At 50.0% G+C, this 115,343-nt stretch carries 103 protein-coding genes, 6 tRNA genes and 2 pseudogenes (1 of these 111 running past the window's edge); 58 read left to right on the top strand and 53 right to left on the bottom strand.

The features are described 5' to 3' along the window. A protein-coding gene (locus HER31_RS18335; RefSeq protein ID WP_168662888.1) for an RHS repeat domain-containing protein crosses the window boundary here: on the top strand, positions 1 to 3,091 show its 3' portion. 2,285 nt of this gene lie to the left of the window's left edge; the window shows 3,091 of its 5,376 coding nt (coding positions 2,286-5,376); its start codon lies off the left edge, out of view; it ends in the stop codon at positions 3,089 to 3,091. A 26-nt stretch (positions 3,092 to 3,117) separates the two neighbouring features. After that, positions 3,118 to 4,023 (top strand): RHS repeat domain-containing protein, encoded by a 906-nt coding sequence (locus tag HER31_RS18880; protein ID WP_168662886.1) that lies wholly within the window; start codon positions 3,118 to 3,120, stop codon positions 4,021 to 4,023. Between the two features lie 637 nt (positions 4,024 to 4,660). Here HER31_RS18880 and HER31_RS18325 read toward each other — a convergent pair. The 3 genes from HER31_RS18325 to HER31_RS18315 all read right to left on the bottom strand — a co-directional run bounded on the left by HER31_RS18325 (position 4,661) and on the right by HER31_RS18315 (position 7,616). After that, positions 4,661 to 5,458, bottom strand: coding sequence for a TetR/AcrR family transcriptional regulator (locus HER31_RS18325; protein WP_168662883.1), 798 nt, complete (start codon positions 5,456 to 5,458; stop codon positions 4,661 to 4,663). A gap of 140 nt (positions 5,459 to 5,598) precedes the next feature. Next, the gene (locus HER31_RS18320; RefSeq protein WP_168662881.1) at positions 5,599 to 7,104 is read right to left on the bottom strand and encodes a flavocytochrome c; all 1,506 of its coding nucleotides are present in this window, start codon (positions 7,102 to 7,104) and stop codon (positions 5,599 to 5,601) included. Between the two features lie 17 nt (positions 7,105 to 7,121). Then, positions 7,122 to 7,616, bottom strand: coding sequence for a cytochrome c3 family protein (locus HER31_RS18315; protein ID WP_168662879.1), 495 nt, complete (start codon positions 7,614 to 7,616; stop codon positions 7,122 to 7,124). A gap of 1,040 nt (positions 7,617 to 8,656) precedes the next feature. Here HER31_RS18315 and HER31_RS18310 point away from each other — a divergent pair. The 15 genes from HER31_RS18310 to HER31_RS18240 all read left to right on the top strand — a co-directional run bounded on the left by HER31_RS18310 (position 8,657) and on the right by HER31_RS18240 (position 23,771). Further along, on the top strand, positions 8,657 to 10,714 hold the full coding sequence (locus HER31_RS18310) for a TonB-dependent receptor (RefSeq protein ID WP_168662877.1): 2,058 nt from the start codon (positions 8,657 to 8,659) through the stop codon (positions 10,712 to 10,714). Between the two features lie 11 nt (positions 10,715 to 10,725). Further along, the gene (locus HER31_RS18305) at positions 10,726 to 11,709 is read left to right on the top strand and encodes an ABC transporter substrate-binding protein (protein WP_168662875.1); all 984 of its coding nucleotides are present in this window, start codon (positions 10,726 to 10,728) and stop codon (positions 11,707 to 11,709) included. Continuing rightward, the gene (locus HER31_RS18300; protein ID WP_168662873.1) at positions 11,700 to 12,743 is read left to right on the top strand and encodes a FecCD family ABC transporter permease; all 1,044 of its coding nucleotides are present in this window, start codon (positions 11,700 to 11,702) and stop codon (positions 12,741 to 12,743) included. The genes HER31_RS18305 and HER31_RS18300 overlap by 10 nt, the downstream gene beginning before the upstream one ends. After that, positions 12,736 to 14,037 carry an ATP-binding cassette domain-containing protein gene (locus tag HER31_RS18295; RefSeq protein WP_168662871.1) on the top strand — a complete coding sequence of 434 codons (1,302 nt, stop codon included), beginning with the start codon at positions 12,736 to 12,738 and terminating at the stop codon, positions 14,035 to 14,037. Before HER31_RS18300 ends, HER31_RS18295 begins: the two co-directional genes overlap by 8 nt. Next, on the top strand, positions 14,034 to 14,759 hold the full coding sequence (locus tag HER31_RS18290; protein ID WP_168662869.1) for a hypothetical protein: 726 nt from the start codon (positions 14,034 to 14,036) through the stop codon (positions 14,757 to 14,759). Before HER31_RS18295 ends, HER31_RS18290 begins: the two co-directional genes overlap by 4 nt. After that, positions 14,756 to 15,583, top strand: a complete 828-nt coding sequence (locus HER31_RS18285; RefSeq protein WP_168662867.1) for a hypothetical protein — start codon at positions 14,756 to 14,758, stop codon at positions 15,581 to 15,583. Before HER31_RS18290 ends, HER31_RS18285 begins: the two co-directional genes overlap by 4 nt. A gap of 2 nt (positions 15,584 to 15,585) precedes the next feature. After that, complete coding sequence (locus tag HER31_RS18280; RefSeq protein ID WP_168662865.1) at positions 15,586 to 16,317, top strand: DUF3450 family protein; 732 nt, start codon at positions 15,586 to 15,588, stop codon at positions 16,315 to 16,317. Continuing rightward, the gene (locus tag HER31_RS18275) at positions 16,314 to 17,624 is read left to right on the top strand and encodes a MotA/TolQ/ExbB proton channel family protein (protein WP_168662863.1); all 1,311 of its coding nucleotides are present in this window, start codon (positions 16,314 to 16,316) and stop codon (positions 17,622 to 17,624) included. The genes HER31_RS18280 and HER31_RS18275 overlap by 4 nt, the downstream gene beginning before the upstream one ends. After that, positions 17,624 to 18,109: a MotA/TolQ/ExbB proton channel family protein gene (locus tag HER31_RS18270; protein ID WP_168662861.1), complete on the top strand. Its 486-nt coding sequence runs from the start codon at positions 17,624 to 17,626 to the stop codon at positions 18,107 to 18,109. The genes HER31_RS18275 and HER31_RS18270 overlap by 1 nt, the downstream gene beginning before the upstream one ends. Next, positions 18,099 to 18,512, top strand: coding sequence for an ExbD/TolR family protein (locus tag HER31_RS18265; protein ID WP_168662859.1), 414 nt, complete (start codon positions 18,099 to 18,101; stop codon positions 18,510 to 18,512). Before HER31_RS18270 ends, HER31_RS18265 begins: the two co-directional genes overlap by 11 nt. Further along, complete coding sequence (locus tag HER31_RS18260) at positions 18,509 to 19,123, top strand: energy transducer TonB (protein ID WP_168662857.1); 615 nt, start codon at positions 18,509 to 18,511, stop codon at positions 19,121 to 19,123. Before HER31_RS18265 ends, HER31_RS18260 begins: the two co-directional genes overlap by 4 nt. A gap of 25 nt (positions 19,124 to 19,148) precedes the next feature. Next, the gene (locus HER31_RS18255; RefSeq protein ID WP_168662855.1) at positions 19,149 to 20,306 is read left to right on the top strand and encodes a hypothetical protein; all 1,158 of its coding nucleotides are present in this window, start codon (positions 19,149 to 19,151) and stop codon (positions 20,304 to 20,306) included. A 240-nt stretch (positions 20,307 to 20,546) separates the two neighbouring features. After that, on the top strand, positions 20,547 to 21,917 hold the full coding sequence (locus tag HER31_RS18250) for a CmpA/NrtA family ABC transporter substrate-binding protein (RefSeq protein WP_168662853.1): 1,371 nt from the start codon (positions 20,547 to 20,549) through the stop codon (positions 21,915 to 21,917). A gap of 15 nt (positions 21,918 to 21,932) precedes the next feature. Beyond that, positions 21,933 to 22,910, top strand: a complete 978-nt coding sequence (locus HER31_RS18245) for an ABC transporter permease (protein ID WP_168662851.1) — start codon at positions 21,933 to 21,935, stop codon at positions 22,908 to 22,910. 30 nt (positions 22,911 to 22,940) lie between these two features. Then, positions 22,941 to 23,771, top strand: coding sequence for an ABC transporter ATP-binding protein (locus HER31_RS18240; RefSeq protein WP_168662849.1), 831 nt, complete (start codon positions 22,941 to 22,943; stop codon positions 23,769 to 23,771). A gap of 383 nt (positions 23,772 to 24,154) precedes the next feature. On the opposite strand, the gene HER31_RS18235 is transcribed toward HER31_RS18240, so the two are convergent. After that, positions 24,155 to 24,760, bottom strand: a complete 606-nt coding sequence (locus HER31_RS18235) for a TetR/AcrR family transcriptional regulator (protein WP_202983576.1) — start codon at positions 24,758 to 24,760, stop codon at positions 24,155 to 24,157. Positions 24,761 to 24,888: 128 nt separating this feature from the next. Here HER31_RS18235 and HER31_RS18230 point away from each other — a divergent pair, with 128 nt between their 5' ends. Further along, entirely contained in the window at positions 24,889 to 26,916 is a 2,028-nt protein-coding gene (locus HER31_RS18230) for an NADPH-dependent 2,4-dienoyl-CoA reductase (protein ID WP_168662847.1), read from the top strand. A 165-nt stretch (positions 26,917 to 27,081) separates the two neighbouring features. Here the strand turns inward: HER31_RS18230 and HER31_RS18225 are convergent, their stop codons facing one another. The 6 genes from HER31_RS18225 to rpsF form a co-directional block, all read right to left on the bottom strand. Then, positions 27,082 to 28,995: a multiheme c-type cytochrome gene (locus HER31_RS18225; protein ID WP_168662845.1), complete on the bottom strand. Its 1,914-nt coding sequence runs from the start codon at positions 28,993 to 28,995 to the stop codon at positions 27,082 to 27,084. Positions 28,996 to 29,182: 187 nt separating this feature from the next. Further along, complete coding sequence (locus tag HER31_RS18220; RefSeq protein WP_168662843.1) at positions 29,183 to 30,127, bottom strand: LysR family transcriptional regulator; 945 nt, start codon at positions 30,125 to 30,127, stop codon at positions 29,183 to 29,185. A gap of 238 nt (positions 30,128 to 30,365) precedes the next feature. After that, positions 30,366 to 30,818 (bottom strand): 50S ribosomal protein L9, encoded by a 453-nt coding sequence (rplI, locus tag HER31_RS18215; RefSeq protein WP_168662841.1) that lies wholly within the window; start codon positions 30,816 to 30,818, stop codon positions 30,366 to 30,368. Between the two features lie 39 nt (positions 30,819 to 30,857). Further along, complete coding sequence (gene rpsR, locus HER31_RS18210) at positions 30,858 to 31,085, bottom strand: 30S ribosomal protein S18 (protein WP_013344048.1); 228 nt, start codon at positions 31,083 to 31,085, stop codon at positions 30,858 to 30,860. Positions 31,086 to 31,097: 12 nt separating this feature from the next. Then, a complete protein-coding gene (gene priB / locus HER31_RS19025) occupies positions 31,098 to 31,406 on the bottom strand; it encodes a primosomal replication protein N (protein ID WP_168662839.1) in 309 nt (102 codons plus the stop codon). Positions 31,407 to 31,415: 9 nt separating this feature from the next. Continuing rightward, positions 31,416 to 31,811, bottom strand: coding sequence for a 30S ribosomal protein S6 (gene rpsF, locus HER31_RS18200; protein ID WP_168662837.1), 396 nt, complete (start codon positions 31,809 to 31,811; stop codon positions 31,416 to 31,418). A gap of 227 nt (positions 31,812 to 32,038) precedes the next feature. On the opposite strand from rpsF, the gene HER31_RS18195 reads away from it, so the two are divergent. Continuing rightward, positions 32,039 to 32,779, top strand: a complete 741-nt coding sequence (locus HER31_RS18195; protein ID WP_168662834.1) for a DUF481 domain-containing protein — start codon at positions 32,039 to 32,041, stop codon at positions 32,777 to 32,779. A 72-nt stretch (positions 32,780 to 32,851) separates the two neighbouring features. Here HER31_RS18195 and rlmB read toward each other — a convergent pair whose 3' ends face one another. The 21 genes from rlmB to orn all read right to left on the bottom strand — a co-directional run bounded on the left by rlmB (position 32,852) and on the right by orn (position 50,762). Next, positions 32,852 to 33,592 carry a 23S rRNA (guanosine(2251)-2'-O)-methyltransferase RlmB gene (gene rlmB, locus HER31_RS18190; RefSeq protein WP_168662832.1) on the bottom strand — a complete coding sequence of 247 codons (741 nt, stop codon included), beginning with the start codon at positions 33,590 to 33,592 and terminating at the stop codon, positions 32,852 to 32,854. Continuing rightward, complete coding sequence (gene rnr, locus HER31_RS18185; protein WP_168662830.1) at positions 33,589 to 35,991, bottom strand: ribonuclease R; 2,403 nt, start codon at positions 35,989 to 35,991, stop codon at positions 33,589 to 33,591. The genes rlmB and rnr overlap by 4 nt, the downstream gene beginning before the upstream one ends. Before the next feature lie 134 nt (positions 35,992 to 36,125). Then, entirely contained in the window at positions 36,126 to 36,746 is a 621-nt protein-coding gene (locus HER31_RS18180; protein WP_168662828.1) for a tetratricopeptide repeat protein, read from the bottom strand. A gap of 83 nt (positions 36,747 to 36,829) precedes the next feature. Further along, positions 36,830 to 38,125, bottom strand: a complete 1,296-nt coding sequence (locus tag HER31_RS18175; protein WP_168662826.1) for an adenylosuccinate synthase — start codon at positions 38,123 to 38,125, stop codon at positions 36,830 to 36,832. A gap of 58 nt (positions 38,126 to 38,183) precedes the next feature. After that, entirely contained in the window at positions 38,184 to 38,360 is a 177-nt protein-coding gene (locus HER31_RS18170) for a DUF2065 domain-containing protein (RefSeq protein WP_338030624.1), read from the bottom strand. An 89-nt stretch (positions 38,361 to 38,449) separates the two neighbouring features. Then, a complete protein-coding gene (hflC, locus tag HER31_RS18165) occupies positions 38,450 to 39,331 on the bottom strand; it encodes a protease modulator HflC (RefSeq protein ID WP_168662821.1) in 882 nt (293 codons plus the stop codon). A 3-nt stretch (positions 39,332 to 39,334) separates the two neighbouring features. Beyond that, positions 39,335 to 40,441 carry an FtsH protease activity modulator HflK gene (hflK, locus tag HER31_RS18160; protein WP_168662820.1) on the bottom strand — a complete coding sequence of 369 codons (1,107 nt, stop codon included), beginning with the start codon at positions 40,439 to 40,441 and terminating at the stop codon, positions 39,335 to 39,337. A 61-nt stretch (positions 40,442 to 40,502) separates the two neighbouring features. Next, positions 40,503 to 41,789 (bottom strand): ribosome rescue GTPase HflX, encoded by a 1,287-nt coding sequence (gene hflX / locus HER31_RS18155; protein ID WP_168662818.1) that lies wholly within the window; start codon positions 41,787 to 41,789, stop codon positions 40,503 to 40,505. A 24-nt stretch (positions 41,790 to 41,813) separates the two neighbouring features. Continuing rightward, positions 41,814 to 42,104 carry an RNA chaperone Hfq gene (hfq, locus tag HER31_RS18150; protein WP_168662816.1) on the bottom strand — a complete coding sequence of 97 codons (291 nt, stop codon included), beginning with the start codon at positions 42,102 to 42,104 and terminating at the stop codon, positions 41,814 to 41,816. Between the two features lie 93 nt (positions 42,105 to 42,197). After that, positions 42,198 to 43,127, bottom strand: a complete 930-nt coding sequence (miaA, locus tag HER31_RS18145; RefSeq protein WP_202983575.1) for a tRNA (adenosine(37)-N6)-dimethylallyltransferase MiaA — start codon at positions 43,125 to 43,127, stop codon at positions 42,198 to 42,200. Next, positions 43,124 to 44,965 carry a DNA mismatch repair endonuclease MutL gene (gene mutL / locus HER31_RS18140; protein ID WP_168662813.1) on the bottom strand — a complete coding sequence of 614 codons (1,842 nt, stop codon included), beginning with the start codon at positions 44,963 to 44,965 and terminating at the stop codon, positions 43,124 to 43,126. Before mutL ends, miaA begins: the two co-directional genes overlap by 4 nt. Before the next feature lie 8 nt (positions 44,966 to 44,973). Further along, on the bottom strand, positions 44,974 to 46,278 hold the full coding sequence (locus tag HER31_RS18135) for an N-acetylmuramoyl-L-alanine amidase (protein ID WP_420811023.1): 1,305 nt from the start codon (positions 46,276 to 46,278) through the stop codon (positions 44,974 to 44,976). Further along, complete coding sequence (gene tsaE / locus HER31_RS18130; protein ID WP_168662809.1) at positions 46,275 to 46,733, bottom strand: tRNA (adenosine(37)-N6)-threonylcarbamoyltransferase complex ATPase subunit type 1 TsaE; 459 nt, start codon at positions 46,731 to 46,733, stop codon at positions 46,275 to 46,277. The genes HER31_RS18135 and tsaE overlap by 4 nt, the downstream gene beginning before the upstream one ends. Further along, the gene (locus HER31_RS18125; protein WP_168662808.1) at positions 46,730 to 48,196 is read right to left on the bottom strand and encodes an NAD(P)H-hydrate dehydratase; all 1,467 of its coding nucleotides are present in this window, start codon (positions 48,194 to 48,196) and stop codon (positions 46,730 to 46,732) included. Before HER31_RS18125 ends, tsaE begins: the two co-directional genes overlap by 4 nt. A 455-nt stretch (positions 48,197 to 48,651) precedes the next feature. After that, positions 48,652 to 48,727, bottom strand: a tRNA-Gly gene (locus HER31_RS18120). Positions 48,728 to 48,864: 137 nt separating this feature from the next. Continuing rightward, positions 48,865 to 48,940: transfer RNA gene (locus tag HER31_RS18115), tRNA-Gly, on the bottom strand. Between the two features lie 217 nt (positions 48,941 to 49,157). Then, positions 49,158 to 49,233: transfer RNA gene (locus HER31_RS18110), tRNA-Gly, on the bottom strand. A 217-nt stretch (positions 49,234 to 49,450) separates the two neighbouring features. Then, positions 49,451 to 49,526 (bottom strand) — tRNA-Gly (locus HER31_RS18105). A gap of 217 nt (positions 49,527 to 49,743) precedes the next feature. Beyond that, positions 49,744 to 49,819, bottom strand: a tRNA-Gly gene (locus tag HER31_RS18100). Between the two features lie 137 nt (positions 49,820 to 49,956). After that, positions 49,957 to 50,032: transfer RNA gene (locus HER31_RS18095), tRNA-Gly, on the bottom strand. Between the two features lie 184 nt (positions 50,033 to 50,216). Further along, positions 50,217 to 50,762: an oligoribonuclease gene (orn, locus tag HER31_RS18090; RefSeq protein ID WP_168662805.1), complete on the bottom strand. Its 546-nt coding sequence runs from the start codon at positions 50,760 to 50,762 to the stop codon at positions 50,217 to 50,219. A 124-nt stretch (positions 50,763 to 50,886) separates the two neighbouring features. Here orn and rsgA point away from each other — a divergent pair, with 124 nt between their 5' ends. From rsgA to bfr, 7 genes are all read left to right on the top strand, one after another. Next, positions 50,887 to 51,939, top strand: a complete 1,053-nt coding sequence (gene rsgA / locus HER31_RS18085) for a small ribosomal subunit biogenesis GTPase RsgA (protein ID WP_202983574.1) — start codon at positions 50,887 to 50,889, stop codon at positions 51,937 to 51,939. A 58-nt stretch (positions 51,940 to 51,997) separates the two neighbouring features. Continuing rightward, complete coding sequence (gene asd, locus HER31_RS18080; RefSeq protein ID WP_168663448.1) at positions 51,998 to 52,825, top strand: archaetidylserine decarboxylase; 828 nt, start codon at positions 51,998 to 52,000, stop codon at positions 52,823 to 52,825. Positions 52,826 to 53,000: 175 nt separating this feature from the next. Continuing rightward, complete coding sequence (locus tag HER31_RS18075; protein ID WP_168662801.1) at positions 53,001 to 56,168, top strand: mechanosensitive ion channel domain-containing protein; 3,168 nt, start codon at positions 53,001 to 53,003, stop codon at positions 56,166 to 56,168. Between the two features lie 13 nt (positions 56,169 to 56,181). Beyond that, complete coding sequence (locus tag HER31_RS18070; protein ID WP_168662799.1) at positions 56,182 to 56,901, top strand: glycerophosphodiester phosphodiesterase; 720 nt, start codon at positions 56,182 to 56,184, stop codon at positions 56,899 to 56,901. Then, a complete protein-coding gene (locus tag HER31_RS18065; RefSeq protein WP_168662797.1) occupies positions 56,898 to 57,797 on the top strand; it encodes a D-2-hydroxyacid dehydrogenase in 900 nt (299 codons plus the stop codon). Before HER31_RS18070 ends, HER31_RS18065 begins: the two co-directional genes overlap by 4 nt. A 179-nt stretch (positions 57,798 to 57,976) precedes the next feature. Next, the gene (locus HER31_RS18060) at positions 57,977 to 58,168 is read left to right on the top strand and encodes a bacterioferritin-associated ferredoxin (protein WP_168662795.1); all 192 of its coding nucleotides are present in this window, start codon (positions 57,977 to 57,979) and stop codon (positions 58,166 to 58,168) included. A gap of 123 nt (positions 58,169 to 58,291) precedes the next feature. After that, positions 58,292 to 58,774: a bacterioferritin gene (bfr, locus tag HER31_RS18055; protein ID WP_168662793.1), complete on the top strand. Its 483-nt coding sequence runs from the start codon at positions 58,292 to 58,294 to the stop codon at positions 58,772 to 58,774. 67 nt (positions 58,775 to 58,841) lie between these two features. Here the strand turns inward: bfr and HER31_RS18050 are convergent, their stop codons facing one another. The 6 genes from HER31_RS18050 to efp all read right to left on the bottom strand — a co-directional run bounded on the left by HER31_RS18050 (position 58,842) and on the right by efp (position 63,813). Then, a complete protein-coding gene (locus tag HER31_RS18050; protein ID WP_420811005.1) occupies positions 58,842 to 59,615 on the bottom strand; it encodes a metal ABC transporter permease in 774 nt (257 codons plus the stop codon). Beyond that, positions 59,612 to 60,523: a metal ABC transporter solute-binding protein, Zn/Mn family gene (locus HER31_RS18045; protein ID WP_168662791.1), complete on the bottom strand. Its 912-nt coding sequence runs from the start codon at positions 60,521 to 60,523 to the stop codon at positions 59,612 to 59,614. Before HER31_RS18045 ends, HER31_RS18050 begins: the two co-directional genes overlap by 4 nt. After that, complete coding sequence (locus HER31_RS18040) at positions 60,507 to 61,673, bottom strand: porin (RefSeq protein WP_168662789.1); 1,167 nt, start codon at positions 61,671 to 61,673, stop codon at positions 60,507 to 60,509. Before HER31_RS18040 ends, HER31_RS18045 begins: the two co-directional genes overlap by 17 nt. Before the next feature lie 69 nt (positions 61,674 to 61,742). Then, a complete protein-coding gene (locus tag HER31_RS18035) occupies positions 61,743 to 62,024 on the bottom strand; it encodes a DUF2946 family protein (RefSeq protein WP_168662787.1) in 282 nt (93 codons plus the stop codon). A gap of 108 nt (positions 62,025 to 62,132) precedes the next feature. After that, positions 62,133 to 63,098 carry an elongation factor P--(R)-beta-lysine ligase gene (epmA, locus tag HER31_RS18030; protein ID WP_168662785.1) on the bottom strand — a complete coding sequence of 322 codons (966 nt, stop codon included), beginning with the start codon at positions 63,096 to 63,098 and terminating at the stop codon, positions 62,133 to 62,135. A 145-nt stretch (positions 63,099 to 63,243) separates the two neighbouring features. Next, positions 63,244 to 63,813 carry an elongation factor P gene (gene efp, locus HER31_RS18025; RefSeq protein WP_168662783.1) on the bottom strand — a complete coding sequence of 190 codons (570 nt, stop codon included), beginning with the start codon at positions 63,811 to 63,813 and terminating at the stop codon, positions 63,244 to 63,246. Between the two features lie 40 nt (positions 63,814 to 63,853). Between efp and epmB the strand changes: the two genes are divergently transcribed. Continuing rightward, positions 63,854 to 64,876 carry an EF-P beta-lysylation protein EpmB gene (gene epmB / locus HER31_RS18020; RefSeq protein WP_168662781.1) on the top strand — a complete coding sequence of 341 codons (1,023 nt, stop codon included), beginning with the start codon at positions 63,854 to 63,856 and terminating at the stop codon, positions 64,874 to 64,876. Between the two features lie 42 nt (positions 64,877 to 64,918). Continuing rightward, positions 64,919 to 65,473, top strand: a complete 555-nt coding sequence (locus tag HER31_RS18015; RefSeq protein ID WP_168662779.1) for a dienelactone hydrolase family protein — start codon at positions 64,919 to 64,921, stop codon at positions 65,471 to 65,473. A 29-nt stretch (positions 65,474 to 65,502) separates the two neighbouring features. Here HER31_RS18015 and HER31_RS18010 read toward each other — a convergent pair whose 3' ends face one another. Further along, positions 65,503 to 66,345 (bottom strand): TraB/GumN family protein, encoded by an 843-nt coding sequence (locus tag HER31_RS18010; RefSeq protein ID WP_168662777.1) that lies wholly within the window; start codon positions 66,343 to 66,345, stop codon positions 65,503 to 65,505. A 70-nt stretch (positions 66,346 to 66,415) separates the two neighbouring features. On the opposite strand from HER31_RS18010, the gene HER31_RS18005 reads away from it, so the two are divergent. After that, on the top strand, positions 66,416 to 66,730 hold the full coding sequence (locus HER31_RS18005; protein WP_168662775.1) for a prephenate dehydrogenase: 315 nt from the start codon (positions 66,416 to 66,418) through the stop codon (positions 66,728 to 66,730). 83 nt (positions 66,731 to 66,813) lie between these two features. On the opposite strand, the gene HER31_RS18000 is transcribed toward HER31_RS18005, so the two are convergent. Next, positions 66,814 to 67,344 carry a DUF3016 domain-containing protein gene (locus tag HER31_RS18000; RefSeq protein ID WP_168662773.1) on the bottom strand — a complete coding sequence of 177 codons (531 nt, stop codon included), beginning with the start codon at positions 67,342 to 67,344 and terminating at the stop codon, positions 66,814 to 66,816. Between the two features lie 744 nt (positions 67,345 to 68,088). On the opposite strand from HER31_RS18000, the gene HER31_RS17995 reads away from it, so the two are divergent. The 5 genes and pseudogenes from HER31_RS17995 to HER31_RS17975 all read left to right on the top strand — a co-directional run bounded on the left by HER31_RS17995 (position 68,089) and on the right by HER31_RS17975 (position 74,378). Continuing rightward, positions 68,089 to 69,378 carry an NAD(P)/FAD-dependent oxidoreductase gene (locus HER31_RS17995; RefSeq protein WP_168662771.1) on the top strand — a complete coding sequence of 430 codons (1,290 nt, stop codon included), beginning with the start codon at positions 68,089 to 68,091 and terminating at the stop codon, positions 69,376 to 69,378. A 537-nt stretch (positions 69,379 to 69,915) separates the two neighbouring features. Then, positions 69,916 to 70,998, top strand: a pseudogene (locus HER31_RS17990) (alkene reductase); the annotation flags it as partial. 63 nt (positions 70,999 to 71,061) lie between these two features. Then, positions 71,062 to 72,141, top strand: a complete 1,080-nt coding sequence (locus HER31_RS17985; RefSeq protein ID WP_168663444.1) for an alkene reductase — start codon at positions 71,062 to 71,064, stop codon at positions 72,139 to 72,141. A gap of 252 nt (positions 72,142 to 72,393) precedes the next feature. Continuing rightward, positions 72,394 to 73,011 carry a hypothetical protein gene (locus HER31_RS17980; RefSeq protein WP_168662769.1) on the top strand — a complete coding sequence of 206 codons (618 nt, stop codon included), beginning with the start codon at positions 72,394 to 72,396 and terminating at the stop codon, positions 73,009 to 73,011. A gap of 242 nt (positions 73,012 to 73,253) precedes the next feature. Continuing rightward, the gene (locus HER31_RS17975; RefSeq protein WP_168662767.1) at positions 73,254 to 74,378 is read left to right on the top strand and encodes a hypothetical protein; all 1,125 of its coding nucleotides are present in this window, start codon (positions 73,254 to 73,256) and stop codon (positions 74,376 to 74,378) included. 379 nt (positions 74,379 to 74,757) lie between these two features. Here the strand turns inward: HER31_RS17975 and groL are convergent, their stop codons facing one another. Continuing rightward, the gene (gene groL / locus HER31_RS17970) at positions 74,758 to 76,398 is read right to left on the bottom strand and encodes a chaperonin GroEL (RefSeq protein ID WP_168662765.1); all 1,641 of its coding nucleotides are present in this window, start codon (positions 76,396 to 76,398) and stop codon (positions 74,758 to 74,760) included. A gap of 35 nt (positions 76,399 to 76,433) precedes the next feature. Continuing rightward, positions 76,434 to 76,724, bottom strand: a complete 291-nt coding sequence (locus HER31_RS17965) for a co-chaperone GroES (protein ID WP_168662764.1) — start codon at positions 76,722 to 76,724, stop codon at positions 76,434 to 76,436. A gap of 249 nt (positions 76,725 to 76,973) precedes the next feature. Here HER31_RS17965 and HER31_RS17960 point away from each other — a divergent pair, with 249 nt between their 5' ends. Beyond that, a complete protein-coding gene (locus tag HER31_RS17960) occupies positions 76,974 to 78,332 on the top strand; it encodes an MATE family efflux transporter (RefSeq protein WP_168662762.1) in 1,359 nt (452 codons plus the stop codon). Here the strand turns inward: HER31_RS17960 and HER31_RS17955 are convergent. Continuing rightward, positions 78,329 to 78,895: an FxsA family protein gene (locus HER31_RS17955; RefSeq protein WP_168663442.1), complete on the bottom strand. Its 567-nt coding sequence runs from the start codon at positions 78,893 to 78,895 to the stop codon at positions 78,329 to 78,331. The genes HER31_RS17960 and HER31_RS17955 overlap by 4 nt on opposite strands. Before the next feature lie 133 nt (positions 78,896 to 79,028). Here HER31_RS17955 and cutA point away from each other — a divergent pair, with 133 nt between their 5' ends. The 5 genes from cutA (at position 79,029) to HER31_RS17930 (ending at position 84,626) form a co-directional block, all read left to right on the top strand. Then, positions 79,029 to 79,373, top strand: a complete 345-nt coding sequence (gene cutA, locus HER31_RS17950) for a divalent-cation tolerance protein CutA (RefSeq protein WP_168662760.1) — start codon at positions 79,029 to 79,031, stop codon at positions 79,371 to 79,373. Positions 79,374 to 79,375: 2 nt separating this feature from the next. Next, positions 79,376 to 81,142 (top strand): protein-disulfide reductase DsbD, encoded by a 1,767-nt coding sequence (locus HER31_RS17945; protein WP_168662758.1) that lies wholly within the window; start codon positions 79,376 to 79,378, stop codon positions 81,140 to 81,142. A gap of 216 nt (positions 81,143 to 81,358) precedes the next feature. Then, positions 81,359 to 82,723, top strand: a complete 1,365-nt coding sequence (locus HER31_RS17940) for an efflux RND transporter periplasmic adaptor subunit (protein ID WP_168662756.1) — start codon at positions 81,359 to 81,361, stop codon at positions 82,721 to 82,723. Beyond that, positions 82,720 to 83,400: an ABC transporter ATP-binding protein gene (locus HER31_RS17935; protein ID WP_168662754.1), complete on the top strand. Its 681-nt coding sequence runs from the start codon at positions 82,720 to 82,722 to the stop codon at positions 83,398 to 83,400. Before HER31_RS17940 ends, HER31_RS17935 begins: the two co-directional genes overlap by 4 nt. Further along, on the top strand, positions 83,400 to 84,626 hold the full coding sequence (locus tag HER31_RS17930; RefSeq protein ID WP_168662752.1) for an ABC transporter permease: 1,227 nt from the start codon (positions 83,400 to 83,402) through the stop codon (positions 84,624 to 84,626). The genes HER31_RS17935 and HER31_RS17930 overlap by 1 nt, the downstream gene beginning before the upstream one ends. Before the next feature lie 34 nt (positions 84,627 to 84,660). On the opposite strand, the gene HER31_RS17925 is transcribed toward HER31_RS17930, so the two are convergent. The 3 genes from HER31_RS17925 to HER31_RS17915 all read right to left on the bottom strand — a co-directional run bounded on the left by HER31_RS17925 (position 84,661) and on the right by HER31_RS17915 (position 86,684). Then, positions 84,661 to 85,251 (bottom strand): LON peptidase substrate-binding domain-containing protein, encoded by a 591-nt coding sequence (locus tag HER31_RS17925; protein WP_168662750.1) that lies wholly within the window; start codon positions 85,249 to 85,251, stop codon positions 84,661 to 84,663. 96 nt (positions 85,252 to 85,347) lie between these two features. After that, positions 85,348 to 85,545, bottom strand: a complete 198-nt coding sequence (locus HER31_RS17920) for a DUF2061 domain-containing protein (RefSeq protein ID WP_168662748.1) — start codon at positions 85,543 to 85,545, stop codon at positions 85,348 to 85,350. An 89-nt stretch (positions 85,546 to 85,634) separates the two neighbouring features. Next, the gene (locus tag HER31_RS17915) at positions 85,635 to 86,684 is read right to left on the bottom strand and encodes an alpha/beta hydrolase (RefSeq protein WP_168662747.1); all 1,050 of its coding nucleotides are present in this window, start codon (positions 86,682 to 86,684) and stop codon (positions 85,635 to 85,637) included. A 505-nt stretch (positions 86,685 to 87,189) separates the two neighbouring features. On the opposite strand from HER31_RS17915, the gene HER31_RS17910 reads away from it, so the two are divergent. From HER31_RS17910 to HER31_RS17885, 6 genes are all read left to right on the top strand, one after another. Then, positions 87,190 to 87,573, top strand: coding sequence for a DUF2057 family protein (locus HER31_RS17910; RefSeq protein ID WP_168662745.1), 384 nt, complete (start codon positions 87,190 to 87,192; stop codon positions 87,571 to 87,573). A 106-nt stretch (positions 87,574 to 87,679) separates the two neighbouring features. Next, positions 87,680 to 88,096, top strand: a complete 417-nt coding sequence (gene arfB / locus HER31_RS17905; RefSeq protein ID WP_168662743.1) for an alternative ribosome rescue aminoacyl-tRNA hydrolase ArfB — start codon at positions 87,680 to 87,682, stop codon at positions 88,094 to 88,096. Positions 88,097 to 88,260: 164 nt separating this feature from the next. After that, a complete protein-coding gene (gene aroQ / locus HER31_RS17900) occupies positions 88,261 to 88,716 on the top strand; it encodes a type II 3-dehydroquinate dehydratase (RefSeq protein WP_168662741.1) in 456 nt (151 codons plus the stop codon). 6 nt (positions 88,717 to 88,722) lie between these two features. Next, positions 88,723 to 89,178 carry an acetyl-CoA carboxylase biotin carboxyl carrier protein gene (gene accB, locus HER31_RS17895; protein ID WP_168662739.1) on the top strand — a complete coding sequence of 152 codons (456 nt, stop codon included), beginning with the start codon at positions 88,723 to 88,725 and terminating at the stop codon, positions 89,176 to 89,178. 10 nt (positions 89,179 to 89,188) lie between these two features. Beyond that, a complete protein-coding gene (accC, locus tag HER31_RS17890) occupies positions 89,189 to 90,535 on the top strand; it encodes an acetyl-CoA carboxylase biotin carboxylase subunit (protein WP_168662737.1) in 1,347 nt (448 codons plus the stop codon). 387 nt (positions 90,536 to 90,922) lie between these two features. Then, positions 90,923 to 91,435 (top strand): hypothetical protein, encoded by a 513-nt coding sequence (locus tag HER31_RS17885; RefSeq protein ID WP_168662735.1) that lies wholly within the window; start codon positions 90,923 to 90,925, stop codon positions 91,433 to 91,435. Positions 91,436 to 91,541: 106 nt separating this feature from the next. Here HER31_RS17885 and HER31_RS17880 read toward each other — a convergent pair whose 3' ends face one another. The 3 genes from HER31_RS17880 to HER31_RS17870 are packed head-to-tail and all read right to left on the bottom strand — an operon-like array spanning position 91,542 to position 94,917. After that, positions 91,542 to 92,279: a fumarate reductase iron-sulfur subunit gene (locus HER31_RS17880; protein WP_168662732.1), complete on the bottom strand. Its 738-nt coding sequence runs from the start codon at positions 92,277 to 92,279 to the stop codon at positions 91,542 to 91,544. Further along, entirely contained in the window at positions 92,276 to 94,231 is a 1,956-nt protein-coding gene (locus HER31_RS17875; RefSeq protein WP_168662730.1) for a fumarate reductase flavoprotein subunit, read from the bottom strand. Before HER31_RS17875 ends, HER31_RS17880 begins: the two co-directional genes overlap by 4 nt. A 14-nt stretch (positions 94,232 to 94,245) precedes the next feature. After that, a complete protein-coding gene (locus HER31_RS17870; protein WP_168662728.1) occupies positions 94,246 to 94,917 on the bottom strand; it encodes a succinate dehydrogenase/fumarate reductase transmembrane subunit in 672 nt (223 codons plus the stop codon). Between the two features lie 200 nt (positions 94,918 to 95,117). On the opposite strand from HER31_RS17870, the gene prmA reads away from it, so the two are divergent. The 3 genes from prmA (at position 95,118) to fis (ending at position 97,501) form a co-directional block, all read left to right on the top strand. Further along, complete coding sequence (prmA, locus tag HER31_RS17865) at positions 95,118 to 95,999, top strand: 50S ribosomal protein L11 methyltransferase (protein WP_168662726.1); 882 nt, start codon at positions 95,118 to 95,120, stop codon at positions 95,997 to 95,999. 208 nt (positions 96,000 to 96,207) lie between these two features. Further along, positions 96,208 to 97,173: a tRNA dihydrouridine synthase DusB gene (gene dusB, locus HER31_RS17860; protein WP_168662724.1), complete on the top strand. Its 966-nt coding sequence runs from the start codon at positions 96,208 to 96,210 to the stop codon at positions 97,171 to 97,173. 19 nt (positions 97,174 to 97,192) lie between these two features. Further along, entirely contained in the window at positions 97,193 to 97,501 is a 309-nt protein-coding gene (fis, locus tag HER31_RS17855) for a DNA-binding transcriptional regulator Fis (protein ID WP_013343972.1), read from the top strand. Between the two features lie 82 nt (positions 97,502 to 97,583). On the opposite strand, the gene HER31_RS17850 is transcribed toward fis, so the two are convergent. Beyond that, complete coding sequence (locus HER31_RS17850; protein ID WP_168662722.1) at positions 97,584 to 98,036, bottom strand: superoxide dismutase [Ni]; 453 nt, start codon at positions 98,034 to 98,036, stop codon at positions 97,584 to 97,586. A gap of 734 nt (positions 98,037 to 98,770) precedes the next feature. Here HER31_RS17850 and HER31_RS17845 point away from each other — a divergent pair. Further along, on the top strand, positions 98,771 to 99,793 hold the full coding sequence (locus tag HER31_RS17845) for an alpha/beta hydrolase (protein WP_168662720.1): 1,023 nt from the start codon (positions 98,771 to 98,773) through the stop codon (positions 99,791 to 99,793). Positions 99,794 to 99,860: 67 nt separating this feature from the next. Here the strand turns inward: HER31_RS17845 and HER31_RS17840 are convergent, their stop codons facing one another. Continuing rightward, positions 99,861 to 100,352 carry a hypothetical protein gene (locus tag HER31_RS17840; RefSeq protein ID WP_168662718.1) on the bottom strand — a complete coding sequence of 164 codons (492 nt, stop codon included), beginning with the start codon at positions 100,350 to 100,352 and terminating at the stop codon, positions 99,861 to 99,863. Between the two features lie 17 nt (positions 100,353 to 100,369). Further along, the gene (locus tag HER31_RS17835; RefSeq protein WP_168662716.1) at positions 100,370 to 101,188 is read right to left on the bottom strand and encodes a cytochrome C; all 819 of its coding nucleotides are present in this window, start codon (positions 101,186 to 101,188) and stop codon (positions 100,370 to 100,372) included. 415 nt (positions 101,189 to 101,603) lie between these two features. On the opposite strand from HER31_RS17835, the gene HER31_RS17830 reads away from it, so the two are divergent. Together HER31_RS17830 and HER31_RS17825 are read left to right on the top strand one after the other, a co-directional pair. After that, positions 101,604 to 102,371 (top strand): winged helix-turn-helix domain-containing protein, encoded by a 768-nt coding sequence (locus tag HER31_RS17830; RefSeq protein WP_168662714.1) that lies wholly within the window; start codon positions 101,604 to 101,606, stop codon positions 102,369 to 102,371. Next, a complete protein-coding gene (locus HER31_RS17825; RefSeq protein WP_168662712.1) occupies positions 102,364 to 102,891 on the top strand; it encodes a hypothetical protein in 528 nt (175 codons plus the stop codon). The genes HER31_RS17830 and HER31_RS17825 overlap by 8 nt, the downstream gene beginning before the upstream one ends. Positions 102,892 to 103,268: 377 nt before the next feature. On the opposite strand, the gene HER31_RS17820 is transcribed toward HER31_RS17825, so the two are convergent. Next, positions 103,269 to 106,451, bottom strand: coding sequence for a DEAD/DEAH box helicase (locus tag HER31_RS17820; protein ID WP_168662710.1), 3,183 nt, complete (start codon positions 106,449 to 106,451; stop codon positions 103,269 to 103,271). A 354-nt stretch (positions 106,452 to 106,805) separates the two neighbouring features. On the opposite strand from HER31_RS17820, the gene pepF reads away from it, so the two are divergent. The 4 genes from pepF to HER31_RS17800 all read left to right on the top strand — a co-directional run bounded on the left by pepF (position 106,806) and on the right by HER31_RS17800 (position 112,423). Next, positions 106,806 to 108,656, top strand: a complete 1,851-nt coding sequence (pepF, locus tag HER31_RS17815; protein WP_168662708.1) for an oligoendopeptidase F — start codon at positions 106,806 to 106,808, stop codon at positions 108,654 to 108,656. 360 nt (positions 108,657 to 109,016) lie between these two features. Continuing rightward, positions 109,017 to 110,735: a class I SAM-dependent methyltransferase gene (locus tag HER31_RS17810; protein ID WP_168662706.1), complete on the top strand. Its 1,719-nt coding sequence runs from the start codon at positions 109,017 to 109,019 to the stop codon at positions 110,733 to 110,735. A gap of 434 nt (positions 110,736 to 111,169) precedes the next feature. Then, entirely contained in the window at positions 111,170 to 111,886 is a 717-nt protein-coding gene (locus tag HER31_RS17805; RefSeq protein WP_168662704.1) for a YebC/PmpR family DNA-binding transcriptional regulator, read from the top strand. 84 nt (positions 111,887 to 111,970) lie between these two features. Continuing rightward, a complete protein-coding gene (locus tag HER31_RS17800; RefSeq protein ID WP_168662702.1) occupies positions 111,971 to 112,423 on the top strand; it encodes a hypothetical protein in 453 nt (150 codons plus the stop codon). Positions 112,424 to 112,531: 108 nt separating this feature from the next. Here HER31_RS17800 and HER31_RS17795 read toward each other — a convergent pair whose 3' ends face one another. Beyond that, positions 112,532 to 113,923, bottom strand: a complete 1,392-nt coding sequence (locus tag HER31_RS17795; protein ID WP_168662700.1) for a DASS family sodium-coupled anion symporter — start codon at positions 113,921 to 113,923, stop codon at positions 112,532 to 112,534. Between the two features lie 456 nt (positions 113,924 to 114,379). Here HER31_RS17795 and HER31_RS17790 point away from each other — a divergent pair. Together HER31_RS17790 and HER31_RS17785 are read left to right on the top strand one after the other, a co-directional pair. Beyond that, a pseudogene (locus HER31_RS17790) lies at positions 114,380 to 114,601 on the top strand (RNA-binding S4 domain-containing protein); the annotation flags it as partial. Positions 114,602 to 114,697: 96 nt separating this feature from the next. Continuing rightward, positions 114,698 to 115,054 carry a ribonuclease E inhibitor RraB gene (locus HER31_RS17785; protein ID WP_168662696.1) on the top strand — a complete coding sequence of 119 codons (357 nt, stop codon included), beginning with the start codon at positions 114,698 to 114,700 and terminating at the stop codon, positions 115,052 to 115,054. Positions 115,055 to 115,343 lie beyond the last annotated feature (289 nt).

Here is a 115,343-nt window from a genome sequence, read left to right as displayed (position 1 = left end):
TGATGATGGTACAACGGCAAGCGTTACCGATTTTATCGGCAATACAGTTGAGTATCGATACAATTCAATCGGCTGGTTAACAGATATTATTCCAGCAGACACTCAGTGGGCCCCAACCTCTATCGATTATCAACGTGTGACTTCACACGGCGATGGACAAGGTTTTTCACCAGTTTTCGCTGGCGACACTAAACAGGTAATTACCACGGGCACTCATATCAAAGTTAATTACCTTGACGGACTGTTGCGCCCAGTGTTTACCAAAGAAACTGAAGGAGTAACCAGTCGCTACGTTAGAACCGAATATGATTATAAAAACCAACCGACCTTCCAATCATGGCCGTATCGCACAAGCGTAACCCCACACGGCACTAGCACAGAATATGATTATCATGGACGCGCTATTGAAGTGGTTAGGACAGCAGATAAGGCTAAAACCAATACCACAATTTTAGCTGGAAACCGTGCTGCGACAACTGATCCACTCGGTAACACCACTACCTCCACTTACTTAGCGTATGGGTCGCCTAATCACAAGTACCCGATAAAAATTGAAGACCCGATAGGGGGAATCACATCTCTAAGCTACAACGCTCTAGGACAGGTTACTCAGATCAGTCAAGGCGGCTTCACCGAAGAGCGTCACTACGACCAATATGCTCAATTGTGCCGAATCAAGCGCCCCGATACTGGCATAACGGAGTTTGGCCATAACGCGCAGCGACAACTTGCATGGAAAGCTAACGGGCTAGTATCTCCAAGCAGCATCTGCGGTGTTAGTCTGCCAAGTCGGCGTGCAACTATGAGTTATGACAACCTTGGACGCTTGGCAGCAGAAAAACACCCTGATGATAGCCAGCCTCGAGCGTATCACTATGATGAGAACAACAACCTAACTAGCCTAACCACCTCGGATACTCAATGGAGTTACCAGTACAACAGCCGTAACCTTCTTGAGGTCGAATCCCTGACAATTAGCGGTCTAGAGTACCCTTTGAGCTGGGCATACAATTCACGAGGTCACACTAAGTCAGTAACCTACCCCAGTGGTTTAGTGATCGACTTTACCCCTAATGAGCTTGGTCAACCGACCCAAGCTGGCAGTTACGCCACCGATGCGATTTATCATCCAACAGGCTCGTTAGGCAGTTTCGTTTATGGTAATGGCGTGCAGTTTATCCAACGTTTTGACGCAACTAACCGTCCAGAGGCGCTTGAGCATTTCAATAATGACGACATCGTGAACCTCACGTATGAATATGATTTAGCTGATAACTTGATAGGTTTAACTGACGTGGTGACATCAGCGAATAGTCTATCAGGATTCGATTACGACGGTTTGCACCGATTAAAGAAGGTAAACGGGAAATGGGGGAGTGCAACCTTAAAGTACGACTCTATCGGCAACCTATACGAAAAAAATGTGGGTCAAGAAAGGCTAACGCTCCATTTTAATACCACTACCAATAGACTGGATCGTGTAAGCGGAAGCGTTATCGCTAATTATCAACATGATGATGCGGGGAACGTTACTAACAACACACTATTTGGGATGAGTTATAACCATGCCAACCAGATGCTCAGTGCGGATGGAAACCTTTATTATTATGACGGTCACGGTAAACGCGTAAAAGTGACGAATCGGAGCGGTGAAAGCAGCCACAGCGTCTATTCTCGAGACGGGAAACTGATGTTTAAAACCGATTTAGAGACTGGTAAAACAACCGATTACATTTATTTAGCTGACCAACTAGTAGCAAAAATCGACGATTCAGCCGCTATTCTGGAAATGCCAGAGAGCATATCTGTTCCATCTTTCAATAATAATGGTAGCTTTACCGTTAGCTGGGCGGCTGGGCTAGGTGCGTCACACTACACGCTTCAACAGCAACTCAATGGGGGCAGTTGGGAGACTATCTCATTGAACACAACTGCAACCTCGCAATCGCTCTCGGGCAAAGCAACTGGCGCTTATCGCTACCGAGTAAGCAGTTGTCACGACAACAACTGTAGTGACTATCGTTTCAGTAGTACTTTTTATGTTGTCCATACCCCTTCGTACATTGCATACGCTTTGCAAACGACTACCGGCAGTGCGGGTATTACTTGGAAAGCAGTTAACGGCGCAAGTAGCTATAAACTAGAGCATAAGTTAAACGGTGCATGGGCTCTAATCTACGCTGGTACCGCCACGAGTTTTACGGCGAGCTTGGCCGATGGTGACTATCAATTCAGAGTAAGAGCCTGCAGGGATAATGTTTGTGGCGATGCGCATCAAGGAGCGACTCTTAAGGCACGAACACTCACTGCACCAAGCTCTCTAACTTCACCATCAAAAGACACCGATGGAAATTTTAGCGTTTTATGGTCGGATGAAATTGGGGCTTATTATTACCAGTTACAGCAACAGCTTAATGATGGTGCTTGGGCCGATGTCACCAATACCAAAGCTCAATCACATAACATTACAGGAAAGCAAACCGGCAAGTACCGCTATCGGGTACGGAGCTGTGATAGTAACAAATGCACAGATTATCAATACAGCAGTTATACCTACGTAGTTCATACACCATCAACCATTAGCTATGTGGAACAAACCAGCTCGGGTAATGCAACTATATTCTGGAGCGTCGTTCCTGGAGCAACCGGCTATCGCTTAGAAAATTACCTAAACGGCTCTTGGAAGCAGATTTACAGTGGTTCAGGAACTAGTTACAAAGCCACTTTAGCTGACGGGAAGTCAAAGTTCCGTGTAAATGCATGCAAAGACAGCAGTTGCGGTAACTATCGACTAGGTATTCCTTGGTTAACGGCAACTACACCTTTTGTCGCCTTTACAGTATCTCCAACCTCGGTGAGTCGTATTGGTGATGATACTCGAGTGTCTTGGTCTGCCAGTGGAGCGGATTACTGCAAATTGAGTTCCAACTTTCGAACATACACTGTGGCGGCTTCTGGATCACAATGGGTAACCGCATTTAACTATCCTTATTCTGAGTTCTCTATGACTTGTTATTGGGGCTCCATAAGTAAATCTTCTAATTCCTCAGTACGCGTTCTGCACAATCCAATCGGGCGACACTTATTTTGATCATCAAGGAACGGTGGAATCAGCAAATGAATAATATCCAATTTAAGTGGTCAAAAGCTGTTTTGCTAAGTACCGCAATATTCATCGCATTAATGGCACTACCTACACAGGCGGCTAAAGTCACCTACATGCACTCCGATGCATTAGGTTCACCTGTTGCCGCCACCGACGAAGAAGGCAATGTTCTTTGGCGGGAGCATTACGATCTGTTTGGAAAGCGCCTGAACAACCAAGGAGACGACACCGGTTATACCAGCCATGAATTCGATAAGGATACTGGCCTAACTTATATGCAGGCTCGGTACTATGATCCACTCATAGGTCGGTTCTACTCCAATGATCCCGTTGATGCCCTTGGCCATATCCAACGTGGCAACCCCGTGCATGGATTCAATCGTTATACCTACGCGAATAACAATCCGTACAAATACGTTGATCCCGATGGTGAGTTTGGAGTGCTTGGGTTTGCTATTGGTTTCATCGCTGATGCTGGAGCTCAATACGTAATGACTGGCTCCGTTGATTTAAAACAATCTTTAGTTAGTGGTGCAGTAGGTGCGGTGACGGGAGGATTAACATCGTTAGCCAAGTCGAGCTTAAGTGTGGGAGGCAAGGTAGTCGCATCTCAAAGTGAGAAAATTGCGGCAGGAGCACTAGTTTCGGCAGGCGGTGGTGTAGCAGGGGCAACAGGTTATGCTGTCAACGAAAACCTAAATGGAGAGACTCCAAGCTTAAGCGACACAACCGTCAACGGGGTTATGTCTATGTCTGGCCCAGGAAAGCAGGTTGGTAGTGCAATAGCTAAAGTAGCCACTGCAGTCAAAGATACGGTAAAATCTCTGGATAACCAAGCTTTTGATGCAGGTGTTAATGCCGCTAGTGATTTTGCTGGGAAAACGATTGATCAAGGTTTACAAAAGGAAGAACGTTGATGGATGGCTCCAAACCTCATTTGCTTAAAAGAGCTTTAAAGTACGGATGCATATCCGGGACTGTTATTATGTTTGTGATTCTCATAAAGTCCTTGATCTCTGGCGTCGACGGCTCTTTTAATGAAGTTTTTTTAAGAGTTTTAATAACCGGGATCGGGGTCTATCTCTCAATGTTTGTAGTCTTCATAGTTTACTTGCTAGCTAACCCTGAGGCAGACACCCCTAGAGAGTAATCTCAGTTAAAGTTTTTGTTTAGATTTGTTAATAACTGACCAGTTATCACCGGAAAGCTGGCTAGTTTGGTTTGGACGCGTGCCCAACTCGGTGCGGAATGCTGGTCGCATTGAGGTGGAATACAATTGTATATTCCGCCATTTAGCACCATGTGTCCGCTCTAACTTGGCCATTACAGTAATGGCAGCAGGCAACGATTTCGCTAGGAAGTGACCATCAATTATAAACTTCGCTATAAACTAAGCTGAGTTATATACTGGCTGCTATTTGCATTACTTACTTGACATAATTGATTTAACTACTTAATTACTCTGTTTGATGATTTAATAATAGGCTCATTATCAACAGGGTAATTATCCACTAGAACCAACAACGGTTCACTACCATAGGAGTTACCGTTGATTCAATTAGCCGTGGTTGGAAGCCGAATATTAACGGATGCCTGCCAAGGAAATTCACTTATTTCATTACATTTATTACAATTTGGACAATTTTTGTAATTACTTATTTTGTTATCAAAAAATTTATTAATTCGTTGCTCTACCTGTTGCAACTCAACTACTTCAAAGGGGGTTTCCCAAACAAATTGATTCAGTTGCATCGTTAGAAAATGAAAAAATCTATCACGGCTGTCGCCGAGATGGTGAGCACCAATAGCTTTGTTGCCATAAGCTGATAGTATTCCAGCCAAAAAGAAGCCTATAGACTGTGTAACCTGATGCACATCGCTTGCGGGCAGTTTTAACTCACCAAAGCGTTGGGCATTGTCATATAGGAATTGTGCAGTATTCCAGAACAAGTCGACTCGGCGTCTTAAAGCCGTCTCTTTCTCATTGCTCGCTAATTGCCAGCACAAACTGTTCACTGACACCAACCGTAAACTTCTGAATGTTTTGCTTCGTTGTGTTGCCACAAAGGAAAATATTGGGTGGCATACAGCCAATTGACGGGGGGTAAGATCTGGGTTGCTCGTAATAAACCCATGCAAAGAGGTCGTCGCACAGTTTCTTAAAAACAGGCAAACCAACAAGTCTTCTTTTGATTTGAAATGTTTATAAAGGGTGTAATTAGAGCAGTTGGCACGCTGGGCAACTTCGGCAAAACGAAATGAAACAATACCAAATTCGGCCACCAGTTGTTCTGCGGCATCTAGAATTTTGGTGCAAGCGTGCTGTTCGTTAGTCGATTTTGGACATTGCATCAAAAAACCATAAATTATGTCAGTTAGTTGTACTCGAGTTTACGGAGAACGCTGATGTAATACTGCGTGTCAAAACGCAAAAAATGCCCCCTGAATCAGTCAGGGGACTCAATTAATCAGCTAAGTTCTGTTTAACAGGTTCACGCAGCAGAGACACTCTTACCTGCGGTAATCCCAAACACAATGCAATCGGCAATGGCGCAAGCACCAAGTCGGACAGCCCCGTGTACACCGCCGGTCATCTCTCCTGCAGCATACAACCCCTTGATAACTTCACCATCAAGGCCAATGGCTTCACCATGAACGTTAATCTGCACCCCGCCCATAGTATGATGCACTTTAGGGTAACAACGCGCAGCGTAAAATGGCGCTTTAGCAATGCTGACACCGCTCATTTTACGATTGAAATCTACGTCTTTACCAGTACTTGCTAATTCGTTGTAGCGAGCAATTTCACCCTTTAGTACCGCCACATCTAAATCATACTCCTTGGCTAATTCCTCCAGCGTATCGAACTTTTTCAAGGATTTGTTTTCTAGTGCCATTGGGATTTTAGAGTGGGATACTTTTCCAAATCCAACACTGTCGGCAATAGCAATTGCAGGGTGGCCACTCGCAATAATGGCATCCGCTCGCTGTTTTCTATTCCCAAGTTCATTCATAAAACGTTTGCTGGTATCAGGGCGAACTAACATACCGTGTACACACGCCGCACGGGAACTGAAGGCGTAAGCAAAACCGAAACCCTTTTCATCTGGTGAACTCAAAGGATACTGCTGTACCCAACTCAGATGCACAGGATTACAACCGGCCTTCAGAGCTTCAATCAATAACTCTGAGGTTGCTCCTTTTTGGCCAGTGTTACGAGCGTCTTGAAGCGTTGGTTCCTGCAAAGTCACGTAACGCTGGTCACCAGTAAAACCTCCACCAGATAACACGACCCCTTTGTTGGCTCTAATGTGCTTTACTTTTCCACTTTCTGACTTTCCAAAGCGGTATTTTTCACGAACCCGAACACCGATAACATTATTATTCTCATCGCTAATAATCTTATCTATCATTGTACGGGTTTGCACAACCACACCATTTTTCTTACAAGCATCAACTTGTGCATTAATAAATTTGGAACCACTTTGAGTACTCATTACACGCGGTACCGAGTGTCCACCAACATGAATAACTTGGCCAGTAAATTCCACTCCCCACTTATCAATACAATATTCTTTTACATAAGGCCAAGTATGGTCACATACGTGTTTTGTTAGTTCGGGGTGGTTTAGGTTACGGCCAGCCTTGAGCATATCTTGATAGAGGAGCTCTGGTGAATCTTTAATACCTTTTTCTTTTTGATAGTCACTACCAGCAACTGCCACACTTCCGGCGTTAATAGCGGAGTTGCCTCCGATTGTTTTCATTTTTTCAAATACCACTACCGAGGCCTTATTCTCAGAAGCAGCATAAGCAGCAGATAAACCAGCTAAACCACTACCGATCACAACGACATCATAGTGTTCGTCCCATTTTATATCTTCGGTCACCGTTGCAGCTGTTGCACTTGAGGACAATAGTGTCCCGCCAGTAATAGACGCGGTACTTAAGGCGATACCACGTTTTAGAAAATCACGACGCTGTTGTAAATTACTCATTCTAAGGTTCCTTTGAATTATGGAATAGGACGGAAACGGGTATGGCACTCAAGACAGAGATCTTCTGATTTATCGTGCACGTAGTGGCAGGTATCGCAAGTTTGGGTGTCTTGATAGTGCGGGCTATCATGAGGGTTCATGTGCCCTAAAAAGGCAGTTTGCTCTGCGATTTTTTGATAACTTTCGTGACATTCGAAACACTGTTCATTAGATGGGTAATCACCTTCGGTTTGATGGCAATCATTACAACTTAGCCCGTTTAGAGTGTGTGAGTGGGCTAACGATATTTTGCCTCTAAGCGAAGTATTGTGTTTCGGCTCATTGTGCTGATCAATATTATGGCAGCTTGCACAATCATCATTTTGATTGAGTGCAACGTGCTCAACAGGTAACACTGATTCAATATGGCACTTATTGCAATTTAAGAAGTTGTCGACTTCTTTAAATTCAATCGCTTGGGTAGCCAAAGGTGTAAAAGTACAAATGAGCGAGATAAGTAAACGGTTTTTCATAAGCTTCCTGAAATGCACTGCGAGCCAGAGCAGAGTATGTCGACGTTACGACGGATGCATTGCGTGGAAAAAATTTATGATAGGTTTATTACAAATTTCCCTAGGCGTTAAGGGTTCAATCACAAAACAGGACAATCTTTAACCAAAAATGTAAATTTATATTAGCCCAACAAACTTTAATGACTAAAGCTAGTTGTTCATTACTACTGTGAGTTCGTTAGATTTATTAAAGAATTATTTAAATATTATATTGTCTATTTTCACCGCCAACCTAATTAGGTTGTAAGTATATCTATGTAAAATCGTATCTTGTTCAACAAAATTATAATCGCATTATTATTCGATACTCTCCCCGTCGAATTTACGGCCAACAAGTAATTTGGAGGTAAATAACGAAGAAATATTTTTCTTCTACAAAAGCAAGTAAACATATGCATGGTTTTTACAATGCTCTCTGGTGCGTGGCACGCTTTACCACTTCCGATAACTGAGTGCGACGTTCACTAATCCATATGGTTAGTACCCATTGCTGGACTTAGCCTCAAAAACCCCAACTAATGTAATAGTGACTGTACACAGTAAACAAATCGTCCCAACTTCCAGCAGCAACAAAGCGGCGACCACTTTAGCGCTTCTATAGCCCCTCCCCCTTGGTTCGTTCTGACGTTATGCCACTGTTGAGTCAACAACCGCATTCGCAAAGCTAATCATTTACCTGCCAATAGGGTCAAACTGACCAAATTGAACCATCACAAGCTGTGATCCTGCTCGCCAATGCCCTAGCAATTACAGTCTTTAGATTCACTCATTGCGTCAATTTGACCCACGTGAGGCTGACTCACTCAACCACCACCAACAGTGAGACATATTGACCAATAACTACAAAATGAACATATCAATGGGCATTTATTGTCATTATATTCGTGATCAAAGACTTAAAAACAACTATTAGCCCTTAATTGATTAAGGCCTTTTGCTAGCATGCGTCGCCATTAAATGGTCGGACTATTTGCGACCATCACACTGAGCAGGAGATAACAGTGAACGGTTTACGTATTTCTCAGCTGGCCCTAGTGGTATCAGCGTCATTAGCAGCTTCAGCCGCCATGGCTGAAGACAAGGAAGTGTTCTCGCTTGGAGAGATCGTCGTATCAGAAACCACCGGTGTGCGCGACATTGCCATCAATAATGTTCTGACCGCAGAAACCATTGAGTTGGTTGGTGCAAAAACCGCAGCCGATGCGTTGGAATACGTACCAGGCGTTCACATTGCCCAGTCGAACAAGGGCGAAAAGTTCCTAACCATGCAGGGTTTTGAACAAGATAAGATCCTAATCCTGTTGGATGGTGTTCCATATTATGAGACTAAGTATGGTCAGCTTGATCTAAACCAGATCCCTGCGGCAATCATCGCTAAGGTTGAAGTAACCAAAGGCGCATCTTCAGTACTGTATGGCCCCAATGGTATGGGCGGTGTGGTTAACATCATTACCCAAAAAGGCAGCGAAGGTCTTTCTGGTGAGATCACCGCTAGCGTTGGTGAATACGGCCAAAACCACGAGTCCGCCTCATTAAGTTACGGTAAGAATGGCTTTACCGTATTTGCTACCATCGATCGTACCGAGCGCGACGCTTACTCCCTCTCTGACGATTACGAGCCAATTGAGTCGTACATTAAAGACAAAGTGGGCGATCTGCCAAAGTACATGGAAGTAGAAGATGGTGGCAAGCGCATCAACTCCGACTCCGAATCGCTGAACGGTCGTCTGCGCGCTGGCTATGCCAATAATACCAGCGAGATTTACGCCAGCATCTACAGCTACGACACCGAGCGTGGCCTGCCGTTCCACGACAGCTACAACAAGGTAATGTACTCCTACTCGACCTTCTCTGATGTATCTGAGTATCAAGATCGCGGCATCGATATCAACGCCAGCCACAAGTTCACTGACACTCTAACCATGCGTGCGTTAGCGTATTACCACACCCACACCGACAACATGGAGTTTTACGACTCTGCGGAGAAAAGCGTCAAGCTGGGTGACAGCACCTACGACGATTACACCGTTGGTGGCGCACTGTTTGGCGATATTAAAGTAAACAACTGGAACAACTTGAGCCTGTCTTTCAACTATAAAGAAGACGTTCACAAGCAAAAAACCATTTCCGCGATTGATCCTGATTTCTCCGAGCCGACAGAGCGCTCCTCATTGGAAACCTTCAGCCTTGCCGCTGAAGACACCATGCAGTTTGGCAACCTAACTGCAGTTGCTGGCATCGCATGGCACCAGCAAACGATCAACGACTTCCAAGGTACCTCTGCTGGTGATGTACTAGGTGAAGGCAAAGGCGACGAGTCCGATACCTTTGATCCAATGGTTGGTTTAAGCTACGCCTTGAATGATGGCAGCCGCGTATTTGGCTCGGTTGCCCAGAAAACTCGCTTTGCGACCTTCGACGACATGAAAGCCGACGACGGTAAGCTGTACGAACTGGATCCAGAACGCAGCTTGAGCTACGCCGCTGGTTGGGAAAAAGACTTCGCTCAAGGTTGGTTAAACAACGTTAACGTCAATGCCTTCTACCATGATGTTGACGACCGCATTGGTGAGCTATGTGCTCTGTATGAAGACGATGGTTACTGTGCCGATGAGCGCCCAGTAAACATTGGTAAAGCGGAATACTACGGTACCGAACTGACCTTCACCGGTAACATCACCGATACCTTGCGTTACAGCTTGGATCACACCTACACCCACGCTCGCGACAAGTCCGACGATGCCGAAACCGAGCACCTGCGCGATCTGCCAAAGAACGAGTTTACCGCCATCTTGATCTGGGATGAGCAGTACACCGGCATTAGCGCCAACCTACGCATGAACTACAAAGACGAGTTCATGATCTACTGGGATGGCGAAGATACCCTGTGGGAAGAGAACGTGTTTACCGTTAATGGCGGCATTCGTAAAGACTTCTTCAATAACCAGCTAACTGCGTTTGCCAACGTCAACAACTTGTTTGACGAGAACTACTACGAAGGCGACGGTCAAGCGAACGAAGGTCGTAACTTCGAAGTCGGCGTAACCTACCGCTTCTAATAGGAATATCCATGTTTCAACGGATCATCACGATCGTTGCTATTTGGTGTCTCAGTTTTGCTGCACTGGCCACCCCAGTGCAGCTTACTGATATGGCAGGGCGTCACGTTACCCTGCCCGCACCAGCCAAGCGGGTTGTAACCACCTACATGCCCGCCACTATTTTTTGTTTGAGCCTTGGTTTGAACCAACAACTGGTTGGGATCTCCAGCCAAGACGGTCGCCAATCTTTAGTCAGCACCCTTCTCAACGGCAATAACCCTGTGGCAGTGGGGAGTCGCTCGGCTGGCATTAATATTGAAACCATCATCTCGCTACAGCCGGATTTGGTTGTTATTAATGATAAAAAAGATGGTGCTAGGCTTGCACAACAACTGAGCTTGCTCGGTGTACCTACATTATTAATGAAGGCGGAATCCGCTGCAGAGGTTCAACAAGCGCTCAATATGCTTGGCACCGCAACCGGTACAATGCCTCAGGCTTTAGCAATTCAAACCGCCACCAAACAACTGCAGGCAGAGATAAGTCAACGTTTAGCCAACACTAAACCGGTGCCGGCTTACTACGCTAATGGCAGCGACTTCTATCGCAGCGTTAGCGGCCAGATGTACCAAAATGAGCTGATGCAGATAGCCGGGCTAACTAATGTTGCAGCGGCAACGTCGGGTTTTCACCCCAAAATTAACCTCGAGCAGCTACTACGCTGGCAACCGCAGTTTTTGGTATTAGAGCAAGGCCGTAATAACACCCTCGAACAGCAATTGGCAGAACCAGGGCTCAATTGGTTGGCCCAACACCCTCGCGCCACCTTGCCTTCCGATGCACTGTGGCATATGCCATCACCAATGGCGGTGGCTGGCGCCTACTACCTTGCCAGCGTTGTGCACCCACAACAATTTCAGGATGTCGACGTTAACGAGCGTATTGCTCAGTTTTACCAACAAATCTTGGCCCGCCCGTGCGCTTCTCCATTTGAGTCGAGCCAATGCCAGTAACAACCACGGCATCGCAGCGACTTTGGCTAGCCACAGCAGTCATCTTGATTATCGCCTTAGCGATGGGCCGCTACGATGTCAGCGCATCGGCCACCTTATCGGCGTTAGTCCGTCTGCCGGAAGTATTATGGTGCTTGCTGTTAGCTTCGCCTTTACCGGCGGATCTCAGCGCAGAACAACAGATTATTCTGTTGGTGCGGTTACCGCGTTTATGCATGGCACTGCTGGTCGGCGCTGGCTTAGCCCTATCTGGCACCATCTACCAAGGGGTGTTTCGTAACCCGCTGGTGTCGCCAGATATCTTAGGGGTTACCTCCGGCGCGATGTTCGGTGCAGCCCTTGGTTTAGTATTGCCCTACAGCAGCTGGATGTCGGTGCAGATCTTGGCGTTTAGCTTTGGTTTATTGGCTGCTGGCGCAGCCATTAGCATGGCCCGTAAAGTCGGTAACAACAGTCTGCTGATTATGATCATGACCGGCATCATCGTCGGCTCGCTGTTTGGTGCCGCATTAATGGTGCTAAAAACTCTGGCCGACCCCTACGGCCAGCTGCCAGCCATTGTATTTTGGTTGATGGGCTCGCTCTCCACCAGCAGCTGGGGCAGTGTCGCTAAGTTATTGCCAGCGCTAGTTATCGGTTACACCGTCGCCCATCTGTTGCGCTATCGCCTCAACGTGTTGTGCCTTGGCGATAAACAAAGTCGTAGCCTCGGTATCTCCCCACACCAACTACGTTTGTTGCTCACCGTTATTAGCTCCTTTGTGGTCGCAGCCTGCGTTTCCGTGGTGGGGCAAGTCGCGTGGATTGGCTTAGTTATCCCCCATATGATGCGCACCTTTGTAGGTGCTGATCACGTTCGTTTGCTGCCGCTAAGTACCCTTGCTGGGTCAGCCTTCATGGTGATGGCTGACTCCTTAGCGCGCAGCGCCTTTTCTACCGAGTTACCGGTTGGGATCATCACCTCGATCATCGGTGCGCCGATGTTTGCGTTCCTGCTCTACCGCTCGCAATGGCATCGAGGTCACCATGCTTAAGGTTGCCAAGCTAAACCATCACATCAATGACAAGCCACTGCTCCATAACGTTAGCTTTAGCGTTGAGCGCGGTGAGTTAGTCGCGATTCTCGGCGCTAATGGGGTAGGCAAATCAACCCTGTTTGATTGCCTCCTGGGACAGCGGCAATACGACAGCGGCGACATTACCCTTGATGACATCCCCATTGGCAACCTTTCCACTCGAGAGTTAGCGCAACAGGTGGCACTGGTGCCACAACAGCAAGACAGTGCATTCGCTTTTAGTGGCGTTGAGATGGTGTTGATGGGGCGTACCCCTTACCTAAGTGCTTTCGCCAGTCCGAGTAAACAAGACCGCCAAGATGCGTTAACTATCATGGCCAATCTCGGTGCCGATCATCTGGCTCAGCGCGACTTTAACCAACTCAGCGGTGGCGAACGACAACTGTTGCTGTTGGCTCGGGCCATGTTGCAAAGTCAAAACCTGTTGCTACTCGATGAACCCACCAACCATCTTGATTACCGCAACCGTTACCACATTTTGAACCAAGTGCAGCAGGCCTGTAAGCATAACAACACCGCAGCTGTTGCGATCCTGCACGATCCTAACCTAGCCAACCTGTACGCCGATAAAGTGTTGATGCTCGATCACGGTAAAACCCTCGCGTTTGGGTCAACATCCGAGGTGATGACCAACCACAACATCAGCCGCTTGTATGGCCTTACAACTGGCTCGGTGAAGATCTGCAATCAGGAACTGTTTATGCCGCAAAAATTGCTTAGCCAGCAGCCCCCCGAAGTATTAATCCTTACCGGTGAATCTGGCAGTGGCAAGACTACCGCCCTAGAACAACTGGTGAATCAAAATAGCGACCAACAATTACCACTCAACGGCATTATTTGCCCCGGCGAGATGCGCGATGGCAAACGTTTCAGCAGCGACATTATTAATGTCGCCAGCGGCGAACGCTGCCGCTTTGGTCAGCGCCAGAGTGATTTCGACCCGATCACCGGTACCCGTTTCCAATTTTCTCAGCGTGGCATCAAACTCGGCCAAGACGCGTTAACCCCAGCGACGACCCAGCATAATGGTATCTGGTTGGTGGATGAGATTGGGCCAATGGAGTTCAATGGCGGCGGCTTAGCAAAATCATTGGCGGCACTATTAACCAACCCCGCCCGCAAGCACATCTGGGTCATTCGGCCGTCATTGGTGCAACGGGCGATCAATCACTGGGGACTATCTAACCCAACCATTGTAGATGCGCAGGATCCGCAAGTGCTTAACAAACTAACGGAGTTTTGCCGCAGATGAACCAGATAGAGACGGTGCAATCGGTAGGCACCTGCAACCTGATTAAGTGGTATCGCAATACTGCTCTGTTGTTGTGCCTAATCAGCCTGGCTTACCTCGATGCGGCAACCCTGTTGTACCCCTTTAGCTGCACCCTGTTTATGTTGCTCGCGACCGCAACGGTGGTACTCATCTGTACGCTGATGCCACTAAAGAGTTTTTCGCCGTGTCACTGCCAACAGCACCATTGCGATCCTAGCCGTAAACTCAATGGTCGCTTGCAACTGCATAGCACCAATGCCAGTTTGATCCTGCTACTTATCTCAGCGTTCTATTCCGTGCCGCTGGATAACAGCTCCATGCTCACCTATGTGTGGGCCAATCTGTTTTTCCTGTCGCGACCACTGGCGATGGGGTGTGCCTTAGTAGCTGCCATCGGTTATGCCTTACTCTATAGTGCCGATAGTCAACGTCTCGCCGCTCGCTGCCATCAACTGGCATTGCTGTCTGGTGTTCTCTTCCTATCTGGTGAGATCTCCGGCAGCTATTGGGCCGCTCAAGGCTGGGGCCATAGCTGGAGTTGGAGTAGCCACTTCTTCTTCTCTGCCTTGATCTATCTGCTGCTTAACTTGGTATTTCATTTCCCTCCCCGCTGGTTAGCCACCAAACAAAAAATGTATGCCGCTAAGGGCAGTTTGCTTGGCTTTATCGTCGTCGTTCAACTTGGATACCGCCTACTATGATCCAGTATTCACTTAAGCAACTCAGTTCGATGCGACTGGCCTTTATTCTGCTGTGCGCTGGCATTGTCTGGTTTGGCATCGGGATGGGGTTAGCGGATTTAGGTGGCTATCGCAGCAGCTTAAAACAGCTCAATAGCATCGCCTTGGTTGAGTGGTGGCCAATCATGCAGCTTGAACCTGTACTGCTACTTTGGCTATCCAGTTTAGTGCTGGTGTTTTTCTTACTCGGCTGCAGCACTCTAGCCTGCACTTACACCAGTTTGATCCCACTGTGGCAGCGACGGCGCTGGCGCCACAAGCAGATTATGTTAGCGCCGATCCACCTGCTTACCTTACTGATCTTTGTGTGTCATGGGCTTGATGTTGTGTGGGTACATCAGCCAACCAAAATTGAAATGCAGGTGGGTGACAGCACCCAATTTGAAGGAACAACCATTACCCTTAAGCATATCGACTACCAAGACGATATCGCTGCTATCCGTGCCGATCTGCAAGGGCATACCGCTGCTGGCCGCATCACCCGTCGCAGCATTACCCAATTTGATCCACGCCATAACACCGCTGAGTTTGTGGTCTCTATTCAACAGCAGAACATCAACGCTCAAGCGCGTTTTCTCGAACCCTACCAATGGCAAAGCAATAAGCTTATTGTCACCGATTTTTATGTGCCATACGGCCAGCCGGATAGTGCCTTAACCGCTAAGGTAACGCTTATCCATAATCCGCTTACCGCCTTCTTTTTTGGCTGCTATCTACTGTTACTGTTGAGCCTGTTGCTGCACGTATTACACCTGTCGCTGTGCTCAAAAAGGTTGGAGGATTAATCATGCTGTTGCCTCTATTATTCAGCGCGGCGGTTGCCCAAGCGACACCCGCGACGATGCAACAACAGATCCAGCAACCGTTAGCAACCTCTGTCGCCTTAGGGCAACAAGCACAGCTATGGCAACAACAGAAGGCCCAGCAACAAAGTGAACAACAGCAGGCCTTGGCCGAGCTGTACTGGACCGAATTCCAGATAAGTAAGCTGCAACGTCAGGTTGAGCAACAACAGCAACAGATCAATCAGCTCAACACCGACATCGCCAATATCGATGCCATCCGCCAGCAACTCGAGCCGAGTTTGGAGATCTGGTATGCCGCCATCGAAAACCAGATTAACGCGGACATGCCTTTTTTACAGCAAGAGCGACAACGTCGCTTGCAGTTCTTCCGCCAATCCTTGGATAACGCCGATATGAGCCACGCAGAGCGATTTCGACGCTTGCTAGAGCTGGTCAAAATCGAGGTCGAGCTAGGTTATGGCAGCCATACCACCAATGAGGTGATCGTGGTTGCAGGTGAGCAACGGCAGGTGCAAACCTTCCGCTTGGGGAGGTTGGCGTGGTTTGCCCAAAGCCATGATGGTCAATTTAATGCCCATTTCAATACTCAACTAAAACAGTGGCAACCGTTAAGTACCGACGCTGCCGATGCAATCCAAAGCGCTATTGCTATCAGCCAAAACCAACAGGCCGCAAAGTTGATCACTCTGCCATTCGCGAAGGTAAGTCAATGAAACCGTTACTGTGGTTAACCTTATTCTTTAGTGGCTTGGGGCTGGCTGATCCGCTTGCGGTTCAGGTTGAGCAGCAAGCACAGGCGATGCACAACGCCAACAATCAGTGGCAACAGCAGCTTAATAACGAACAACAGCGCAGTAGCGCGACTAGTGCTGAACTGAAACAACAGCTCCAGCAAAAAACCAAGCAGATGCAGCAACTTCAAGCGCAGCTGGTTGCCCTGCAAGCGGACAAAAAAGCACTGCAACAACAAAAAGCCGCGGCCGAGACCGATATGGCATTGGTAGATAGCAGCTTTCGCCAAACTACTGCTCAGCTACAGCAGCGCTGGCAAACCAGCCCAACCCGTTGGTTGGCACCACAGCGCAACCTCTGGCTGCAACAACAAACTCGCGCTGAAGGCTTTCCCTCCTCGGCCGCATTAACACAGCTGATTCAGTTTGCCCTTGATGACATTGAACACAGCGGACAACGCCAACAGACTGAGGTAGCTATTGCCGGGGCCGGTGGAGAAAGCTACCCAACGACCTTAACGATACTAGGCAGTGCTATGGTTATTGCCGAGCAACAGGCACAACCGCTGGGGTTGCTCGATAGCAGCAACGGTAACATCGTTGCCCCATTGCCAAGCAATACCAACGAGCAGCTACTTGAGTGGTTGCGCGGCAAAAGCGCTTCACTGCCATTGGATATCAGCCAAGGGAGCATCCTCGCCACACTTGCCGCTAGCCACTCGTGGCAACAGTGGGTAATCGATGGCGGAGAGCTGCTGCAACCAATATTGCTATTAGCACTTGCTGGTCTGTTTACCCTCGCCATCTGTACTGTTCGCTTATATTGGTGGCGCCCACTGCAACCGCTTGGTAACGATAATATCGAACAGCAGCTGCAACAACAGCGCCGCGCTCCAGCGGCACAGGTGCTGGCTCAAGCGTGGCAACAACAGCAATTGGAGGCGATGGATCACCACCTCAAACAGGGCATGTTGCGTCAATTTGGTCAGTTTGAACGAGGCTTAGGCTTAGTGGCATTGTTTGCTGCACTAGCGCCGATGTTGGGGCTGCTTGGCACCGTTAGTGGCATGATTGAGACCTTCCAAGCGTTAACCGAGTACGGTAATGCCGAGCCGAAGTTACTTTCGTCGGGGATCAGTAAGGCGTTGATCACCACCCAAGCGGGCTTGATGGTCGCCATTCCGCTATTACTGTTACACCACCCAGTGAAGCGCCGAGCACAGCGGCTAACCAGTAATATGGAGCAGCAAGCAGCGCTGCTGATGGCTCAACGCGTGGAACAGCAGTGATGTTCGATCTGTCCGCCTGCTTTAGCTATCTGCACAGCGGTGGCCCAGTAATGTGGCCCATGCTTGGTTGCAGTGTACTGATGCTGTGGTTGGCTGCGGGATTACTGTTTCGCCCAGCAGCCTATCAGCCAGAGCTCAAACCAACCGGTGTTAGTTGGCTCGACGAGCGCCGCGCACAGTTGAGTCAACAACAGTGGCTGCAGCACCAACAGGAGCAGCTGCAATCCATTCGTCTACTGGCAACCACGGCACCATTACTGGGTTTACTCGGTACCGTCAGTGGCATGATCACCATGTTTCGCGCCTTGGCACAAAGTGGCCTACACGACGGTAACGCCATCTCCGATGGTATCGCTATGGCGATGATCAGCACTCAAACGGGTTTATTGATTGGTGCACCGGGATTGCTGTTGGCGTATCTGTGGCAGCGCCGCTTGGGCTCGCAACAACAACGTATTGCGAGTGGGGCACACTATGCTCAGTAACCGTTTTAACCTTGATAAAGACGCTGAGATAAACATGACACCCATGCTGGATGTGGTGTTTATTCTGCTGATCTTCTTTATCGTTTCTACCAGCTTTGTGCAGCACAACAAGATTGAGATAGAACGGCCACAAGCCAATAGCGCCGAAGTCAGCCACGGTACGCCGTTGATCCTTAGCATTGATGCGGCTGGGCGCATGTATTGGGATAACCAAGAGCTAGATATCTATTATCTGCCAGCGACGTTACAGCAACTAGCCGCAACCACCCCCAACGCACGCTTGCTGATAATGGCGGATCAACGCTGCCCTACTGGTGTCACCATTAAGGCGCTCGATATCGCTAACCAAGCAGGATTACAACACAGTGCTGTGGCCGCAGAGCCGATGGGCTTCGGCCAATGACTGCACTGCTGCGTCTGTTGATAGCAATCGCAGTTAGTTGGGTACTGGTGTACTGGCTACCAACCTATCTAAATCAGCGTCAGCGACTCACCATTACCGACACCACCACTGTAGTGCCGATGATCATTCCGGCGCCAGAGCAACGCCCCGATTCAAGCAAACCAGCACCACAAAAAATGGCCCCAAAACAACCGCAAATTCGCTCCGTTGCAACTTCCGTGGCTCACAACAATCCGGCGACGGTGGCGATCACCTTATCGCCATTGCAACTGGCGCCACCGCAGATGAGCAACATTGAATTGGCGCCGCTGGCAAATCAGTTCGCCAGTTTGTCCGAAGTCGATCAAGCTCCCAAATTGTTACGCTACATTGCCCCCAAGATGCCGGTAGCAGCACGCAGCAAAGGCATTAATGGCAAGGTAATGTTGCGATTGGTGGTCGCCGCCAACGGCGATGTGCTGCAAGCCGAAGTACTTTCGGCACAACCTGAACAACTGTTTGAACAAGCAGCGCTCACTGCTGCCAAACAGTGGCAATTCAAACCCGCTCAAATCAACCAACAAGCCGTGGCTGTGTATCTCGATGTTCCGCTTAACTTTCAGCTTAATTAGCCTGCTATGGCTTAGCAGCACTGCTGTGGCAGCAACCACTGCGCCGCAAGGGTTGAGCAGCTATCAGTTCCGCGTACTTGCCGCTGCTAGCCAGCAGATGGAGCGTGGCCACTACGGTGAAGCTGCTCAACAATTGGCGCCGCTACTAACGAAACCGTCACCACCAGCGGTGTTGTTTCACTATGGTTGTTTAGCCCTAGAACAAGCACAACAACCTTCGTTGGAGTGTTGGCAGCGCGGCCAACAACAGCAGCCACAGGACAAAACCATCACCTTGGCGCTAAGCAATCAATTGCTGCAAGCGCAGCGTTATCAGCAATCAGTTGAGCTGCTAACCCCGTGGATTGATGAGCACGCTTCGGCGCAATTGCGCTACCAATACGCCTATAGTCTCTATCAGATTGAAGCCTACCGGCAGGTGGTCGATGCGCTGTCGATAGTCCCGCCTATCGCCGCCCAAACGACCCAAGCGGCAGCTACAGCGAATCGGCAAACACGACCCAATAATTGGTGGCCTTTGATTGCTTACAGTCAACTTGCATTGCAGGAGTGGCCGCAGCTACAACAGAGTGCGCAGCAATGGTTGGCGGTGCAGGTGGATAACGCCCAAGCGTGGCAACTGCTATCTCAAAGCTACCTGCAACAGCAGCAGCTCAAACAAGCCACTGCCACCTTACAGATAGCGCAGCTGTTGCAGCCGAATACCGATAGCCGCACCCTAACTCAACTGTATGGCAACATCGGTGCCTATAACCTTGCCAGTGATTGCCGTAATACTCAGTTGACCCTTAACTGCCTGCAATACGGTTATTGGGCCGGGGATTATCAAGCAACCTTAACCAGCAGCAATACCCTTAGCGTCGATGCCGAGCAACAAGATGCGTTGTGGTTACTGCAAGGCCAGCTTTATGCGGCACTTGAACAGCCACAACAGGCGCGGAACCTATGGTGGCAGATCGGCAAACAGCCGTTAACCGCGACGACTGCCACAGCACTGCAGCAACAACGTCAGCAACGAGACCACCGCCGTGGCCAAGCGCTGTTACTTATTGGCCAAAGTCATTGGCTGCAACAACAATGGCCAGAGGCGCAAGTCGCCTATCGCGAACTTGCACAGCTACCGCAATTCCAACAGCGCGGCCAAAATCTTGTCGACAACCTGAACTACTACACCGGCAACTAAACCGGTATTGCGGTTAACCACACTCCCAAAATTGTTGCCCCGCAATTGAACTCACTTCCTTGGTGCACGGTTGCACCACCATCACGCACCTCCTTCGCCAAGTTCGCGCACCATCGGTGTTAAAAGGGCTGCCGTTACTGACTTTCATTCATTGGCATCACCTTTGCTACCTCTTATGCCATAGACGATGCTGCCCAACGAAACCGTTGTGCGGTCGTCAGTATCTTAGGGAGGAAGATCATGCTTAACGTTAGCCGTACTCTAGTTCGAACCTTGGCATTGGCCACAGCCTTGTTTAGTGGCGTTGCCGCCGCGGCAGAGTTGGGTTACCCAGAGAAGGAGGAGCTCACCTTTGGCTTCATTAAGCTTACCGACATGGCGCCAATTGCTATCGCCTATGAGAAAGGCTATTTCGAAGATGAGGGACTGTACGTCACCATCGAAGCGCAAGCCAACTGGAAGGTGTTGCTTGACGGCGTTATTGACGGTCGTTTAGATGGCGCCCACATGCTCGCGGGGCAACCCATTGCAGCCAACATCGGCTACGGCACTTCCGCTGAGATCATTACCCCCTTCTCGATGGACCTAAACGGCAACGGCATTACCGTTTCCAACGACGTCTGGGCAAAGATGAAGGTTAATATTCCTAAGCAAGCCAATGGTAAACCGGTACATCCAATCAAAGCCGATGCATTGAAGCCGGTCATTGAGCAGTTCCAAGATGAAGGTAAACCATTCAAGATGGGCATGGTATTTCCGGTGTCCACTCACAACTACGAACTGCGCTATTGGCTCGCCGCCGGTGGCATCCATCCGGGCTACTACGCCCCGCATAAGGGGGATACCTCTGGCCAGTTAGATGCTCAAGCATTGTTATCAGTAACCCCACCACCGCAGATGCCTGCAACCCTAGAAGCAGGCACCATTTACGGTTATTGCGTCGGCGAACCTTGGAACCAGCAGGCAGTATTTAAGAACATTGGTGTGCCGGTCGTCACTGATTACGAAATCTGGAAAAACAACCCCGAGAAAGTGTTTGGCATCACCAAAGCCTTTGCCAAGAAGTACCCCAATACCACTATTCGCCTAACTAGGGCGTTGATCCGTGCCGCCATGTGGCTCGACGAAAACAACAACGCCAACCGCCCAGAGGCAGTTAAGATCTTGGCGCAATCAAACTACGTCGGGGCCGATTACGATGTGATTGCTAACTCCATGACCGGCACCTTCGAGTATGAAAAGGGCGATAAGCGTGAGGTACCTGATTTCAATGTATTCTTCCGCTACAACGCCACCTACCCCTACTACTCAGATGCAGTGTGGTACCTGACCCAGATGCGCCGCTGGGGCCAAATAAGCGAAGACAAGGACGACAGCTGGTTTGAGCAAGTCGCTAAAAGCGTCTATCGCCCTGATATCTATCAGGCGGCCGCTGAATCGTTGATTAAAGAGAAGCTGGCAACCCCTGAGATGTTCCCTGATTTTGACAGTGAAGACGGCTACCGCGATCCACAAACCCACTTTATCGATGGCATTGTCTACGATGGCCATCAACCCAACGCCTATTTGCAGAAGTTCGCCATCGGCCTAAAAGCCGGCCAAGTGTTATAAGGGGGGATAACAATTATGGCTACTTTTTCCCAACTTCGTCCCTTTGCAAAGATTCGTCAGATTGATTGGCAACGCCGCATAAAAGCGATGCTGCTACCGCTCATCGGCATTACTGTTTTTCTCTTACTGTGGGCGGCCGGGGCAACCCAAATCAAAACTTCGCTGGGCACCTTTCCTGGGCCGGTACAAGTGGCTCAGCAGAGCGTGAACTTAATTAACGAGCACCACGCGGAACGGGAAAAAGAGACGGCATTTTATCAGCGCCAACAGCAGCGTAACGCCGAACGGGTTAAGGTCGATCCCAGCTACGTGGCCAAAACTCGAGCCTACACCGGTAAAGAGACCTTTCTTGATCAAATCGGCACCAGTCTAATTACGGTAATGAGTGGCTTTGCGCTGGCGGCATTGATTGCCATTCCACTGGGGATCACCATTGGCCTCAGCAAATCGTTACATCAAGCGCTTAACCCCATCATTCAGGTATTCAAACCAGTATCGCCACTGGCGTGGCTGCCGCTGATCACCATGGTGGTATCAGCGCTGTACGTTAGTCCAGACCCGATACTGGCCAAATCCTTTGTGAACTCACTGCTCACTGTGACCCTCTGTTGTCTATGGCCGATGGTAATCAATACTGCCGTAGGGGTCAGTAGTATCAATTCAGATTGGGTTAACGTCTCTAAGGTGTTACGGCTGTCGCCACTCAAGCACGTACAGAAGATCGTCTTACCAGCATCAATCCCTGCCATCTTTACCGGCATGCGCCTCTCCCTTGGGGTTGCGTGGATGGTATTGATTGCAGCCGAAATGCTGGCGCAGAACCCCGGCTTGGGCAAATTTGTCTGGGACGAGTTTCAAAACGGCAGCTCCAGTAGCCTTAGCCGCATTATGACGGCGGTCATTGTAATTGGCCTGATTGGTTACCTGCTCGATCGCTCTATGTTGCAACTGCAGCGGCTAAGCAGCTGGGATAAAAGCAGTGCGCAGGTGTAACCACCTTCACTCAGTTAATGGAGTAATAGCATGAGTTGTCACTTAGATATCAGCCATATTGATGTAGTATTTCCAACCCCGAAAGGTCCCTTTACCGCAGTGCAGAATGTCGATCTACAGATCCAACAAGGGGAATTCATCTCGTTAATTGGCCATTCTGGTTGTGGTAAATCCACGGTTTTAAATGTGGTTGCAGGGCTAAACCAAGCCCATAAAGGTGGGGTAATTCTCAACGGTAAAGAGGTCAATGCTCCGGGGCCAGAGCGCGCAGTGGTGTTCCAAAACCACAGCTTATTGCCGTGGCTCAGCGCCTATCAGAATGTTGAGCTCGCGGTAAAACAGGTGTTTGGCCATAAATCGAAGATGGAACAGAAGGAATGGATTGAGCACAACCTTAATTTGGTTCATATGAACCATGCGATGGACAAGCGCCCAGACGAAATCTCCGGCGGTATGAAGCAGCGAGTTGGGATCGCCCGAGCGTTAGCGATGAAGCCCGAAGTGCTGTTATTAGACGAGCCCTTCGGCGCCTTGGATGCACTCACTCGAGCCCACCTGCAAGACTCGTTGATGGAGATCCACGCCGATCTTGGCACCACCGTTATTATGATCACCCATGATGTGGACGAAGCAGTATTGCTGTCCGATCGCGTGGTGATGATGAGCAACGGCCCTGCCGCCAGCATTGGTGAGATCCTCAGCATCGATCTGCCCCGTCCTCGTAACCGGGTTGAGATGGCCAATGATCAACGCTACAGCCAATACCGCTCAGCCATTCTCAGCTTCTTGTACGAGAAGCAGCGTAAGATCGAACCGCTGTCAGCCAAGCAGACCAAACCAAACCAAGTCGCTGTAGCCTAACCACTAAGTAGTGTCGGCACGCTGATAAGCTGCAGGAGATATTGGGCTTGTCCCAGGCGTAGTTTGAGCAAGGCGCTAGCGGCGTGAGCTTGGCTCAAACCTGCTAGCCGAGCACCTATTACTTGGCTGTGTCATCGTTCGCTGTTGAAGTTTATCTTAAGCCTTCGGCTTCACCGATTTCGGTGCATTTAGGGGACAATGTCGCGATAGCGACGGCCCCCAAAGGGGGGCTCCGTATAGGTCGCAATTCCAAACGCTTCGCTGGACTGCTCCAAGCGGCAGAAGATTAATAGCGTTAGTGCTTTACCCTTTGTATCGCGACTCGCCTAGCCAGTGCTTTAACTGGTAGTAGAAAGAACAACACTTGATTGCTACACAGCCTATTACTTGCGTACAAACAGCGCCACGGCACAATCGATCATCTCCGCTACGTGGCTGCTGTCGGCATAAACTCCATCATTCACCAATCGAGCAATACCGTGCATTGTGCCCCAAGTGACTTGCGCTAATCGCAGTGGATCTTGATCGGCAGGCAATAACCCTTGCTGCTGCCACTGCTTGGTCATTCCCAATTGCTGTTGAAAGCATGGATAGGCCACCTGTCGCAGCTCATCATTTTGATGTTCACTGTGCCAAATAGTGCCACCAAACATCAGCTCATACATCTGTGGCGACTTGGTCGCAAAGGCGATGTAATCTCTGAAAAACGATCGAAATCGTTGCTGAGGCGAGATGGTTTCATCGGCAAATAACACCTGAGCTTGCTTGGTGCGCAACCGAAACCCTTCGGCGGCGATGGCACACAATAGCGTCTGTTTATCTTTAAAATGATGGTATGGCGCAGTGCGCGATACCCCAACCCGCTCGGCCAACTTTCGTAACGACAAGCCATCGATCCCCTCCTCTGCCACCATGGCGCTGGCGGCATCAAGTAGCGTTTGGTGTAGATCACCATGATGATAATTATTGGAACTGCTCAAACTGGCCATGATCCTTTTCGAAGCTGACGTTGTACTGATTGCAGTTACGCTACCAATGGATCTTGACACTGTCAAAATAACCACCTAACTTGACACTGTCTAGATTGACTAAATATTCGACTTAGGGAGACGTCACCATGGCTGCCAACGGCAACTACCCCACTTTGCTAGCACCGCTAGATTTAGGCTTCACTACCTTGAAGAACCGTGTGTTGATGGGCTCAATGCACACCGGCCTTGAAGAGGCACCCAACGGCCATGAACGGATGGCCGCCTATTTCGGCGAACGCGCCAAAGGGGGGGTAGGCCTCATCGTTACTGGCGGCATCGGCCCTAATAAAGAGGGTGCAACCCACGCAAAGACCAACGGTTTAGTGACCGATGAAGACGTGGCTGGGCATCGAATCATTACCGATGAGGTGCACAAACACGATGGTAAGATCGCGCTGCAGATCCTCCACACTGGGCGTTATGCCTATAACCCAAATCAAGTGGCACCGTCGGCGATCCAAGCGCCTATAAATCCATATGTGCCGAACCCACTGGATGAAGCAGGAATTGAAAAGCAGATTAATGATTTCGTATTTACCGCTAAACGCGCGCAAGATGCGGGCTACGATGGCGTTGAAATCATGGGCTCTGAGGGTTACTTCATTAACCAGTTTATCGCTAAACGCACTAACCAGCGCGATGATGATTGGGGTGGTGAGTATGAAAACCGCATCCGTTTACCTATCGCTATTGTGCGCCGTGTGCGCCAAGCTGTCGGTGAAAATTTCATTATTATCTATCGTTTATCGATGTTGGATTTGGTCGAAGGCGGTTCCGTCGCTGACGAGATAATCCAGCTTGGGTTAGAGATCGAAAAAGCCGGTGCCACCATTATCAATACCGGCATTGGCTGGCACGAAGCGCAGATCCCAACCATTGCAACTAAGGTGCCTCGCGCCGCCTTTACTTGGGTAACCGCCAAGTTCCGTAAAGCACTAAATCTACCCGTGATCACCTCGAATCGTATTAATACCCCAGAGGTAGCTGAACAGGTGTTAGCTCGTGGTGACGCCGATATGGTGTCGATGGCTCGTCCATTCTTGGCGGACCCTGAGTTCGTAAACAAAGCAGCTGAAGGCCGCAGTGATGAGATCAACACCTGCATCGGTTGTAATCAGGCCTGTCTCGATCATGTGTTCAACATGAAGATGACCAGCTGCTTGGTCAATCCGCGCGCCTGTCATGAAACCGAATTTGTTATCCAGCCAACCACAACGCCGAAACAGATTGCGATTATTGGTGCTGGCCCTGCTGGATTAGCAGCAGCAACAACTGCGGCAAGCCGTGGTCATAAGGTCACTCTGTTTGAGCAGGCCGATGAGATCGGCGGTCAATTTAATATCGCGAAGCAGATCCCCGGCAAAGAGGAGTTTTATGAAACTCTGCGTTACTACCAACGCCAATGTGAGATCCATGGGGTTGCTGTGGAGCTCGGCGCAACTGTCTCTGCGGAACAACTTAATCAAAGTGATTTTGATGAAGTGGTTATTGCCACCGGCATCAGCCCTCGTACCCCGCCAATTGATGGCATTGAGCACCCCAAAGTGCTGAGTTACCTCGATGTACTGCGTGATAAAGTTGAAGTAGGTAGCAGTGTGGCTGTGGTTGGTGCCGGTGGTATCGGTTTTGATGTGTCCGAGTACCTTGCCCACAACGGCGTATCCGCAAGCCAAGATATCCCTAAGTTTATGGCCAGCTGGGGCGTTGATATGACCTTCACTCACCGTGGTGGTATTGAAGATATGAAGCCACAGATGGCCCCAAGCAAACGTCAGATCTTCCTGTTGCAACGCAAAGACAGTCGAGTAGGTTCTGGGTTGGGTAAAACCACCGGTTGGGCTCATCGTAAAGAGCTGCTGATGAAAGGCGTGAAGATGATTAAAGGCGTGAGCTACGACAAGGTTGATGATGCCGGTTTGCACATTACCGTTGATGGCGAACAACAACTGTTACCGGTAGATAACGTCATCATCTGTGCTGGTCAGGAACCGCTGCGTACACTGGTGGATGGCTTGAACAAACCACATCACCTTATTGGTGGTGCTGATGTTGCCTCTGAGCTGGATGCCAAGCGCGCCATCGCCCAAGGCACTAAGGTCGCGGCAGCATTGTAAACCGCTACTAGTTTCGCTTTGAGCTAAAAACAAAAAGGCCCCGAATGGGGCCTTTTTCTTTACCTAAGTTAACGGGCAGTTACTCCTAGCAGGGATGGCTCATATCGCTATAAGCCGGCAGCACAACTGGCCTGCTGCCTTAACCCGTCAACTTAATAGCTGAGCTTACTCAGCAGCTTCCACTAAGTGGTACTTATCAATGCCTTGATCATCGCCAACTGAGTGACAAACGGCACAACTCTCGGCAGCTTCAATGGTGTTGTCATTCTCACCATCAAAGAAACCACCCATGCTTTGCATGTGAGATACCGCGGCGCCATCAGAGTGACACGCCTGACAATTAGCAGAGACTGGCGATTTACCAACACCGGCTTTGGTCTTCATGGTGAATGCAGGTACTGCCGCCAAATCGATTCCATCTTGGTGACATGCAACACAGTTAGCGCCATTTAGCTTTTCAGCAGATGGAGATTCACCAATGGCTGTTTCATAAGCGGCACGCTCTGCAGCTTTATCGCCGAAGTGGAAATCGTGAATCATCGGGCCAAAGCCTGCGGATACACCACGAGTCATGCTGCTGTTGTGACAAGCAATACAACCAAGTCCACCCTCTTCCACGCCACCGTAATGCGCATGATCCTTTGATGCTACAGAATCAACATCACTGCCATCCCAGCTCTGGAAAATACCTTCAATAGGCGTGTGTGAGTTGTGACAAGTAGTACAAGAAGTATCAGACATCACATTGCGAACTTCATGAGTATTCGCTTGCAATGGTACATTTTTGCCGTCACTTAATGGATCTTCTAGATATAAGCGAACAGAGCCGGCTACCTCATAATTGTCACCAGATAACAGCGCCTGAGGCTCTGGAGCTGGCCAACAGATATCCATCACATTACTGCTAGGGAAGGTAACAGTCTTAGGATAGGTAGAGCCCTTGTAATCCACCAAAGCGCGGTTTACAAATTGCATCTCTACGTTGTCGTAAGTATGCAGGTAAGTGCTCAAGTTCAGGAAGCCGTTTACACCATCAGATGAACCGTCACCGTACAACGCTTCTAAATCAATGGTTTCAGCTGCAGTAACGGTATTACAGGTTTCGCCAGCCGAGGTATAAGTTATCTCTGCAGTAATGGCATTTTGCTCCATTAACGCTAGGCGATCTTCAATTTTGCTGTGTGCTAAGCGCCAATCAATGTCGCTCGATTGAACCATCGCTAGATCAGAACCGTGACAATCAACACAGCCGCGATCGGTATTATTGATTGGGGTGGTGTGACAGCTGGAACAGTTGGTAACATCAAATGCTGAAGTAAATTTCTGGTGATTCAAGTGGCCCAGCATCTGCATTGAGTTTGATGCGTACCCAGGTCCTACTTTGTTGTTATCTTCATCTTTTACACCAGCAACACTGTTGTGACAGACCATACAACCAGCAACAAAGTCAACTTCACCATCAATGTCGTAAGCGACATATTTAGCGTGTCTTGCATCTGTCGTTGCGTAATCAACGTGACAAGCAAAACAATTTTCAGTAGCGGTGGTATGGATATCATCAGGCTTGTTGATGATGATGTACTGAGATGCAGCGATATTGTCGCCACCACCTACTTGTAAGCGGATCAACGCTTCGGTATCTGCCGTAACCGATGCCAATGGTGCAACCAACAGGTAGTTACCGTCATCGGTCATGGTCAAAGTGGCGCCTTCAGTGGCTTCATCACCACCAACAGAGACTACACCACCAACGCTGCCATCTGGGTGGCGTTGAACGCCATCTTCTGTTTTTTCGGCAACATAGACTGAGGCTGTTTCTAGGCCATTGATCAAGGCATCTTCATCATCAGTCAGTTCAAACTCAATGGTGATGCTGCCGTCTTCGATTAGATTAGAAATAAATTTGAGGTTGGTAACCTCTGAAGTCTCAGTAACTGGTGTATATGACTCACCTGGGGTTCCCGGTGTACCCGGCGCTCCCGGTGCTCCATCTTCACCATCATCACCGTCACTACACCCAGTAATTAGCACAGCACTACTGAGTGCCAGCGCCAATAATGACTTGTTAAATCGTTTCATCTCATATCCTTTTTATATCTGCATCTGCAGTTATCCAACGATATGAGAAAATACCCATTTAGTGTAGGTGAATATGTAATCGCGTTATTAAATCGTGATACTTACAGACAGATAAGAAATTCGAAATTTCATAATCAGTAATAGGAAATTTCACTATCTGCAACAGGCAAGAATTAGTAGTTAAATATCAGTCACTTAAGGCTTTATAGATAAGTGATAGTAATTGCCCTCGTACTTGATCATCGTAACGACGTAGATTCGACTGTCGCTCTAATAATTTGAACTGAGGGGGCTCTTGATGTTGGTGCAACCGCATCATCTCCTCTGTTGGAATAAGCCCAATTTTCAGCCCCGGTAGCCGCTCAACAAACTTAGCAAGGTATGCAGTACCACAGAACGATAGGGTGTTTTTAGTTAGCAGCTTGGCATACCAATCATCGCTATTCCCCACCGCTGAAATAGCTTTAAATGGCAGTTCATTATTTCTAAAATACGCCTCAAGCGGATCAATATGGTCATTAAAACCAACTAGAATTTGGTAAACAAAAGGATACTCAGCCAACATCTCTAGCTTAAATTCATCCATTTGATGCCATATTGGGTGATGCTGATGGCCTACTAAGCTAATCCCTACCGGCATATCAATCGAAGTCGAAGTAACCCGTGTTGAATCTGATAGTTCTAATGATATCCCAAAATCCAGCTCACCTTGCAGTAAGGCACTAAGCGATTCGCCATTCCAAACACGGATCTCGATTCGTTCGGAAAGCTCCCTAAACTCAGGTTGGTGGAGTGTTTTTGCTAATAACGGTAAAAACAATGGCACAACCGCCAATACAATCGGCCGGCGCTCGTAAAGGTCATCATCAGCCACTTCTGCCATCTTATTGAAGCCTTCAACCAAGCTATCGACAAAGGCATAGAGGCGCTCCGCTTTCGGAGTGGGTAATAAACCATTGTGGCTGCGATAAAACAGCTCATCACTAAAATGCGCCCGCATCGCTGTTAAACAGCGGCTCACCTTTGGCGCAGAAACATTAAGACTCTTAGCTGTGGTCGCTGCCTGTCGTGTTTCATAGATACTTTTAAAAACCTGTAAGCTAAAGAAATCTAAGTCTTTAAACGTATCCACTAAACCCACCACCAATTGACGTTATTGTTTTGCCACAGTAATTGGCAGTTTTCATTAGCACAATGGCTTTGAAGTGAATTCTTGATGTGGGCAAGGTTATTTTGCAGGGTAAGTGAACAACAGAGTAACAATGCTCACTAATGACTCATGATTTGTGTATTTTTAGCGCACAACAATAAAATTTAGGTACAAAAAAGCACCGCCCTAGGGCGGTGCTTTTATTTGAAGCTAAACGAACTTACTCAGCTGCTACGATAGCGATCTTAGCAGTGGCAGTTACGTCGCTGTGCAGACCGATAACGATCTCGTAGTCACCAGTGTTGCGCAGAGCGCCTTCTGGTAGACGTACTTCAGCTTTAGTTACTTCAACGCCAGCAGCAGTCAGTGCATCAGCGATGTCACGAGTACCAACAGAGCCGAACAACTTGCCTTCATCGCCAGACTTGGAAGCGATAGAAACGCCTTCCAGAGCAGCGATTTTCTCAGCACGAGCTTCAGCAGCTTTCAGGGCATCAGCCATGTTAGCTTCTAGCTCAGCGCGACGAGCTTCAAATACTTCCAAGTTTGCAGCGTTAGCTACAACTGCTTTGCCTTGTGGCAGCAGGAAGTTACGTGCGTAACCAGATTTTACGGTTACTTTGTCACCCAAGTTGCCCAATTTAGCAACTTTGTCTAACAGAATTACGTCCATTACCTTTCCTCTACTTAAAGTTTATACAGACCGCAGGGATTAACCTTGCAGATCGGTGTAAGGCAGCAGAGCCAGGTAACGAGCACGCTTAATAGCGCGAGCCAGCTGACGCTGGTACTTTGCGCTGGTGCCAGTAATACGGCTCGGTACAATTTTACCACTCTCAGTAACGTAGTTCTTCAGAGTAGCGATGTCTTTGTAGTCAATCTCAGTAACACCTTCAGCGGTGAAACGGCAGAATTTACGACGACGAAAATAACGTGCCATGTGGGCAGTCTCCTAGCAAATCGATTCAATCGAGTCAGCGTGTAATACCAAACGGCTTTGACCATTACGGCCTTGTTGCCAAGCGAGAAACCCGCTTACTTTGATACTACTTCCCAACTCTAGATAACTCAGTAAGGATTGTGTTCCTTCGCCACTGAGCACAACCTGAATCTTGCAATACACCGGTCTTTTCAAACCTGCTTCTTGTTGCATTGAGCGATGCTCTAACAAAAAGAAACTGTGGGGTACGCCATTGATTCCGGTTACGGTCTTTGGGGCTCGCGACACATGGCCACTAAGCTCCAGGCGATTGGAGTTCACGAAATCCGATTACTCAGCAGCAGGTGCAGCTGGACGCTCAGAACGTTCACGACGCTCGCCACGTTCAGCGCGCTCAGCACGCTCTTCCTTGGCTTTCGCCATAGGAGAAGGCTCAGTTACAGCGTTCTTAGTACGAAGTACCATAGAACGGATAACTGCGTCGTTGAAACGGAAGTTGTTTTCCAGTTCAGCTACGGCTTCAGCAGTTGCTTCGGTGTTAACCAAAACGTAGTGTGCTTTGTGCAGCTTTTCGATAGGGTAAGCCAGTTGGCGACGGCCCCAATCTTCCAGACGGTGGATTTTACCGCCGTCCTTTTCGATGGTGGCAGTGTAACGCTCAACCATGCCAGGTACTTGCTCACTCTGATCAGGGTGAACCATAAATACGATTTCGTAATGACGCATCGTATCGCTCCTTACGGTTAGTTAGCTTCAAATGGCTCGGCCGGGCCTATGAAGCAAGGAACAAAAAGGGTTTTGGCCGATTAGCCGGCGCATTGTAGTGGAAAGCACCACTGAACACAACTTATCCGTTGACCATCAATTAAACCAACAAGCGGTGCTTACCTCTTCCCATCTAGGCCCAGCTTGGGCAAACTGTCCTGCACCTATTTTGCTCACTGGGGAAGGCCATGCGCGCACTGTTTTATTCCGCTTTATTCTTGTCCGCTCCAGCGATGGCATTGGTGCCACCAAACTACAGCGATCCGGAGAAGAATCTCAGCTCTGAGATTGAGTTGGGAATGCAATACACCAGCGGCAACAGCGATACCTCCAACTTTAACAGCCGCGTTAAAGCGATTTACGATGGCGATGCCGCCCGCCATGAGTGGGGCGTTTGGGGTTACTTTGCTTCAGATGAGGATGAAACCTCCGCCGAGCAATATCAGTTTCAGTACCAGCTTGATTACAAATTAGCGGGCTCGGAGTACATCTATGGTCGTGGCGACCTAAAGTGGGACCGCTTCGGTTCATATACCCGTAAACATACCTTTTCATCGGGATACGGTTGGACCCCCTATGAAACCAAGGACAGTGAACTGATCCTTGAGGTCGGTCTCGGTTATCGTTATAACAAAGTGAGCGTTAGCGAAGAATCCGATGACGACTTGAACAAAAAAGATGAAGCGATCTTCCGTACCGCAGCTAAGTGGGAACATAAGTTGCAGGAATACACCACCTTCACCGCCGATGCGACCATTGAAACCGGTGACGTTAATACCGTTGCAGATCTGAAGTTGGCTTATCGAAATCAGTTCTGGGCTGACTTGGCGCTCAAGTTTGGAGTAGACATCACCTACACCGATAAGGTGCCGGAAGACAGCGAGAAGACCGATGTGATCTCCACGGTTAACCTAATCTACAGCTTCTAAAACACCGATTGAACCAACAAAAACGCCACCTATTGCTAGGTGGCGTTTTTCGTTTAGCTACAGGCTCGAGTGTTAGTCAGCAGAACGCTGTCGCACCGCTTCAAACAGGCTGATGCCGGTGGCAACTGACACATTCAGACTCGATACTTCACCAGCCATCGGAATGCTGATCAGATCGTCACAGACTTCACGAGTTAGACGACGTAAGCCCTTGCCTTCTGCTCCCATGGCGATAGCCAATGGCCCAGTCAGCTTGCTTTGATACAGGGTATGGGTTGCTTCGCCAGCAGCGCCAACAATCCACACGCCACGTTCTTGCAGGTGACGTAAGGTACGAGCTAGGTTAGTAACCTGAAACAGTGGTACCGCTTCCGCTGCACCCACCGCGACCTTACGTACGATTGGCCCCAAACCAGCGGAGCGATCGCGAGGAACAATCACCCCGTGGACACCGGCCGCATCCGCACTGCGGATACAGGCACCGAGATTGTGTGGATCGGTTACTCCATCAAGCACCAGCAAAAACGGTACATCAGTTCGGTCGAGCAGCTCATCGAGCTCATTCTCACCTTTCACTGGCTCAGCTACGCAGCGAGCCAAAACGCCTTGGTGTTGAGTCGACTCCGACTTTTCATCCAATACTTTTCGGCTGGTAACCTGTGGTTTGAGGCCAAATTGCGTTGCCAATGTAGTAATGCTGGTTAGGCGTTCATCTTCACGCCCTTTCAGCAACCACAGCTCTTTAACGCGCTCAGGTTGACGCTGCAGCAGTGCTTCTACTGCATGCAGGCCAAATACCATTTCATGTTTCATTCGCTTTTGGTCCGTTTGTTCTTACTGCCGCCGCGGGCCTTATCGCCACCGCTGCGACCAGATTTCTTATTGCGTGAAGGCTTCTTCTCGTCTTTAGGGGCATCTTTACCACTGCGTAAGTTGCCTTTAGCCGCAGCGCCCGATTTGGCTTTGCTGCTGCTGGTGCGTTTGCTGCCGCCACTGCGACGCTTGGCTTTTGGCTTCGGTGCATCTGCATCGAATAGAGCAAGATCGATCTGGCGATCATCTAACTTGACTGCCATCACCTTAACCTGCACTTCATCGCCAAGGCGGTAGCGTTTACCACTGCTCTCACCAACCAGCGCTTGGCGCAGTGGATCAAAGTTGTAGTAGTCATTAGCCAAGCTTGAGATGTGCACTAAGCCATCGATGTGGTAGCTCTTCAAACGAACAAATAAACCAAAGCTGGTGACGCCACTAACAACCGCTTCAAAGTCATCACCAACGTGGTCGAGCATAAACTCACACTTCAACCAGTCGGATACGTCACGGCTGGCATCGTCAGCGCGGCGCTCGGTCATTGAGGTGTGTTCACCTAGTTCGGCCAATGGGCCTTCGGCATAGCCAAAACCACCGTCAGTCAGCAACTGCTGTAAAGGTAACTCCGGGTTCTGCTCTTTGGCGCTTAAATAGCGGATAACTCGGTGTAATACCAGGTCAGGGTAACGACGAATTGGCGAGGTAAAGTGGGCGTAACTGTCCAACGCCAAACCAAAGTGACCAATGTTGTCAGCGCTGTATACAGCCTGCTTCATCGAACGCAATACCATGGTTTGGATAAGCTCTGCATCACCACGTTCGCGGGTGTTGAGCAACAACTCTTGAACATCCAATGGTGACGGCTCAGTACCGCCTTTAAGCTCCAAGCCTTGCTGCTTCAGGAAGTCGCGTAAAGTTAGCAATTTCTGCTCACTTGGGCCTTCATGAATACGGTACAGCACATCACCGTGATGCTTCTTCACGAACTTGCCGGCAGCAACGTTGGCTAAGATCATGCACTCTTCAATCATCTTGTGGGCAACGTTACGGCTGCGCGGCACAATCTTCTCGATACGACGTTCTTCGTTGAAGATAAACTGGGTTTCTTCGCTTTCCAGCACCAGTGCACCACGTTGTTGACGCGCACTATCGAGTGTTTGATACAACTGGTGTAGCTCATGCAGGTGTGGCAATACTTCAGCGTATTCGGCACATAAGTCGCCATCACCATCCAACATCTTCGCTACCTTGGTGTAGGTTAAGCGCGCGTGGGAGTGCATTACTGCTGGGTAGAATTTGTAACCTGACAGTTTACCGGCTGCAGAGACGGTCATCTCGGCCACCATACAGAGGCGATCCACGTGTGGGTTCAATGAACACAAACCATTGGATAGCTTCTCTGGCAGCATCGGGATCACCTGTGCAGGGAAGTACACAGAGTTACCGCGAGCAAGGCCCTCTTTATCGAGCTCCATGCCTGGGCGTACGTAGTGACTTACGTCAGCAATGGCAACATACAAGCGCCAGCCACCGCTTTTCTTCGCTTCAGCGTAAACCGCGTCATCAAAATCGCGCGCGTCTTCACCGTCGATGGTGACCAACGGTAAGTTACGCAGATCGCGGCGACCTTGCTTATCTTCTTCAGTTACTTCGTCGGCGATTTTAGCTGTTTCGGCCAATAACGCTTCGGAGAATACATGGGGAAGATCATGGCTACGCAGTGCCATCTCGATCTCCATACCCGGTTGCATCTCGTTACCCAGAACTTCATCAACACGACCAATGCCGTGGGTATGATGCGCAGGACGCTTAACCAGTTCAGCAACCACAACCTGACCTTCACGAGCGCCATTACGACCCTCTTCTGGGATTAGGATGTCTTGCGACAGACGGCTGTCATCTGGAACGACGTAGCCGATGCCTTCATCTAGGAAGTAGCGACCAACAATCATCGGGTTGCGAGGTTCAACTACGCGAACAATGCGAGCGCTCTTACGACCACGGCGATCGCCTTCGTCAATCTGTGCCATCACTTTGTCGCCGTGCAGGACGGAGAACATCGCCTTTTCCGGCAGGTACAGATCGTCGCTGCCATCTTCCGGGCGGAAGAAGCCAAAACCATCGCGGTGGCCCAATACGGTGCCGGTGATAAGGTTCATGCGCTCAGGCAGGCCGTAACGGCCTTTACGGGTATAAACAATCTGACCATCGCGCTCCATCGCACGTAAGCGACGGCTCAAAGCGATAAACTGATCGCCTTCTAGATCAAAATGAGCAGCAAGCTCTTCGCGAGCCACTGGCGCATTCTGTTGTTGCATAAAAGCGAGAATAAATTCTCTGCTCGCTATCGGGTTGGCGTACTTTTCCGCCTCCCGATTAAAATTGGGATCGTGACTCATTAGTCTACCAAGTGGATGGGAAATCACTGGAAAGTATAACGGAATTAGTTATACGAGGCTGAATTAGTTGCACTGGCGTCGCTAAATCTAGCTTCACCAGACAATATTAGAGGGTTATGGCGTCTATTTTACCGTTAGCGCCGTAATACGCTGCGTCTGGTTTGTTTGCGAACACTCGGTGGCAGTTGTTGCGCTAACTTGCTCATTAGTGCTTGGGCTTGGCGTCGTTGAGGCTCATCGCTAAACACCGCATGGTGCAGCCATTGGTACACGTCGCTATAATCCCAAGCGCTGCCATAACCTTGGCCGTAATAATCGGCAACGGAAAGCAGTGCACGCTGATGCCCCATAGAAGCCGCGATGTGTAGCATTCTTAAGCCGTAGGCTTGGTCCGTTACTACAAATCGGCCTTCCATATGGTAACGCCCAATCTGCTCAATGGCATCAGACAACCCCTGTCCTGCCGCCATCTGCAAAAACTCCCAGCCTTGCTCAACATTTTTGGGAGTACAAACACCGTACAGCTGCATATCAGCCCACAGCATTTGATAGGCAGGTACCTTCAATACCGAAGCGCGCGCTTCAATATCTTGCAGCAACTGGCACTCGTCACGCCGAACCTGTTGCAGGTGCGTATTATTACGAAGCATCGTTAACAACGATTCTTGGCTATAAATATCAACCGCTTTAAGCGATTCCGCCGCCTGTGTTGACGTTGATAACAACAGCGCAGCAACAAGTAATTTTAGGTTCATACAAAGGGTATCGACCCCCTTTATAAAAACTTTAACGGGGCCATAAGGCCCCGTTAATTTTGTCGCGATTTACTTAAAAACGATTAAGCAAATGGGTGACGTAGAATCATGGTCTCGTTACGGTCTGGACCGGTAGAGATGATGTCTACTGGCACTTCCAGCAACTCTTCGATGCGCGCAATGTAATCCAGTGCTGCCTGTGGCAGTTGGTCACGAGCGGTTGCGCCAAAGGTGTTGTCGCTCCAACCAGGCATAGATTCGTACACTGGCACTGCGGCTTCGTAGCCTTCAGCGTCCATCGGCGGTACGGTAACAAGTTCGCCGTTTGGCATCTGGTAGCCGGTACAGATCTTCAACTCTTCCAAGCCGTCCAATACGTCTAGTTTGGTTAAGCAGAAGCCGGTAATACCATTAATTTGGACAGCACGGCGCATCGCAACCGCATCGAACCAACCGGTACGACGCTTACGGCCGGTAGTTGCACCAAACTCGTGGCCTTTAACGCCCAAGTGGTTACCCACTTCGTCATCAAGCTCAGTAGGGAATGGACCGCCGCCAACACGAGTGGTGTAGGCTTTAACGATACCCAAGACGTAATCGATGTGGCTTGGGCCAAAACCGGAACCGGTCGATACGCCACCAGCGGTGGTATTCGACGAGGTTACATATGGGTAGGTACCGTGGTCGATATCAAGCAAGGTGCCTTGAGCGCCTTCAAACATGATAGCTTGACCGGCCTTGCGAGCTTGATCCAAGGTATCGGTTACATCAACGATCATTGGGCATAGCATCTTCGCTAGCTCTAACGATTCCGCCAACACTTCATCATAATCGACAGCATCGGCTTTGAAGTATTCGGTCAACATGAAGTTGTGGTACGCCAGTACCTCTTTCAACTTAGCCGCAAAACGAACTGGATCGAGTAGGTCGCCAACACGCAATGCACGGCGAGCTACTTTATCTTCGTACGCTGGGCCAATACCACGACCGGTAGTACCAATAGCTTGGTTACCACGAGCACGTTCACGCGCTTGGTCAATCGCAATATGATACGGCAGGATCAGAGGACAAGCTTCAGAGATCATCAAACGCTCTTCCACCGGAACGCCGCGCTCTTTGAGCATGGTCAGTTCGGTTTTTAACGCTTGAGGAGAAAGAACAACGCCATTGCCGATAAGGCATTTAACGTTTTCGCGCAGGATACCTGACGGTATTAAGTGCAGTACGGTCTTATCGCCGTCTATCACTAGAGTATGGCCGGCGTTGTGGCCGCCCTGGTATCGAACTACATAGTTTGCTTGGTCGGTAAGTAGATCAACGATCTTACCTTTACCTTCGTCGCCCCATTGAGTTCCCAGAACTACGACATTTTTACCCATTTGATGTTCACACTTTCCGGTTAAAAAAGGATTCTACCAGAATCCGATCAAAAACAAATCACTGTGACGAAGAAAAAATCCACAGCAAGACTAAACCAGAACTGACTAGACAGCCACCGATTCGCCGCAGTGATTGAGGATGCTGTTTTGCCAGTTGAATAACCATTCGCTGCCATTGTTTAGGAAATAGCATTGGGCCTAGACCCTCGATCAATAGTACCCCGGCAAAAATCATCATTGCTGTTTGCATCGAAAACCTCATACGCACAAATTTCAGCAACAAAAAAGCCCGGGCTAAGCCGGGCTTTGCTGCGGAATTATCCACTATTTTAGATTTTTGCTCTTCATGTATTGGAAGAACTCTGAATCCGGTGAAACGACCAATACATCTTCTTTGCTAGCAAAGGAGGTACGGTACGCATCAAGTGAACGCAGTAGGCTGTAGAACTCAGGGTTCTGACCATAGGCGTTAGCGTAGATCTCAGCGGCATCGGCATCACCTTTACCACGTAAAGTACGCGACTCACGCTCAGCTTCTGCCAATGTAAGGGTTACCAAGGCATCTGCACCAGCACGCATTACTTCAGCTTTCTCTTGGCCGTCAGCACGGTGTGAACGAGCTACCGCTTCACGCTGAGCGCGCATACGGTTGTAGATGAACTCACTCACTTCACGAGGTAAGTTAATCTGCTTAACACGAACATCGACTACGGTAATACCAAGCTCTTCAGCGTCGTCTTGGGTACCTTCCATCGCTGCACGTTGCAGCTCATCACGACTACCAGAAACGATGTCGCGGATGGTACGGCTACCGAACTCACTACGCAGGCCGTTGTTGATCTTTGATTGCAACAACGACTCAGCAATAAGCTGGTTACCCTGCTGGGTCGCCAAGTAGTACTGACCAAAATCAGTAATACGCCACTTAACAAAAGAGTCAACGATTACGTCTTTCTGCTCAGAGGTTACAAAGCGATCCGCTGGTGCATCCAAGGTCAAGATACGTGCATTCAAACGCGTAACTTGGTCAAAGAATGGGACTTTAAAGTGCAAGCCTGGCTCGTACACCAAGGTTTGCTCTGCAGCGTCTTTGCCAATTTTACCAAAACGCTTAACGATAGCGCGCTCGCCTTCATCAACCACAAAGATCGATGAAAAGCCCAAAATGGCGGCAATAAATAGGATGACTAAGATCCGAACATTCATGGCTTAGTTTCTCCCCTGACGACCGCTAACGCGGTTATTTATTGGTTCACTGGTAGTAGAACGAATGGCACGGTTCTGACTGCTCGGCGCGTTCTGCATCGGTTGTACTGATGCTGGCGACTGGCCTTGAATAATCTTATCCAACGGCAGGTAGAACATAGAACCACCATCGTTTTCAACCATCACCTTAGAGGTGTTGCTGTAAACCTGTTCCATGGTCTCAAGGTAGAGGCGCTCACGAGTTACCACTGGGGCAGCTTCGTATTGAGGCAGCAACTGATTAAAGCGAGCCACTTCACCTTCCGCTTCAAGAACCATACGTTGGCGGTACGCATCAGCTTCTTTCAACATACGCTCAGCTTGACCACGGGCTTGTGGTTCAACCTGACGGCTGTAGGCAGTCGCTTCTTGTACGTAACGCTCTTCATCTTCACGGGCAGCGATAGCATCATCAAATGCTGGCTTCACTTCCTCTGGTGGACGCGCTTCTTTAAAGGCGACATCAACCACACGGATACCCATGTCATACGGAGCAATAATGCCGTCCAGCTCTTCCCAGGTATCTTGACGAACCTGTTCACGACCAACCGTTAGGATATTATCCATGGTGGTGTGACCAACAACGTAGCGCAACGCACTGTCGAGGGCTTCACTTAGGGTTTGATCCGGATCAGTAACGTTAAACAGGTACTTGCGCGGATCTTCGATGCGGTACTGCACCTCCATCTGCACGGTTACCACGTTTTCGTCTTTGGTCAGCATTAAACCAGACGCATTCAAGCGATTTACTCGCTGAATGTTAACTGGGTAAACCTTGTCAACGAACGTCGGACGCAGCCCCAAACCGGGACCTACGACGCTATGGAATTGGCCAAAACGCAGAACCACACCACGTTCGGCTTCCTCAATCTTGTACAAGCCAGAAAGGCCGTACACGATAAGGGCACCAACCAACACCAAAACCACACCAATTCCGCTGAAGTTGCCACCACCGCCGAAACGGTTAGAGAACTTGCGGAATACTTCGTCCAGATCAGGTGGTCCCTGATCCTTTCCGCCCCGGTTTCCCCAGGGGTCTTTGCCTTGATTGCCAGGCTCATTCCAGGCCATTAACACTGCTCCATCAATTGGAAAGGTAGTATGTTGTAACTCTAGCTAATCTATCAGCCAATTACATTTGGATAAAGTCGGCCAATCGTCCTTCGGACGCTTTCATCAGCCTTTGCCAATCGCGTTCCGGCATTTTTATCCGCAGGACGCTTTGGCCTTGTTCGTCGTAATCCAGAGATTGTACGGCGTTCAGCTCGTGTAAGTTTGCTACCCAACGGCTATCTGACGCCGGAATAACCAAATCATGCTCGGCAATCTCTTGCCCCAGTAGCTCAGACAACGCCTGAAACAATAGTTCAATGCCGTTGTCTGCTTGAGCACTAAGCCAAACTCGCGTTGGTACGCCCTCTTCATTACGATCAATTCGAGCGACAGCGTCGTCGAGTTGATCAATTTTGTTGTAAACCAGCAACGACGGGATCTCATCCGCTTCGATCTCGGTCAGTACTTCATGTACTGAACTGATGTTCTCTGCAGAGCGATCGTCAGCACAGTCAACAACATGTAGCAATAGATCTGCTTCCCGCGTTTCGGTAAGCGTGCCTTTAAAGGCTGCCACTAAATCGTGTGGAAGGTGGCGAATAAAACCAACGGTATCGGCCAAAATCGCAGGGCCGACCTGTTCGACTTCAATTCGACGGAGGGTTGGGTCCAAGGTAGCAAATAGCTGATCCTCGGCGTACACCCCTGCCGCAGTAATACGGTTAAACAACGTAGACTTGCCGGCGTTGGTATAACCAACCAGTGATACCGTCGGTACCTCACGCCGCTGTCGGGCTCGACGCCCCTGCTCACGTTGCTTGGCGACCTTATCCAGCCGCTTCAAAATGGTCTTGATTCGTTCTCGTAACAAACGACGATCGGTTTCAAGCTGGGTTTCACCTGGGCCACGTAGACCAATGCCGCCTTTTTGGCGCTCTAGGTGGGTCCAACCTCGAATCAATCGGGTTGATATATAACGCAATTGCGCCAATTCAACCTGTAATTTACCTTCGTGGGTACGCGCACGTTGAGCAAAGATATCAAGGATCAAACCGGTGCGATCGAGAACTCGACACTGGCAAATGGTCTCAATATTACGCTCTTGAGCGGGACTTAATGAATGGTTAAAGATAACGATATCAGCTTCTTGAGCCGCTACAAAATGAGCAATCTCTTCTGCTTTACCGGTACCACAAAAATATTTTGGATGGGGACTGGCGCGCCGTCCTGTGATTACCCCACAGGAAGTAACCCCGGCGGAGCTGGCTAATAGGCGCAACTCCTCGAGATCTTCTCGTTCACCTTCGCGACTAAAGTCGATGTGAACCAGTACAGCGCGTTCGCCTGCTTCGTACCTCTCAAACAAGCAGACTTACTCCTAATTGTTGTCTCAAGCGTGTGAATCGCCCTGTTCATGGTTACCGTAACCACCTTGCTGTGGTTGACCACCAGCAGCTGGGGCTTGGTTGCTCATGTTAAATGGGCGACCTGGTACCACAGTGGAAATTGCGTGTTTGTAAACCATTTGACTTACAGTATTCTTCAGGAGAATAACAAACTGGTCGAAAGACTCGATTTGGCCCTGAAGTTTGATCCCATTGACCAAATAAATAGATACTGGCACACGCTCTCTACGAAGCGCATTCAGAAACGGGTCTTGTAATGATTGCCCTTTAGCCATTCTGTCTTCCTTTTTAAATTTGTAATTTGATTAAACAGTTTATTGTCGGCGATAAGCGCATAAAAGCGCTAGTCTTTTATAGCCTAGACCACTTTACAAGGCTAATTTTGTCAGTACCTTGGATAGATTATCACCATCTCCGGATTCGAGCCAATCTAGTGCTTCCCAGCCCCTCAGCCAAGTCAATTGTCGCTTGGCTAATTGACGAGTTGCGGCTACCCCTTGTGCAATCATAGTATCTCTATCTACCTCACCGTGAAGATACGACCACATTTGTCGATATCCAACACAACGTATCGATGGCAGATCAACGCTAAGATCGCCGCGATCAATCAGCGCTTGCACCTCTTGTTCAAACGGCTGCTCCAACATCGCTAAGAACCGCTGCTCAATGCGTTGATGCAATACCGCCCGATCCGATGGTGCTATTGCAAACTGAGCATAGCGGTAAGGGCTCGGTGGTGCCTTGGTTTCCGTTAGCTCAGTCATCGATTTGCCGCTGACCCGATACACCTCCAATGCTCGCAGTAATCGCTGCGGGTCATTAGGATGGATCCGTTCTGCCGAAACAGGGTCGATCTGCTGCAATAATTGATGCATTGCATCCCAGCCATCGCGTTCCGCTTCAGCGTTAAGCTGTTCACGAATAACTTTATCGGCTGAAGGCAGAGGAGATAAACCCTCAATTAACGCCTTGAAATAAAGCATGGTGCCGCCAACCAACAATGGGATCTTGCCGTCGGCAACAATTTTAGCCATCTCTCGGTGTGCATCCGCGACAAAATCAGCAGCAGAATAGCTTTCCGACGGATCCAAAATATCAATCAGTCGATGCGGTGCTTGGGCCTGTTCTGCCACCGTAGGCTTAGCAGTTCCAATATCCATACCTTTGTATATGAGGGCGGAATCAACACTTATCAACTCCACCGGAAGGTGTTGTTTAAGGGCGATGGCCAAATCGGTTTTCCCCGATGCGGTTGGGCCCATTAAACAGATGGCCAAAGGCCGTGGATCAGTACTCACTCAGATTGCTCCAAAACGCTTTGCCACGGCAGCTCAATTGCTGCTGTTAGCAATAAATCTTGTTGTTGTTGGGGTAATTGTAGCCACAGTTGCGCGCCAGACTCACTTGGCTCACTCCATTGCGCTAGCCAGTTAGCCAACGCTTCATTGGTTGGGGTGTCGCCATCGAGCCACTGCAGTAGCTCCGCCATTATTTTGGTCAGGTCCCCATGCCGCAGTACTGCTGGTACGGTTTTCAATACTATCCGTTGATGTTGTTTACTCAGATCAACACCAAGTTGGCGCAGCAAGGTTTGGTGCCGTTCCAGCACCTGCAGCCAATTCACATCCGCCGGTAACGAGACCGGCAGCAGCAGTGGTTGCCCAACCAGTCCTTGCGGCAGTCGCTGCAGCAGGGACGCTTTCTGTACTGCCTGATGCAGCATTTGCATCGATACCAACTTCAAATGTTCGCCTTTACCAAACAGAACGGCGGTCTTATTCAATTGGGACAGCAACTGCCAACCATTTTCACTGCTGGTATTAACTTGTTGGTTGGCTAGGTTCGGTGTTTGCAGCAACTCACCGTAGCTATTGGTGGCGTCCAGTGATGGTTTTACCGCCATCGGCCGCAATGGTGCAGGGCGATAACCAACCCCGCTCTCTCTCGAGGACGAACTACCACCACCACTCGCCCCAAAACCACCGCCGCTACTGCCGTAACCAACATTGGTTTCAGCGACCTGTGCACGGTGCGAATAAGTCGCCTCATGTAAATCGGTGCCTGTCGCTGGCTGTTGCGGCGCAAAACTGGGGGTTTGCGGCTGCTGTTGTGTTAGTGCAGGCTCATCATTCAATAACGAGGTTCGCTGGCTTAATCCCTGCTGCAGCGCGGTCAGGATGAAGTCATGTACATAACGAGCTTGGTGAAACCGCACTTCATGCTTGGCTGGATGCACGTTAACGTCTACTTCATGAGGATCGACAGTTAGGTACAACACAAAGCCTGCTGCTTGCGCGACGCCCGCTTCTTCAAGAGCTTGCCGCACCGCATGATTAACTAGCTTATCTCGCACCACCCGCCCATTAACGTAGAAGTACTGTACTTCGCTAACACGGGCTTTATCGTCATCCAGCGCCAAGAACCCAGTTAACGCAAGATCATCATTTGAGCTACGCAGCATAAAGGCGCGATCAGCAAAAGCGCTGCCACAGATCGAAGCCAGCCGTTGCTGTCGTTGCCGATCATTGCGAGCTGGTCGATATTGACGCACCAACTTATCATTGTGACGCAGGCTGAAGTGAATCTCCTCTTTGGCCAAGGCAATCCGCTTCAACTGCTCTTCAATATGGGTAAATTCAGTTTTATCCGCTCGGAGAAAACGTCTACGTGCCGGCGTATTAAAAAACAGATCAACCACTTCAACCGTGGTGCCAACCGGGTGCGCGGTAGGTTGAACCTTAACCGCCATATCTCGACCTTCGGCGTATGCCTGCCACGCTTCGCTCGCGTCTTGTTGGCGAGAGCTTAGGGTCAACCTTGACACAGAGCTGATGGATGCCAGCGCTTCACCACGAAAACCGAAGCTTAGTATCGACTCCAGATCAGCCAAGCTAGCAACCTTAGAAGTAGCATGACGCGCTAGCGCCAGCTCCAATTCAGACTTGGCAATCCCTTTGCCGTTGTCACGGACGATAAGCGCCTTACTGCCGCCCTTTTCCACCTCGATATCGATCTTGGTCGCACCCGCATCAAGGCAGTTCTCAACCAGCTCCTTCACTACCGATGCTGGCCGTTCGACCACTTCACCGGCGGCGATCTGGTTTGCCAACTGCGGTGGCAAAATTTGAATGGCCATAGGGCCTCCTAGACTCGTGGAATCACCAGATTTTGGCCAATACGAATGGTATTGTTTTTAAGATGGTTGGCTTGTTTAAGTGCGGTTAGCGTTACCCCATAACGACGGGCGATAACAGACAATGACTCGCCCGAACTCACTTTATGAGTGCGTGTTTGTGCTAACCAGCTATCTCGGGGCGGGTTGCTTTTAAAGTAGTTGGTGATGGTCTTTTGCAGCGCATTCGCCAACCTATTTTGGTGGGCACTGGAACGTAGCATTTTTTCCTCTTTCGGGTTGGAGATAAAACCAACCTCGACCAGCAACGACACCAAATCTGGCGACTTCAACACCGCCAATGACGCCGCCTGCGGCTGCTTTTTATGCAGCTTAGTAAAGCCATTAAATTCACTCAAAATGTGCCCAGCTAAGGTATGACTTTCCGCCATATTATTCTGCCGAGCGAGGTCAACAATGGTGCGCTGCAGATCTTCATCACCTTGGCTCGATTCGGAGATAACCTCCCCGATACCACGCAGCTCCGAGAGCTTATCATCCTTCTCCAACCAGCGACCCATTTCGTTATTGGCACGTCCTAGTGACAGCACCCACACCGACGCACCACGAGGCTGAGGACTAGAGAATGCATCAGCGTGAATAGACACCAACAGATCCGCATCCGCTTGACGGGCCTGTTCGGATCGTTGATTCAAGCTAACAAAATAATCACCGCTACGGATCAATACCGCTCTAAAGCCTTTAGTCGCGTCGATTTTGGCCTTTAACTGCTTCGCAATCGGCAGCACAATATTCTTTTCGTAGATGCCAGATGGGCCGATCGAGCCTGGATCTTTACCACCGTGGCCGGCATCGATAGCAATCACAATATCGCGCCCGGGTTTTACCACCTGCGCTTTAGCCGCTTTACTGCTACTCGGGCTAACATCCACCACGAGTCGGTGCCCCACTTTCCCGCTGGGGCCTAACTTAAAGGCTTTATAGCTGGACGGATAAGCCATATCCAGTACCACCCGCAACTGCCCTTTTCCTGCCGGTTGTGAGGTACGGATCCGCTCAATGAGCTTGGTTTGCTTAGCCAGACCTTCGAGCTTGGTTTTGAGCGTGGTATTTTTTATATCAATAACAATACGATCTGGGCTGCTCAACCGCGAGGTCGTGAAGTTTGGCTTCTGACTTAGCTCAAACACCAATCGAGTCTTCTCAGCCGTCGCACTCAGGCGGGCAGAATTTACTTGGTTGGCCCAAGCAGAAACAGTAAACAGTCCAAGCAAGATCAAGCTCAGGGTACGCAGCAGCCGATTCATCGTTATTATTTAATTTTATTTACTAAGTTAATGCCTGCGTCAGTCTGGCCAGTAATAACCGCCTGACGACCCTCACCTTGATACTGGATCTCAATCACTAAATCCGGATCAGGCAATAAGCCATGTCCCCGCTCTGGCCATTCAATTAATGCCAACGTGTTGTTGGCAAAGTAATCACGGATTCCCATAAATTCAAGCTCTTCCGGATCCATAAGACGATAAAGATCAAAGTGATAGATCTGCATATCTTGCAGTTGGTATGGCTCAACTAATGCATAGGTAGGGCTTTTTACTGCTCCCACGTGGCCCAGTGCTTGGATGATCCCACGGGTTAACGTGGTTTTGCCTGCCCCTAAGTCACCGTGCAGATGGATCACCAGTGGCGCACTTACGTTAGCGGCCAACGCTTGGCCTAATGCTAATGTCGCCGCTTCATTAGCTAACTCGAATGCAACCTGAGTCATAGAGTTCCTTGATTTACCAGATACCGAATGTGTGGAAATAGATCTGAAGGTAACATGCCTTGCATGCCGTCTCGCGCCGCCCTATCCGCCGCTTCACCGTGCACCAAAACACCGCAGTACGCCGCATCGACTAATGTGAGGCCCTGCACCATCAAACCGGCGAGTATACCAGAAAGAACATCACCGCTGCCCCCACAAGCCAAGCCGGCATTACCAACAACGGCTAAGGCCCAACCCTCATCAGAACAAATGAGGGTGCCGCTGCCTTTGAGTACAACCACACCGCCGTAGCGTTGCTGCAACCTGTTAACTGCCGTGACCCGATCCGCTTCAATCTCAGCGGTGGTCACGCCCAGTAACCTTGCCGCCTCGGCGGGATGCGGAGTTAACAACCAGTTATCTCGACGCAGCGGTTGTTGGGCTAAGAGCGTCAGTGCATCCGCATCCACTAACAGTGGCAACTCGGACTGCAGTGCCTGTTGCCAAAGCGCTTGAGCCCAGGCATCTGTGCCTAAACCGGGCCCAATTGCCACGGCATCGGCCCAGCTTAAGCGTTCGCCAAGTTGGCGTTCAACCGGGAAGGCCATTATCTCAGGGCGAGCACTGACTATTGCCGTTACCGAACTATTGTCGCAACCAACGCTCACCATGCCGGTACCGCTTCGCAGTGCCGCTTCTCCTGCCAGCCTCGCTGCCCCCGCCATACCGCAGCCGCCGCCAATCAGCAGCAGTTTGCCATGATCACCTTTGTGACTAACCGCACTGCGAGTAGGTAATGCAGTGAATACCGACCGTTGCAGTAACCTTCCATCAGCACTTAAGCCTGCGCCCAACTGCAATGGCGCCAGAACGATCTCTCCAGCCACCGTAGCCGCTTTGCCTGTCAGTAAACCAACTTTGCAGCCGACAAACGTAATGGTGACGTCAGCCTTTACCGCAGCGGTTGCGATAGTACCGGTATCGCCATCTAAACCAGACGAAATATCAATGGCAAGAACAGGTTTGTTAAGTTGATTCAATTGCTTGATAACACGAGCTATTGCCGGTCGCAGCGGCCCTGAAAGCCCAGTACCAAGCAAGGCATCAACATAGATCTCTGCGTCGGGCCAAGCCCCAGCAAGATCGCTTATCTCGCCGCCTATCTCAAGCCAAGCCTGCTGCGCCTTCAACGCATCGCCACTCAGAGTAGTGGCATGCTGCAATAGCGCAACCCGATAACCTGCCAGCTTGGCATAACGCGCTAATACATAACCATCGCCAGCATTGTTACCACTGCCACACAGAACACAAATGTTGCTCTTACTAGGCCAACGCTTCCGCAGCAGTAAAAACGCTTGTTGCCCCGCTTGCTCCATGACCTGATAAAGCGCTAGCCCCAATTGCTTGGCAATTAATGGCTCTTGTTCGCGAATGGTCGAGGCGAGATTAACCTGCGGTGGCAGTGAACACAGATCGGCGCGCATAAGGGTACCTAACAGATTGCTATGAATCGGTTATATCAGAGCGTGGCCAACTTGAACAAGAAAGCTGCAACAATTGGGTTAAGGGAATGGTACGAATGAGCATCAATTTGGCCGTGTACCAACTAAGTGTTGTTCTTTCCAATGCCGTTAAAGCACTGGCTAGGCGAGTTTTGATACAAGGGGAAAGCACTACCGCCGTTGCTCTTGCGCCGCATTGGAGCAGTCCAGCGAAGCGTTTTGGACTGCGACCTAAGGCAAGGGGGATTCCAAAGGGGGTGGAGCTCCCGCTCTAATGCATACAAGAATGTGCCGTCGCCACCGCGACATAACCCTTAATAGTAATGCAATCGGTACAGCCGAAAGCTTGATATAAACCTCAACACTTAACTGTGACACCGCAATTAATTAGGCATGAAACGAAAAAAGCCTCCACTAGGGAGGCTTTTTTCTTTATTTGGAGCGGCACATGAGGTTCGAACTCATGACCTCGACCTTGGCAAGGTCGCGCTCTACCAACTGAGCTAGTGCCGCTTTAATCTGTGTTGCGTTTACTTAGTGTGAACCGCAGGCAGGTCGCGCTGCTAATTCTAACCACACTGAGCTAGGACCGCTTTAATCTATTTGGCTTGCGCCGATGCCTTGTTTGGTCAACAAAACACCTTAAAATTTGGAGCGGCACATGAGGTTCGAACTCATGACCTCGACCTTGGCAAGGTCGCGCTCTACCAACTGAGCTAGTGCCGCTTTAATCTGTATTGCGTCTACTTAGTGTGAACCGCAGGCAGGTCGCGCTGCTAATTCTAACCACACTGAGCTAGTGCCGCTTTAATCTGTGTTGCGTCTACTTAGTGTGAACCGCAGGCAAGTCGCGCTGCTAATTCTAACCACACTGAGCTAGAGTCGCTTTAATCTATTTGGCTTGCGCCGATGCCTTGTTTGGTCAACAAAACACCTTAAAATTTGGAGCGGCACATGAGGTTCGAACTCATGACCTCGACCTTGGCAAGGTCGCGCTCTACCAACTGAGCTAGTGCCGCTTTAATCTGTATTGCGTCTACTTAGTGTGAACCGCAGGCAGGTCGCGCTGCTAATTCTAACCACACTGAGCTAGTGCCGCTTTAATCTGTGTTGCGTCTACTTAGTGTGAACCGCAGGCAAGTCGCGCTGCTAATTTTAACCACACTGAGCTAGAGTCGCTTTAATCAATTTGGCTTGCGCCGATGCCTTGCTTGGTAAACAAAACACCTTAAAATTTGGAGCGGCACATGAGGTTCGAACTCATGACCTCGACCTTGGCAAGGTCGCGCTCTACCAACTGAGCTAGTGCCGCTTTAATCTGTGTTGCGTCTACTTAGTGTGAACCGCAGGCAGGTCGCGCTGCTAATTCTAACCACACTGAGCTAGGACCGCTTTAATCTGTGTTGCGTCTACTTAGTGTGAACCGCAGGCAAGTCGCGCTGCTAATTTTAACCACACTGAGCTAGAGTCGCTTTAATCAATTTGGCTTGCGCCGATGCCTTGCTTGGTAAACAAAACACCTTAAAATTTGGAGCGGCACATGAGGTTCGAACTCATGACCTCGACCTTGGCAAGGTCGCGCTCTACCAACTGAGCTAGTGCCGCTTTAATCTGTGTTGCGTCTACTTAGTGTGAACCGCAGGCAAGTCGCGCTGCTAATTCTAACCACACTGAGCTAGAGTCGCTTTAATCTATTTGGCTTGCGCCGATGCCTTGTTTGGTCAACAAAACACCTTAAAATTTGGAGCGGCACATGAGGTTCGAACTCATGACCTCGACCTTGGCAAGGTCGCGCTCTACCAACTGAGCTAGTGCCGCTTTAATCTGTGTTGCGTCTACTTAGTGTGAACTGCAGGCTGATCGCGCTGCTAATTCTAACCACACTGAGCTAGTACTGCATCACACGCTTAATTGAGCGACAGCTGTCGTCAAAAGCGAGGCCGCATTATAAGGCAAATCCTCATAGTGGCAACCCCTGAAAACGCATTTTTTTGCTAGTTGCTCAAATTTTAAAAACAGATTGGCGATAAAATACCAATTCAGCAATCGATTCTCGAATATCGTCTAGCGCTTGGTGCGAACCACTCTTAGTAAACTGCTCCATTACTTCTGGCTTCCAGCGGCGAGTCAGCTCTTTAATTGTGCTTACATCCAAGTAGCGGTAATGAAAGTAAGCCTCCAACTCAGGCATGTAATTCACTAAGAAGCGTCGATCTTGGCCAACGCTATTACCGCAAATCGGTGACTTCCCTGCCGGAACCCATTGCTCAAGGAATGCGATGGTTTGCGCCTGCGCCTCTTCAATACTGACACTGTCATTACGAATACGGTCAACTAATCCACTTTCACCATGAGTGCGAACATTCCACTCATCCATCTTGGCCAGTTCGCTTTCTGGCTGGTGCACGGCCAACACCGGCCCCTCCGCCAGAATGTTCAGCTGGCTATCAGTAACGATAGTGGCGATCTCGATAATCTTGTGGTCGATTGGGTCCAATCCGGTCATTTCCAGATCGATCCAGATTAGGTTATTTGGGTCTAGTGACATCAGGTTCTCGCCTCGCAGCCATTTTTTATCAGAACGTAGTATCATACGTGTTATTCAGATCAATATACCAAGTGAGCTAACGAGTTGCTCACTTGGTAGCATCCACAGGTTAGCTAGGAGCACCGTGAGCAAAGGCAAAAAGAAGCTGACCAAAGGTCAAACCCGCCGGATCCGCGCCAATCGCGATAAACGCCTATCCGGTAAGAAAGATGCCGTATGGGACAACGACCAGTTAGGTCCGCAGATTTGGGGACGGATCATCAGCCGTTTCGGCCAACACGCAGACGTTGAAACCCGCGAAGGTGAGGTGTTCCGCTGCAATTTGCGACGCACCATTGGTAGCGTGGTTGTTGGTGATGAAGTTGAATGGCGCCAAGGTAACGAGATCAATGCCGGCATTGCCGGTGTCGTTGAAGCGGTTCATCCCCGCCGCAGCGAGCTAAAGCGCCCTGATTACTACGATGGCTTAAAGCCCGTAGCCGCAAACATCGATCAGATGCTGATTGTTTCTGCTGTCGTGCCTGAATTATCGGCGATGATCATCGACCGCTACCTAGTGGCCGCAGAGGACACCGGTATCCCACCAATCTTGGTACTAAATAAGATCGATCTCCTCGATGATGAAGGCATGGCCGTGGTTCAACAGATCCTCGAACCGTACCGCGAGATTGGCTACCCAATCTATCTGGTGAGCTCGGATACCGGTGAAGGCATCGAGCAACTGCAAGAGATCCTTAAAAGCAACATCAGCATCTTTGTTGGCCAATCCGGTGTCGGTAAATCTTCCATCGTTAACAACTTGATGCCAGATTTGAACCTCGAAGTCGGTGAAGTGTCGGAAAACTCAGGCTTAGGTCAGCACACCACTACCACTGCTAAACTGTTGCGCTTCCCCGCTGGAGGCGATCTTATCGACTCACCAGGAGTTCGCGAGTTTGCCCTATGGCACTTAGAAGCAGAGCGCGTCACCTGGGGCTTTAAAGAGTTCCGCGATGTATTAGGCGGCTGTAAGTTCCGTGATTGTAAGCACGGGGACGATCCTGGTTGCGCTTTACGTCAGGCTGTGGAAGATGGCGTTATCAGCGTCCAACGCTTTGATAATTATCAGCGAATTTTAGAAACTATGGCGACAGACCGTTCAACAAGACACTTCGTTGATCCGTTAAACGCTAAATAAAATAATAAGAGGCAAGCTTGTGTCTTTAGACCAATTTAAAGTCAAACTGCAGTACGTTATGCCCCAGCATGGACTGTCCCGCTTAGTGGGCCGCTTTGCTGCAGCCAAATGCGGTAAGGTAACAACCGCCGCTATCGACTGGTTTATCAAACAGTACAACATCAACATGGATGAAGCGCTGATTGAGGACACCACTCAGTTTGAAACCTTTAATGACTTCTTCACCCGAGAGTTGAAGCCGGGTCTGCGCCCATTGATTGGTGACGACACCGTTCTAGTGCAACCAGTTGATGGCCGCGTTAGCCAAGTGGGACCAATTGATGGCAATCGCATCATTCAAGCCAAAGGCCATGATTACACGCTAGAAGCGTTATTGGGTGGTAACGCCAAGGATGCTGACCCATTCCGTAATGGCTCTTTCACTACTATTTACCTGTCACCACAAGATTATCACCGCATCCATATGCCGTTTGCCGGCACCTTGCGCAAAATGATCTACGTTCCCGGTGATCTGTTCTCGGTAAATCCATTAACCGCTGAAAACGTACCGAACCTATTCGCGCGCAATGAGCGTGTGGTGACCATCTTTGATACCGAATACGGCCCAATGGCAATGGTATTGGTTGGTGCGACTATCGTAGCCTCAATCGAAACCGTTTGGGCCGGTACCATCACCCCACCAACCGGTAAGATCATGAGCTGGGATTACCCAGAAGATGGCCTTGGTGCAATCAAACTAGAGAAAGGCGCAGAGATGGGCCGCTTTAAACTGGGCAGCACCATCGTTGCCTGCTTCGGCGAAGGGATGATCAACGAGTTTGTGGCGGGATTCACCCCAGGTGCAAAAACCCGTTTGGGTCAGATGATGGCGCAACCAAAACTGTAGTGACTGCGGTTACTCTAGATAATTTCACTAAGGAGGCTGACGCCTCCTTTTTTGTCTCTGCTGGTTCTATTTAATGGTGAGATTACTGCTAAAAATCCCGTTACAACAATAGTTTCATCGCTCCATCTCCGATAAAATCTGCACGATTCCCGGCCCTTAGACTAAGTTGTTCAACATGTGGCGCTTTTTACTGCTTTGCCTAATCACCTTGCTGACATTTTCCAGCTATGCTTCCGGCCCTCTATCGCTAGAGCGGCGGCTCAATCCGTTTGGGGTAGAACAAAGTAGTCAAGTTGCTGGCATTGAGCAGTGGCAACAGCAGATCTCTCAAGTCAGCCAACAGGGCAACGAACATAACCAACTGCTGCTTAGCTTTTCCGAACGATACAGCCAGCTGCAACAGCAGTTGCAACAACCACTGCCAACTAAGGTGGAGCTAAACCAAGATTTGAGCCAACAAAGCTCAATGACCCACAACCAGCTGCAGCAGTTAAAAACCAGCAGTCAGACTCAAACAGAGCAATTGGCACTGTTACGCCAACGTTTAAAGGCATTGCCCGATGCCCACCAGCAAGCCAATCAACAACTGCGACTGACACAACAGCAACCACCCAGTGATCTCAACACCACTAGAGAAAACTACTACAACACTCTAATTGCGACCCTTACTGCCGAGCAACAAGCGCTACCGCGACAGATCCAGTTATTGCAACTGCAACAACGGCTAGTGCAAAGCCAGCAGGCGGATCTAGAACTGCGTCTCACCAACATCAATCGCGCCAGTAACGAAGCTCGACGTCAGCAAAGTCGTGACGCAATTTCTTCCGCACACCAAGGCTTGCAACAAGATCTATCGTTGTCACGATTAAGTGAACAGAACGCTAATTACGCCCGAGCTTTAGCTCAAACAAACGGGCGCTTAGAGCAGATCAGCAGCCAATTGCTTAACAGCGAACAGCTGCATCAAAGCTTATCGATGGAGTACAACGAAACCCGTGAACAGTTAAACTGGGATAGCACCAGTGCGGTTGTCGGCCAAGCATTGTTGCAACGACTAAACCGACTTGAGCGCAGTAAACCCGCCCCACTTAATGCTGAAATAGTTACCCAATCTCGGCTCAATCGTTACGACTACGAGCAGCAACGGGAACAACTTCAACGCCAGTTGCAGCAAACCGATAGGCCCAAGTCCGAATTAAAATTACTGCAACGCCAATACCAGCTACTGCAACAATTGCTGCAAGCTAATGAGCAACTCACGGTTGACTTCAGCCGCCTCCAACTGCAACAAAGTCAGCTATTGACCCTCAATGAGCGTTACCAAACACTTATCACCGAAAACCTGTTGTGGTTGCCAAACGCCCAGCCAGCTAACGGTAAGATGCTAATACAGGTGATGTTTAGCATCGACTGGCTGCTTAGCAATGAACGCTGGAAAGAGCTGGAGCAATCGCGCCTAAATAACATCGTGTGGTGGTCGTGGTGGCTGCTGTTAACTGTTGTGGTAATGGTGGTGATTGATCTCAGTCGCCACCGAGTTGATAGGCTCCGCGAACAACAAGCCCGATTTGTCGGTAACGTAACCCAAGATAAATTCCGCGCCTCCCTTCATGCGCTGGGACTAGCTGCGGTCTATTCAGTATTGCTGCCTGCACCGCTGTGGGCTGCAGGGGTAATCTTCTTCTTCGGCGAGGGGCCAAACTTCGCCCACGCCTTTGGTGCTGGTTTGCTCGGACTTGCGGTCGTGGCCCAGTTCTACTCCTTTCTCCATCACCTCTCGTTGCCGCAAGCGCTGCTAGTGGCACATTTTCGACGCAATGCACCGTTGGTTGCCACGGTACGGCGCTTTCTCACCAAGATGCACCTAATTGGCGCACCACTGGTGTTTACTGTTGCTATGACCCACTTTATCGAGCTGCCGCAACTACCAGAGAGCTTGGGCCGTACCGCCTTTATTGGCCTGTGTTTGCTGCTAAGCTACACCTACCGTCGCTTAGCCAAATACTCAGAGCAGTACCACCATTTCCACGGTTATAGCGACACCAACCGCGCTCTGCTCGAGACCTTCATGTGGTTTGTGCTGATGGTGCTGCCATTAGTCTCCATCGGTTTAGCCCTGCAGGGCTTCTACTACAGCGCCCAACAGGCGTTAGGTCAGGCACAGTTAACCGTTACCGTTGGTGCGACCTACATGCTGACCTACCTGATGGTGAAACGGCGCATCTTGATTGAGCGCCGTCGCTTACAGCTGGCACAGGCTCGAGCTAAACGAGCAGAGCTGCTGGCGCAACGGGAGAAAGACAAAACCGACAGCGCCATTACCGATGTCACCCTCGATCTGCCGGAAGAGCAACCGATTGATCTGGACACCATCTCCACCCAGTCATTGGGGTTAATCCGCTCGGTGTTGTTGCTGGCCTTTGCGTTCTCGCTGGTTGCCCTATGGGCCCAAACCCATCCGGCGGTATTCAGCTTCCTCGATTCAATTACCCTCTACTCCAGCACTCAAGTTGTCGGTGGGATAGAGCAACAGGTGCCGATCACTTTCAAGTCGTTAATTGCTGCAGCGCTCATTGGTGGCTTTAGCTATCTAATTGCCCGCAACCTGCCTGGCCTACTAGAGCTTGTGATCCTGCAACGACTCGAGCTCAGTCCCGGTACCGGCTTTGCTATCTCCACCGTCAGTAAGTACCTAGTCTATCTGTTCGGCACCATCGCCACCTTCTCTGCCCTCGGCTTGTCATGGAACCAAATGCAGTGGCTGATTGCGGCGCTAACTGTTGGTTTAGGCTTTGGTTTACAAGAAATTTTTGCCAACTTTATCTCCGGTTTAATCATCCTATTTGAAAAACCGATCCGCATCGGCGATACCGTGACTATTCGCGATCTCACCGGCACCGTTTCAAAAATCCAGATCCGCGCAACCACGATCGTCGATTGGGATCGCAAAGAGATCATCGTTCCTAACAAAGCTTTCATTACCGAGCAGTTGGTCAACTGGTCGCTGTCTGATGCAATTACCCGGGTGATCCTAAAGGTATCGGTGGCGCGAGAATCAGATCCTGCCTTGGTCGATGCAGTTCTGCACCAAGCTGTGAGCGAAGCGCCATTGGCATTACAGCAACCAGCACCGGAGATCTTCTTTGATGGTTTCACCGGCCACACCCAAAACTTTGAGGTGCGGGTCTATGCCGATGAGATGGCCAAACGCTGGCCGCTGCGCCACGATCTACACATGCGCATCAATACCAAATTCAAAGATGCTGGCATTGTGATGGCATATCCGCAGATGGACTTGCACATCAATAACGAAGTGAAAGACACTGGCCTTATTCGCAACTAAGTGCAGTCTATAGATGAAGATAATTGCCCATCGCGGTGCCTCTGGCGAAGCACCAGAAAACACTTTAGCGGCAATGGCATTAGCCATTGAGCAAGGTGCTGACGCCATCGAAATCGATGTACATCTTTGCCAAAATGAACTGGTAGTGATCCACGATCATCACGTCGATAAGACCACAAGCGGTACTGGTCCGGTACTCGATTACAGCTTAGCGGAGCTGCAACAACTGGATGCAGGCCAAGGCCAACGCGTACCAACCCTGTGGCAGGTATTAAAGCTGGCTGCCGGCAAAATGGAGTTTAATATCGAGCTCAAGGGCCATGGTTGCGACCAACCCTTACCCGAGCTATTACAACGGGCCATCGACGAACTGGGTTATCGCCCGGAGCAGTTCATCATCTCCTCGTTCCATCACCCGATGTTGGCACGCTTTCATCGCAACGCACCGCAATATGCCATCGGCGCATTGACCGCTTGCTGCCCGCTCGATTTAGCCAAGTTTGCCACTGACTTAGATGCCAACACCCTGCACGTCGAAGCGGAGATGGTCAGTAAAGAGCTGATAGCCGACGCCAAACAGCGCGGGCTGCCAGTATACGTTTACACCGTCGACCGGCCAAAAATGCTCAACGAGCTAAAACAACTAGGAGTGGATGGAGTCTTCACCAACTATCCCCAGCGCAGCCGGCAGCACCTTCAACAACATCACCAGACACAAGGGTGGAACACATGATTTGCATCCTTTCTCAACGTCACTTCGAACGTTATAAAAAGCGGTTGGCACTGCACAATATTGATGTGTGCGACGATCCCAGTTGTTGTGATATTTGGTTGGCAGAACCAGCATTAGCAGCAAAGGCGCTACGCCAAAGGCATCAACCGGAATGGATCGCCAGTGTTTATGCTGGGGTTGATGCATTGATTGCCGCCGATCTACCGCGCAACTATCAGCTCACCAATATCCGCCAAGTGTTTGGCCCATTAATGACCCAATATGTTTTTGCCCATTTACTCAGCCGAATGCGCCACCTGCCCCGTTATGTTGAAGCGCAGCGACAGCAGTTGTGGCAACCTAAGGGCTACGATAGCCTTGCCAATCAAACCATGGTCATTGTCGGCACCGGCAACATTGGTCAGCAGATTGCTACAGTAGCCACCGCCTTTGGCATGCAGGTAATTGGCGTAAACACCGATGGCCGCGATATCTCTGGGTTTGAGCGCTGTTTCGCCACTACCCAGCTCCATGAGGCAATGAGTTGCGCCGATGTAGTGGTGTCTATCTTGCCTAGCACAACCCACACCACTGCGTTATTTAATCAACACAGCTTCGCCACCATGCAGCCTCACGCCGGTTTTATCAACGTAGGTCGTGGCAATAGCGTGGATATCGATGCCCTGATAACCGCCCTAACCACACAGCAACTGGGCTTTGCGGTATTGGATGTATTTGAACAGGAGCCACTGCCGGCAGACTCTCCACTATGGCATTGCCCAAACCTCACCATAACTCCCCATGTCGCCGCTGCCAGCTTTCCTGAGCAAGTGGTCGGTCAATTTGTCGAAAACCTGCAGCGCTACCAACAACAGCAGCCATTACAACACCTAGTTGACCTCAATAAAGGTTACTGAAGCTGCTGCTTTTAGCTCCCGCTTCTTCGAGCCATTGTGCGTAACCTCACAATGGCGAAAATTTTATTTCCTTAGTTTTCAATACATAGAGATTTAGGCCCAAAAGCCAATTGGACATGCGAATCGTTTGCATTTACAGTCCATCCATAAGCTAGATACTCTCACTTGGAACTAACACGATGTACATCTGCGTTTGCTTTGGCGTAACCGACACTCAGATCAAACAAGCCATTGAAAATGGTGCCACTGATCTTAAAGCCCTACAGGCTGAGCTAAATGTGGGTAGCCAATGTGGCAAGTGCATCCGAACGACGCTTGAAATGATGGAGCAAACCAAAGACTTAGAACCAAACTACTACCAAGCCGCTTAATCTCAGCCTACTTACTGTAAGCAGAGTCCTACCCCCTATCACGCGCGGTTTACCGTGCGCGGCTTGCTACATTCCAAATCCTCTGCCATTTTTTAATCACCAACTCGGAATAGGTGATCTGAAATGAAGGCCGATCCAAAAGTCATCGCGTGCCTAAACAAGGTGCTAGGCAATGAACTGATTGCAATCAATCAATACTTTCTCCACGCTCGAATGTACAAAGATTGGGGGTTGTTAAAGCTCGGCGACTACGAATACCACGAATCCATCGACGAAATGAATCACGCCGACTGGTTGATTGAGCGAATTCTATTTTTAGAAGGGCTACCCAACTTGCAAAGCTTGGGTAAGCTGCGGATCGGCGAGCACACCAAAGAGATGCTCGAATGCGATCTTAACCTCGAGATGGACGCCATTCCTGACCTGCGTGATGGCATTGAATATTGTGAACAGGTGCGTGATTACGTCAGCCGCGATCTGTTTCAGAAGATCCTCGACTCAGAGGAGGAGCACGTTGATTGGCTCGAGACCCAACTAGAGCTAATAAACAAAGTTGGCATCGAGAATTACCAACAAAGCCAAATGGGCGATCAGCCTGCTGGGTAATTCCGTTAGATAAATCAACAACAGCGGCACAATGGCCGCTGTTGCTAACTCGTTGCCGCAGCAGTGTTTATAGTGTTACCCGTCGCTCATCGCGGCATAGGCATACCAGCAACCGCGCAAGCAGTGCCACTGCCACCAAGCTTGCGACAATGGTCGCACCCGAGGGCAGATCCCAACACGCCGAAAGTCCTAGTCCAACGAGGTACCCCGCCAATCCAACGCCATAACCACTAAACAAGGCTCGACTGCCATCCATTCGATTTACCGCAAGTGCAGGCAGGATTAAACTGGCAAACACCAGATAAACTCCAACTAGCTGCACCGAGAAGGTTATCATCAGTGCGAACAGTGGATAAAAACCACGGCCACTGAGTAGCGTAGGTCGCCACCATAACAACAGCAACACCACTCCAGTGGCAACGCTAGGCCATAACAGCGCATCCCAATCGGTCCATAAGATCTGCCCCGATAGCAGTTGCTTTAGCAGTTCTCCACCGTGAGGATCATTGGCCAACAGTAGCATTGCCGCCACTGCCGCCAGCACGTAGAGGCAACCGATCATCGCCTCTAGCTCAGCCTTTGCCACCCGCTCAAGCCAGGCGATAAGCGCAGCACCAGCAATGGCAAAGAGTAATGGCAGCCACCAGCCAACCCCAACGAGATGCTCGAGCTGATGGGAGGTGTTAGCTAGCACCGCCCCCAATGCCGCGATCTGAGCAATGGCCAAGTCGATAAAGATAATCCCTCGAGCCAACACCTGTCGCCCCATCACCACATGACTTGCCAACACCAGCACTCCAGCAGCGAGCGCTGGTAATAAGATGCTTAGCATATCCATCATGATGAAGGCACCGCTAACAACTTATCTAGTACGCTGTCGTAAAGCTCAAATAAGCTATCGATACCATCAACACCGGGACCAAAAGGCAACTGTAACGCGGTAACGTCTGTTCGCTTGGCTAACCAATTAACCCCTCTATTGTCCTGATAACCCGTGTATATCAAAGCCAATGGTGGCGTTGCTTGCACCTGTTGCAGCAGCGAACTCAAATGCGCGCTAGTCGGTGGCAGACCAGGTTTGGGCTCTAAGTTGCCCACCTGCTCCATCCCAAGCCAGTCGAACAGATACATAAAACTACTGTGATAGGCGATCACCTGTTTACCTTGCAACGGCTTAGCTTTTAGCTGCCACTGCTGCTGCGCTTGTTGCCAACGGCTGGCGAACAACTGCCACTGTTGCTGATAGGCCTCGGCATTATCAGAATCAATCGACATTAAGCGGTCACGCAAAGCAGCTGCAACCTGCTCAATTCGCTGAGGTGAGAAATGCATGTGCGGATTACCACCAGCATGGATATCCCCCATACTGCGATCCACCTTGTCAGGTACTCCAAGCGGTTCAATGTAGTCCATGGCATAGAACATGCCAGCATTGCCATCTCGAACCTGCGGGTTATTGGCCTTCATCTGCAACATCGGCAACCAGCCCACCTCCAACTCAGCACCAGCGCAGATCGCAAGATCCGCTTGGCGCAGTTTAGCGATCAAACTGGGACGAGCCTGAACATGGTGAGGATCCTGCAATGCCGAGGTCGCGCTAAAGATGGTTGCTGCTGGTGCCAGCTCCTGCGCCAAGGCAGCGTACTCAGGTTCACAGGCAAATATTTTCAGAGCTAGCGCTTGTGGACTCAGCATTAAGCCAGTGATAACAACTGCACTCAGCAAGGATAAATTAGAATTGGTGCGCACCGTGAGCTCCTAATGCCATGATGAATTGCAGCGAGATAATCTGATCATCTTTTGAATCAAACAGCTCATCGTCAATGTCACTGTACTGCAGACGAATCGTTGAGAAATGGCTGTGGTGCCACGCCACCATAAAGTCAGTCTCCTTCACCTTACCTGATTCAATGTGCAGCTCATGCTCTCCTTCGTGCTCCTCTTCATGCGCCATCGCCGCATCGAGTTCGCCATAGCGCAAACCGACAGACCAATTAGGATTGACTTGGTATACCGAAGAGAGGTACCAACCACTATGATCATCAGGTAAACCGGCTTCATCCTCTTGGTACAAATCTTCTAATTGTAAGTACTCAGCGGATACGGTCAGGTAGTTGTTTTTGTAATTACCATTTGGTGCCCATTTGTATACAGCATCAACGCCGTACAGGGTTTCACCACTGAAAGTGGCGCCGTGGTTGTGGCCGCTCTCTTCATCTTCATCATGCTCATGTTCCTCCTCTTCATGCTCCTCTAAAGAGGCTTCGCCATTGGCGTTGTGAAGGTAGGAAAGGCCAAGCTGCCAGCTGTGGCTGGTGCCAATATCGCCACCAAACTTGGTGTAGGCGTGGTAAACCCCAACGCTATCAGGATCTTCGAACTCATCGGCCTGCAACGATTCACCATCAAAGGCTTCGATGCCCAAAGTCCAGTAGGTGTCTGTCGGCGCCACCCAATTAAGGCGCACCCCATCATCAAAGTAGTGGCCGCCCAGAAAGGCACGGTACACCACTGGACGCTCCACAAAGGCATCACTGTGCAGATGCTGATTGTTGAGGTAACCAAAGTCAGCCAAGAAACGACCGGCACGAACAGAAAAACCAGCTGGCAGCGCCAGCGTTTGAATAAAGGCCTCTTCTAATTCCACCTCAGTATCGCTGTCTTGCGTGGCAATCACCGTGGTTAACTTACCGTAGAACAAATCATCGATGCTCCCCGACAATGCTAGCTCAGTTTCACCTAAGCCAAAGCCATCTTCGCGGCTGCCCAGCGCGCGCTCGCCATCTTGATAGTACCCATCTAGCACCACACTGATCGCAGGTAAGGTCACTTCAACCGCTGAAACAGAGGTAGCCAAAGACGCCAGCACGATGCCAGCAGTAATGTTATTAATGCGCATTTAATCTTTTCCTTAATTCCACAAAATATCTCGCCGTAACGACGATAAAACTGTCCTTATGAGATGGAATTAAGGGTGTGGTGGGGCGCGAATGGCGTAACGGTAACTGTTGCGAAGCGGGACGTCATTGCAGTAACGCGGACTGTTTTGTATGGCGCTTGCCTCGGGGGTGGGAACCACCGAGGAGTGGGTAACAACGGAGCTGAAGTTGTCGTGTTGTTGGCACCACTCACAAACGCTGTTGCTATGGTGGTGGCCGCTGATGTGGGATGCAGCGTGAACCTGAGTTGCCAGCGATAACGCTAGCACCCACAAGATCATCAACGGCAATACAACACGGTGCAACAACATAAGAGGCTAAGACCATACAATTTTGGCTTAGCCTACCCATTGCCAATGTAAACAACAAGTACAAAGATGTTGCGATTGTAACTGTAAGTTAAGGCTTGCTCTAACTACCTACGCGCGGGAGACAGGAAACGCCGTTACCTGCTCGATGTGATCAACGCCAATGCCCAACATCAACAAACGGTCTATCCCCAGTGCAACCCCAGCGCAATCCGGTAAGCCGTGGCGTAACGCAGCAATCAGGTTGTGATCGATAGGCTTGGCAGGCAGCCCCAGTGCAACTCGGTCACGATTATCTTGCTCAAACCGCGCTAACTGTTCATCGGCATCCGCCAGTTCGTAAAAGCCATTAGCCAACTCAATCGCCTTAAAGTACACCTCAAATCGCCCAGCAACACGGGGGTCATCTGGGTTGATCCGCGCTAATGCCGCTTGATTGGCAGGGAAGTCAAACACCATTAGGGGCACGGTTTGGCCAATCGTTGGTTCAATCACCATCGAGAACAGCATTTGTTGCAATGGCGCGGCTGTGGTTTCAGTCTGAGCAATATCAGCCAGGCCATGTTTGGCACACTCCTGCTGTAGCTCAGTTACCGAAGCACTCAGCGGATCAAGCCCAAGTGCATCAATAAATACCTGTTGATAGCTCTTCTTCTCGGGCTCTCCGCAGCCAAGCGTTAGCCGCAATAGCTGCGCCATCTCTACCATCAAATCGTGTTCGTTAAAGCCGACTCGATACCACTCCAGCATCGTAAATTCTGGGTTGTGATAACGGCTCGACTCCTCGTTGCGGAAACTCTTGCCGATCTGATAGATGCAACCGGAACCCGCGCAAAGCAGCCGCTTCATATGGAACTCTGGCGAGGTCATCAGATGCAGTGGCAAACCTTGTGACGCACCGGGGCCAACGAAGGTAGTTTCAAAGCTATAAAGGTGCGGGTCCGTAACTGCCGCTTGGCTCATTGCCGGCGTATCCACCTCCAGCACATCGCGCTCAGCAAAAAACTGCCGGATCTGTGCCAACAAGTGCCCGCGCTGACGCAACTGAGCCATATCTGCGGTTGGTTGCCAACTCATTAATCAATCTCCATTACCCACCAATTAACAGCACCCAGCTCTAAGGTAAGATGGCTAAAAGTGCCTCACAATACTTAAGTAGCACAAACAAAAAGAGCGGGCCTAAGCCCACTCTCTAAATCGTACAACCAAATTGTGCGATTAATTACTTACGAACGCGTTCTACGTATTCGCCATTACGGGTATCAACCTTCACTACTTCACCGATGGTGATGAACAGTGGTACACGGATAACCGCGCCGGTAGACAGAGTGGCAGGCTTACCACCGGTACCTTGAGTATCGCCTTTCAAACCAGGATCGGTTTCGGTAACTTCCAGCTCAACAAAGTTTGGCGGGGTAACCACGATTGGACGACCGTCCCACAGCAGCAAGGTACAAACGTCTTGCTCTACCAACCACTTCTTGGCATCAGCCACGGCTTTCTCGTCCGCTGCGATCTGTTCGAAGGTGTCATTGTTCATGAAGTGCCAGAACTCGCCATCTTCGTACAGGTAGGCCAGTTCGTAATCCATCACGTCTGCCGCTTCTACAGATTCGCCAGACTTAAAGTTTTTCTCGAAGGTTTTGCCACTAAGCAATTTACGGATCTTAACGCGGTTAATCGCTTGACCCTTACCCGGCTTGTATACTTCGTTTTCGATGATGCTGCACGGTTCGCCGTCCAACATAAATTTTAAGCCGCTTTTAAAATCGTTCGTGGTGTAAGATGCCATCTTCTCTAGTTCCAGCAATTCTGTTGATATTAACCGAGCAATGATAACCCGAAATTTAGATTCTGTGCAGTGCTTAGACCGACGTTGGCAGCAGGAAGTCGCCGACGCCTACAGCGATCCCCTGCAACTTTTGGCCTTTCTTGGCATAGACCCAAACCATTATGGCGAAGGTTTAACCGCCAGAAAGCTATTCCCCATGCGGGTTCCCAAGGCCTTTGCCGCAAAAATGGAACATGGCAACGTCCATGACCCATTACTTCAACAAGTGCTTCCGGTGGCGGCAGAATTTATTGAACAAGCGGGCTTTAATACCGATCCAACCGGTGAACAAGACGACGCCAAGCCGGGCTTGCTCCACAAATACCGTTCTCGAGTACTGTTGATGCTTCGTGGCGGCTGCGCCATAAACTGCCGTTATTGCTTCCGTCGCCACTTCCCTTATCAGGATCATAAAGTCGGTCAGAGCGAGATTGCCGAAGCCATTGACCACATCAATAACGACAGCAATATTAACGAACTGCTGTTGTCCGGCGGCGATCCGCTGATGGCTAGGGACGATCACCTGGCCGATCTATTTCTGCAGCTACGTCAAGCCCGTAATCTAAAGCGGATCAGGATCCACACCCGTTTGCCTGTCAGCATCCCTAATCGCATTACCAATGAGTTCATTAACCTTTGCCAACAGGCTCCATGGCAGATCATCTTGGTGTTACACAGCAACCATGCCAATGAAATCTGCTCAGAGCTGGCAGATAAACTCGCGCAGCTTCGGGCAGCCGGCGTTACTCTGCTCAACCAAGGGGTGATGCTCAAGGGCATTAACGACAACGCCCAAACCTTGGTGGATCTATCGGAGCGACTGTTCGAGGTTGGTGTGATGCCTTACTATATGCACCAGCTCGACAAGGTGGTTGGTGCTACCCATTACGAAGTGAGTGACGATGAGGCCAGAGCGATTATGGCTGAAGTTATTACTCTGCTACCGGGGTTTCTGGTTCCTAAATTGGTGCGAGAGGTGGCGGGTAAATCCTCAAAAACTCCGATTGATCTACACCTTAGCTAAGCGCTAGCATTGGCGACAGACTGTACAGTTCAAGGAAGTACTATGACTGCGCCACTGCTTTTAATCACCGATATCTGGGGTCAACATCAAACCTTAGAGCCACTTATCACTGAGCTGGAGAAACATTTTCCAGCGGTGGCTGTGCTCGACCCCTACAGCGGACAACGATTTGTGTTTGGTAATAGTAACGAGGCTTTCGGCTATTTCGAGCGCCGTTGTAGCGCCGCCGTTTATCAGCAAAAGGTTCAAGATTGCCTATCTAGCGCCGCAGCACCGATGAACATCTTGGCCTTTAGTGCCGGAGCCGATGCCACCTGGCCGTTGTTAACCAATACCGACAAAGTGGCCAAAGCGGCATTAGTGTATGGCAATAGCATTCCATTAAAGGCCCAACTCCAACCTAACTGTCCGACTCAGTTATGGCTATGCCAAGATGATGCTGGGGTAAAGGCACAGCAAACGTTACTGAATCAACACGCTGACCTTGCCTTAACCGAACAAACTCACGGTTACTTTAACCCTCGTAGCGACCATTATGATCCCATCGCCGCCACCCAAGATCTGGCTGTGCTGATCCGTTGGTTCTTGCGTGACTAAAGCTCAAAACCCCCAATCGATAAACCAGCTTACTGACGCAGCTGGCACTGGCGTTGCCAACAGTTGGTTACGGTAACGCCTTGCTGTCGCAACAACTGAACCATGCTTTGTTGGCCCACCAAGTGCCCTGCCCCGACCACAATCAATAGTTGGTTCTGGGCAGACATCATTCGTTCAATCTTGTTTACCATGTAGCGATTACGATCGAACATCAGCACTTGCATAAGCTCATCTTCAGTGAAGTCGTCAAAGATCAGCTGCTGCAAGGCATCGCTATCACCGTGGCGCCATGCATCAACCATTTGCCCCACATCAAACTCATCAATACTGGCTTCCGCCATAGCGATATTGGCGTCATAACTGAGTGAATCGAACAATTTTAACTGCATCGCCATCCCTTCAAGCTCTAACACCTGTTGTGGTTTAAAGCGCAACAGTAGCTGTGACTCCACCCCAAGCGCAGGGGAATAACCCGCTTGTGTCATCATCGCTAGCGCCATCTGCGAGCTCAGTAACCATGGGGCCAGATCCAGATTGCACTGCAGTTGCTGCTGCTGACAGTGTTGTCGAATTTTGCTGGCTAAGGCATGCGGTAATGGCTTCTTAGCTAAGGCATATTGAGCAAATAAAGCCGGTAGGTTGGGATCGTTGGGGTTGGCTTCCAGCACCAACGCAGACGCTTGTTCGATGGCGGCTTCAATCTGCATCGGCAATGGGTAAAAGTCTGCTGTACCGACATGAATCGATCCCAACAACCACGCCTGTTGCTCACCAAGCTGCAACTGATAGAACAACGGCTTGTCGGTTTCAGCCGCTGCCAACGGCAATCCACTGCCGATAACGAACCATATTGCTAACAAAAGATATTTCATCTTGGCGCTCATATTGAGTCAATCCTAACGGCTCTCTATAATTATCCCCAATCAGCAAAGGGGAATCATCGTGTCTTACCAAACCATCATTGATCAGATCCGTAACAGCTTACAAACAGCTTACCGTCAGGGGATCGACGCCGACGCCGTTTTGGATCAAATCCAGAAAGATGGCCAAGGTAAATTCGCCGCAATCTTCACCAGCGAAGCGGGATTTAGCACCGATTCCAACCGCTTTGGCCCTTATGTCAAAGAGATGGGTCAATCCCTTATCGACTTTGAAGCCAACCCAAGTAACGATCAGTTGGCGACATTAGTTAAACAGTTAGAGTTGTTACTCACTACCTTGGCGCAATTTAGACAGCAGGTAAAAGCAACCAAATAGGTGCTGTTCATTGAGAACCAAAAACGCCGCCTAATTAGGCGGCGTATCTGTAGCTACGTTGTGACATCTACAGTTAGTGCAGATTAACGATTAGCCAACTGGGGTTCTAATATCTTTTTGACCCAATCGTCGAGCATATTCATCTCATAATGCAGCGATTCATGACGGTTACGCTGTAACCCACCACTGTCAAAGCTCATATCACGTAACTCAACCTTCTGCTGTTGCAGCACCTCACCATCGCCATTATTAAGCTGGTAGGTGAAATGGATCATCGGTGGATACACCGATTTCACCACCCGGATATCGTTAGTCGTAGCGCCGAAGGTTGGTCGCACATCGCCAGCTAAATCGAGATCCGTCACAGTGACAGTAATCTTCTCACCGGTTTGCAGCTTCGGGGTTATCTGCTCCTGCATATGCTTACCAAGCTTAGCAAACACGTGATTTTGATAACGAGATTGAACGCCACTGGTAGCATCAACATCACGGTAGTTTTCGGGCTCTTGCCATACCACAGTCACATCTCCGTCTTGTTGTGGCCAAGACTCAGTTTCTGCTGCAACAGCAACACCACTGGTCATTGCAACCATCAACCAAACCAGTTTATTCATCTGCCGTACCTCATTCATTTAATATGCGCTCAAAACATTAGAGCAGAAGGATTAGAAAAGATTCAATTTTGTCCAAGATAGGTACGTTAACGACAGAAATTGTTCAGATTTAAATCAACTCAGCTGCAAAAATAAAGGCGGTGTACCAACTAAGTGTTGCTCTTTCCAAGGCTGTTAAAGCACCGGCATGGCGAGTGTTGATACAAGGGCAAGGCACTATAGCGCCGTTGTTCTTCTGCCGCATTGGAGCAATCCAGCGAAGCGTTTTGGACGGCGACCTAAGGCAAAGGGGATTCCAAAGGGGCGAAGCTCCCCCTAATACATACAAGAATGTACCGTCGCCACCGCGACATAACCCCTTAAGAGTCTGCAACCGGTAGAGCCGAAGGCTTGATATTAACCTCAACACTTAACTGTGACACAGCCAAAATAAGCCCTTAGATGAGGCGATACTATTTCGATCCCAGTTCATCGCACTAGCAAACCTAATGTGTTAGCGACAGGTACCGCAATTTCGATTAAAACTAAGCCAATTCATAGGGTTGCTCTTTAAAAATTAAGGTTATACCGCTAGTTTGTTGTCTCTGCGGTAGTCGAACTTCGACTCAGGGCCGCTGCTCAGCCCATAACAACAAAAATAGCATATGGCATTGGGCGGTCACGGTAACACCAAAAAACTCAACTAGGTTTGAGTAATGCCTGGTACGTGACGCCAAGCCAAACGACCCTACATTGGAGTGACACATGAAGAAGATCGTAGTAGTCGGCGGTGGTGCCGGCGGGATGGAATTGGTTAAAAAAATCGGCTCAAAGCTAGGCAAGCAACACAAAGCCGAAATCACCTTAGTCGACATCTGTAATCACCATATCTGGAAACCATTGTTGCACGAACTTGCCACCGGCAGTTTAGATGAGGGCACCAACGCCATCGACTATCAGGTGCACGGCGCGCACAACGGTTATCTATACCAGCAAGGCGCCTTAAGCGGCATCGACCGTGACAACCGTCAGGTGATTCTAGCCCCACTGCACAACAACAACGGTGAGATGGTGCTAGACGAACGTCGTCTAGATTACGACTATTTGGTATTGGGGATCGGTGCCGTCAGTAATGACTTTGGCATCCGTGGTGTTAAAGAGCACGCTTACACCCTCGACCTAACCGAGCAGGCCATGACCCTGCGCGAACGCATTCAACACCTCTTTATGCAACACGCCAACGGCCAACGCCAAGGTAAGTTAAAGGTTGCTATTGTTGGTGCCGGTGCCACCGGGGTTGAGATGTCAGCAGAGCTACACCACATGGCTCACGCGCTGCGAGGCTATGGCTATCACATCGATGACGATCTATTACAACTGACCCTGATAGAAGCATCTGAGTCGGTCATGCCTGCGTTACCAAAATCGAAGCTGCGCCAATTGGTGAACGATAAGTTGTTGGAACTGGGTGTCGATGTCCGCACCGAGACCATGGTTACCTCGATTGAAGCTACTGGCCTACACACTAAATGTGCAGAGTTCATTGAGGCTGATCTGATCATCTGGGCGGCTGGTGTTAAGGCACCAGAGGTTTTGTCCACGCTCGGGTTAGAGACCAACAACAGCAACCAAGTAGTAACCGACGACACCGGCCTAAGCGTCAGCGATGAGCGTATTTTCTCATTTGGTGATTGTGCCTGCGTCCCCCAAGAGAACGGGGTATTCCTGCCTCCGCGAGGACAAACCGCACGCCAGCTGGCGTTAGTGGTGGGTGATAATTTGATGCGCCGCCTCAACAACCCAGACGCAGAGCTGAAGCACTATGTCTATAAGGATCTTGGTAGCTTCGTTAACCTCGCTCGCTTTAATACCGTTGGCAATCTCTTCTCCCACTGGCGTGGTGGGTTGCAGCTTGCGGGTGCGCCAGCGCGCTTTGTCTATGCATCGCTATATCGGCGCCACTTGTTGACCATGCACGGTCCATTCAAAGGCAGCTTATTGCTCTTGATTAACGGCCTGCACTCGCTGCTACGACCGCAGCTAAAACTTTGGTAACGCTAGCATTAAACATCATTCACTGATGCCAAACTGCACCAACTAAAATGCCAGCGAGCCAACACTCGCTGGCATTTTTGGGGCTGTGTACCAATTAAGTGTTGCTCTTTCCAAGGCTGTTAAAGCACTGGCTAGTTGAGTCGCGATACAAGGGTAAAGCACTACCGCTATTGATCTTCTGCCGCATTGGAGCAGTTCAGCGAAGCGTTTTGAACTGCGACCTAAGGCAAAGGGGGGCGAAGCTCCCCCCTAATGCATACAACAATGTGCCGTCGCCACCGCGACATAGCCCCCTAAAAGCACCGAAATCGGTGAAGCCGAAGGCTTAAGATAAACTGCAACAGCTAACTACGACACAGCCATTTTTTGTCGCTAATCAGACTTAACACTATTGCTAAAAAAACAAATATATTTTGCGGTTGATGTTGTTAATAGCAAAAAAATAAGGCGCTATAGTGTGTCCCACACTTATCGAGCCACCGCAAACGTCTGCATTCTGTCGCAATCACGTCCGCAGCTGGCAGCAGGAGATCCTCCATGAGCACCAATCTGTTTACCCCTATCCAACTGGGGCAACACACCCTAGCCAACCGTATTGTGATGCCACCGATGACGCGTTCTCGCGCTAGCCAACCGGGCAATGTTGCCAATGCGATGATGGCCAAATACTACGGCCAACGCGCCAGTGCCGGCTTGATTGTCGCTGAGGGAACGCAGATCTCGCCTCAAGGCCAAGGTTACGCTTGGACCCCAGGGATCTACTCGGATCAACAGATTGCCGGTTGGCAGCTCACCACCGATGCGGTGCATGAGCAACAAGGGGTTATCTTTGCGCAGCTATGGCACGTTGGGCGCGTGACTCACCCGGATAACATCGGTGGCCAGCAACCGCTATCGGCTTCAAATCTCAAAGCCGAAGGGGTGCAGGTGTTTGTCGATAGCGATGGTGCCCCTGGGTTTGTCGACTGTGTAGAACCTCGAGCCTTGAGCGTTGAGGAGATCGGCCAAGTAGTAGAGCAGTTCGCCCAAGCGGCTCGCAATGCAATTGCTGCGGGATTTGATGGTATTGAACTGCACGGTGCCAACGGCTATCTGATCAATCAGTTTATCGACTCACAATCCAACGCGCGTAGCGATCAATACGGTGGCAGCCTTGAGAATCGATTACGTTTCTTAGATGAAGTGGTAACAGCAATGTCAGCGGCCATTGGCGCTGAACGCGTTGGAGTTCGCTTGGCACCATTGACTACATTGAACGGCACTGTCGACGACAACCCAGAACAGACCTACACCGCTGCAGCCACACTATTAAACAAACACAACATCGCCTACCTGCACATCGCCGAAGCGGATTGGGATGACGCACCGGTAATGTCGGTTGAGTTCAAACAGGCCATACGTGCAGCCTTTAGCGGCGTTACCATCTACGCTGGTAAGTACTCACCAGAGCGAGCCCAACAGGCGCTATCGGCCGGTTGGGCTGACATGATTGCCTTTGGTCGTCCATTTGTTGCTAACCCCGATCTACCAGAGCGAATCAAACATAACATTCCATGGGCCGAACACGACCGTGACACCCTATTTGGTGGTGACGAGCGCGGGCTTAGCGACTATCCAACGGCGGCGCATGCCAATGCTCCATCATCCTGCAAAGGCTACGGTGATACGGTGTTGTTTAAGCCAATGAACGTCGGCAACATCAGCTTAGAGAACCGCATCGCAATGGCGCCAATGACCCGTTCGCGCACCTCCAGTGGCGATGTGCCAAACGCGCTCATGGCGGAATATTACGGCCAACGCGCGGCGGCTGGGTTGTTGATCTCTGAGGGAACGCCTATCTCACCAGTTGGCCGTGGCTACTCGATGACGCCGGGCATATACAGTCCTGAGCAACTGGCCGGTTGGAAGCTGGTTACCGATGCGGTGCACGCCAAAGACGGTAAGATCTTTGCGCAGCTTTGGCATGTTGGTCGCCGCTCCCACTCCAGCATCGCTGGCGAGCAGCCGCTGTCTGCTTCAGCAGTAAAGGATCCTGATCAGGTATTTGGGCCGCTGGCTGAGGGCGGTTTCGGCATGGTCGAAACCCAAGCACCACGTGCAATGACCGCAACAGACATTGCACAAACCATCGCGGACTTTGTGCAAGCAGCTAAAAATGCGGTTGCCGCTGGATTTGATGGGGTGGAAGTGCACGGTGCCCACGGCTATCTGCTGGAGCAGTTTATGCAAAAGCGCGTTAACCAACGTGACGATTGCTACGGTGGCAGCAGCGACAACCGTATTCGATTTACCGTTGAGATAATGCAAGGGATCTGTGCTGCTATCGGCAGCGATAAGGTAGCGATAAGATTATCACCGTTCATTTCCGAAGGGATAGCGTCGGGCGAAAGTGATCTGCCGGAAACGGTACTTAAGCTAGTGGCGAAATTGGCACCGATGGATTTAGCCTTTATCCATTTCTCCGAAAACATCGCTAACTTTACCGCCATGCCAGACAGCTACCGTCAACAGATACGCGATATCTACCCCAATCCGATTATGGTTGCCGGTAAATACACCCCAGAAAAAGGTGAAGCCATTATCAACGCCGGCTATGCGGATCTGGTTGCTTTTGGTCAACCGTTTATCGTTAATCCCGACTTCACCTATCGAGTAAAGCACGGCATTTCCCTAGCTGAAGTTGGTTACGACGCTCACAGCACCTTCTACGGTGGCGGTGCAGTTGGCTATACCGATTATCCAACCGCCGTGAGCGCAGATTGAGATAATAACTCCAGTAAGGAATCAACCAACGGCGGCCATCGGCCGCCGTTTTTGTTACCCCAGTTTACTTAAGTAACGGTACGAAAATGGCTCCATGGCCCCTCGTTTACAATTCTACTCGGGCAACTGCACTACAAAAGCTTGTGCAAATGGTTATCAGTGATAAAAAGGAAGGGGGCTGTATAGCAATGGCGCCAACGGATTGAGACCGCAGCCAACCTATTCAATAATTTATCGCCAAGGGATACGTCGATGACCGAACAACAACGCGCATTGGAAAGCATTACTGTTGAAGATGCCGCCAACTTATTGCGTGAACAAACGCTGTTATGTGCGCTAGAGGAGAGCGACATTGGCCACGGCTTGCTTTATCTATATTGCCGCGGCGTTGATCGCCCTTTATTGGTTAATAACGTGGTGTCACACCTGTTTGAACGTCTGAGTAATTTACTCACTACAGAGCAGGATCCGAACCTGCTGCTCAATACTCAAATCGCCATCTACGCCCACGCATTGCGACACTGGGACGTACAGCAAATTGGCTTCTCATTGTTAATGGGCAACCAGATGACAATCATGTGCGAAGCCAAATCTGGTCAACGCAGCGCTTATATACACCGCTACGAAAAACAGCAGCAAAGCCTAACCTTACTCGACAGTAATCCACTCAAACTGCCTCACAATCGCGGTCGTTTCTGGCCCACTGAATACCTTCCGTTACCGACCGAAGTACAGCCTCTTGCTGACGAAACTGCAGAGGTGATGGGGTCGATGCTGCAAGACGTTACCAACAAAATAGAGAACCAAGAACCCCTACCGCAAAGTAATCCAAACTTTGCTCGCAGTAACCACAACGGCGTTGTGCACTGACCAAAAAGCCATTAACCATCTGAAATAAAGTAAAAATCACCAGAACCCGATCTGGTTAAAATTACCACAGCCGTCAACCTGTTAAGCTGCAGTTAATTCGGCGTGACAACCGTTAGCAAGAAAGGTTTCAGCAGCGTTGAATGCATACGCTTTGCAGTACCAACAAAGGAAGCACAGGGTTAGATCACTTTAACACCTACCCTTAGGGGCAATGTATTGCCCTAACCAATTCAGAGGATGAAATGACTAAGACAACGATATTAGCGGTTGCTATCGCGGCATTGGCTGGCTCGGCCCATGCGCAAGAAGCCCAACCAAATGGCATTAATATTGGTGGCACAGTTCGCGTCAACTACGGCATCAAATTCTACGACGATGAATCAAAAGACAAAGGCGGTGATTTCGATTTCGACATCGCTGCTATCAAGTTCAACGGCAAACTAGACGATTTTGGATTATCAGCAGAATATCGCTTTACCAGTGATACCGATTACATCAAAACTGGTTACGGCTACTACGACATTAACGACGACATCCAGATTCAATTGGGCATTACTCAAGTGCCCTTTGGCAACCGTGGCTTTATCTCCAACAGCTTTTGGTTTGGTTTGCCTTACTACCTTGGCTTCGAAGACGACAGCGACGTGGGCATTAAAGCCCTATTTACTAACGGAAACTGGAATACCGACCTCGGCTTCTTCAAAAACCCCGAGTACGGCCCAGAAGAAAACAAACGCTACGCTACCGATCTCTATACCGGCACCATTAACGGTACCGATTATTACAACGAAGAGACCAACCAGCTCAACCTGCGCCAAACCTACACCATGCAATACGGTGGTGGCAGTACTACCCTTGGTGGATCACTGATGTGGGGCCAGATCTACAATAGCGAAACCGACGACAACGGCGATCGTTACGCCATCGCAGCCCATGTAGATAGCAGCTTTAATGGTTGGAATGTGCAGCTACAAGCGTTGCAGTATGAGTTCGACGCCGAGAATCAGGCTGGCGTTGATAACAACAAGATCGGCGTATCGGTGGTGAGCTGGCAATATGAGGTTGCTGCCAAAGGCCAAGTTTATAGCTTCAACCTAGCTAAAACCTTCCCAACCTCGTGGGGCAGCATCAAGGTTTATAACGACTTTGGTTACATGACCCCAGATGTCGACGACAGCAGCTTTGATAACAGCGCACAAAACGTTACAGGCGCCGCTTTTTCCGCTGGTCCGGTCTACATAATGGCGGATCTTATCTTGGGCAAGAATATGACCTTCTCAACCGAAAAGGATGATCACATCGGCTTAGCTGAAGCGGGCGACGGCTGGGACGAACGCATCAATATTAACTTTGGCTATTACTTTTAATCGCTAATCGTTGGCGTTAATAGTAAACAAAAACGCTGTGTCACTGTTAAGTGTTGAGGTTTATATCAAGCCTGCGACTCTAGCAGTGCAATACTCTTAAGGAGTTATGTCGCGGTGGCGACGGCACATTTTTGTATACATTAAGGGGGAGCTTCGCCCCCTTTGGAATCCCCTTTGTCTTAGGTCACAGTCAAAAGCGGCAGAAGATCAACGGCGGTAGTGCTTTCCCCATATATCAACACTCGCCTAGTCGGTGCTTTAACAACATTGGCAAGAACAACACTTAGTTAGTACGCAGCCAACAAAAAACGCCGATTGAGTTTCCTCAATCGGCGTTTTGTTAGCAGCTCGGAGTAACCCCCGAAAGGCTAGCGGCGAATTACATCATGCCGCCCATGCCACCCATGCCACCGCCCATATCAGGCATTGCAGGGGCTGCTTCTTGAGGCTTTTCAGTTACCATCGCTTCGGTGGTAATCATCAGGCCAGCAACTGATGCAGCGAACTGCAGCGCAGAACGGGTTACTTTGGTTGGATCCAAGATGCCCATTTCGATCATATCGCCGTAGGTGTCGTTACCAGCGTTGTAACCGTAGTTAGCGTCGCCGCCTTTTACATTGTTAGCAACAACAGAGGACTCTACGCCTGCGTTGTAAGCGATTTGACGCAGTGGCGCTTCCATTGCACGCAGGGCCAGTTTAATACCAACGTTCTGCTCTTCGTTGTCACCGCTCAGATCGGTGATCTTCGCTGCCGCACGAACCAATGCGGTACCACCGCCAGCTACCACCCCTTCTTCTACTGCAGCACGGGTAGCGTGCAGAGCATCTTCAACGCGGGCTTTCTTCTCTTTCATTTCAACTTCGGTGGCAGCGCCAACCTTGATTACTGCAACACCGCCAGCCAGTTTGGCCATGCGCTCTTGCAGCTTTTCAGTGTCGTAATCAGAGGTAGATTCTTCGATTTGTGCTTTGATTTGAGCAACGCGACCAATAATCTGCTCTTCGTCACCTGCACCATCGATGATGGTGGTGTTGTCTTTAGAGATAACGATACGCTTAGCGGTACCCAGATCTTCCAAGGTCGCCTTTTCCAGCTCTAAACCGATCTCTTCAGAGATAACGGTACCGCCAGTCAGCACAGCGATATCTTGCAGCATCGCTTTACGACGATCGCCAAAGCCTGGTGCTTTGACAGCAGCAACTTTAACGATGCCACGCATGTTGTTCACAACTAAAGTCGCTAGAGCTTCGCCTTCAACGTCTTCAGCAACGATAAGCAGTGGCTTACCGGCTTTAGTCAGACCTTCCAGAATTGGCAGCAGCTCACGGATGTTTGATACTTTCTTGTCAACCAACAGGATGAACGGAGAGTCCATCTCTACAGTGCCGTTTTCAGCATTGTTGATGAAGTAAGGAGACAGGTAACCGCGGTCAAACTGCATGCCTTCAACAACGTCTAGCTCGTTTTCCAGAGCCTGACCTTCTTCAACGGTGATAACGCCTTCTTGGCCCACTTTTTCCATCGCAGTTGCGATGATTTCACCGACTAAGGTATCAGAGTTAGCTGAGATGGTACCAACCTGTGCGATCGCTTTGGAGTCAGTACAAGGTGCAGCCAGCTCTTTCAGCTCAGCAACAGCAGCAACTACTGCTTTGTCGATGCCGCGTTTCAGATCCATTGGATTCATGCCGGCAGCAACTGCCTTCAGACCTTCAGTAACAATGGCTTGAGCCAAAACGGTTGCGGTTGTAGTACCGTCACCCGCTTCGTCATTGGCTTTAGAAGCAACTTCTTTAACCATCTGTGCGCCCATGTTCTCGAACTTGTCTTCCAGCTCGATCTCTTTCGCTACAGAAACACCATCTTTGGTGATAGTTGGACCGCCAAAGGCTTTGTCCAGAACCACGTTACGGCCTTTAGGCCCCAAGGTTACTTTTACGGCGTCAGCCAGTACATTAACGCCAGCCAGCATTTTTACGCGAGCGTCGTTACCAAATTTTACGTCTTTAGCAGCCATTGCTAACTCCTTCTAAGAATTGGATACAGATAGATTTATTCGACGATCGCGAGGATGTCGGACTCAGACATGATCAACACTTCTTCGCCGTCGATCTTCTCAGCTTTAACGCCGTAACCTTCGTTGAAAATCACAGTGTCGCCAACCTTTACGTCAAGCGCCTTAACTTCGCCATTTTCCAATACGCGACCGTTGCCTACTGCAACAATTTCGCCACGGGTGGATTTTTCAGCAGCACTGCCGGTCAATACGATGCCGCCAGCGGACTTAGATTCTACTTCGGTGCGCTTAACGATTACGCGGTCGTGCAACGGACGGATAGTCATCTGTTATCTCTCCTAAAACGATTCCGTGAGTATGATTGTTATAGATAGCGTTGCTATCAACTGATGTGAAATATGGGGTTAGCACAAAGGAAAACAAGGGCTGTTGTTAAAAAAATTATCATGATGCGACCGCACGCAATTCAATCGCTCTACTTTGCTGTGAAAGCACCTATCTTGTTAGACTTGTCAGCCACTTCCCTAAGGTTTCGATTTGAGGTTTTTCCAGAGCATGAAGCGTAAGTCTATTGCATGAGTAAAAAGTTGGACATGCTCCACGGTCCAATGCTGCCAACCCTCGGCCGCATGACCGCTTCAAACCTGTTGGCAGTATTAAGTCTATTGGCTTACCAGCTTACCGATGCCTTTTTTATCTCTCGTTTAGGCAGCGATGCCTTGGCTGCCTTTGGCTTAACTCTGGCACCAACCTTAATGACTATTTCCATTGCGCTAGGGTTAGGTAGTGCGATGTCGGTTAACCTTGGGCGCATCCTCGGCCAAAAAAACATAATCGAAGCACGGCAATTCATTGCTAATGGCTTGGTGCTAGCGATTACCTTTGGTATAGGCACCGCAGTGATTGGCGTATTAACCATCGATCCGTTATTTGCCCTATTAGGAGCAAAAGCAACGTTACTGCCTTACTTCGAGTCCTACATGATCACTTGGTACCTGGGCGTGTCGATGTTGATTGTGCAGATAATGATTAACCAAGCGTTGCGCGCCAGCGGCTATACCATGGCACCGGCCATCGTTACTGCCACCGTAGCCATTACCAACGCCATCCTCGATCCACTGTTGATCTTTGGCATAGGTCCGTTTCCTGAGTTGGGTTTCTACGGCGCGGCGGTGGCAACGGTTATTGGTTGGGTAGTTGCGCTGAGCTTAGCCATCTATCTACTGTTGATGCACCAGCCACCGGCATTTCCTTGCCGTAAAACCCTCAAGCGTCATTGGCAAGAGCTGCTGCATATCGCTCGCCCTAGCACCCTGTCCAATCTACTCAATCCAATGAGTGGGGCCATTTTGATCGGAATGCTGGCGCGGATTGATACCCACGCGGTGGCCGCTTTTGGGGTTGGCATGCGGATCGAGTCGTTGCTGCTGTTGGTGGTTACCGCGCTCTCCGGCACCCTAACGCCCTTCTTAGCGCAGAATATTGGCGCCGGGCAGCTCCAACGCGCCTTTGATGCACTATTTACCTGTTTAAAGATGGTGTTGGCGTTGCAACTGGGGCTGTATCTGTTGGTATGGCTGCAGTCTGACAACATCGCGGCGATATTTGCGCTTGAAGCGAAAACCCAGCACTACATCAGCAGCTTCTTGCTATGGCTGCCTGCGAGCTACGGCCTGTTGGCTATCGTGATCCTGTACTCGGTAACACTCAATAGCCTGCATAAGCCGGTATCTGCACTCATTCTCAATATGGCGAGGCTAGGGTTGCTGTTGCCAGCGGCGTGGGTAGGTAAGCAAGTTGCTGGTGCAGAAGGGATATTTATCGCGATGACCAGCGCGAATGCGCTGATGGGTTCGATTTGCTGGTTTTTAGCAAAACGCCGCGCGGTTTCGCTCACTCTCGAAACCAACACGGCGCAGGCTAACAACAATTAATCTTTGCGTTGGTAATCGGCGTCAATAATCTTGCTGTCTTTTTCCAGCTGTTTGTCACGCCCATATGGGGTGTGGCTATCGCCTTCATGATCGAAGGTATTGCCATCTTGACCATCAAATGGGCCCTGACCACCAAATGGCCCTTGTTGACCAAATGGGCTCTGGCCAAACTGAGCCCCAAAACCGGCTTGACCAGCACCAACCGATTGCAGCTTTACTCGTTTGAGCAGCGCGCCAGCAATAATCTTACGAGTAAACGGAGTCAGAATAAGTAGACCGAAGAAATCGGTAACAAACCCTGGGGTAACCAGCAAGACGCCAGCTACGGCCAATAGCACACCTTCCATGATCTGCAGTCCAGGGATCTCACCTTGGTTTAAGCGACTTTGCACACTCATCAGCGTGCTCAGCCCTTGGCTTCGCACCAACGACGCACCCAATGCGGCGGTAAGCAAAACGATACCAATAGTGACACCCACACCCAACGCCGAGCCAACTTCCATCAGCACATAGATCTCTACGATCGGCATTACGGCAAACAACACAAATAGTGGAAACACTATATCGACCTCTTAATTTTTTGTCGGTTATGCAACATAAATGGGGCAAGCATGGTCTGATTTCAAGTCAGTTTACTGATATGCGATCCGATCCTGTGCAGTCGTGCAATATCTGCAGTACAGTGGCGGGCACAATATGCCGACGACAATTGAGACGGAAACCGTGATTGACCAACCTTGTGTGGTGTTATGCACCTGCCCCAATGTTGACACCGCTGAGCGTGTTGCCGCAGCACTACTAAACCAAAGTTTAGTCGCTTGCGTAAACATTCTCCCGGGAATCACCTCAATGTATCGTTGGCAAGGAGAGCTGTGCAAAGACACTGAAGCGCAGCTAGTGATTAAAACCCAAAGTAGCCAATTAACTGAGTTGGAGGCGGTGATCCGTCAACAACACCCTTACGATGTACCGGAGATCATTGCGATGCCGATACAGTGGGGCCATCAGCCATATCTGGACTGGATAAAACAAAACTGCTGATTATGAAAAGAGTGTTTACCTATTTGTTGCTGGCATTTACCAGCTTCAGCGCCGTTGCAAGCTTCGACTTTATTAAGGATGAACCGCAGGTTCTTCCAGTAGATCAGGCGTATTTATTCGACTTCGATCAGCAAGGCAACAAGCTGATGATGAACTTCACCATGGCAGGTGATGACTACTATCTCTACCAAGAGAAGTTCAAGCTCAAGGTAACCAGCAACACTGCTGAGTATGGTGAGATTGTCTATCCTGAGCCAACCATTCACACCGACGATTTCTTCGGTGATCTGCCGGTGTATTTCAACAGCGCTAACTTGGTGCTACCAATTTTGGAAGCTGGTAAAGACGCCGAGCTAACCATCACCTACCAAGGGTGTTTGGATAAGGTGTTGTGCTACCCGCCAACCAAAATAAAGATACCGCTGACTGCCGTTGCCGCCAACGATGGCAACTTCGCGGCGGCAGCCGCGTCGTTTGACGACATCGCCCCTAAGACTAATGCACCACAAACTGAACAAGATGGCTTGGCGGCGATGCTTGCCGGTGGCAACTTGTGGGTGGTACTAGCAACCCTATTTGGCTTGGGCATTTTACTGGCGTTCACCCCATGCGTGTTCCCGATGTACCCAATCCTAACTGGCATCATTGCTGGCCATGGCTCTAAGCTCTCCAGCGGCAAAGCGTTCGCATTGTCGATGACCTATGTGCAAGGGATGGCATTAACCTACACTGCTCTAGGTTTGGTTGTCGCATCTGCTGGGGCCAAATATCAAGCGGTACTTCAAAGCCCATCGGTATTGATTGGTTTAGCCATCTTGTTTGTGGTGTTGTCGCTATCGATGTTTGGCGTTTATGAACTGCAGTTGCCGTCAGGCATGCAGAATAAACTCAACACCGCTTCTAATAAGCAAAAAGGCGGCTCGTTCATCGGCGTATTCATCATGGGCCTGATCTCCGGCCTAGTTGCCTCACCGTGTACTACCGCACCACTGTCTGGCGTGCTTATCTATGTGGCCCAATCCGGCGATCTAATTGTTGGTGGTTCTGCCCTGTATGCACTGTCATTGGGTATGGGTTTGCCGCTTATCCTTATCGGTACCTCTGGCGGTAAGTTGTTGCCTCGTGCTGGCGCTTGGATGGAAACCATCAAACACGTATTTGGCTTCTTGCTGCTTTCAGTGAGTTTGATGATGCTAAGCCGGATCTGGTCTGGGGTTTACCTCGACCTAGCCTGGATGACTCTCGGTGTGGCGATGTTTGGTTACCTGCTATGGAAAAACAGCAAAACCAACCACAGCATTGCTAAAGGCGCACGCTTCGTGTTGTTGTGCATGGCGCTACTGGGCAGCATCTCCTACGGCCTGTCCTCTGTAATGGCAGACCCAGAAGAGCAGCATCATCAGCTAGCGTTTGTGCCGATCAAGTCGATTGATGATCTCAACACTGAAATCGCTAAAGCCAATGCACAAGGCAAAGCCGTCATGCTGGATCTTTATGCTGATTGGTGTGTCTCCTGTAAAGAGTTTGAGCACCTGACCTTCCCAGATCCTAAGGTGCGCCAGCGCACCGACACCATGGTGATGCTGCAAGCGGACTTAACCGAAATGGATGAGATCGATCAGGTCATTATGGAACGTTACGACGTGCTCGGCCTGCCAACCTTGTTGTTCTTCGGCACTGATAGCGAAGAGATCAGCACTCTGCGCGTTACCGGCTTTATGAACGCGACTAAGTTCTCTGAACATCTAGATAAGGTGTTAGCGAACTAAACCGCCAACCAATATAGATTGTCGATAACATTAAAAGCCCGCATGATTCGCGGGCTTTTTAGTCTCACGACCGCGATTTTTGTTGGTAACCACAATGATAGGGCTTGGTCCAAAGAGGGTCGCACAACTTAATGTAAAGCTAAGCAAATTCAATTAACCCTCATCTCCTGCAGCAGTACGCTACCCATATCAATATCGTCATTTACCTAAGTTGTTATGAAGAAAGTAGTTATTGCATTAATTGCTCTTATTATCTCGGTTGCTATCTGGGGGGCGCTTGCCACCAGTCAAACCCCACCAACCTCTACATTCAAAACCGAATCGATGAGCATCGGTGAGATCAGCAATACCGTCAGCGCTACCGGAACCTTAGCCGCGGTGGATGATGTGGTGGTGGGCGCCCAACTCTCTGGCCAGATCACCGAAGTGTATGTCGACTTCAACGACAGCGTGAGCGAGAACCAATTATTGGCTCAATTAGATCCGCGCACCTTCGCGGCGCAAGTGGCGCAGGCCCAAGCCAATGTAGATAAAACCACGGCGGATATTGCGCTGCAGCAGTTGACCGTTCGCCAAGCTATTGTCGATCTAGAACAGGCGCAGCGCGACTTGGTTCGAGCACAAGAGTTAGCCAAGCAGCGCAGCATCTCCGCCGACGAACTGGATGACGCCGAAACATTGGTTACCACCCAGCAGATCAACGTTGAGCGCAGTAACACCCAATTACAGGTATTAGCGGCAACCCTAGCCTCCAATCAAGCATCGCTGGCGCAAGCACAAATCCAATTAGATCGCACTGAGATCCGCGCACCTATCACCGGTTTTGTCATCGACAGAACCATTGAACCCGGCCAAACGGTTGCCTCCAGCTACAACACCCCAGAGCTATTCACCCTCGCCAAAGATCTAACCCAGATGGAGATTGAGGCTTACATCGATGAGTCCGATATCGGCCAAATAAGCTTAGGGCAACGAGCCCAGTTTAATGTCGACGCTTACCCAGAACGACAGTTCCGAGGTAAAGTAGATCAGATCCAAAAGGCACCACAAACCAGCTCTGGAGTGATCAGCTACACCGTAGTGATTAACGCCAATAACCAACAAAATCTGCTGCTGCCAGGCATGACCGCCAATCTAGAGATCAGTATCGATGCAGTGCCTAAAGCCCAGCGGATCAGCAACGCTGCTATTCGAGTTGCCAGCCGTTTCAACAATAACGATGAACAACCTAAGCAACGAGGCATGTTGGGACAACTCAACCTAACCGAAGCTCAGCGCCAGCTTTTGCGCGACAAGATGCCCAAACGCGACGCCAGCATGGGGCCGGGCCGGGGTGTTGCAGAGCAGCAAAAACAGCGGATGGATAAGATCCTTAATGAGATCCTTACCCCAGAGCAGCTAGCCCTGCGCGACCAACTGCAATCGGGAAAAATCAAACGTGGACAAGTGCTGATCCTTCGTGACGGCGAAGCCGAGCCGCTACAGGTAGATATTGGCCTAAGCGACGATCAGTACACCCAGATCATCAGCCCTGACTTAACCGGGTTGGAAGTGATCACCCAGATAAAGGTTCAACGATGAGCAGTGCCATTGAGTGTCGTCAAGTTAGCCACAGCTTTCCGATGGCAGATACCCGCTTTACCGTTCTCGATGGCATTAACCTAAGCATAGCGAAAGGCGAGATGGTGGCCATTATCGGTCCCTCTGGCTCAGGTAAATCCACCTTAATGAACCTCATTGGTGCCTTAATGACCCCAGAACAGGGTGAGCTGGTACTACTTGGCAAGTCGACCGCGGCGATGACTAAGCCACAACTGGCACATCTTCGACGGGACCACATTGGCTTTGTATTCCAACAGTTCAACCTGCTCAGCCGCACCAGCGCCCTCGAAAACGTGATGATGCCGCTGATGTACCAAGATGAGGTGGTCAAAGATGGCAGTGACCGCGCTCGCCGTTGCCTTGAACTGGTTGGCTTAGGCGACAAGCTTGATAATCACCCCAGCCAGCTGTCTGGCGGGCAACAACAACGAGTTGCCATTGCACGAGCGTTGATCAATCAGCCAGACATATTATTGGCGGACGAACCAACGGGTGCCTTGGATACCAAAACCAGCAGCGAAATCATGGCGCTGTTCCGACAGCTCAATAAACAGGGGCATACCGTGGTGCTGGTGACTCATGAACCTGAGATCGCCGAACAAGCAGATCGTATTATCACCGTACGCGATGGCAAAATTCAGCAGGAGACAGCGTAATGACCTTAGTATCAACCGCGCTCACCTCATTGCGACGTAATCTGATGCGATCGGTATTAACTACCCTTGGGATTATCATCGGTATCAGTGCAGTGATAATCATGTTTGCCTTAGGCGAAGGCGCCCAACGCCAAGTCGACAAACAGATCCAAAGCTTAGGTACCAACCTACTGATGGTGCACACTGGGGCCATCTCCAGCGGCGGCTCCAAAGGGGCAGCCGGCAACGTTAATAAACTTACTATCAGCGATGCCGACGCCATCAAACGCGAGATCCCTGAAGTCGTTGCCGTTGGTGCCCACGTAAAAGGCCAAGCTCAGGTGGTTTGGGGCAACCAAAACTGGAATACCGAAATCGAGGGCAGCAATACCGACCAGCTGGTGGCGCAGAACTGGCGCATTGTGCTAGGCCGCGCTTTCAGCAACGCAGAGGTGCGTAACGGCGCTAAAGTCACCTTGATTGGCAACACCGCCGCTACAGAACTATTTGATGATCCCAGCAGCGCCATTGGCGAAACCATTCGCGTCAACAAGGTGCCATTAACCATCATCGGCTTACTTGGAGAAAAGGGCCAAGATATGCGTGGTTCCGATCAGGACGACATTCTTATCATGCCACTGAGCACCGCCAACCGTCGTGTCATCGGCTTCAGCGGTACCGACATCAACCGAGTAAAACGACTGACGGTCTCGGTTGATGATGCTAAAAACATGGATTACGTCAGCGAAGAGATTGAACGTTTACTTAGTCAACGTCACCGCATTAGCGCCAGCGACAGCTCCCCATTTTCGGTGATGAACCTATCTGCCATGATGCAGACTCGAGCTCAAGCGAGCCAAGTGTTTAACTCTTTGTTAGCAGGGGTAGCAGGGGTGTCGTTGCTGGTTGGCGGCATCGGCGTAATGAACATCATGCTGGTCAGTGTAACCGAACGTACCCGTGAGATTGGCCTACGCATGGCGGTGGGTGCCACGCCGCGCGCTATCTTGCTGCAGTTTCTGATCGAAAGTGTAGTGCTGTGCGTTATCGGCGCACTGTTGGGCTTAGCACTGTCGTTACTGGCACTGATGATTGGCCGTTATGGGCTGGATTGGGAATTGGCGCTATCGCTACCAATTATGCTGATAAGTGTGGGGGGGACCGCCATTATTGGCATTGGTTTTGGATTCTATCCAGCCTACCAAGCATCGCAGCTCGACCCCATTGAAGCGTTGCGTTACGAGTAGGCAAGCGCCGAGGCACTAGGTGGCGCCACAACTCTTAGTTGGCGCCAGATTGGTGATTTAAAATGAGCTGTAACACATAGTGCATGGTTTTACTGCAGTCTGGCTGGTCCATTAGCATCTGTTTGTCTTGCTCAACTAATGGCAGGATCTCCAACCAGCGCTGGCAAACCCAACAGGCATCGCTAAGTTCTCGCTCTGGGTACATTTGCCCGAGCGAGGGCTCTTGTTGATAGAGACGCTCTAATGCGGCCACAACCATAGAGAATGGTTGTTCGATAGGTCTTGAAGGCCAATTAAGCATAGGCAAAACCTTGCCCATCCAAACGCCATCGGCTTCGGCCCAGACCTCTGAGATACGAACTTTTTGTTGCCCTTCCACAACGACGGAAAGGGTGCCATCATCCAAGCTGGAAAAATCGACTACTCGTACCTGAGTAGCTACCGGGTAACAGGGTAGATCGCCCTCTTCTTCCCGATTCATGCATACCACCAACCATTGGTTGGGGTCTTTAAGACACTGTGCCAACATTCGCAACTGACCCGGCGTGGCCAAGCGCAACTCCTTTCGTCCCTGAGGCAACACCGGCGTATCGATTGGCAGCAGCGTGGCATCTATGCGTTTCATAGCGCCTCCTACTTTGGTATCGGTACTCTGAAAGTGTAGACAGGGTTCCTAGGTTTGGTGCAAAACCAACTAATTAAGTCAACTATTGCACTAACGCTAGGCAAGTTGCAGCGATGACTCCTGACGATTTTCAATCCGTTTCCAGACCCGCTCATGAATCGAGTAACCCACAGTGTTGACCGCTGGTTCGATAATAGCCAGTAGACCACCAACAACCAAACTTCCGGTAATCAAATAGGCCAACGCAAAGGCAATTGAAAAGTGCATAACGGCAAAAGTGATGGTCTTCAGCATGGGAACCTCAGTAACAAAATGACTATGAGCAAATGATAACAATTATCATTTGCATGTAAACCCTTTTGTTCACGATTTAACCGAATGCTTTAATCGCCTAAGCGCATTAGGCCCCGTTGGGGATCGTCCTGCAGCTGTTTAAATGCTTCAACCAGCTCATGCCCCAGTTCAACCGAGCGGTTCCAATTATCGATTCGCTGCTGATTACCCCATTTAGCAAAATCATTGCGATCCGGTAGTTTCCCCTCAGGCAAGCGAGCAATAAATTGAGCTGAAGGCACGAGCATCGCCACCTTGCGGAAGTTACTGTTGGCCCGACGCCAAGGCAGCGATTTATCAAACCAACCGGGTGCGGCATGAGGATAAAAGTGCGGATAGAGTGTTAACCCTCCCTGCTGCAGAGCGGGCAGATCCAGATGATAATCAGTAACGCCGCCGTCGTAGTAATAGCCCGGCGCCGTGCCTTCTAGGTTTGGTACTCCACGCAACACCAGCGGAATGCTGCCGGTAGCCACTAAAGCATCGATTAAACCAGTTTCGGTAAGGCGAGCGCTCTGAGTTGGTAAATCATCCAAAGCACTAAAAGGGCTTAGTAATTTGGCGTGCAACACCCAACGACGCCAAAACAAGCTCAAGGTTTTGCGTGATAGCACGTTGGCTAGCGCGCCGATTCCAGCCCCAACTGCGGCTACGGTTCGGTGTTCGCTGGCAACTAGACTGCGGCCATGACAAACAATCAGATTTAGATGTCGATGCGGGTTATCAAGCAGAGCTTGTCGTTGGCCACCGTCGAATGCAGTGGAGAGAATGCCACGGCACTGCTGCTCTACTTCAGTTTGGTTTGGCTTCGCGTCATACCACTGGTTGATATAGCCGTGCTCTAAACGTTGATGCGCCGCAGCTGGTTGCGGATGACATAAAGCAGCACAACGCCAAGCACCGGATGAGGTGCCTAAAAACGTAACTGAATGTTGCTGCGGCATAAACGACTGGATAAGGTGACGCTCCAGTGGTGCCAGTGGTAACCATTTGGGGCCGCCGCTAGCTGCAATCCACTTATCAAACAGCGCCGCTTCCAATCCGTTCTGTTCTATCTGATAGCCCGCTTCCGGCCCGACAATCAACTGCAACAACGACACAGCAACAACCTCGACATGGTGTTTAAGGCCCCACTACAGCAGCGGCCATTTGTTAAAATTTGTCGATAAACTAACGTAGTAGCCATATTCTAGGTAGTAATTTTTGTTCCCTATTCCCCATTAAAAATGCCACACCAAACGTTAACATTTGGATAAAAAACAAACTCAAGATGTTAAGGTTTGGTTGGATTACCACTTTTTCACCCATTAAATCAAAAAGTGATATACATCACGACACTACAAAACAATCAATTAAACTGGTCAATAAGTGATTGGCAGGATATTGACAATGAGCAAGGTTCAACTCACGAACTATACTCACCAATGTGTTCACTTCGGTAGCTCATGATGGTAAAACATATACAACCCTGAGCAAAAGCGGTATTGGCTTGCTCAATAAAGTGACTGTAATTGGATTAACAAAAGTCACGGGGGAATAGGGTTCATCCCGGTTTTGACGCCGACGATGTACCTTCTGGCGCTGTACGAGGAAGGAGAATCATCAATGCGCACTAAGACTCTATTGGCTACTGCAGCCACAGCTCTATTGTTAAGCACCGGCGTATCTGCAGCTCAGCTGCAACTGGGTGACGGTTTCTTTGCTACAGCAGTAAATGGCAATGAGGTTTCTGTAACAGCAGATTCACATAAGCTAACTAGCGGCAAGCAAGTGGTTACCGTTCGCTATGAAGAAAACATCATTCATAGCAGCGAGCGTAACGATTACACCGTCACTGGCCCAATGTACGTTGTCTTTGATGCTAACGATTCAGCGAACTATCAAATCGTCAAGAACGGCGACAAGTTCCAGCTGACCAGCAGCAGCGGCTCTGTCAACGCTAAGATCTACAATGGCGAGCAAGCGGTACACAATTCATTAAGCATGTAATCGGCTTAGCCTGTACCCAAAAAGCGATGCCTCGGCATCGCTTTTTATTGCCTGTTGTTTCCTCAGCAGCGACAATTCAACTCTTACTCCATATCACCATCAGGCCATGCTGCAACTTTCTGCTCGCGTTACCCTCCCTGCTCATGAAATAGAGATGCAGATGATCCGTGCTTCTGGCCCGGGTGGTCAGCACGTAAATAAAACCAGTACCGCCATCCAACTTATCTTCGATGTAAATGCCTCGAAAGCGCTGCCAGAAGCCTACAAAGAGAAGCTGCTAAGTAAGGGCCACCCGAACCTGAGTGCTAGTGGTAAGCTGATCATCAAGGCACAACAATACCGTAGCCAAGAGATGAATCGACAAGACGCACTAGAGCGACTAAAAATCATTTTATTGGAAGCAATGGTGGAACAACGCAAACGTTACGCCACCAAACCTACCCGGTCGTCACAACGGCGCCGAGTAGACAGTAAAAAGAAGCATGGCCAAACCAAAGCACTGCGAACCAAGAAATTCGACTGAATTTCCTAATTCTGCGGGGATAATGGGGAGATTAGACCAGTAAAGTGCTGCTAAATCCGAACTTGTCGTTATAATGATTCGACTTAACTGGAATGGCTCTAAAAAGTGAATGCAATTTGAACTTTGCGACACTTAGCCTATTTTTTGCTGAGGATTGCCGCAAGATGTCGTCAAATGCACACGTTTTAGTTATCAATGGACCTAATCTGAATCTGCTTGGCCGTCGTGAACCGGAAGTTTATGGCTCACAGACCTTAGCAGACATCGTGGATGCACTCGAAATAGAGGCACAACAACACGGGGTTCGGTTATCGCACGTGCAGAGCAATAGCGAAGCAGAGTTGATTGATACGATTCATCAAACCGATGCTAGCTTTATCGTTATCAATCCCGCCGCATTGACACACACCAGCGTAGCACTGCGAGATGCGCTACTGGGCGTCGCCATTCCATTTATTGAAATTCATCTATCGAACGTGCATGCCCGAGAACCTTTTCGACACCACTCGTATCTATCCGATGTGGCTGTGGGCGTGATTTGCGGTCTTGGCAGCGAAGGCTATAGCTATGCCCTCGCCTCCGCGTGCCGTTACTTAAAGAACATTGAACTACAGGATTAAGCTCCGATGGACATTCGTAAGATCAAGAAACTCATCGAACTAGTACAAGAATCTGGCATTGCCGAGCTGGAGATCACCGAAGGCGAAGAGAGCGTACGTATCTCCGCCCCAACGGCAGTTGCAGCAGCAACCTACGTTGCACCTGCCGCAGCAACTCCTGTTGCCGCAGCTCCCGTTGCCGCAGCACCTACTGCTACAACCGAGCCAGCAGAAGCAGCTGCTCCAACGGGACATCAGGTTCGTTCACCAATGGTAGGTAGCTTCTACCGCGCCGCAACTCCAGGCGCAACGCCATTTGTTGAAGTAGGCGATACCGTCAATGTTGGCGATACCCTGTGCATCATCGAAGCGATGAAGATGATGAACCAAATCGAAGCGGATAAAGCTGGCGTAGTAAAAGCCATCTTAGCCGATAACGGTGACCCAATTGAGTTTGATGAACCACTGTTCATCATCGAATAAGGAATCGACCATGTTGGATAAAGTGGTCATCGCCAACCGTGGCGAAATTGCCCTTCGAATTCTGCGCGCTTGCCGCGAGTTGGGGATCAAAACCGTCGCAGTGCACTCCACTGCTGATCGCGATCTCAAGCACGTACTGCTAGCCGATGAAACCATCTGTATCGGTAAAGCTCCGGCGACCGAGAGCTACCTAAACGTACCGGCATTGATCGCCGCTGCGGAAGTGACCGATGCTATCGCCATCCATCCCGGCTACGGCTTCTTGTCTGAAAACGCGGACTTTGCCGATCAGGTAGAGAAAAGTGGTTTCATCTTTATTGGTCCAAAGGCCGAGACCATCCGCATCATGGGCGATAAAGTCGCAGCTATCGATGCGATGAAAAAAGCCGGTGTACCTTGTGTTCCAGGTTCGGACGGCCCGCTAGGCGACGACAATGACTTCAACCTACAGTGCGCCAAACGCATTGGCTACCCGGTTATCATCAAGGCCGCTGGTGGCGGTGGTGGTCGTGGTATGCGCGTGGTTCGTAAAGAGTCAGAGCTGATTGAAGCCATCGCCATTACCAAGTCTGAAGCGGGCAGCTTCTTTGGTAACGATGTGGTCTACATGGAGAAATTCCTAGAGAACCCACGTCACATCGAAGTGCAGGTATTGGCTGATGGTCAAGGCAACGCCATTCACTTAGGCGAGCGCGATTGCTCCATGCAGCGTCGCCACCAGAAGGTCGTTGAAGAAGCTCCGGCACCGGGGATCACCGAGCAGATGCGCAAGTTCATCGGCGAGCGCTGCTCCCGTGCCTGTATCGAGATTGGTTATCGCGGTGCTGGCACCTTTGAATTCCTATTCGAAAACGGCGAGTTCTACTTTATTGAGATGAACACCCGCATTCAGGTAGAGCACCCAGTAACCGAGATGGTCACCGGCGTCGATCTGATCAAAGAGCAGCTGCGCATTGCCGCTGGTCAGCCGTTATCGATGACCCAAGATGATGTGAAGATCAATGGCCACGCCATTGAGTGTCGTATCAACGCTGAAGACTCCGATACCTTTATGCCAAGCCCGGGTAAGATCGAGCACTTCCATCCACCAGGTGGCATGGGTATTCGCTGGGACAGCCACATCTATGCTGGCTACAGCGTACCACCTCACTACGACTCGATGATTGGCAAGCTGATCACCTTCGGTGAAAACCGTGGGATCGCCATTGCGCGTATGCGTAACGCCCTAAGCGAATTGGTTGTTAGCGGCATTAAGACTAATACCAAACTGCAAGGTCGTATTATGGACGACGAGAATTTCCAAAACGGTGGCACCAATATCCACTACTTGGAGAAGAAGCTAGACGCCGAATCTTAAGCAGACTTTTAGATTCTGATACCTAAACCGCAAACCTTAATAAACAAGGGTTTGCGGTTTTTTTATGCTCTGATACTTTTTAATCAACATCAGTGACTTTGGGCTAATTTGGGCTGTGTACCAACTAAGTGTTGTTCTTTCCAAGGCTGTTAAAGCACTGGCTAGGCGAGTCGCGATACCAAGGGTAAAGCACTACCGCTATTGATCTTCTGCCGCATTGGAGCAGTTCAGCGAAGCGTTTTTTATTGCCCTGTAGCTGCCACCGCCCTAACAGCCTACAAAGCCATTGCAAGACACTAGCCATTTCCTATAGTTTAAAAGTGTAAACAGTAAGTTAAATAGAACTTGCTGCCGATTTAAGTGCGGATACTAGCAGGAGGTGTAACTATGGCTATCACCACAGGGAAGGTCGTTACCACTTTGGCATGCACTATCGGCTTAAGTGGCTGTATTGGTGCAGTAATGCCGGAGCCAACGCTTACAACTCAACAGTTCGAACTGCCTAACGTTTACCGTGCCGACCTCTATCAAAACGTACGGTTAGAGCTGGTGCCGATGCCGCGGCCAAGCTCCAACAGTGACGACCAAGCCGAAGCACTGTTTGCTCAGCAGATTGAGCAGATGTTGGCGCAGCAGCTGCTGCTCAACCCCTACGGCCGCTATGAGTTACGAGCGCAGTTCCAACAACCACACAGCACGGTATGGGGCAATGTTGCCATCGCTAAGGTACATTACACCCTTACCGATTCGCACACTTCCACCACCTTTATCGACCAAGCCATTACAGGGGTTGGCACTAACATCCACCCATTTATGACCAGCCAGATCAGCGCTAGCACCTCCCGTGCTGTTGAAGATAATATTGCCCGTGTAGCGGTAGCGTTTGCTGGCAGCTATTAATCGCTGCCGCAGCTTCAGCCAACCACCGAGATCACGCACAGGTGAACAACAGTAGCAGCAACAAAAACGCCACCTTGCGGTGGCGTTCACTTACCCCATCGCGGGGCTAGATGATCCGATCTGGATTCAACGCCAACTTACGGCGCAGATAGCTGATCTGCATCTGCAGGTTTAGCCCTTTCGGACAGGCATCAGCACAACCGAGCAGGGTCATACAGCCAAACACACCATCGTCGCCACCAAGCACATGATAGAAATCATCTGGGCCGCGGCCGTCGCGCTCATCCAAGGTGAATCGGGCGATCTTATTCAGTCCCACAGCACCGATGAAGGTGTCGCGCATCTGCGCCGTGGCGCAAGCAGAAACACAGCAACCGCATTCAATACAACGCTCAGACTCGTAGATCATCTCGGCAGTTTGCGGCTCCATAGTGGCCTCAACTGCATCGAAGCTACGCTCTGCCCCAGCAGGAACTAACCAGCCTTGTAAACGCTCGCTAAGGGAGCGCATAAACTTACCGGTATTGACCGACAGATCGCCGATCAACTCAAACCCTGGCAGTGGCATCAGCTTGATCTTGCCAGATTTGAACTGGCTGGTTAGGGTCTTACACGCCAACGTCGGCATGCCATTAATCACCATGGCGCAACTACCGCAAACCCCAGCACGACAAACAAAATCGAACTGCAACGACCGATCCTGCTCTTTGCGCAGCTGGTTGAGGGCAATAAATACCGTCATTCCCGGAGCTTCAGTTAACTCGAAGGTTTGCATCCGCGCACTGTCATTGGGATGTTGTGGATCGCAGCGGAAGATCTCAAAGGTAATAGTACGGCCGGTCATTTGCCCACTCCTCGACGTTGGTTGGGCTGGCTCAGCAGCGTTGGTAACTCATAAGGCATCAGCGCTTGTTGCCGCTCTTGCTCAGTTGCATCAGGGTATTGCTGTTGCCACTGCTCTACTTGCGCTAAACGGACCGCGCTGTCTGGGTGAGCAATGGTATTGTCTTCACCATAACCGCGGAACCCCGGCGGCAGCTCCATTTTACTGATATCAATGGCTTCGTAGCTCAACTCGGCAGCATCATTACGCCAGTGCACCATGGTGCGCTTAAGCCACTCATTGTCGTTACGTTGTGGGTAATCTTCGCGCGCGTGAGCACCACGAGATTCGGTTCGGGCAAGGGCACCTTTGGCCACAGCAACCGCCAACTTCAGCATCTTGCGAACGCGCAGTGCTTCCACTAATTCTGGGTTGCTGTGTCGGGTGCGGTTATGCAATTTCAATTCACTGGCTTGGCGCTGCAATTGCTCTAACTCGACGACAGCTTGTTCAAGCTCGGTGCCGGTGCGGAAGATCCCCACCTTGTCCATCATGATCTGTTCCATCTGCTCGCGCAAATCATACGGGTCATTGCCCTGCTCAGCTTGCAACAAGGCATCAATTTCAGCGGCTACTGCATGCCAATGAGGTACAGCTACCGCTTCCTCTGGTGCATCGGTTTGCTTAGCCGCGGCTGCAACGTGCTCGCCAATGATCATGCCACCAACCACAGTTTCGGCTAATGAGTTACCGCCTAAGCGATTAAAACCGTGCAGATCCCAACAGGCCGCTTCACCCACGGCAAACAGGCCAGCTAAACCATAGGCTTCGCCCTTCTCGTTGGTGCGAATTCCGCCCATGGAATAGTGTTGAGTTGGGCGAACTGGGATCCAATCTTTGGCAGGATCTATACCGAGGAAGTTATTACAGATGTCTTTTACTTCCCGCAGGTTCTTATCGATATGCGCGGCGCCCAGCTGGGTGATGTCCAGCCATAGGTGTTCACCGTAAGGGCTTTTAACCCCTTTGCCGGTGCGCATGTGCTCGGTCATACGGCGTGACACTACATCGCGGGAGGCAAGCTCTTTCTTTTCCGGTTCATAGTCCGGCATAAAGCGATGCCCATCGACATCGCGTAGCACGCCGCCATCACCTCGGCAGCCTTCGGTAACCAAGATCCCAGCAGGGACAATCGCAGTTGGGTGAAACTGTACCGCCTCCGGATTACCAATCGGTACTAAGCCGGTTTCCAGAGCCATACTGGTACCAGTGCCTTCGCAAATCAGAGCATTGGTTGAGGCCGACCAGAGCCGCCCATAACCGCCGCTGCAGATGGTGGTGGTTTTGGCTAGATAGGCAATCAACTCGCCGCTCACTAAGTCGCGGACAATAGCCCCCTGACAACGCTGACCATCGTGGATCAACTGCAGTGCTTCAACCCGCTCATGCACCTCAATGCCGGCGGCAATGGCCTTGTTGTCCATCGCGTACAACAACGAGTGGCCGGTTCCGTCAGAGGTGTAACAAGTACGCCAATGCTTGGTGCCGCCAAAATCGCGAGCGTGAATCAAACCATGGGTCTGCACCGCCTCTTTAATGGTGGTGGTTTTGCCGTTAATCACCGCTTGCCGAGGGCCCGCTTTAATACGGCTCCAAGGCACGCCCCACTCCGCTGACTGCCGTACCGCTTTCGGAGCGACATGAGCAAACATGCGTGCAACGGTTTGATCGCAGCCCCAGTCTGAGCCTTTAACGGTATCGATAAAGTGAGCGGTTTCGTCATCACCTTGGCTCTTAACGCTGTTTCCCAAGCTGGCCTGCATCCCCCCTTGGGCAGCCGACGAATGTGAGCGCTTAGCAGGTACCAAAGAGAGTACCGTGGCTTGCTGCCCTTGCGCTTGGCACGCCAGTGCAACCCTAAGCCCAGCGAGGCCAGCGCCGATGATCAACGCGTCCGTGGTTATGGTTTTCATTTATAGGACTCCGTTCAAGCCTGCAAGCCGTTGTAGATGTGCATCAATAGGCTAGCGGTGCCTAACACAATCAAATAAACAGTTACGCCGCGAGTAATACTGCGGCCGAAAAAGCGCGGTTCTGAAATAGGACACCACTTTAACCACAGCCGAGTAATGCCTGCGGTAGCATGGATAATCGATAACGGCATTAATAAGCCATACAGTAACCAACCGCCGTCATAAACAATGCGCGCGGCAGATTGCTCAGAGCCGATCTGCTCGGGGATCACCATCATGGTGATGAGGTGGATAGGAATAAGTAGCAGCATTGCTAAACCACTGTAGAGCTGCCAACGCCACAAGCGGGTACCGCCGTGGTTCACCACCAGGCCATGCTCACGCAGCTTACGATATTGCGCCAGTTTAACCGGGATTTTGCGGCTTACAGCATAGACATGTAGCAATACAATAAACATCAATATCGCCGCTGCAATCACCACCAAAAAACTGTAACCGTGCCCAGTTGGATCGGCCCAGCCAGCGTGCAAAAATGACGCCATCGCATCAAACGCCTCTTTACCAAACAGAATACTGGCTTCGAGGTGAAGGTGCAGTAGTAAAAATAGAGTCAAAATAGCGCCGGTGACACCTTGAGCCACCTCTCTCTTAGCGGCGCGACGATCGGGTTGAACGCTTGGCTGCATCTTTTCCACATCCGAAATTGAGTTGAAGTAAATTCTACGTAACAAAGTTTAAGCCAAATATGATCATGATCATGCTGCCAACCATAAAACGGTACGGTAATCACACCACGTGACGATAATCACACCGAAAAAGCCGCTGCGACTGCAGCCATTTACGTTTACAATTCGGCAATTCCTTAAGCAATTCCAATGAGACTCCCATGGCCTGGATCCAAATTCGACTAAACGCCACTTCTGAAACCGCTGAGATCATCGGTGATCATCTAGTGGAAACCGGTGCGGTATCGGTCACCTTCCTCGACTCCCAAGACACACCGGTGTTTGAGCCACTGCCGGGCGAAACCCGCTTGTGGGGTGATACCGACGTAGTTGGCTTGTACGACGCCATTACCGACATGGAGCCTGTAGTAGCCAAGCTGAAGCAACTACCGGAACTTGCTAATCAACTGGTGTTTAAGGTTGAAGCGCTGGAAGACAAAGATTGGGAACGCGAATGGATGGACAACTTCCATCCGATGAAGTTCGGTAATCGTCTGTGGATTTGTCCGAGCTGGCGCGAAGCTCCTGAACCTAACGCGGTAAATGTACTGCTTGATCCTGGCCTAGCGTTCGGCACCGGTACTCATCCAACCACCGCCCTTTGTTTAACTTGGTTGGACGGCCAAGATCTATCAGACAAGCAGGTTGTTGATTTCGGTTGCGGCTCTGGGATCCTAGCGATTGCGGCGATCAAGCTTGGCGCCAAAGACGTTATCGGCTTGGATATCGATCCTCAGGCGCTAACCGCCTCGATGGATAACGCCAACCGTAATGGCATTAAAGATAAGCTCACTGTGTACCTACCAAAGGATCAGCCGACAGATCTGCAAGTTGATGTTGTGGTTGCCAACATCTTGGCTGGGCCACTGCGTGAGTTGGCGCCAGTTATCAGTGCCTTGGTAAAAACCGGTGGTGAGTTGGCTTTGTCCGGTTTGCTGCAAGAGCAAGCGGAAGAGCTGCGTGAAATCTACGGCCAATGGTTCGATTTGAACCCGACTGCAGTAGAAGGCGATTGGTGTCGTTTAGACGGCCGCAAACGCTAACAACTCACTGGTAAGTATAAAAAACCAGCAATTTATGCAAAACCACGGAAGTGAGTAACCGCTAACGTGGTTTTGCAGAGCCAATCAGCATTGTGCAAAAGAAAGTCAAGTGTATTAATTTGCGCTGAGTTCATTTTCTAACCTTCCCACCACCGCAAAAAAAGAGTAATATTCGCTCCCTCGTTTCGGACCTGGTTAAAAAGTGACTATGCAAATTGGACCCTATCAACTGGAAAATCAGCTGATCGTGGCACCAATGGCTGGTGTTACGGACTTACCTTTTCGTCAGTTATGCCGCCGCTTAGGGGCTGGACTGGCCGTGAGTGAGATGCTCTCTTCTAACCCTGAGGTATGGAAGACCGAGAAATCGATGTCACGCATGGACCACACTAATGAAAGTGGGATCCGATCCGTTCAAATCGCTGGTTGTGAACCGGAGTTGATGGCTCAAGCTGCTCGTTTCAATGTGGAGCGTGGCGCCCAAATCATCGACATCAATATGGGTTGCCCAGCAAAAAAAGTTAATAAGAAGTTGGCAGGTTCTGCCTTGCTTCGCCACCCGGAACTGGTGGGCCAAATCTGTACAGCAGTCGCTAACGCGGTTGATGTGCCGGTTACCCTCAAGATCCGAACCGGTTGGGATCCGGAAAACCGTAATGGTGTCGACATCGCTCGTATTGCCGAGCAAAGTGGCATCGCTGCTCTCGCCGTGCATGGTCGAACACGACAATGCATGTACAAAGGCGAAGCTGAGTACGACACCATTGCGGCCATTAAGAATGCCATCTCGATACCCGTTGTTGCCAATGGCGACATCGACAGTCCTGAGAAGGCGCGCCAAGTATTGGATATGACTGGCGTAGACGGCCTTATGATAGGCCGCCCTGCGCAGGGTCGACCGTGGATTTTCCGCGAAATAGCCCACTACTTAGCGACCGGAGAACATCTGCCAGAGCCCTCGTTGCAAGAGCGCTGGCAGCTGATGCAGGAACACCTGCAGCAGTTACACGAGTTTTACGGGGACGAGCGCGGTATGCGCATCGCTCGTAAACACGTGGGTTGGTATCTCGATAACCAACAACAACCGGATTTAAGACGCCAATTCAATCAACTTGAATCGGCAACGGCACAGCGAGAAGCCTTAGCCAGCTTTTTCGAAGTAAACAATATTTAAGAGACAGAGCGAAGACAGTATGTTTGATCAGCAGAACTCCTTTTCTGAAGCGCACCAACTGACCGTTGGCCAAATCGAGACCCCAAACGGCACTGTAAAGCCACAGCTGTTACGTGATTCTGTAAAACGTGCAGTAAGCAACTACTTTGCCCAACTGGATGGCCAAGAAGCCTCTGAAGTTTACGAAATGGTACTGTGTGAAGTTGAACAGCCGTTGCTGGACATCGTTATGCAATACACTCGCGGAAACCAAACCCGCGCTGCTAACATTCTAGGCATCAACCGCGGTACGCTGCGCAAGAAGCTGAAGAAGTACGGCATGAACTAAAATCAAACCAATAAGGTTTGATTTAAAAAGGGCTTACATTAATTTGTAGGCCCTTTTTTATTGTCTGTAAAAGCTGAAAGTATCAGTGTTTGTGCTCTGGGTAGTATGGCAGTAGCGCCTTAACCTTATTCTCTAGGTCGTCAACATACTTGCTGTCGGCGTTTTGCTTCACCTTCATCGCAGCTACAATCACCGCGTGGTGCTTCTGCAAGCGTTCCGCGTAATCTTTTTGATCGGCCTTCACGCGCTGAGTAAGAAAGTAATCGCTGATAGTGGCAATCACATTTTGAGCGTGCTGCTCCTTATTCATCACCCAACGAACCAGTTGGTTGCTGGACTGGGCATCTTTTTTGCCAGCGAGCTGACCAACCTGTGCCACCGCTTTGCGGGTGGTTGCCACGTCTTGCAGCATCTCTTGCACCTTAGCGTGGTCGTCGTAGATCCCGCACGGGATCTGGCAATGGCTAAATGCGCTTGGAACCATGGCAAAAAACGTGACCGCAGCAAATACGGCAGCCTGTAGTTGTTTCTTCATTATCAACAATCTCCTTACTATCGAAAAATCGGCTCAGCAGCACCGTCATCGAGAAAGTTACGGCAAGGACTATTACAGTCGTAACAGTACCAAGCTCAAAAACACTCCTACGGGGCTCTATCAACCATAGACTAATCCGTTATCGTCACGTCGTTTGGCATCGATTTAACCTTACTGACACTGCTCCTACCCGTTATCACCGCCGCTTCCACTGCCAACCGCGAGAAAGCAAACCATCGATCGTACCTGGCTGTTGATACCGCGAATAAACTCAGACAGCATCAATCCCAACAACAAACTGAGCAAACCAAGTATTAACCCAGCGACGGCAACAATACTACTGCGACTACAACTCCGACACCTGTTCCAGTTATCAGCCACAACGATTAGCTAATAGGATTTGACAAAACCTACTTAAATCCAAGATCTTGTACCTATTGGTTGGCTGTGTACCCACTAAGTGTTGTTCTTTCCAATGCTGTTAAAGCACCGACTAGGCGAATTCTGATACAAGCGGAAAGCACTACTGCCGCATTGGAGCAGTCCAGCGAAGTGTTTGGGACAGCGACCTAAGGCAAGGGGGGATTCTAAAGGGGCGAAGCTCCCCTTTGCGTGCTGTCGCCACCGCGACATAACCCCTTAAGAGTACTGCAATAGGTAGAGCCGAGGGCTTGATATAAACCTCAACACTTAACTGTGACACAGCCTATTGGTTAGACAACTAAGGAATCGAGATGAGTGCAGAAAAGTGGATAGTCAGAGCCCTGTTGGCCGCACCAACCGTCGTTCAAAAGATGGTACTTGGGGAGCCGCCGCTGCAGATCGAAGGCCGCATCATGGATCTACAGATGCAACTGCTTTCTAAACTGGCACGCACCAAACCCTCCTTAGATAAGTTATCTGTCGAGCACGCTCGAGCAGCGGTGCGCACTGGCATTGCTATGCTGGCGAGCAAACCTGATTCAACCGTCGCTAGCCACGATATCAGTATTGAAGGACCAGAATCAGCATTAACAGTACGTGTGTATCAACCACAGCAGCTTGATACCGATGCGCCCGCTATTCTGTACTTTCATATGGGCGGCTTTGTGGTTGGCGATCTCGATACCAACCATGACTTCTGCGTGACCCTAGCCAAAACCTGCGGCGCCAAGGTTTACTCTGTGTTGTATCGCAAAGCGCCAGAGCATCCGTTTCCTGCTCCAATTGACGATGCCTTTGCCGCCCACCAGTGGCTAATGCGCAACGCCACGCAACAACAGGTCGATCCTAACCGTATCGCCATAGCCGGCGACAGCGCCGGCGGTGCCTTAACTGCCATTTTGTGTCAACGCTTACAGGCCGAGTCACTGCCTCAACCCAAGGTACAATTGATGGTTTATCCGGGAACCAGCTCAACAGAAGTGGGCAGCTCCTTTGAGGCTTGCGGCAACTGTTACCCACTAACCATGGCCGAAATGGCTTGGTTTCAGCAACATTTCTACGCCAGCCCAGATGATCTCAACCACCCCTATTCAGCACCAATGAACAGCCAAAACCTGCAACAGTTAGCTCCGGCTATTATGGTTACCGCCGGTTTTGATCCGCTGCGCGACCAAGGGATCGCCTACGGCAACAAACTCAGCAATGCCGGAGTGGCGGTAACGCAAATAGAGATAAGCGGCTTAGCCCACGGCTTTACCTCAATGGCTGGCGGCATCAACGAAGCCAAAAAAGCGAACTTGTTGATTGCCGAACAGCTCAAGTCGTTGCTGTAACGCGATACCGGTTTAAAAACACAAAAAGTCCGAGCATGCTCGGACTTTTTATTCCTCTGGCCTGACGTTACATTGCAGTCAGATCTATCGTGGTTTCAGCCAACGCACCTGATACAACAACTTGATACTTAAAGGTGTCGATCTCATGATTCCAGTCATAGGCGTCTGGTGTAAAGGTGTAGTTACCTGGAGTTACCTCAACCAAAGCGCCATCACAGCTATCAATCGTACAAGTGATCAGGTGTGACTGGTGCCAGCGCAGCTTAAAGTTACTTTCAGACGCTGGCGCTTGCCAATCTGCCGGTGGGTAACCCAGATACATCACCTCAATATTCGCTAACTGCTCAATCGGGTCTTGTTCATCAGTTGCCAAGCTAAAGCTAATGGTGCCGGTAATGGCATCAACGCTAGATACCGCTGCTGTCATCGTTGTTGCTTCATCAGCAGTGACACCAACCGGAACTACCGGTGGCGCGACAACATCATTGTCATCATCGTCGTCACTACAGCCGGTAATCGCTACCGCGAGCGCTAAAAGCGCAACCTTCCAAATTTTCATAATTCGCCCTCCTTCAGTTAGTGTGAGCCGTGGCAGGTTTCACATGCCTGATTGGTTTTCACCATTGCTGGGCGGAATGAAGTGCTGTGACAGCTCTTACAGGCTGTGGTTTCAGCGGTCGGCTGGGTCAACTCAGCGGTATCTAATTCGCCGGCTAACGCTTGGTTCAATAACGTCGTGATGTAGTAAGCCATGTTGGCAGATAGCAAGGTACAACGAGGCCCTTTCTCCGACATTACCTTACCGTTGTGTTTCGCCCATGTGGTGATTGAAGCATGACACATCAGCGATTCTGCAGTGGTCGATTCAACTACATTCTCGGCAAACCAAGTCTCGGTGTATTCATCACCTAAAGCGGCTTTAAGGAAGGTTTCATCATTGCTTGGTAGCGAGGTTTGCTCGTAGAAGCGACACACATAGGTCATTAACCCAGTAACCGCTTTATCCTCATTAAAGCCTGGCACCTTAACCATATTGAACAGCATACCGGTGGCGTTAATGTTGCCGCAGGTTGAGCCTTCACCCAAGATCCCAGCCCAACCATAACGCGCCATTGCGGTTGGGATATTGGCCCACTTCTCTTGGTCTGTTCCGGCGGTTTCAGCTAATGATTCAACAATCGAAGTAAATACTTCATTCATACAACCTTTACCTGCATTAAAAGCCTTGTTAGCCACCGACGCAGGGTCGAGCTTAACGTACTCTAACGGGGTGCCATCCCACGGTGTCATTGTTGTTTCTTCAGCAAATACATTCGAACTAACTGCCATGCCACCGGCTGCTGCACCAGTTAGTTTAATGATCTGCCCTAATGCTTGACGACGATTCATGCTCATAATACTCACCTACTGTTACTTTTGTTTTATTTGATTAGTAACGTGGCCGTTGCCACTTGTCTTCACAGTAGGTTTGCCAGAGTAGTATTGGTGTGATTCCCCTAGGGTAATTGTGTTCCCTCATCGTTAGTCCTAATCATCTTTGCCACACTCACTAGAACACGCGAAGCAACCGTAAAGCAGTGACTTTATCCATGATTTACATGATTTTTGGATTATTACTTCAGATTACTAAAATTACTCGCTCCATCACTTCGATTACCAAACGCGATCTACATCAAACATTAGTTGCGAAAACGCTAATATAATCATTTTACTGAGAGTGACAAATAACCGAATTGGCGCCACCATTGCCCTCGCGTTTTTTGCCAACGGCACCGTTTATCATCAAGCAAACGGATTAGGCTGCACGACTATGAGTTCAATTTATCGGTTGGGACAGTATTGCTACGACATCGGCCGGGGGGAACTTTTTCACCCAGAGATCGATAAGTTTTGGCATCTTCCTCGAGTAGAAAAGCAGGTACTTGAGCACCTGATTGCAGCGCAAGGTAGTGCGTTAAGCAAACAACAACTTAGGCGCGACGGGGACAACCAGTTGGCGTTTAGTGACTCAGCCGCGGTGAAAGCTATTTTTACCCTGCGCCACTTTATTGATGATGACAGCCACGATGTCATTCAAACCATCGCAACCAAGGGCTATAGCCTCGCGTTGACCGCTCCATCAACAACCATACTGCCATCAACACTTAGCACTATCAGTCAACACTCAAAGCGTGTTGCCATTGGCGCTGCACTGCTGAGTTGCCTAGTGATATTAGCTTACTTGCTCGTGCCGCAGTCAGCGCAGCCAGCTGCAGCAGTCGAACTTCGCGAAGAGAGCCAGTTCATCCTCGACAATGGCCAGCAAATTAAGGTTATCTCGGTCGCTAACTCTAATGCCAATCGCATCGATTTAGCCGCTAATCGCAATAAGCTGGCACAACAGCTCGCCGGTTGTAAATCAACCAGCTGGCAGCGGGCCTACATGGCCTTATCACACGATGGTATGGTGCTGAACATCACCCTACTTGCCGATTCAGAGAAAACAGTAAAGCGGCGCAATATTAAGATCAGTGACTTTCGACTGAACACCGACTTTCTGCCGTCTCAATGGGTAACGGAGGCTAATCTCTGTGAATAAGTATTACCTTGCTGCCATAGCGCTTTTGCTGCTTATAGGTACCGCTGCAGTTACCTATGCAACCAAACAAAATAGCCACGCCAATCGGATCTTGAGCTGCCGCAACGAACTGATAGATATGCCAGTAGATAACAACCACGATCGCCAATTTTACATGCAGGCCGATTTTGTCCTTATTGAGCCCCATGCGCGGATCTACTATCGCTACTTTACTCAAGACGGCAAACCAGTTGGCCATATCGCCATGACCGGTGAGGTGTTGTCGCACAGCGGCGCATTACCGCTGTACCAGATCAGCATGCACCAACAAAAGGTGAAGATTGAGGATGAGCAACAACCGTTGCCAGAACACCTCAAATACCTTGCGTACAGCAGCGGTTTGAACATCTCCACCAGCGGCAGCCATAACGTCAGCATCAAGTTATTGGAGCTAGATCAGGAGCGAAACTTTGCTTCGGTCTATTTCGCGACCTCAAACGCAGTTTGCAGCTGCACCGTTACCGACAACGTCGGCTTCTAAACACCATAACAACGCACCGTTACTAAAGGCTGTGTCATAGTTAGCTGTTGAAGCTTATCTTAAGCCTTCGGCTTCACCAATTTCGGTGCTTTAAGGGGACTATGTCGCAGTGGCGACGGCACATTCTAGTATGCAATTCTTGTATGCATTAGTGGGGGGAGCTCCGCCCCCTTTGGAATCCCCCTTCAAAACGCTTCGCTGAACTGCTCCAATGCGGCAGCAGATCAATAGCGGTAGTGCTTTACCCTTGGTATCGCGACTCGCCTAGCCAGTGCTTTAACTGTATTAGAAAGAACAACACTTAGTTGGTACACAGCCTTACTAAGGCTCAAAACAAAACAGCGCAAGTAGGAGTATCCTGCTTGCGCTGTTTTCAGTTAAACACTTTGTCGTGTTTCTTGGTGGGGGTCGTCACGAAACAGCGCCAACAGCTGTTCGCCATCGTCTAAGGTTGCCAGCTCCACCTCTTTGCCATACACGCTATCGGCCAGCGCTTGTTTGCTTTGTTGCAGCTCCAGTACCCGCTCCTCTACCGTGTGCTCACAAATCAATTTGTACACAAACACCGGTTTGTCTTGGCCAATGCGATAAGCGCGGTCCGTCGCTTGCTGTTCCGCCGCTGGGTTCCACCACGGGTCAAAGTGGATCACCGTATCTGCAGCGGTCAGGTTTAGGCCAACTCCACCCGCTTTAAGTGAGATTAAGAACAGTGGCACATCACCGGATTGGAACGCATCAACAGCGGCTTCACGATTGCGGGTTTGCCCAGTAAGAATGCTGTAGTCGATGCCCTCATCCAACAGCCGTTGCTCAATTCGGCTGAGCATCTGCGTAAACTGTGAAAACAACAACACGCGACGCCCTTCCGCCAGCATCTTCGGCAATTGCTCCATTAGGTAATCCAGCTTAGCGGCTTCCTCCACATTCTCGGCCTCATCCAGCTTGGTCAGTTTAGGATCGCAGCAGATCTGGCGCAGTTTCAGCAACGCATCGAGGAACTCCATGCGGCTTTTGGCCAAGCCTTTTTGCTCTATCAGCTTACGCACCTTAGCTTCCATGGTTGCCCGCACCGATTCGTACAAGGTTCGCTGTGCCGGTGGCAACATTACCCGCTTAATAATTTCTGTCTTTGGCGGCAGTTCAGTGGCAACTTGATCCTTGGTACGGCGCAACAGAAATGGACCAATCTTACGCAGCAACCACTGCTGCATCACTTCATCACCACACTGTTCAATCGGTTTACGATAGTGGCGATTGAAATGGCCTTGGCTGCCAAGGAACCCCGGCAAGGCGAAATCAAACAACGACCACAGCTCACCGAGGTGGTTTTCCATCGGTGTACCGGTTAAGCCAATGCATTGCTCACCCTTCAAATCCTTAATTGCCAGAGTTGCTTTTGCACTGGGGTTCTTAATCGATTGTGCCTCATCAAGCACAATTAACGAGAAGTCGTGCATTACCATGGTGTCGATATCGCGATGGATCAGTGGATAGGTGGTGATAACCAAGTCCGCTTGTTCGATTCGATTGAAATCATCTTGACGACGACTACCATGCAACACCAACACATTTAGCTCTGGGGTAAATTTGGCACACTCGCGACGCCAATTACCAACGAGACTGGTTGGACAGATCAATAAGCTTGGCTTGCTCAACTTACCGTGTTCTTTAAGTCGTTGCAGGTGCGCCAAAGTTTGAATAGTTTTACCCAAGCCCATGTCATCCGCCAGCACGCCACCAAAACCATACTGATGGAGGAAGCTGAGCCAGTTAAGCCCTTGTTGCTGATAATCACGCAGGGTAGCTTGCAACCCCGCTGGCGGAGTAACGGCCTCAATGCCATCGAAATCGTGCAGGCACTCAGCCAACTGTTGCAGCTCTTCGCCACCATGCCAACGGCTATTGGGGCCATCTTCTGGTAACAGCGTAATTTGATGTTGATTGAGCTTAACCGTTTCCCGCGGGGTGGTGTCTGCCAGCTCAGCTAACACTGCAATAATTGGTCGTAACGCTTGGTAACCAATCTGCAATGGCGCGCCATCGGTGCGCTCCAGCAACAGATCTTGCCGCGGTTCACGCCAGTCACTATTGCTGGCCAGCCACTTCAATAGGAGCGGTACCAGCGACACGGCTTCACCTTCCAGCTCGATGCTCAAGCCGAGGTCAAACCAACGATCATGCTGTTCGATATTAAGCGCGAAACCGGCGATCTTAACCGGCTCAAGGTGAAGATCATCAGCTAAGGTGATGTCCCAACCTTGTTGCTCTAATACATCGCGCCATTGACCTAACCACTGCTGCCAAAAGGCCCGCGGATTCTCTACCTCCGCTTGCAACAACAACGCCACCAGATCTTCAGCTCCTGGGCATACCGCTAAGCCGAACTGCTCTAACTGCACAAAAGCTTCTTGCTCGTTAAAGGTATCGCGTTGAACCCATAAGGTGCCACGATCGGTTTCGAACAAGCGCAGCTCTGGCTTACGCAGTACAATTGGGCTAATGCGAACGTCATCGTAACCAAACGAAAACGCAGCAACATAGCTGCCATCCCGTCGCCACAAGTGTAATTGTGGTTTGAGTGGCGCAATCAACTCCTGCTCGGCGCGCTCCCCTGGCAGCTCTATCTGCTGGGTACTGAATTGCCCCAACACATTGGCAGAGAAATGCTTAGCGGAGTCGGCAGATAGTCCAGGAAGGCTAAATAATTGATACAGCAGCTCGCTGGATAGAGGCGTGTCGATCGGCCCCGTTTGGTTATTTTCACAATCCACATACCAAGGGTGGCGAAAAGGCAGCACCTGCCAATTACGACAACCATCAAGTTGCAGCTCAAGGGTTTGATTGGCTTCCTCTTGCTGCCAATGAAAATTCAGCTTGCGCACCCCAGCCAACGACAACGGCGTGAGTGATTGATCCCAATACAGCTGTTTTCGTTCACACAAACGTTTGAGCGCCAATTGGTGAAGACCAGAATGGAAGAAACGTGGGCCGTGACTGTATGGCTCGGTGCCGGTTTCTAATAGCTGCAGGGTTTCCCGATCAAAAGCGTTCAGTGCCATATCGTCACGGTAGGTCGCTAGCATCTCTCGGGGGGAGCGATCGACAACCTTGCTTAAACCGCCGTTTTTTAGACGACGGCGGTAACCGGTTTTAACCACAACCGCTTGATGGCTGCGCTCACTGTTTTGATGCAGCAGTCTCACTGCTAGTAGCTTTTCAAGCTCAGGGCCATCGCTGGCTGCCCATTTAGGTGGGTTTAGCACCTGTTCAACTCGGTTTAACCACATTTGGTAGAGGGTATCGCTACTGCCTTGTTGCTCTAATGCTGCCAATAATAACGCCGCTGCGTGCTTACAACGATTGGCCACAGGGCAGGAACATTCGCTGGTTAAGCCGGTTTTACTGAAGGCCACCGTCACTTCGTAGTCGCGGCTATAGGTACCGGCGACTTCACCGAAAACCCGGCGACCCTCTTGTTCTACTTCGCAGTAGATAACCTTGCCTCGCTCAAACAGCGCTTCTCCGCGAGCAAAGGTATTCTTTTCAAATAAACGACGCACTCTAGCGTCATCAAAAATTAGCGTCACAATATCGATACGGGTCTAAGCACAGATCCAGCCAGTGTATCACTGCATTGGCTATTAGCGGGCTCAACCCACAGTAATATTTTTCAACCGTTGTTATTGATAGCTAAAAACACACTTTGAAACCAAGCCATTTAAACCAAGTTGATTGGAATATTCAGTTGATGCAACCAGCAAACACGCCACTTGAAGGCATTACGCGGCGCCTCGCCACCAAGTTGCGGTAGCGACTGCATAAGTCTCAAATAATAGTTACACCCGCGAGTACGAGTGTTTCCGCCTCAGTGATAAATTGTGCCGCAATAATAAGTTCGACATTGGATTGTTAACATGAAAAAAACGCTCATCGCCCTATCAGCAACCTTAGCCATATTTGGCAACGCTCAAGCACAGGTAACCTTGCCAGAAAGCCCAAATTGGAATCTGATCCCGATTTACCAAAACTGGAATGCATGGCAACAGCATAAAGCTGAGATCAACAACCAGCTGGGTGACATCAAGCAATTTCAAGGCAAACTGGACAACAGCGAGCAGTTGTTGGCTGCCATCACTCATTACTTTGAGATGACCAAGCAGCTAACTCGCCTTAATAACTACACCAGTTTGAATGCCGATACCGATCTTCGTAACTCCGACAACACCGGTCGTCGTGCTGAAATCCGCATGATATACAACCAGTTCAGCCAGAACGCCAGCTTCATCAACCCTGAGCTTATTGCTATTGGCCAAGCCAAAGTGGATGCGATGATTGCGGAGCAACCGGCGCTGGCAGCGTACCGTTTCCCACTGCAACGCATACTTGACGGCGCAGCACATACCTTGAGTGCTGAGTCAGAGCAGTTACTGGCGTCTATGGGTACCATGGCCAATGGTGCTTCCACTACCTTTGGAACCTTTGTTAACGCCGAATTACCGTGGCAAACCATTGAGGTTGATGGCAAGGAGCAACCACTTAACCCATCGTTGTACGGCAAGTTGCGAGTAAGTGAAGATCGCGCTACTCGGCAGCAAGCATTCGATACCTTCTTCGGCAGCCTAAACAACTACCGTCGCACCTTGGCATCTACCTTAAACAGCCAAGTAAACAACGATGTGTTCTACGCTAAAGCGCGTAATTACCCGAACGCCCTCGCCGCTTCTGTTGCCGACGACAACATCCCAGAAGATGTGTACCGCCAGCTGGTAAAAACCACCAACGACAACCTGCCTACCTTCCACCGTTATCTGAAACTGCGCCAACGTATGTTGGGACTGGAAGAACAGAGTTATTACGACATCTATGCGCCGTTGGGTGACAGCTCGATGGAGTTTCCTATCGACAAAGGCGTGCAAATGATGATGGACTCGCTGGCACCGATGGGCGAAGACTACACCAGCCGCATTGCCAAGGGTTTGGAAGATGGCTGGATGGACACCTACCCAACCACCGGTAAGCGTTTGGGCGCCTACATGAGCGGCAGCACTTACGATGTGCATCCTTATGTCTTGATGAACTACAACGACAACTACTCAGAAGTACGAACCCTAACGCATGAATGGGGCCATGCCATTCACTCGGTATACAGCAACGAAGCGCAGCCATGGCAGACCTCTGGCTACTCTATCTACGTCGCTGAAATTGCCTCAACCTTCCAAGAGCACTTGTTAGCGAAGTACGTAAAAGAAACCACCACCGACGACGATGCACGCCTGTACTATTTAGGCCAAACGCTGGAAGGGATTCGCGGTACCTTCTTCCGTCAAACCATGTTTGCTGAGTTTGAACTGGCTATTCACGAGTCCGTTGAAGCCGGTAAGCCACTGTCTGATACACGCATCAACGAGATCTACCTAGATTTGCTGCGCCGCTACCACGGCCACGATGAAGGCATCATGAAGATCGACGAAGCCTACGCCATCGAATGGGCCTACGTGCCGCACTTCTATTACAACTTCTACGTCTACCAGTATGCCACCAGCATCGCTGCATCGGCTCAGTTTGCTGAAGACGTACTTGAGAGTAAGCCAGCCTACGACAAGTACCTAACCATGCTAAAATCTGGTGGTAATGCTTACCCACACGACATCGTTAAAACCGCTGGCGTAGATCTGGCCAGCCCAGAACCATACGAAGCCTTGATGCGCAAAATGAATGACATCATGGATGAGATGGAAGCCATCTTGAAGAAGCAGGGTAAGTAAGCTTCCCTTTGCTTGGCCAAATCAAACGGCTGTGTACCAACTAAGTGTTGTTCTTCCAATACTGTTAAAGCACCGGCTAGGCTAGTTTTGGTACAAGGGAAAGCACTACCGCCGTTGATCTTCTGCCGCATTGGAGCAGTCCAGCGAAGCGTTTTGGACTGCGACCTAAGGCAAAGGGGGCGAAGCTCCTCCCTAATGCATACTAGAATGTGCCGTCGACACAGCCAATCAAAGCCCTTCAACTGAAGGGCTTTGTTGTTTTGGCACAATAAACAATCGTATTTCCCGTTTCGACCATCCCATTGCGATGCCAATCTAAGTACACTCAATTCCGTTGCCCCAATCCCCGTGAGCCTTGAATTGAATAGTACCGATTCCTTCTATCAGACCAACGCCGATACCCTCAACAGTCAATATGGCAGCGTCCCCTTTGAAAAAGCGCATAGCAATTGGCAAGGACACTGGCCACGTTCAGGCATGAGGATCTTAGATGTCGGCGCAGGCAATGGCCGCGATGCGCAGTGGATGGCAAGCCAAGATTGCAGTGTTATTGCGCTTGAGCCTAATACAGCAATGCGCCAACACGGCCAGCGTAACACTAAACAACTTGAGCACGGCTCAGTGCAATGGTTGGACGATCGTCTTCCTGAGCTCAGCAAAGCAATTGCGTTAGGGATGCAGTTCGATCTTATTTTAGTCAGCGCGGTGTGGATGCACCTTGCCGATAGCAGTCGCGAACGGGCGTTTCGAAAATTGGCCAAACTCCTAGCAGCTAACGGTAAATTGGTTATCACCCTGCGCCATGGCGAGTTTACCGATGGTCGGGTTGCCTATCCGGTCTCCGTTGCTCAAATTGAGCGCCTAGCGAAAGACCAAGCTCTGCGGGTAAACCACAAGAGCGAACTATCTCAAGATACGCTTGGACGCAGTGAAGTGCAGTGGCAAACCGTGGTATTGAGCTTGCCTGACGATGGCAGCGGTGATCTCACCCGTGTCCGCCATATCATCGTCAATGACAGTAAATCCGCTACTTATAAATTGGCGCTGTTACGCACCTTATTACGAGTTGCAGATGCTCATTCCGGCGCAGTAATTGAGCGTCATGACAATAAGGTAGTGTTGCCACTGGGACTGATTGCACTGTATTGGTTAAAGCAGTTCAAACGTTTGGTTGATGATGGTCAATTGCAACAACACAGTAACCCCAATACCAGTTTGGGGTTTGTTAAGTCCGGCTGGCAAAAGCTACAGCACCTTAAAGCCGATGATTTTGCAATTGGGGCGCTGTTTTTTGACGAGCAAGCTCTCGCGCTTCAACAAGCATTAGGCGACATCATCAGCACCATCAAGGCTGGTCCTGTCGCCTATACGTACGACGGCAACAACAAAGCCAACACCTACTTCCAAGTTGAGCGCCATCGACGCTCACGTTCAACCACCACGGTAATTGACCAACCGTTTCTGGCCAGCTTTGGCTACTTTGTGCTGCCAGAATCGCTGTGGGACTGTATGCGCCTATACCATAGCTGGATAGAACCATTGGTGGTGAACCAATGGATTAATGAGATGCGCGGCTATCAACGCAATCGTGAACGCGAACAACGACAACAGATTAATTTAGAGTTTTACTATCGCCACCTGGCTTGGCTTGATGCCCACCACAATACCAATGAGGTTCGAAAACGAGTAACCAAACTCGAACAGCAAGGCCAACTCATCCACAGTGTTTGGAGCGGTAAACCACTGACACCCAAGCAGCGTCATATCGATCACTGCTTACCTTTTGCTTACTGGCCAAATAACGATTTTTGGAACTTATTACCTAGCAGCGACCAAGAGAACAGCACTAAATCAGCCCGCGTACCAACTCAATATCGCCTCAATGCCAGCCAAGACCGTATTCTCAATTGGTGGCAACTGGCTTATTCCGATGAGGGTTTGCAGCGATGTTTTTTCCAGCAAGCCGTATTATCACTGCCAAATCTTGCCATTGAATGCACGGAGTTCGGTGCTGTCTTTGATGCGATGAGCTTACAGATACAAGGGGTTAAAAGTCGCTTGATGATAGGAGAGTGGTAAACCCTAACGGCCACCGTAAGCCATCGGATTATGGGTTACGCAAAGTGTAATCTAGCTGAAATTCGCTGCTCAGATCGCTTGCTTAAGCTCAACAATCTTCGCTTATATCAATTCTACTGGGCTGCGTTGTCGCGGCCATGGCCAAATAGTTAAGCAGCGATTTTACGAGCCACTCACATCAGCTAAATAGCGAACACGAATGCTAACCGTGAACCTTAAAAATAATTATTGTTGCTATAAATCAAATAATTGTAACTAACCAACCAAAATCAAAATGGCACAATAACGGCAGTAGTAATTGACTCAACGGTCACTGCGGCAGCCGTTAGCGCCGGTCAATACGGCGTTTTCAGCTGTCGAATTTTGCCCTTCTCTGCTCAGCTGTTAAACTCTCCCACCAGCATTGTTTGAACCAACTTAAGAGCGATTTTCCGATGGGACGCAGTTTCGAAGTTCGTAAGGCCTCTATGGCCAAGACCGCTGGTGCAAAAACCAAGGTCTACTCCAAGTACTCTAAAGAGATCTACGTTGTTGCCAAAAACGGCAGCCCAGATCCAGAAGCCAACATGTCGTTGCGCAGCTTGATTGAACGCGCGAAGAAGGAACAGGTTCCTTCACACGTGATCGACAAGGCCATCGCTAAAGCTGTTGGCGGTGCCGGTGAAGATTACGAAGCGATGCGTTACGAAGGTTTCGGCCCAGGTAACATCATGGTTATCGTTGATTGCTTAACCGACAACAACAAACGTACCTTCACCGAAGTTCGCCAAGCGTTCGTTAAGAACGACGCTAAACTAGGCGGCCCAGGTACTGTGGCACACATGTTCGATCATCAAGCCATCTTCGCCTTCGCCGGCGACGATGAAGATGGGATCCTTGAGATCCTGATGATGGACGATGTTGACGTAACCGATGTGGAAGTTGAAGACGGCATGACGTCTGTATTCGCACCACATACCGAGTACTTCAAAGTGAAAACCTCACTGACCAACGCCATGCCTGAGATTAAGTTTGAGATGGAAGAGATCACCTTCGCACCGCAAACCTACACCAAGATTGAAGGCGAAGATGTGGCAGCCTTTGAGAAGTTCTTGGCCGTGTTAGAAGATTGCGACGACGTCCAGAACGTTTATCACAACGCTGAAATGTAAGTGTTCGCTTCGACTGTCGCAGTCGAAGGTTGATTGTTAGAGGGAGAGCTTAGCTCTCCCTTTTTGATACCTAAGGATTACCCAATGCCTCTGATCTTTCCCTTACTGCTGCTGTGTCGACTCTTTCCAGGCTTCGGCTTGGTCGCAGACAGCTATTCCAAGATCACCCTATTGATGAATAAATTGGTTGCTCCAGCAATGGTTGGTTGCGTGATCAGCATTCTGTATCACGGCAGCCCGTCGATGTTTGAGTTTGTGGTTATCTCTTTGGCACTTGGCGGTAATATCGGCAGCCAGCTATTGGCTCTAATTGAATCGCAACTGCAACAGAAAATGTCAGATGGTGCAGCTTGGTTGAACACTCTGGCGTTTACCATCATTCTGCTGCTGGCAACAGTATTACTCGATGGCCAGTGGACGCCAATGCTGGCAGCTGGCTGGATCGGTTACCAGCTGCTGATGCTGGCGTTATTAATCCTGCGTGTGCTAATTAGCCCACTGAAACCGATGTCTAAAAGCGATATCCAAAGCCAATAACCAATTACAGCAAGCCTCACTTTGGCTGCTGCTCGCTGCCTTTAATCTCTAGCTTGGCCTGTGGTGCTGGCGAACACTTTGCCGCCGGCACCACTGCATATTGGTTTATTACCAATACAACTGACTGAGCAAGTACAGTACGACTACGCAGATCAGGTTGAGCACTAAGCCAATGCGCATCATCTGTTTCTGCTCGATATAGCCAGAGCCATACATGATGGCGTTGGGCGGCGTTGCCACCGGCAGCATAAACGCACAAGAGGCTGAGATGCCAATCAATACCGCCAAGATCACCGGCGATACCCCCAATACTTCCGCGATAGAAGCAAACACTGGCACCAACAACGCCGCACTGGCGGTATTACTAGCAAACTCAGTCAACATAACCACAAACAGGATGATAACCAATGTCAGCAACGCCATGTGGCTGCTGCCGAATATCTCAAACAGTTGATTAGCCAAGAACACTGAGGTTCCAGTGCCCTTGAGCACTCCAGAGAGAGTCAGCCCCCCACCGAATAACAGCAACACCCCCCAATCGGTTCGACCCTCGATCTGTTTCCAACTAACTAAGCGTAACACCCCAAGTGCCACCGCCGCTGCCAAGGCCACAATGGTATCGAACTTAGCAATGCCACCTAGGGCAGTGTTTAATGGCTTGGAGAATACCCACAGGCAAACGGTAACCAAAAACACCAACAGGGTGAGCTTGGCGCTGGATGACATCGGTGCCGTGTCCGCTCGAAACTCAAATCGAGTGGAGAGATCTGGCCGAATCAAGAAATACATGGCACTAATGACCAGCGGCCACAACAACACCATCGCGACCAAACCAAACTTCATCCAACCAACAAAGTCGAGCCCAACTTGAGCTGCGGCGATAGCGTTGGGTGGGCTGCCTACTAGCGTACCGATTCCACCAATATTGGCACTGTAAGCACATCCCAATAACACAAACAGATAGGTGCGAGCATGCTCTTTAGGGTCCAGCTGACTTAGCATCCCCAACGCAAGCGGTAACATAATGGCTGCAGTTGCGGTATTGCTTATCCACATCGACAACACCCCAGTTACGCCAAACATCAGCACACAGGCATTTAGGGTTTTACCCCCGGAAAGGTTGACGACCTTAGCCGCCATGCGTTTATCAATACCTTGCGCATGCAAAGCGGCGGCTAATGCAAAGCCTCCAAAGAATAAGAAGATAATCGGGTTAGAGAAGTTGGCTAAGGCTGCGGTGGTATCGGTAACCCCCATCAGAATCGCCAAAACTGGCACCAATAACGCGGTGGTGGTGATGTGGATTGCTTGGCTGAGCCACAAGATAGCAGCAAACACTAGCAGTCCTAGGCCCTTATTGATGCTTGGCTCATATGGTAGCCACGCTACCATCGCTGCCAGTAGCAACACTGCGAAAATGAAGATCACTCCTTGGCGATCAAATCGATTGTTGTCGATGCGTATAGCAGCAACCAGATCAGGTGTCGCGGATGGCGGCATAATGATGTCCTTTATCGATTAAAAAGCGGTCCTTTGGTAACGATTACCCTTGAACCGAAATTCAAGTGGTAACCATGAAGAGCGGATTAAACCACACTGCTTTATTCACTGAGTAGAGTGATTTTTCGACGAATGTCAACCAAACCTGTCCCAGATCATAGAATGGTTAAATCTGAATGAGACTCAGTCAGAAGGGGCAGCTTTAGTCATACCATTTGACCAATAATGCTAAATTGAATCCCGCTATTGGAACAAACTTTCACTGGCTCAATTCACACTTTGTCAGAGCTGGCGATCCATCTCCCTGCGCCTTAACTAAAGTTATCAATTAACCGTGCCCAAACCGGTATATATCTGCCAACAATGGCCGTCATTTAATATGGAATTGTCCCCGTTTAGCGCTGGAAATCGCTATAATGCGGCCATTACTGACCATATCTAGATATTGAGGGCGCTGTGACTACACAGGTATTAGAACTGCATCCGGGCGATGAGTTTGTTGAGCTGTATAAAGTGCTTAAAATCCAAGGCTGGGTTGGCGGTGGCGGTGAAGCCAAAATCTTAATCGGTGAAGGCCACGTATTAGTCAACCATGAGGTCGAGACCCGTAAGCGTCGCAAGCTAGTGGTTGGTGACAATGTCATTTTTGGTGAAGAGTCACTGATTATCGCAGCAAGTACACGCCCAGCTACTGAACGGGTAAAACCGGTTAAAGCACCAAAACCGGCGAAGCCGAAAGGTCGCCCTTCTATCAAGTTTTAATAGGATCCAAACATGTCTTTTCCAAACGATGCCAATGGCGAACTGCTTGAATTGATGCAAGACGAAGGGATCGATCTAAGCGAAAGCTACATGCTCGATTTTTACGTAGTGTTTGCTTCAGAAGAGCAAGCACAAGCCGGTGCTGAACGTGTCGGCCGAGAGTTTGATGGCGCAGGGCTGTTTGTAAACTTCTCTGATGAAGCACAAATGTGGGAACTGCGTTTGCAAACCGAGATGGTACCAGAGCACGCTAAGATCACCGCAATTGAAGAGCTGCTAAACAAACTGTGCAAGCAGTTTAAGGGCAAAACCGACGGCTGGGGCATGCTCGAGCCAGAAGATGAGATGGAAGATGATCTCGACGACTAACCGTCGTCTGGGCAACTCTTTACTGCTATCTGCAGGACAGAGTTGCTCGCTTGCTCCTGTGCCAAGGTACTTACTCATATCCCCCCATTTTCGTATCAAATCCACTTGCTAAAGACAGTTTCGACTTAACAGCAGCTGTACGGCAAGGCAATTTCCCCCCAACAAAAACGCCCTATAATCCCCCAGCATCACGTCGTTAAGCCATTGTTATTAGCACCCATTCGTGCAAACTAAGTAGTGAATAACCGATCAGCAACACCAAGTTGACCTGCGCGCAGACGACTGGCAT

Source organism: Ferrimonas lipolytica (assembly GCF_012295575.1).
Taxonomy (GTDB): Bacteria; Pseudomonadota; Gammaproteobacteria; order Enterobacterales; family Shewanellaceae; genus Ferrimonas; species Ferrimonas lipolytica.
The sequence above is the reverse complement of the archived record's forward strand: the minus strand, read 5'-3'. Positions and strand labels throughout refer to the sequence as shown.

What these genes read in the sequence shown, in the direction of transcription:
- HER31_RS18315 (WP_168662879.1), bottom strand. Translation starts at nt 7,616, where the DNA reads ATGAAAAACCGTTTACTTATCTCGCTCATTTGTACTTTTACACCTTTG.
- HER31_RS17805 (WP_168662704.1), top strand. Translation starts at nt 111,170, where the DNA reads ATGGGACGCAGTTTCGAAGTTCGTAAGGCCTCTATGGCCAAGACCGCT.
- HER31_RS17835 (WP_168662716.1), bottom strand. Translation starts at nt 101,188, where the DNA reads ATGAGCATGAATCGTCGTCAAGCATTAGGGCAGATCATTAAACTAACT.
- HER31_RS17995 (WP_168662771.1), top strand. Translation starts at nt 68,089, where the DNA reads ATGAAGAAGATCGTAGTAGTCGGCGGTGGTGCCGGCGGGATGGAATTG.
- asd (WP_168663448.1), top strand. Translation starts at nt 51,998, where the DNA reads ATGCCCCAGCATGGACTGTCCCGCTTAGTGGGCCGCTTTGCTGCAGCC.
- rnr (WP_168662830.1), bottom strand. Translation starts at nt 35,991, where the DNA reads ATGAGTCACGATCCCAATTTTAATCGGGAGGCGGAAAAGTACGCCAAC.
- HER31_RS18270 (WP_168662861.1), top strand. Translation starts at nt 17,624, where the DNA reads ATGTTCGATCTGTCCGCCTGCTTTAGCTATCTGCACAGCGGTGGCCCA.
- rplI (WP_168662841.1), bottom strand. Translation starts at nt 30,818, where the DNA reads ATGGACGTAATTCTGTTAGACAAAGTTGCTAAATTGGGCAACTTGGGT.
- HER31_RS18305 (WP_168662875.1), top strand. Translation starts at nt 10,726, where the DNA reads ATGTTTCAACGGATCATCACGATCGTTGCTATTTGGTGTCTCAGTTTT.
- HER31_RS18290 (WP_168662869.1), top strand. Translation starts at nt 14,034, where the DNA reads ATGAACCAGATAGAGACGGTGCAATCGGTAGGCACCTGCAACCTGATT.
- efp (WP_168662783.1), bottom strand. Translation starts at nt 63,813, where the DNA reads ATGGCATCTTACACCACGAACGATTTTAAAAGCGGCTTAAAATTTATG.
- aroQ (WP_168662741.1), top strand. Translation starts at nt 88,261, where the DNA reads ATGTCGTCAAATGCACACGTTTTAGTTATCAATGGACCTAATCTGAAT.
- HER31_RS17870 (WP_168662728.1), bottom strand. Translation starts at nt 94,917, where the DNA reads ATGCAGCCAAGCGTTCAACCCGATCGTCGCGCCGCTAAGAGAGAGGTG.
- HER31_RS18040 (WP_168662789.1), bottom strand. Translation starts at nt 61,673, where the DNA reads ATGCGCATTAATAACATTACTGCTGGCATCGTGCTGGCGTCTTTGGCT.
- bfr (WP_168662793.1), top strand. Translation starts at nt 58,292, where the DNA reads ATGAAGGCCGATCCAAAAGTCATCGCGTGCCTAAACAAGGTGCTAGGC.
- HER31_RS18000 (WP_168662773.1), bottom strand. Translation starts at nt 67,344, where the DNA reads ATGAATAAACTGGTTTGGTTGATGGTTGCAATGACCAGTGGTGTTGCT.
- HER31_RS18245 (WP_168662851.1), top strand. Translation starts at nt 21,933, where the DNA reads ATGGCTACTTTTTCCCAACTTCGTCCCTTTGCAAAGATTCGTCAGATT.
- HER31_RS17850 (WP_168662722.1), bottom strand. Translation starts at nt 98,036, where the DNA reads ATGAAGAAACAACTACAGGCTGCCGTATTTGCTGCGGTCACGTTTTTT.
- HER31_RS18235 (WP_202983576.1), bottom strand. Translation starts at nt 24,760, where the DNA reads ATGGCCAGTTTGAGCAGTTCCAATAATTATCATCATGGTGATCTACAC.
- mutL (WP_168662813.1), bottom strand. Translation starts at nt 44,965, where the DNA reads ATGGCCATTCAAATTTTGCCACCGCAGTTGGCAAACCAGATCGCCGCC.
- HER31_RS18275 (WP_168662863.1), top strand. Translation starts at nt 16,314, where the DNA reads ATGAAACCGTTACTGTGGTTAACCTTATTCTTTAGTGGCTTGGGGCTG.
- dusB (WP_168662724.1), top strand. Translation starts at nt 96,208, where the DNA reads ATGCAAATTGGACCCTATCAACTGGAAAATCAGCTGATCGTGGCACCA.
- hfq (WP_168662816.1), bottom strand. Translation starts at nt 42,104, where the DNA reads ATGGCTAAAGGGCAATCATTACAAGACCCGTTTCTGAATGCGCTTCGT.
- HER31_RS17925 (WP_168662750.1), bottom strand. Translation starts at nt 85,251, where the DNA reads ATGAAACGCATAGATGCCACGCTGCTGCCAATCGATACGCCGGTGTTG.
- HER31_RS17785 (WP_168662696.1), top strand. Translation starts at nt 114,698, where the DNA reads ATGTCTTTTCCAAACGATGCCAATGGCGAACTGCTTGAATTGATGCAA.
- epmA (WP_168662785.1), bottom strand. Translation starts at nt 63,098, where the DNA reads ATGAGTTGGCAACCAACCGCAGATATGGCTCAGTTGCGTCAGCGCGGG.
- HER31_RS17930 (WP_168662752.1), top strand. Translation starts at nt 83,400, where the DNA reads ATGACCTTAGTATCAACCGCGCTCACCTCATTGCGACGTAATCTGATG.
- HER31_RS18050 (WP_420811005.1), bottom strand. Translation starts at nt 59,615, where the DNA reads ATGATGGATATGCTAAGCATCTTATTACCAGCGCTCGCTGCTGGAGTG.
- HER31_RS17985 (WP_168663444.1), top strand. Translation starts at nt 71,062, where the DNA reads ATGAACGTCGGCAACATCAGCTTAGAGAACCGCATCGCAATGGCGCCA.
- HER31_RS17885 (WP_168662735.1), top strand. Translation starts at nt 90,923, where the DNA reads ATGGCTATCACCACAGGGAAGGTCGTTACCACTTTGGCATGCACTATC.
- HER31_RS17830 (WP_168662714.1), top strand. Translation starts at nt 101,604, where the DNA reads ATGAGTTCAATTTATCGGTTGGGACAGTATTGCTACGACATCGGCCGG.
- HER31_RS18300 (WP_168662873.1), top strand. Translation starts at nt 11,700, where the DNA reads ATGCCAGTAACAACCACGGCATCGCAGCGACTTTGGCTAGCCACAGCA.
- rpsR (WP_013344048.1), bottom strand. Translation starts at nt 31,085, where the DNA reads ATGGCACGTTATTTTCGTCGTCGTAAATTCTGCCGTTTCACCGCTGAA.
- HER31_RS17940 (WP_168662756.1), top strand. Translation starts at nt 81,359, where the DNA reads ATGAAGAAAGTAGTTATTGCATTAATTGCTCTTATTATCTCGGTTGCT.
- tsaE (WP_168662809.1), bottom strand. Translation starts at nt 46,733, where the DNA reads ATGACTCAGGTTGCATTCGAGTTAGCTAATGAAGCGGCGACATTAGCA.
- HER31_RS18320 (WP_168662881.1), bottom strand. Translation starts at nt 7,104, where the DNA reads ATGAGTAATTTACAACAGCGTCGTGATTTTCTAAAACGTGGTATCGCC.
- HER31_RS18265 (WP_168662859.1), top strand. Translation starts at nt 18,099, where the DNA reads ATGCTCAGTAACCGTTTTAACCTTGATAAAGACGCTGAGATAAACATG.
- HER31_RS18180 (WP_168662828.1), bottom strand. Translation starts at nt 36,746, where the DNA reads ATGAACCTAAAATTACTTGTTGCTGCGCTGTTGTTATCAACGTCAACA.
- HER31_RS17960 (WP_168662762.1), top strand. Translation starts at nt 76,974, where the DNA reads ATGAGTAAAAAGTTGGACATGCTCCACGGTCCAATGCTGCCAACCCTC.
- arfB (WP_168662743.1), top strand. Translation starts at nt 87,680, where the DNA reads ATGCTGCAACTTTCTGCTCGCGTTACCCTCCCTGCTCATGAAATAGAG.
- HER31_RS17910 (WP_168662745.1), top strand. Translation starts at nt 87,190, where the DNA reads ATGCGCACTAAGACTCTATTGGCTACTGCAGCCACAGCTCTATTGTTA.
- HER31_RS18285 (WP_168662867.1), top strand. Translation starts at nt 14,756, where the DNA reads ATGATCCAGTATTCACTTAAGCAACTCAGTTCGATGCGACTGGCCTTT.
- HER31_RS17880 (WP_168662732.1), bottom strand. Translation starts at nt 92,279, where the DNA reads ATGACCGGCCGTACTATTACCTTTGAGATCTTCCGCTGCGATCCACAA.
- rpsF (WP_168662837.1), bottom strand. Translation starts at nt 31,811, where the DNA reads ATGCGTCATTACGAAATCGTATTTATGGTTCACCCTGATCAGAGTGAG.
- rlmB (WP_168662832.1), bottom strand. Translation starts at nt 33,592, where the DNA reads ATGAAACATGAAATGGTATTTGGCCTGCATGCAGTAGAAGCACTGCTG.
- pepF (WP_168662708.1), top strand. Translation starts at nt 106,806, where the DNA reads ATGAAAAAAACGCTCATCGCCCTATCAGCAACCTTAGCCATATTTGGC.
- HER31_RS18175 (WP_168662826.1), bottom strand. Translation starts at nt 38,125, where the DNA reads ATGGGTAAAAATGTCGTAGTTCTGGGAACTCAATGGGGCGACGAAGGT.
- HER31_RS17875 (WP_168662730.1), bottom strand. Translation starts at nt 94,231, where the DNA reads ATGAAAACCATAACCACGGACGCGTTGATCATCGGCGCTGGCCTCGCT.
- cutA (WP_168662760.1), top strand. Translation starts at nt 79,029, where the DNA reads ATGCCGACGACAATTGAGACGGAAACCGTGATTGACCAACCTTGTGTG.
- HER31_RS18065 (WP_168662797.1), top strand. Translation starts at nt 56,898, where the DNA reads ATGATTTGCATCCTTTCTCAACGTCACTTCGAACGTTATAAAAAGCGG.
- HER31_RS18075 (WP_168662801.1), top strand. Translation starts at nt 53,001, where the DNA reads ATGTGGCGCTTTTTACTGCTTTGCCTAATCACCTTGCTGACATTTTCC.
- hflK (WP_168662820.1), bottom strand. Translation starts at nt 40,441, where the DNA reads ATGGCCTGGAATGAGCCTGGCAATCAAGGCAAAGACCCCTGGGGAAAC.
- hflC (WP_168662821.1), bottom strand. Translation starts at nt 39,331, where the DNA reads ATGAATGTTCGGATCTTAGTCATCCTATTTATTGCCGCCATTTTGGGC.
- fis (WP_013343972.1), top strand. Translation starts at nt 97,193, where the DNA reads ATGTTTGATCAGCAGAACTCCTTTTCTGAAGCGCACCAACTGACCGTT.
- HER31_RS18010 (WP_168662777.1), bottom strand. Translation starts at nt 66,345, where the DNA reads ATGAAATATCTTTTGTTAGCAATATGGTTCGTTATCGGCAGTGGATTG.
- HER31_RS17945 (WP_168662758.1), top strand. Translation starts at nt 79,376, where the DNA reads ATGAAAAGAGTGTTTACCTATTTGTTGCTGGCATTTACCAGCTTCAGC.
- HER31_RS18260 (WP_168662857.1), top strand. Translation starts at nt 18,509, where the DNA reads ATGACTGCACTGCTGCGTCTGTTGATAGCAATCGCAGTTAGTTGGGTA.
- HER31_RS18250 (WP_168662853.1), top strand. Translation starts at nt 20,547, where the DNA reads ATGCTTAACGTTAGCCGTACTCTAGTTCGAACCTTGGCATTGGCCACA.
- HER31_RS18070 (WP_168662799.1), top strand. Translation starts at nt 56,182, where the DNA reads ATGAAGATAATTGCCCATCGCGGTGCCTCTGGCGAAGCACCAGAAAAC.
- HER31_RS18880 (WP_168662886.1), top strand. Translation starts at nt 3,118, where the DNA reads ATGAATAATATCCAATTTAAGTGGTCAAAAGCTGTTTTGCTAAGTACC.
- HER31_RS18035 (WP_168662787.1), bottom strand. Translation starts at nt 62,024, where the DNA reads ATGTTGTTGCACCGTGTTGTATTGCCGTTGATGATCTTGTGGGTGCTA.
- HER31_RS18240 (WP_168662849.1), top strand. Translation starts at nt 22,941, where the DNA reads ATGAGTTGTCACTTAGATATCAGCCATATTGATGTAGTATTTCCAACC.
- HER31_RS18170 (WP_338030624.1), bottom strand. Translation starts at nt 38,360, where the DNA reads ATGATTTTTGCCGGGGTACTATTGATCGAGGGTCTAGGCCCAATGCTA.
- HER31_RS17800 (WP_168662702.1), top strand. Translation starts at nt 111,971, where the DNA reads ATGCCTCTGATCTTTCCCTTACTGCTGCTGTGTCGACTCTTTCCAGGC.
- HER31_RS17845 (WP_168662720.1), top strand. Translation starts at nt 98,771, where the DNA reads ATGAGTGCAGAAAAGTGGATAGTCAGAGCCCTGTTGGCCGCACCAACC.
- HER31_RS17975 (WP_168662767.1), top strand. Translation starts at nt 73,254, where the DNA reads ATGACTAAGACAACGATATTAGCGGTTGCTATCGCGGCATTGGCTGGC.
- prmA (WP_168662726.1), top strand. Translation starts at nt 95,118, where the DNA reads ATGGCCTGGATCCAAATTCGACTAAACGCCACTTCTGAAACCGCTGAG.
- HER31_RS18280 (WP_168662865.1), top strand. Translation starts at nt 15,586, where the DNA reads ATGCTGTTGCCTCTATTATTCAGCGCGGCGGTTGCCCAAGCGACACCC.
- accC (WP_168662737.1), top strand. Translation starts at nt 89,189, where the DNA reads ATGTTGGATAAAGTGGTCATCGCCAACCGTGGCGAAATTGCCCTTCGA.
- HER31_RS17965 (WP_168662764.1), bottom strand. Translation starts at nt 76,724, where the DNA reads ATGACTATCCGTCCGTTGCACGACCGCGTAATCGTTAAGCGCACCGAA.
- HER31_RS18015 (WP_168662779.1), top strand. Translation starts at nt 64,919, where the DNA reads ATGACTGCGCCACTGCTTTTAATCACCGATATCTGGGGTCAACATCAA.
- HER31_RS18060 (WP_168662795.1), top strand. Translation starts at nt 57,977, where the DNA reads ATGTACATCTGCGTTTGCTTTGGCGTAACCGACACTCAGATCAAACAA.
- HER31_RS17920 (WP_168662748.1), bottom strand. Translation starts at nt 85,545, where the DNA reads ATGCTGAAGACCATCACTTTTGCCGTTATGCACTTTTCAATTGCCTTT.
- epmB (WP_168662781.1), top strand. Translation starts at nt 63,854, where the DNA reads ATGATAACCCGAAATTTAGATTCTGTGCAGTGCTTAGACCGACGTTGG.
- HER31_RS18295 (WP_168662871.1), top strand. Translation starts at nt 12,736, where the DNA reads ATGCTTAAGGTTGCCAAGCTAAACCATCACATCAATGACAAGCCACTG.
- accB (WP_168662739.1), top strand. Translation starts at nt 88,723, where the DNA reads ATGGACATTCGTAAGATCAAGAAACTCATCGAACTAGTACAAGAATCT.
- groL (WP_168662765.1), bottom strand. Translation starts at nt 76,398, where the DNA reads ATGGCTGCTAAAGACGTAAAATTTGGTAACGACGCTCGCGTAAAAATG.
- HER31_RS18125 (WP_168662808.1), bottom strand. Translation starts at nt 48,196, where the DNA reads ATGCGCGCCGATCTGTGTTCACTGCCACCGCAGGTTAATCTCGCCTCG.
- HER31_RS18325 (WP_168662883.1), bottom strand. Translation starts at nt 5,458, where the DNA reads ATGCAATGTCCAAAATCGACTAACGAACAGCACGCTTGCACCAAAATT.
- HER31_RS18225 (WP_168662845.1), bottom strand. Translation starts at nt 28,995, where the DNA reads ATGAAACGATTTAACAAGTCATTATTGGCGCTGGCACTCAGTAGTGCT.
- orn (WP_168662805.1), bottom strand. Translation starts at nt 50,762, where the DNA reads ATGTCACTAGACCCAAATAACCTAATCTGGATCGATCTGGAAATGACC.
- HER31_RS17935 (WP_168662754.1), top strand. Translation starts at nt 82,720, where the DNA reads ATGAGCAGTGCCATTGAGTGTCGTCAAGTTAGCCACAGCTTTCCGATG.
- HER31_RS17980 (WP_168662769.1), top strand. Translation starts at nt 72,394, where the DNA reads ATGACCGAACAACAACGCGCATTGGAAAGCATTACTGTTGAAGATGCC.
- HER31_RS17840 (WP_168662718.1), bottom strand. Translation starts at nt 100,352, where the DNA reads ATGAAAATTTGGAAGGTTGCGCTTTTAGCGCTCGCGGTAGCGATTACC.
- HER31_RS17795 (WP_168662700.1), bottom strand. Translation starts at nt 113,923, where the DNA reads ATGCCGCCATCCGCGACACCTGATCTGGTTGCTGCTATACGCATCGAC.
- HER31_RS18230 (WP_168662847.1), top strand. Translation starts at nt 24,889, where the DNA reads ATGGCTGCCAACGGCAACTACCCCACTTTGCTAGCACCGCTAGATTTA.
- HER31_RS18195 (WP_168662834.1), top strand. Translation starts at nt 32,039, where the DNA reads ATGCGCGCACTGTTTTATTCCGCTTTATTCTTGTCCGCTCCAGCGATG.